Below are 112,376 nucleotides of genomic sequence, written 5' to 3'. Positions count from 1 at the left end.
GCGGTTTTCCGGCGGTGGCGTCCGCCCGCACGGCGAACCCATCGGCGCCAACCCGGCGGCCCCTCGGGGCCGCGGACACGTGCGCGCCAGCGCACCAATAAACACCGTGTTAGCGTTTTAGGGCATATTCAGCGCCGAGCTTTCCTGCTCGTTCAGCGAGCAAGTGGGGGAACTGTGACCAACAACGACCATAATCCGACCTCTCCGCCGTGGCTGCAGAGTCCGTCGGCTGACGTGTCCGAAGCTGCGTCCGGTCCCTCCGGTGTGCAGACCGCGACCGAGGACGACATCGAGCCCGCCGACACCGCCGCCGAACCGACCGGCGAACTCGGCGATCCGTCGACCGGCGAGCAACCCGTCGCCGAGCCCGGCCATGCCGGACTCGCCGACCAGACCGTGTACCAGCCCGCCGGTTTCGCGCCGCCGGGTCAGTTCGCGCAGGGCGCTCCGTACTCGGTGCCCGATCCGTATCAGCACAATGGCGCGCCGCCGATGAACGGCCCCGAGCAGCAGCCTTGGCCGGGTCAGCCGGGCGAGCAGCCGTGGCTGCCGGGTCAGCCGGGCGAGCAACAGCCCTACCCCGGCCCGCACGCGACCGGCGAGCAGCCGCAACCTGGCATGCCGCCGCAGTATCCGGGTGCCGACGGTCAGCCCTACCCCGGTCCTGAACAGCAGCAACAGTTCCCGCCCCAGGAGCAGGGACCGCAGTCCGAGCCCATCTACAGCTGGGCGCCTCCGCCGCCGCCGATGTACCAGCCGCCGATGCAGGGCGGGATGTCCCCGGGTCAGCAGCCTGAGCAGCCGGGACAGTTTCCCGGGCAGCCGGGACAGTTCCCTGAGCAGCCGGGACAGTTCCCTGCGCAACCGGGACAGTTCCCAGGTCAGCTCGGCCAGCCTGGTCCGCCGCCCGGCCAGCAGTGGCAAGGCGGTCCGCCCCCGCAGCAGCAGCCGTTCCAGCCGCAGCACATGCAGCAGCCCGGCCAGCCCGGCCATTCGGTCAACGATCTGAACCTGCTCAAGCGCGCGCGTAAGTCGCCGCGCAGCGGGTGGCGCAAGGCCGTGCACAAGGTGTCCGGCGGTGCGATCAACCCCGGTGAGTCGGCGGCCGATGTCGTCTACCGCGATCTCGGCGAGCGGGTCAACCAGCCCGTGCGCGGCGATTACCGGATCGCGATCCTCTCGCTCAAGGGCGGTGTCGGCAAGACCACCACCACGGTCGGTCTCGGCTCGACCTTCGCCTCACAGCGCGGTGACCGTGTCATCGCCATCGACGCCAACCCCGACCTGGGCACGCTCGCCCACCGGGTGCCGCGCCAGACCCGCTCGACGGTGCGCAACCTGCTCGAAGACCAGCAGATCACCCGCTACTCGGATGTGCGCGCACACACCTCGCAGGCCCCGAGCCGACTGGAAGTGCTTGCCTCCGAACAGGATCCGGCCGTGTCGGAGGCCTTCAGCGAGGCCGATTACCGCAAGGCCATCGGCATCCTGCAGTCGTTCTACAACATCATCCTCACCGACTGCGGCACCGGTCTGATGCACTCGGCGATGTCGGGCGTGCTGGATATGGCGAGCTCGCTGGTGCTGGTCACCTCCCCCGCCATCGACGGTGCGCGCAGCGCCTCGGCGACGCTGGACTGGCTCGACCACCACGGCTACTCCAAGCTGGTCGAACGCACCGTCGTCGTCGTGAACGCCTCGCGGCGTGGCGCGTCAACGGTGGACCTGGACCAGCTGCGCAAGCTGTTCCTCGACCGCACCCGCGCCGTGCAGATCGTCCCGTTCGACGATCACCTGGCCGAGGGCGCCGAGATCGACCTCGAACTGGTCAGCAAGCCGACCAGGCGGGCCCTGCTCGAACTGGCCGCGATGGTCGCCGACGACTTCAGCTACCACGGTCAGCACCAGAACCAGCAGCAGCCGTATCAGCCGGGCCAGCCCTACCCGGGTCAGCAGTACCAGCCCGGCCAGTTCTGACGTAACACCGAATTCCGTTGTCGCCGAAGATCGCCGGCGGGTAGGTGGCTTATCGCGGCCTATCCGACCGGCGGCGACGGCATGGGTTCGGTCACCGCGCGATGACTTCGCGCGCCGCGGCCTCGAACGCGTCGAGCACCGTGGCGATGGCTGGGCTGCGGTATGCCTGCGGGCGGGTGATGACCTCGTAGACCCTCGCCGCACGAACCCCGGCCAGCGGTAGCACCGACACGTCGGGGTGGGCGACGGCATAGCGAGGCATCAGCGCGACACCGTAGCCGGACGCGACGAGCGTTTCGATCACCCGGAACTCGTTGAGCCGCTGCGCGATCCGCGGTCGCACCCCGGTGACGGTGGCGATGGACTCGAGCACATCGTCGATCGGGAACCCACCGCGCACGCTCACCCAGGTCTCTTCGGCGAGTTCTTCCGGACGCACCGACGAACGCCCGGCCAGCGGATGATCCGGCGCGACAACGACATCGATCGGTTCACGCATCAGCACCCGCGCCGACAGCCGCGGCCCGGACAGCGACCGCGCGCGTTCGTCGCGATGAGTGAGCACGATGTCGTAGTCGGCCAGCAATTTCGATGCCTCGCTCGGCGGCAGGTCCTCGTCACCCGCGACCAGCTCGACCCCGCTGGTGGCCAACGTGGCCAGCACCGGCGGCAGCAGCAGCGCGGCTCCGGACGGGAACGACGCCACGCGCACCTGTCCGCGCGGCGAGCCCCGATAGTGGGCCATCTCCGCGGTGGCCCGCTCCATCGCGGCGAGCACGTCGTCGGCCCGCAACACCAGCGCCTGCCCCGCATCGGTGAGCCGCACCCGTCGCCCGTCCGGTTCGAGCAAAGCGACCCCGGCCTCCCTGGCCAGCACCTTCAGCTGCTGCGAGATCGCCGACGGCGTCATCGACAGCACCTCGGCGACGGCGGCGACCGTGCCACGGTCGGCCAGCTCGCGCAGAATCCGCAATCGATCGATCGAGAACATGAAGTAAAACTACGTTATCCATCCATATTTATTCGATTGTGCTGATCTTTAGCGGCCCGCACGATAAGGGCGTGACCTCCCGTGACCGCCTGCTCGGACTGACCGTCGTTGTGCTCTGGGGCCTGAACTTCCTGGCCATCCGCATCGGCCTCGACCACTTCCCGCCCTTCTTCTTCGTCGCACTGCGCTTCGCCGTCATCGCGATCCCCGTGCTGATCTTCATCCCGCGCCCGGCGGTGCGTACCCGCTGGCTGCTGCTCTACGGCACCGGCTTCGGCACCCTGCAGTTCGCGTTCCTGTTCACGGCGATGCGCACCGGCATGCCGACCGGTCTCGCCTCACTGGTGCTCCAGTCGTCGGCACCGTTCACCGTGGTGCTCGGCGCGGTCCTGCTGCGCGAGCGATTGCGGCCCGTGCAGGTGGCCGGTCTCGTGGTCGCCGTGCTCGGCATGGTCGTCATCGGCGCCGACCGCATGGTCACCGCCACCCTGCTCCCGGTTCTGCTGACGCTGGCAGGCGGCCTCGGCTGGGCGTTCGGCAATATCGGCGCCCGCCAGGCCGGTGCCGACTCCCCCGGCTACAACCCACTGCACCTGACCCTGTGGATGTCGGTGGTGCCCGTGGTGCCGATGCTGGCGCTGTCGATGGCTGTCGAGGGGCCTGGAACAGGCTTCCGCGCGGTCGGCACCGCGTTCACCGCCGACGGCCTGCCCGCACTGGCCGCGCTCGCCTACATCGCCGTCCTCTCGACCGTCTGCGGATCCAGCCTGTGGACCTACCTGATGAGCCGCTACCCCGCGGGGACGGTGGCGCCGTTGTCGCTGCTCGTGCCGGTCGTCGGCATCGCCGCGGCCTGGACGGTCCTCGACGAGGAGCCGTCGGTGGCCGCGCTGATCGGCGGGGCGGTCGTGATCGCGGGCGCCTTCGCGGCGACCACCGGCCGCGGCATCGGGAAAACACCAGCGCCCGCCCCCATCCCCGAATTGGCCCGAGCCTGAACCCGAATTCAACCCACGATCGCTCGAGCTCTGGCTAGCATGTGATCGGTCGCCCGATGCGTTTCCGCGCGACCGGTCGGTTTCGAGCTCGCGAACGACGTACAGGTCGATAAAGCTTGGTCTTCGCCGCGCTCTAGAGTGGTAGCAAATCCCAGGCAAAACTCGAGCAAGGCAGCTGAACAGCGTATGGCGGAACAGCGGTGGCCCGTTTCGCGAAGGAACCTTCTTCGCGGCACGGTCGCAGCGGGGGTGATATCGGCGGGGGCCGTAGCGGGAGCGCCTGGATTCGCCGCGCCACCCGGCCGACGGGTCGCGGTACTCGGCGGCGGTGTCGCCGGACTGACCGCCGCCCACGAATTGGCCGAACGCGGGTTCGAGGTCACCGTGTACGAGGCGCGGGCGCTCGGCGGCAAAGCGCGCAGCGTGGGCGTGCCGGGCACCGGCCGCGACGGCAGGCCCGATCTGCCCGGCGAGCACGGATTCCGCTTCTTCCCCGGCTTCTATCAGAACCTGCCCGACACGATGCGCCGAATTCCGTTCGCAGGCAATGCCGACGGCGTGTGGAACAACCTCATCGCGGTGCCGGAGGCCAGGTTCTCGCGCCGCGACGGCGACGACATCCTGCTCGCCCTGCCCGACAGCATCACCGCCGCCCAGGTGACCCCGGATTCGATCCGGGAAACCCTGGCCGCCACGATCACCACGATCTCCAGGATGTCGCCCACGGAAGGCATGTACTTCGCCAACCGGCTGATGGTGTTCAACACCAGCTGCGATGCCCGCCGATTCGGCCAGTGGGAACACACCTCCTGGTACGACTTCGTGCACGGACACGAGCGTTCGCACGAGTTCCGCGCGATCGTGTCCAGGTCGCTGACCTCGATCATGGTCGCCGCCAAGGAGAACCTGGCCAGTACCCGCACCATCGGCAGCATGGGCGAACAGTTCCTCGGCAACCCGCTCGGCATCGGCAACGACGGCGGCCTGGACCGGGTGCTCAACAACACGACCAATACCGCCTGGATCGATCCCTGGGTGCGCCACCTGCGTGGCCTGGGCGTTCGGTTCGAACTCGGCGCACGGGTCAGCGAACTCGAGGTGCGCGACCGACGGATCCGAGCTGCTCGAATCACCGATTCCACCGGGCCACGCACGATCGACGCCGACTATTTCGTGGTGGCACTGCCGGTGGAACAGGCCAGAAAACTGTGGTCGTCGCAAGTGCTGGCCGTGGCACCGGAACTCGCCGCGACGGATCGGCTCTTCGTCGATTGGATGAACGGAATTCAGATCTATTTCCGTGCGCCACTGCGTATTTCACGCGGACACACGGCCTATGTCGATTCGCCGTGGTCGCTCACCTCGATCAGCCAGAATCAGTTGTGGACCGACAAACTGCCGTCTTTCGGCGACGGGTCGGTGGCCGATTGCCTTTCGGTGGATATCTCCGACTGGAATTCGCCCGGAATGCTCTACGGCAAACCCGCCACCGAATGCACCCACGAGGAGATCTTCCGCGAAGTCTGGGAGCAGTTGAGCAGCCATCTCAACGATCGCGAACAACTACTCAGGCCCGCCGACGTGCATTCCTGGTTTCTCGATCCGGGAATCACCTGGCAGGGCAGCCGCAACGCGAATGCCGACCCGTTGCTCATCAATACCGCGGGTTCGTGGGACGCCCGCCCCGAGCCGCACGGCTCGATCGAGAACCTGTTCCTCGCCGGTGATTATGTGCGCACCGATGTCGACCTGGCCACCATGGAGGGCGCCAACGAGTCGGCCCGCGCCGCCGTGAACGCGCTGCTCGACGTGGCGGGCTCGTCGGCGCCGCGCTGCCGTGGTTTCCGCCTGCGCCGCACCCCCGAACTCGAGCCGCTGCGGATCATCGACGTCGACCGCTACGCCAAGGGTCTACCCAACCTTTTCGACGTCCCGGCCTGACGCGGACGCAGCTCACACCGCTCCCGCACGCGCGCCCGGACACCGCGCACATAGACTCGCGGCGTGGCAGACATCTCGGTGCGTGGGCGCTTGGCCTTGCGAGCAGCGGCGGCAGCGTCGTGGGCTTCGCAGAAGGCGGGTCGCGGCAAGGGTTCGATGATCGGCGGCCTGATCGCGTTGAAGATCGATCCGTCGATCATGACGCAGCTCGGGCGAGGTCGGCGAACAGTGCTGATCACCGGCACGAACGGCAAATCGACGACCACCAGGATGACGACCGCCGCGCTCGGCACGCTCGGCGATGTCGCGACCCAGGCCGACGGCGCCAATATGGACGCGGGCATCGTGGCCGCGCTCAGCCTGCACCAGGGGGTGGCGCTGGCCGCGATCGAGGTCGACGAGCTGCACCTGCCGCACGTGAGCGACGCGCTCGACCCCGCCGCCGTCGTCCTGCTCAATCTCAGCCGCGACCAGCTCGACCGGGTCGGCGAGATCAACATGATCGAACGCAAGCTGCGCGCCGGGCTGTTGCGTCATCCCGACGCGGTCGTGATCGCCAACTGCGATGACGTGCTGGTGGCCTCCATCGCCTACGACCATCCGAATGTGGTGTGGGTGTCGGCGGGCAGCGGCTGGGCCGTCGACGCGACGAGTTGTCCGCGCAGCGGTGAGCCGATCGTCTGGGAAGGCGAGAACTGGCGCTCGACCGGTGCGGATTTCCATCGCCCACAACCGGTCTGGTGGCTCGAAGGCGAAGACCTGTGCGGCCCTGACGGTTTCCGCGCTCCGCTGCACCTGGCGCTGCCGGGTCGCGCGAACCGCGGCAATGCCGCGCAGGCTGTGGCCGCCGCGGTCGCGATGGGCGCCGAGCCCGCGAAGGCGACCGATGCCACCGGCACCGTGCGCGAGATCGCGGGCCGCTACCGCACCGTCACCGTCGGTGATCACGATGCCCGGCTGCTGCTGGCCAAGAATCCCGCGGGCTGGCAGGAAGCGCTGTCGATGATCGAGCCGTCCTCGGCCGGTCTGGTGATCGCGGTGAACGGTCAGGTGCCCGACGGCGAGGATCTGTCCTGGCTGTGGGATGTGCGGTTCGAGCACTTCGAAGGCGTGCAGGTGGTCGCCGCCGGCGAGCGCGCCACCGACCTCGCCGTGCGCCTCACCTACGCGGGCGTCGAACACACGCTCGTCCCGGATCCTCTGCGCGCCATCGCGTCCTGCCCCGCCGGACACGTCGAGGTGCTGGCCAACTACACCGCGTTCCGCGATCTCAACCGTGACCTGGAGGCCCGCAAGTGAGCGAGTCAACCATTCGTATCGGCCTCGTCCTGCCCGACGTGATGGGCACCTACGGCGACGGCGGCAACGCGCTGGTCCTGCGGCAACGCCTGCGCATGCGCGGCTACGACGCCGAGATCATCGACATCACCCTCGCCGATCCCGTCCCCGACTCCTTCGACATCTACACCCTCGGCGGTGCCGAGGACTCGGCGCAGCGCCTGGCCACCCGCCATCTCCAGAAATACCCCGGCCTCCAGCAGGCTGCCGCCAAGGGCGCCCCCGTCCTCGCCATCTGCGCCGCCATCCAGGTGCTCGGCAACTGGTACGAAACCTCGGCGGGCGAAAAGGTCGACGGCGTAAGCCTTTTCGATGTCACCACCTCTCCCCAAAAAATCCGTGCCATCGGTGAGGTAACCACCACACCCCTGGTCCCCGGACTCAAAGCATCCCTCACCGGTTTCGAAAACCACCGGGGCGGAACGACTCTTGGCCCCGACGCCACCCCGCTGGCCCGCGTCACCCGCGGTGTCGGCAACGGCGTGGGCGACGGCACCGAGGGCGTCGTCCAGGGCTCGGTCTTCGGCACCTACCTGCACGGCCCGGCCCTGGCCCGCAACCCCGAACTCGCCGACCTCCTCATCGCCAAGGCCCTCGGCATCCCCGCCACCGACCTGGCCCCCCTCGACCTCCCCGAGGTCGACCAGCTCCGCAAAGAACGCCTACGCGCCTGATTCAGCAGCGCAGCGAATCAACTTCGTACTGGAGGCAATACGGATCTCGGGTGATGAGCGTCAGCTCCTCACAACGAGCCTGAGCGACCAATATCCGGTCGAAAGGGTCGCGATGGATCAATGGCAGACGTGCGGCCTCGATCGCATGCCGCGCATCGATGGCCAGCGGCAGAAAGCCACTGCCGACGACCCGCTCGGGTAGGTCGGCGGGACCAGCCAGCTTTCCCGATGCCTGCTTCATCGCGATCTCCCACACCGATGCCGCGCTGACGTACACGTCGGGATCGTGGTCGAGCCGCTCCCGTAGCCCGGCATCAAGCGTGGGGTCGTCGGTGAGCCACCACAGGATCACATGGGTATCCAGCAGCACGCTCATGCGTCGAAGTCGCGCGCGAGATCGGCATTGGTCTCCGGCGAATCCCAATCAGACGACAACTCCACGCGGCCACGCAGCGAACCACGACCGGTGCGATTGACCCGACGGCTCAGCGCAACCACCTTGGCGACCGGAGTGCCGGCACGACTGATCACGATTTCTTCCCCCTGCTCCACCCGCTCGATGATGCGCGACAGGTTCGTCTTCGCGTCGTGAATATTGAACTGTTCCGCCGCGTTCCCTGCCATAACGCCTCCTTAGCTAAGAGGTTAGTCCGCTAGTAGGAAAGTGTCCACTGTCTGGCTCACTCGGCGGCGACCTCGGTTCGCACCTGCCGACGGGTGATGAGCCAGCCGACGAGCGCGGCGAGGGGGAACATCAGTACGCCGTAGACCGCTGCGGGAATGGCCATTTCGGTGCTGTCGAGGACGCTGATCGCGATGGTGATGGCGATGGTGCTGTTGTGGATGCCGACCTCGAACGAGCAGGCGATGGCCTGGCGGTCGGCGACGCCGAGCAGGCGCGGCAGGTAGTAGCCGGCCGTCAGGCTGATCAGGCAGAACACGACGGTGATGGCGCCGACATCGGCGAGCGAGTCGGTGAGTGTGTCGCGCTCGCTGACGATGGTGCCGACGATCACCAGCAGCAGCGTGATCGCCGACCCGATGCGCACCGGCTTGTCCATCCGGTTCGCGAACTCCGCCGACCAGCGGCGCACCAGCATGCCGAGGCCGACCGGAACCAGCACGATGGCGAAGACCTGCACCACCTTGCTCAGCTGCAAACCGACGGAACCGTCCTCGCCCGCCGGCTCGAAGTAGCCGATGGCGAAGTTGGTCACCAGCGGCACGGTGACAACCGCGATGATCGAGTTGACCGCGGTCAGCGACACATTCAGCGCCACGTCACCACGGAACAGGTGGCTGAACAGGTTCGCCGTGGTCCCGCCGGGCGAGGCGGCCAGCAGCATCATGCCGACCGCCAGAATCGGCGACAGATCGAACAGCAGCACCAGGCCGAACGCGACCACGGGTAGCACCAGCAATTGGCAGGCCAGCGCGATGGCGACGATGCGCGGTGTCTTCGCGATGCGGGCGAAGTCGGCGCCGGTGAGCGAGAGCCCGAGACCGAACATGATCACCGCCAGCGCCAACGGCAGACCGACTGATACCAGTGGAGAGTTCATAGCCACACACTTCTCATCGAGCAGTCCGTGTCGAGGTACCGACCGGATTGAGACGCTCCGGTCTCAATCTCGAAGAGTAGCTATCTGTGACGCTCGTCGCAGCGAAATCGACAATGCGTTATCCGGTAGAGGCGATGATCTCCGGGACGGCGGCATGACTACCGGCGCACAGGTCGTGGACGAAGCGCATCTTCTCCAGCACCCGATCGGGCAGCACGAAGGGATACAGGTCGTCGCGGCCCATCGAGCGGTTGACCATGTTCAGCGACCAGGTCAGCGGCAGCCAGAGCTCGATGATCTTGTCGAACCCGGCGCGGCCGATCTGCGGGCGGTCGAGGGTCGCGCCCGCGGGGGCGAGGCCGAACGCCGCCGCGGTATCGAGGGTGTCGCGGATGTGCAGGTAGTGGGCGAAGGTCTCGGCCCAGTCCTCGGCGGCGTGCATGGTGGCGTAGGAGGAGACGTAGTCGCGCTTCCAGCCGGGGGGCGCACCCTGGGAATAGTGGCGATCCAGCGCCGCCTGGTAGTCGGCGAACGGATCGCCGAACAGATCCCGGAAGCGTCGCAGCGCCGCGTCATCAGCAACCAGAACGGGGAAGAAATAGTGCCCGATCTCGTGCCGGAAGTGGCCGAGCAAGGTGCGATACGGCTCGGCCATCTCGATCCGCAACTGCTCGCGATGCGGGTCGTTCGCCTCGGCGAGGTCCAGGGTGACCACTCCGTCGATATGGCCCGTGAGCACGCCCTTGGTGCGGCTGGACAGCAGATCGAAGGCCAGCCCGTGCTCGGGGTCCTCGTCACGGCCGACGATTGGCAGGCCCAGTTCGACCAGTTCGAAGATCAACCGGCGTTTCGCCGCCTCGGCCTCGGCGAACGCGGCGAGACCGCTGGTATCGGAATCGTTGGGCCTGGTCCTGGTCAGCCGGCACGACAGGCACAGCGCCGGACCCGCCCCATCCCGGTCGACGAGCCAATTGCATTGCGCCACATGCAGGTTGTCGCACAGGCGGAAGCGATCACTGTCGACGACGCCTGCCGCGTGATCGACCGCGGCGTCACCCGGCGGGTCACCGATCACCACCAGCGTGCGGTCGGTCAGGCTGAAACCCAGTGCGCTGCGGCAGGACAGGCAGACCGAGTTCTCGAAAGCCAGCTGCTGACCGCAATTCGGACAGACGAAATCACGCACGGACTACACCTCCACCGGAGCTACATCGACCGAGACCTTGATTGTGGACTGCTTCGCATCGGTGTAGATGATGCCACGCAGCGGCGGAACGTCCTGGTAATCGCGGCCCCACGCCACCGTCACGTACCGCTCGTCGGCGAACTGGTCGTTGGTGGGGTCGAAGGCGATCCAGCGGCCGGTGCGATCGGTGTCGTCGGTGCCGGGCAGCCACACCGCCGCCCAGGCGTGGGTGGCGTCGACGCCGACCATGCGTTCCTTGCCAGGGGGCGGATCGGTGGCGAGATAGCCGGAGACGTAGCGGGCGGCCAGACCCTGCGAGCGCAGGCAGGCCGCGCCGATCCGGGCGAAGTCCTGGCAGACACCTTCGCGGGCGGCGAAGACGTCGGCCACGCTGGTGCTCACCGTGGTGGAGCCGGACCGATACTCGAAGTCGTCGTGGATGCGGGTGTTCAGCTCGGTCACCGCTTCGAGCAGCGGCCGTCCCGGCGGGAAACTCCGCGCGGCGTAGTCGATCACGTCGGGCGTGATCTCGGGCGGGAGCAGATCGAGGGTGAACTCGACGGCGAGTGGGCCGGTGGCGGTGCTCGGACGCGCCGACTCCCATGGCAGGTCGACGCCCGGCAGGTGCCCCGGATGTTCGCCGTCGACGTCGACCAGGGACTCGCCGGTGACTTCGAGATTGCGGTGCTCGGAGGTCACATGGAAATACGTCGTGGTGTTGCCGTACACATCGGTGCCCACCGAGCGGTCCGAAGGCACGGGGTCGATGTAGATCTCGTGCTCGAGCAGGCGCTGGCCCGGATATTCGCGCGGGGTGAGGTACGCGCGACCGTAGGAGCTGGTCACCTCGTCGGAGTAGCTGTAGGTGGTGCGGTGCACCACCATGTATCGCCGGGTCATCCGACCATCCTGGTATTACCCCAGAGCGGCTGAATACCGAGCGGGACAGTGAGTTTGGTGGCTTCGAACGATTCGGCCAGCTTGCGCAATCGCAAGTGCACCCCCTCCAGCAGTTCCACCAGCTCGGTTCGTACGCCGTCGTCGTCGGTGTGTTCCAGGTCGGCCGGGTCGACGCGGCGCAGCATGCGCTGGGCATCGGCGAGCAGTCGCTGCGAACGCGAGGCGCCGGAACCGCCTGGTAGCGCTTGGAAGTCGGCCTCGAGGCGGTCGAGCTGATAGACCAGCGAACGCGGATTGCCCGGATCGAACAGCAGCAGTCCGGCCAGCGCGGCCACATGCGCCGAACCACGATGGCGGCGACGGTAACTCACCGCCGACTCGGTCGCGGTGAGCACGGCCTCCGCGACCACCCCTTGCACCTCGGCCGAACTCCGCCGCCCCAGTGCGGCATTGATCAGCGACGTCACGGCGAGTCCACGCTCGATCCGTTTGCCGATATCCATGACGTACCAGCCGGTGTCGCGCACCAGCGACTCGGCGCCGATCCCCGACAGCGACAGCAACGCCGCCAGCGTGAGCGAATGCACCGCCGAGAGCGCCGTCTCCTGTTCGGTACTGGCACTGCGGAATTCGGCCAGCGCGCGATCGACAGCACCGATGATCATCCAGGTGTCGCTGGAGAGCTGATCGCGCACCGCCCGCGCGGCGGACCCGTAGTGGTCCACCGCGTACGACAACGATCCGGCCAGCTCGCGGTCACCGGTCAACGAGGCCAGGTACTGGAATCCCTCCGCGGAGGCGCCCGCGACCGCCCGGCGCGCCGCCACACCGTCCTGACCACTGGAATCCATCGCACGATGGGTGAACTGGCCCTGCGCCTGCCGCGACCGCGCGAGAACCGGCTCCGGCTCAGGCGCGGGCACCGGCTCCGCCCCACGCTCGGGCGTGACACCGGTGGTGCGCAGCGCGCGAGCCAGCGCACTGGTCCCCGCCCGCTCCCACGGCGCCTCCGCCTCGTCGTCCTCGGAGTCGAGTTCCTCCTCATCCGCTGTGGACGGATCCTGCCCTGCGGACTGGCTCTGCCCCACCGACCCCATCGGATCAGAGGGCGAGTCGTGAGGTGTTTCGTCCGTTGATACTTCGTCGGATACGGAGCGCGGTGACGGCGTCACGTCGGACCGTACCGCCACCAGCTGACCGATTCCGTCGGGCAGCACCGACTGTGGAGCGGTGGTGCCCGTGGTGATCGACAGCGCGCGCATGAGGATCGGCAAGGCTGCGGCGCCGTCGAGCCAGGGGCGGTAGCGGTAGTCCTGGTAGACGTCGTGAGTGGCGGCGAGCAGGCGGACCACCGACTCGGCGCGTTCGCTGTAGCGGCCCATCCAGAACAGGTCGTTGAGCACACGCGGTGAGCTGATCGCCTCGACGACCGGAACCGCCCTGCGCAACCGTTCCTCGTGCGGCGCTTCGGAACTCACAGCGGGCACGGTGGCCGGGGCCGCGCGGACCCACACGTCCTTGGCGGCCACCTTGATCACACTGCGGGTCGGTTCGAGCCGCATGCGCTGCTGGCCGAGTCCGCCTGACATCGCCGTGTAGCTGCCCCGCCTGGCCAGCGAGAACAACCGCATGCCCACCGGTGCGGGTGCCAAGCCCGCCGGACCGTCGACCGCGGGCGCGACCGAGAACTCGGCGGGTTCCTGCCCGACCCACTTCCACCGTTCGGCCTCGATCCGGGCGGCGAGGTCGACGCGTTCGGCCGCCGACAGGCTCGGCCCGAAGATCGTCGAGCCGTCGACGGCGGAGCGGATCACCAGGTCACCGACGTGCGACACCAGGTGCGCACGCTCGGTGTCGTCGCCACCCCAGTAGGTGGGGGTGGCGTCGAGCAGCAGATCCTCGCCGAGGACCGAGCGCGCGATGCGCGGCAGGAACGGGCTCAGCGCGGGCGATTCCAGCAGCCCACTACCGAGGGTGTTCACCACCGTCACCGCCCCGCGGCGCAGCACCTCGACCAGCCCGACCACACCGAGGCGCGAATCGGGTCGCAGATCCAGCGGGTCGGAGAATTCGGCGTCGACGCGTCGCAGCACCACGTCGACCCGCTCCAAGCTGCCGAGCGAGCGCATCCACAGCGCGCCGTCGCGCACCACCAGATCGGAGCTCTCCACCAGCGGAAACCCGAGCATCTGCGCGAGATATGCCTGGTCGAAGGCGGTTTCGGAATGCGAACCCGGGCTGAGCACGACGACGACCGGCTCTTCCCCGTCGGCCAGCTCCGGCGCCGCCTCCTCGAGCATCAACCGCATGGCCCGTGCGAACGGGCTCAGTGGTCGCGGCCCCGCGTGCTCGAAAGCCTCGGGAATCGCCGAGGCCACCACACGACGGTCGGCCAGCGCGTACCCGGCGCCCGAGGGAGCCTGCGCCCAGTCGGCGAGCACCCGGAACTGCCCGTCACTCCACCGGCTGATGTCGCAGGCGTGCAGGAACAGCTGATGGGTGCCGGGGATCGTGATGCCGTGCGCGGCCCGCACATACCCGGTATTGCCGAACACCACCTCCGCGGGCAGCAGGCCCGAGCTCAGCAGCCTGCGCGGACCGTACACATCGGTGAGCACCTCGTCGAGCACCAGCGAGCGCTGCACCAGCCCGGTTTCCAGGCGGGTCCAGTCCTCGGCGGAGACAAGCAGCGGAATCGGGTCGAGGCGCCACGGCTGCGGGATCGCGGTGTCGTCATCGCCGCCGAGACCGACCTCGGTGTAGGTGACACCGTCGTCCTCGATCTGCCTGCGCACCCGGTGATCGATCCGATCGATCCCGCCGATCCCCTGATCGATGAAGTCGGCCGACAGCTCCGACCACATCGATCGCACCCGCCCACGCCCGTCGACCAGCTCGTCGTAATAGCCCGTGGTCGGCCTGCCGCACTCGTCGAAGCGCGCACCCGCCAAGCTGTCAGCCCGATACCGCGCGAACTGCTCGGCGACCTGAGCGCGTACGCCCGATCCCTGCCGATTCCCGTCCCTGAGCGCTTCATCGCGCTGAGCCACCGAGCCTCCTGTGTTGATTGCGGCTGGCGCCAAATGACCGACTAGGTACCCCACACTGTTCGCGCGCGGCGTAGGTCCAGGATGCCTGGTGCGCCGACATCGGTCGACTGTGCCGCGATCTTCGCACGGAGTTCGGCGGGATCCATCGGGTTCACCGTATGTCCGGCGGCCTCGAATCGGCGATTGCGGCGCGACTGGGCGGCGACGGCGTTGACGGGCGCGTCGTCGTAGGCGCGGCCGCCGGGGTGCACGACGTGGTAGGTGCAGCCACCGCGGGAGATGCCCGTCGCGCCGTCTACCAGGTCGAACACCAGGGGGGCGTCGACGGTGATCGAGGGGTGCAGCGAGTTCGGCGGCTGCCAGGCGCGGTATCGCACTCCTGCCACCTGTACGTCGGATTTGTCGGTGGCCAGCAGCGGGACCGGCATGCCGTTGCAGGTCAGAACGTATCGGCCGCGATCGGCACCGACCAACCGCACCTGGAGACGTTCCACCGAGGAGTCGACATAGCGAGCGGTGCCCTGGCCGGTGGTCTGTTCGCCGAGGGTGAGCCACGGTTCGATCGCGCCGCGCAGTTCCAGCTCCGCCTCACCGATCATGGCGGTGCCGATGCGGGGGAAGCGGAATTCGGTGAAGGGGTCGAGCCAGGCGGTGTCGAAGTCGACGCCCGCCGCGCGCAGGTCGGCGGCGACCTCGGCGATGTCGTTCATCAGGAAGTGCGGCAGCAGATAGCGGCCGTGCAGGTTGGACCCGTGGCGGATCAGCGGCGCGCGCAGCGGCTTGTCCCAGAACATCGAGACCAGGCCGCGCACCAGCAACGACTGCACCATCGCCATCTGGAAATGCGGCGGCATCTCGAAGCCGCGCAGTTCCAGCAGCCCGAGCCGGCCGCGAGCCGAGTCGGGGCTGTAGAGCTTGTCGATGCAGAACTCGGCGCGGTGGGTGTTGCCGGTGAGATCGGTGAGCAGATGCCGCAGTGCGCGGTCGATATGCCAAGGGGCCGACTGGATTTCGTAGGGCGTGGGCCCCGCGGCTTGCGCGGACAGCCTGGCCACCTCGGCGAAGGCGATCTCGAGTTCGTAGAGGGCGCCCTCGCGACCCTCGTCCGCGCGGGGCGCCTGCGAGGTCGGGCCGACGAAACGGCCCGCGAACAGGTACGACAGCGCCGGGTGGCGCTGCCAGTAGGTGAGCATGGAAACCAGCAGGTCGGGGCGGCGCAGCATCGGCGAACGCGCCGGGGTGACCCCACCGAGGGTGATGTGGTTGCCGCCGCCGGTACCGCCGTGGGTGCCGTCCACGTCGAAGGATTCGGTGCTCAGCCGGGCGAGCCTTGCCTGCTCGTAGAGGGTGTTCAGCACCTCGGCCTGCTCGGCGAACGAGCTGGTCGGCATGATGTTCACCTCGATCACACCCGGGTCGGGCGTCACCGAAAACGTCTGTAGCCGTGCGTCACTCGGCGGGGCGTAGCCCTCGAGCACCACCGGCTGCCCGATCGCCACCGCCGCCGCCTCGACCTTGGCGATCAGATCGAGGAAGTCGTCGAGTTCGGTCACCGGCGGCAGGAACACATGCAGCCGCCCCTGCCTGACCTCGGCGACCAGCGCGGTCGTCGGCGTGAAATCGGCAGGCTCCACCGCGGCGGGCGGCTCGACCCGTTCCGCGCTCAGCGGTTTCTGGTAGAGCGGGTCGCTATCGGGCAGGATCGGCGGCGCGTGCCAGGACACCGATCCGATCGGAAGACGAAGTCCGGCAGGCGAATCACCATCGGCCAACACGATCCGGCCGCGACTGTTCTCGGCGCGTCCACGGCGCAGCTGCCAGTCGGCACTGGCCCAGCCCGCGCCGTCGGCCCGCCGATGAATCGGCAGCACATAGGCCGAGGGCTGATCGACCGACTCCTCCAAGCTCTCCAGCAATACCCGCCGCACCTCGGGCGAGTCCTCGGCCGGGTCGATGTCCGCGGGCGGCGGATCGCCGTACGGCGCGCTCACGGTCGCGGCCAACCGGGCCAACGGATCCTCGAACGCGGGCCGCACCTGCACCTCCGGCAACCCGAGGGTGCCCGCGATCTCGGCGATCAACGCCTTGGCCGCACCGATGTCGGCCGCGGGCGCCCGGTCGGGAATCACCCCGGCGGCCGAGTTGCTCGGCTGCGAGCGGGTCAACTGGATGGGCGGGTGGACCGACGGCGGACCGCTCCCAGCTCCCTTGTCCCTTTTCCCGCGAAGTTTGTTCTTCCTCGCTGCTTTTCGCAGCTCGGCCTCAGCCTTCTTGGCCGCCTTGGCCGACTCCTTCGCTTCCTTCTTCGAGACCTTGACCTCCCTCGCCGGGACCTGCTTCGCCGGGCGGGCATCGCCACCGGCATCGGCGCAGGCCTGCTGGCTCTCCGCGGCGCGGCGATGTTCGGCGGCGACCAGCTCGACGGGCTCCTCGATCAGCGGCGGTCCGTCGTCGAACTCCACCACGTCGAAACTCACCGCCTCCTCCGCAGGCTCTGCCTCTTCCGCGAGTTCGCCCGCGTCGGCGTAGTCGATTATGTCGAGCAGGTCGACACCGCCTGACTCCCCGTTGCGCCGCACATCGTCGTCATCGGCGAGCCCCAGCGCGATAACCGCGGCAGCGACTTCGTCACCACCGATCCGACGACGCGCATCGAAGACCGCGACCATGTCGACCGGGCCGGGTTCCCTCGGTGCGACAACAGCGGGCACGACCTCGGCAGCCGCGTATCCGTTCGAGTGGGCGGGCCCTGCCGTTTCGGTGGCGACCCGCGTCTGCGGCGTGTGCCGCGCCACCGGCGTCCACGGGTCGGTGAGCAGGTCCTGACGCCGCCAGATCGGCTCGCCATCGGCCCGCCAGGCGATCGCGATCTCCCAGCGGGGCAACGGTTCTCCGGGATACCACTTGCCCTGGCGGTACTGCACGATGCCGGTCGGCGCGTAGATCGAGCGGAGGCGGTCGGCGAGGTCGACGGCGCGCTCCCGTTTGTGTCTGCCGTCGGCGTCGGTGGTCCACTGGGCGCTGACCTGGTCGTCGATGGAGACGAAGGTCGGCTCGCCGCCCATGGTGAGGCCGACATCGGCCGCCGCCATCCGCGCGTCGATCGCGGCACCGGAGGCGACGATGCGCTCCCACTGGGAATCGGTGTAGGGCAGCGTGACTCGCGGATCCTCGTGGATACGGCGAACCACATTGCTGAAGTCGAGGGTGGCCTCGGTGATCCCGGTGGCCCCGGTGATCGGGGCGGCGGCGCCGGGATGCGGGGTGGCGGCGAGCGGGATGTGGCCTTCACCCGCGAACAGGCCGGAGGTGGGGTCCATGCCGACCCAGCCCGCACCGGGCAGATACACCTCGGTCCAGGCGTGCAGGTCGGTGAAGTCGGCGGCCGGGCCCGACGGACCGTCCAGCGACGGCACGTCGGAGGTGAGCTGGACCAGGTAGCCGGAGACGAAGCGGGCGGCCAGCCCTAGCTCACGCAGCACGCCGACCAGCAACCAGGCCGAGTCGCGGCAGGATCCGAGCGCGGTGCGCAAAGTGTGATCGGGCGTTTGCACACCCGCCTCCATGCGCACGGTGTAGTCGACCGAATTGCGTAGCGCGTAGTTGAGTTCGACGAGATAGTCGATGGCCCGGATCCTGCCCTGCGGCCGGTGCGCCCGCGCCCATTCCCGCAGCAACTCCCCCGGCCCGCTGCCCGGCTCCGTCTCGTCGACGCGCCGCAGGTACGGCGCGAGATCCTCGGCGAGTGCGGTGTCGTACTCGAACGGGAAGAACTCGGCGTAATCCTCGATGAAGAAGTCGAACGGGTTGACCACCTCGAGGTCGGCGATCAACCCCACGGTGATCGACAACTCCTTCGTCGGGTTCGGAAACACCAGGCGCGCAACGAAATTGCCGAACGCGTCCTGCTGCCAGTTGACGAAGTGCTCGGCCGGTGACACCTCGAGGGAATACGCCTCGATCGGCGTGCGCGAGTGCGGCGCGGGGCGCAACCGCACTTCATGCGGATGCACCTCTACGAGACGATCGAAGGAGTATGCCGTGCGGTGCTCGAGTGACACCTTGATGCCCATTCACCAAGTGGACCACAAACCCCCGACACCGCGCGGGCCGACGAAACCGGAGTTTCCCGACCGGCACCCCTTTCGAAACACCGCGGTAATAGCCGGTGTCAGCCCGGCGGGTTACCGGGCCGAGACGCAGGGCACCAGCAGCTAAGCTGGCACCGTGAGCTACGACCACATCCTGCTGCCGTCCGGCGTCGCCAGCTCTGTCGACGAGATCGACGCCTACCTCGCCGCCCAGGAAGGCCTGACCGAGTCCGAACCGATCGCCGAGATCGCGGCCGAGTTGAACGCGCGCAACGCCGAACTGCCGGTGGACGACTCGTTCCTCAGCGTCGAATCCGTCGGCGGCCCCAGCGGCGACACGCTCTACATCCCCTCGCCGTACGACGCCATCGGCTTCGTCCGCAACCTGCTCTTCGACCTCGCCACCCCGCGCGGCTACGCCGTCTACGATCCGCAGCTGACCTGGATCATCGACCCGGCCGACCACATCCCGATCAACGTCACGCACGGCGGCGCCGGCGAATTCCCGTATCTCACCGAGGAATTAGCGCACCAATGGGTCGCCGGGCTCGCCGCCCCCAACCCGTACCTCATCGTCGAAGAGGGCGAACAGCGCTACATCCAGACCTACCGCGACCCGAGCGGCCCCTACACCCTCGAATATCGCGACGGCGCCCCCGACCGGCATTTCGGCACGACCCTCGATGACCCGGCGCAGGTCGCCGGCATCATCTGGGACTGGGCCAACGGCAAGCCCGCCACCACCGACGGCATCACCTGGACCCGCGTCGAGCTCTGATCCTCGTACGGCCGCGACGGCGGCAATCACGCCTACCGCCGTCGCGCCTGGTCCTACAGCGTCCGCCGACCGGAAAGCGCCCGGCCGAGGGTCAGTTCGTCGGCGAATTCCAGGTCGCCACCCATCGGCAGCCCGGAGGCCAACCGGGTGACGGTGAGCCCGGGGAAATCGCGCAGCATCCGCACGAGATAGGTGGCCGTCGCCTCGCCCTCGGTATTCGGGTCGGTCGCGATGATCACCTCGCTCACATCGATGCCGTCTTCCTGATTACCGATGCGGGTGAGCAGCTCCCTGATCCGCAACTGATCGGGCCCGACGCCGCTGAGCGGATCGAGCGCACCTCCGAGCACGTGGTAGCGACCACGGAACTCACGGGTGCGCTCGATCGCCTGCACATCCTTGGGTTCCTCGACCACACAGATCATCGTGCGGTCGCGGCGTGGGTCGGCACAGATCCGGCACAGCTCGCCATCGGCGACAGTGCCGCACGAGACACAGAACTGAACGCCGTCGCGCACCTTCTGCAGGGCGGCCTGCAGCCGGTCGATATCCGGCGGCTCCACCTGCAGTAGATGAAAAGCGATGCGCTGCGCGCTCTTCGGACCGACGCCGGGCAGTTTGCCCAGCTCGTCGATCAGATCCTGAACCGGCCCCTCATACATCAGAAGTCGGGCAGACCGGGCAGCGAACCGCCGCCGAGGCCCTGCGACAGCGGGCCGAGGCGCTCGGCCGCGAGCTGCTGCGCATTGGCCATCGCGGCGTTGATCGCGCCGATGACCAGGTCCTGCAGTCCGTCGACATCGTCCGGATCGACCACCTTCGGGTCGATCGTCAGCGCGATCACCTCGCCGCTGACCTTGATCGTGGCCTGCACCAGACCGCCGCCTGCCTGACCGGACACCTCGGTCTCGGCGAGCTCGGCCTGCGCCTGCATCACTGCCTGCTGCATCTGCTGAGCTTGGGCGAGCAGTGCCTGCATATCGAACTGACCATCACCGGGTTGCACAACACTCCTGTGTCTTTGGCGGCTGGCGCCGCGGGGTTTTCGGCCCTGGGGCCGCACACCCGAGCGACGATACTGCGCCTCCGGCGTTCCGTCTCGCCCCTCGGGTACGAGGCAGCCGAAAACCGTGGGGTGCGTCGGGTGCGGAGCTCTGGCCGCGTGCGGTTGCCAGTTTAGTCGTGGAGAATGGCCGCTGAAACGATGGCTCCGCCGGGGATTCGAGCATACGATCAGGCAAGGTCTGGCAATGATTCAGCAATCTCTAGGAGATCAGATGAATGCTTCCCGTGTGCGCCCGGCGTCGCTTTCGGCCGTGGTCGCATCTGTCGCTAGCCTGCTACTTCTCTCTCCCGCCGCCGTATCAGCCGATTCCGGGGCCGCGATCACCGACTACGGCGCCGGCTGCGTACTGGATCCCGGCAATCGTGCGGCGACCATCGATTCGTTGCGCTTCCGCTGCAGCGTCACCCAGCAGGACCAGATCTACCGTGACGCGCAGGCGGGGGCGGTGGCGACGGGCCTCACCAACGGCTGGGTGACGCGCCCACCGCAACTCGAAGCGGCCGGACCGGCGCTGTGGATCGGCAAGGTGTTCCGCACCGGACCGGACGGCGGCTCACTGACCAACCGGATCACCGGCGCCGGGATCGAGGCTTTCCCCGCCGATGTCTATCGCGCACCGTCGATCCTCGATGGCGCGCCCACCTGGGCGCTGAACTACGCGCCCTCACCCACACCGCAGGTCTACGACGAGATCCGCGAGGTGACCCCGGGCGTCTGGTTCGGCTATTCGTGGTGGCGCGAGGGCGCTTGGCCGCTGCTCGCCGCCTTCGTCTTGGCGCCCGCCTGACCGGGTCTTGACCCTCCACCCGCTGGAGGGTGTTGTCTAGCTCCTATGACAGCAACCGTGGCGATCGGCGAGTTCGCCCGCCTCACTCTCCTGAGCGTCAAGACGCTGCGGTATTACCACGAGATCGAGCTACTCGAGCCTGCCTCGGTGGACGTCGGCACCGGCTATCGCCGATATTCCACCGACCAGGTCGAGCGCGCACACCTGATCCGTCGCCTGCGCGATCTGGACATGCCGCTCCCGGAGATTCGCACCGTGCTCGCCGCGGCCGATCCCGCCGAGCGCGATGCCGCGCTGCGGGCGCATCTGATCAGGATGGAGGCGGCGCTGGATCGCACCCGCGAGGTGGTGGTCTCGCTGCGCGCCCTGCTCACCGCACCCCCGCCACCGATCGAGGTCGACTATCGGACAGAGCCCGCTTTCACGGCGCTCACGTTCACCAGCCAGGTCGAGCGCACTGCCATCGCCGACTGGTGTGGCATCGCGTTCGAGCAGTTGTACACGACCCTGGTCGAGTCCGGCATCGCCCCGGGAGGTACTGCGGGAGCGACCTATTCGAACGAATTCTTCACCGACGACAACGGCGCGGTCACCGCGTTCGTGCCGCTACCGCCCGGCGCGGAATTCGTCCCCACCGGCGGCTTCGCCGTTGTCGAATTCCCTGGCCGCCACTTCGCCGTGGCCGTTCACGACGGCCCGTTCGAAGACTTCGACCGCACCTATGGCGCACTCGGCAGCCACGTCGCCGAGCACGGCGCCGCACTGCCCGGCGAACCGGTCCGCGAGCGCTACCTCGTGGGACCGGATACCACCGATAACCCGGCCGACTACCGCACCGAAGTGTGCTGGCCGATCACCGAAGGAGAAATCTGATGACCATCGCCCTGGCCAACATCACCATGGACTGCCACAACGCCACCGCCCAGGCCGAGTTCTACGCGCAACTGCTCGACGTGCCCGTCGACCCGGAGGCGTCGCAGTTCTTCGCCACCGTCGGCAAATCCGCCGGCCACGCTCCGATCCTGATGTTCATCCAGGTCCCCGACAAGACCCCCGGCAAGAATGTGGTCCACCTGGATTTCCACACAGCAGAGTGGGCCGACTACGTCGAGCGCGCGATCAGCCTGGGCGGCAAGCACATCGGCGACTTCGATGAGTACGGCATGCGGTGGACCACCCTCGCCGACCCCGAAGGAAACCTCTTCGACATCGGCAAGGACTGATCGACTACCGCGAACCGAGTTCAGGCCAGTTCGCGCGCGAGGTTGCCGAGCACCTCGGCCTGGATCTTCTTCAGGCCGAGCGGGGCGAAGATGCCCTCGAAGATGCCCGAGATGCCGCCCGCGCCCTTCCAGGTGGTCTCGACGGTGACTTTCGAGCCGGTGCCGTCGGGGATGACGGTCCAGGTGTTGACCATGGTGGAGTTGGCGTCGCGCTCGGTGAGGACCGAATCCGCCACCGTCACGGTCGCGCGCACGTTGCGGGTGCGCTTCTCGGTGGCCTGCAGCGTCCACTCCACCACGGTGCCCGCGCCGTTACCGCCCTCGACAACCTTGTAGTCGCGGTAGTGCGAGGAAAGAATGCGCGGCCGGATCGTCTCGTAATCGCCGATCGCTGCGAGCGTGCGCTGCGGATCCGCGGCGACGACGATCGAACTGCTGGCGCTGACCTGTCCCACTGTTGACTCCTTGCTGGGGGGTGTGGCGATATCTCGACCGGGTTACATCCTGCCCTGTCCCCCAGCGGTTCACCCGACCAGGTTGGGGCGGCGCGGGAACATGTGCGTGACATTTTGTCGCGGCGCGCAAGTATCCGGTGGCCCGGCGGACAGGGTCGTACTAGCGTCAAAGGGGTGGCAGTGAGTCTTTTGGGTAGGGCTGGTCACGAACCGGCCGCGCGCGAGTCCGGATATGCCGCGCATCGGGCGGGTGTGGAGCGACTGCTGGAAAGCTATCGCGCCATCCCACCCGGTGCCGTCGTCCGACTGGCGAAGAAGACATCGAACTTGTTCCGGGCCAGGGCGGCACCCACCGCGCCCGGCCTCGACGTGTCCGGCCTCGGGCAGGTGATCGCGGTAGACCCGCAAGCCCGCACGGCCGACGTCGCGGGCATGACCACCTATGAGGACCTGGTGGCGGCCACCCTCCCCTACGGGCTGGCGCCGCTGGTGGTGCCCCAGCTCAAGACCATCACCCTTGGCGGCGCGGTGACCGGCCTCGGCATCGAATCGACCTCGTTCCGCAACGGTCTACCCCACGAATCCGTGCTGGAAATGGACATTTTGACCGGCTCCGGCGAAATCGTCACGGCGACACCGACGGGTGAACACGCCGAGCTGTTCCACGGCTTCCCCAACTCCTACGGCACTCTCGGATACTCCGTCCGGCTCAAGATCGAGCTCGAACCCGTGCTGCCGTTCGTGGAACTGCGACACGTGCGCTTCCACGACCTGCGCGAACTGGAAGCCGAACTCGATCGGATCGTCATCGAACGCCGCTTCGACGGCGAAGACGTCGACTACCTCGACGGCGTGGTGTTCAGCGCGAACGAGAGCTACCTGACCCTCGGTCGCAAGACCGATGAACCGGGCCCGGTCAGCGACTACACCGGCATGGACATCTTCTACCGCTCCCTGCAACACGCCGACGGCGTGAAACGGGACCGGCTGACCATCCACGACTACCTGTGGCGCTGGGACACCGACTGGTTCTGGTGCTCACGCGCGTTCGGCGCCCAGAACCCGAAGATCCGCAGGCTCTGGCCGAAATCGCGCCGCCGCAGCAGTTTCTACTGGAAGCTGGTCGCGCTCGACCGCAAGTACCACATCGACGACCGCAGGCAGGCCCGCAGGGGCAACCCACCGCAGGAACGCGTCGTGCAGGACATCGAGGTGCCGGTGCAGCACACCGCCGACTTCGTCGAATGGTTCCTGCGGGAAATACCTATCGAGCCGATCTGGTTGTGCCCATTGCGCTTGCGTGCGCTCGACGACGCGCCGGCGACGGACGGTGCCCGTCCGTGGCCGCTGTATCCCCTCGAGCCACAGCGCACCTACGTCAATGTCGGATTCTGGTCGGCGGTGCCGACCGAGCGAGGTCAACCGGAAGGGGCGGCCAACCGCGCCATCGAGAAGATCGTGTCCGCGTTCGACGGGCACAAGTCGCTCTACTCGGACTCCTACTACGACGAGGCCGAGTTCGCCGAGCTCTACGGCGGCGACACCTACACCGAACTGAAGACCCGTTACGACCCGGACCAACGACTGCTGAATCTGTATTCGAAGGCGGTGCAACGCAAGTGACGACATTCAAGGACCGATCCGAGGTATTGGCAGAGCTGGGGACCCGGCTCAACATCGCCGAGGTCGTCGAAAGCCTCGTAGACGGCGAGATTCCCGTGCGCCTGACCGCCTACGACGGCAGCGCGACCGGCCCGGAGGACGCGCCCTACACCCTCGAGATCAAGACCCCACGCGGCATCAACTACCTGGCGGGCGCCCCCGGCGACCTCGGGATGGCGCGGGCCTACATCGCGGGTGACATGATCGCCGAGGGGGTGCATCCCGGTGACCCGTACGACATCTTGAAAGCCATGCAGGACATGAAGTTCCACCGTCCTTCGGCACTGTCGCTGGTCACCATCGCCCGCTCGCTCGGCTGGGAGCGGCTCAAGCCGATCGCACCCCCGCCGCAGGAGACGCTGCCGCGCTGGCGCCGGATCGCGCTGGAAGGTCTGCGCCACTCCAAGACTCGCGACGCGGAGGCGATCCACCACCACTACGACGTCTCCAACAAGTTCTACGAGTACGTCCTCGGCCCGTCGATGACCTACACCTGCGCGGTGTACGGCGACGAGAACTCGACGCTCGAGCAGGCGCAGGAGAACAAGTACCGCCTGATCTTCGAGAAGCTGCGCCTGAAGGAAGGCGACCGGCTGCTCGACATCGGCTGCGGCTGGGGCGGCATGGTTCGCTACGCGGCACGCCGCGGTGTGCGGGTGATCGGGGCGACCTTGTCGGCCGAACAGGCCGCCTGGGCGCAGCAGAAGATCGCCGAGGAAGGTCTCGGCGAGCTCGCCGAGGTCAGGCACAGCGACTACCGCGACATCCCCGAGGGCGAATTCGACGCCGTCTCCTCGATCGGCCTCACCGAGCACATCGGCGTGCACAACTACCCGTTCTACTTCGGCTACATCAAGGACAAGCTGCGGGTGGGCGGGCTGTTCCTCAATCACTGCATCACCCGCCACGACAACACCCGCACCACCAAGGCGGGCGACTTCATCGACCGCTACGTCTTCCCCGACGGTGAGCTGATCGGTTCCGGCCGCATCATCTCCGATATCCAGAACGTCGGCCTCGAAGTGCTGCACGAGGAGAACCTGCGCGAGCACTACGCGCTGACGCTGCACGAATGGTGCAAGAACCTGGTCACCAACTGGGACGCTGCCGTCGCCGAGGTCGGCGAGGGCACCGCGAAGGTGTGGGGACTGTACATGGCGGGCTGTCGGCTCGGCTTCCAGCGCAACGTGATCCAGCTGCACCACGTGCTCGGTGTGAAGCTCGATTCGAACGGCACCTGGGATGTCCCGTTGCGCCCGTGGTGGCAGCCGTAGATCGCTGATCGCGGCCCGGGATTCCGGGCCGCGTCAGGCGAGTAGTTCGTCGAGGAAGTGACCGGGCAGCTCGCGCAGGATCGGATGCTCCTGCCCGTCATGGGATTGCGTGCGCAACACGTGCAGCAGGCCGACCACACCCGGCCCCGCGTCCAGCAGCGGTCTGGTCCAGCCCAGTTCGGCGCAGGTGCGCAGGACCGGCAGCACCAGCCCGGTCGCTTCCCCGACCCACCCCGCCGACGCGAGGCACTCCGCGAGCAGCAGGGTCGCGTCCAGTTCCGCGCGGGGACGGCCTTGGTCGAGCGTTTTCGCGTAGATCACCCTGGCGTGGCGGGCGGCGCGATCGTCGGCCCGCAGCCGCTGTTCGGCCAGCAGGATGCGGATCTCGGCGATGGCGCGCGCCTCGGTGATCAGCGCCGCGGCGCCCTTCTTGCGCCGCGCACCGTTTCCGGAGGTGTCGGGGACGAAGCCGTCCTCGCCGGTGGGGAATCCGAGCCTGGACCGCTCGGCCCGCACATGGGCGTCCAGGCGGGCCAACCCGTTCTCCGCGGCCACTCGCGCGCCTTCGTCCAGGCGCGCCGAGGCCGTGTACTGGTCGCCGAGCGCGGCCTTCACCCTGGCCCCGATCACGAAGGTCGCGATCAGGAAGTCGACCGGACCGACCCGGGTGACCAGCTCGTGGCTCTCGTCGAGCAGCCGATCGGCCAATGCCAGATCACCACGGCGATAAGCCAATTCGCCGAGCAGCGCGGCCGCGATCCGGGCGGCGTCCGAGCGCGGCCCGGCCCTGGTCCGCGCGGTCTCGTAAGCCTGCTCGAACGAAGCGGTGGCAGCGGCGATGTCGAGTTGCTCGTAGGCGGCGTCGCCGAGCGCGCACAGGCCGAAGACCGGACCGAGCGGATCCGTCGACTGTGCGTGATAGTCGGCGGCCCAATCCTGCAGCTCGGTCACCGCGTCGAAGTCGAATTCGCACAGCCGCACGAACGACATCAGGTTGGCGGCGGTCGACACCGTCCAGGCGGGCAGGTCGCCGGGTTCTTCCAATACGGCGGCCAGGGTGTCGGCCACCTCCGCGATGTCATCGTGCGCGACCCGGTCGGCGGCATCCAGCACCGTTGCCACGCAACGCTGTTCGGTCAGTTCCGGCGCACCGGGCGCGCTGCGGGCCAGCAGGTTCGACAGCCTGCCGAGTGCGCTGCGGGCGGTCCCGGTCTGCTGCATGTTCATGTTCGCCCTGGCCACCGCCATCAACAGCTTCGACCGCGACGTCACCTGCTGCACAGGCAGTTTCGAGACGGTGCCGAGCAGGGTGGCGAGCCGGGAACCGTCGATCAGGTCCATGCCGCCGCTTTCGAGCAGGTCGGCGGCGAGTTTGAGGTCGGTCGCCGCCAGTGCGTGATCCACCGACTTGCGCAGCAGTTGATGCTCGGCGTACCAGCGAGCGGCCTTGCGGTGCAGCGCTTTCGAACGTCCGGGATATTCACGGTCCAGCCGGGCGCGCAGGTGCTCGGCGAACAGCGGTTGCATGCGATACCACTCCGGGTCGTGCTGGATCCGGTGCAGGAAGAGCTCACGCTGCTCGGCCTGTGCCAGCATCGCGGCACCATCGGCGACGTCGGCGAGTACCCCGGCCAGCGAACCGTTCACCCGCTCGACCACCGAGATCGCCATCAGGAACTCCAGTTGCTCCGGCGCCAGCGCGTCGAGCACGTTCTCGGCCAGGTACTCGCGCATCCCGTGCCCGCCCTCGGCGAGCGACGCGAGCAACTGCGCCGGGTCGGCCTTACCGCGCAGCGTCAGGCTCACCAGCTGGATCGCGGCGGGCCAGCCGTCGGTCGCGACGTGGATCTGCTCCACCTGCTCGTCGGTGAGCGCGAAACCGTTGCGTTCCACCAGGATCTGGCGGGTCTCCGATTCGGTGAGCCGCAGCGCGGCGGCGTCCAGCTCGACCAGTTCGTCGCGTACCCGCAACCGGCTGATCGGCAGGCCGGACTGATCGCGGCTGGTGATGACGAACCGCACGTGGTGGCAGCCGTTGTCGAGCAGGGTCGCCATCGCCCGTTGCACGCCGGGGTCGCGCACGCGGTGCCAGTCGTCCACCACGACGACCACCGGTTGCCCGCTGGCGTGGATTTCATCGATCAGGGTGGCGATCACGTAGGCGACGGCATCGGCGGGACGCTCCTCCAGCACCTGCTCGAGGCCGGCGCCGACATCGGGGCGCACCCGGCGGATGGCTTGGATGAGGTGGGCGAGGAACCAGATCTCGCTGTCGTCGTCCTGGTCGACACCCAGCCAGGCCACCGGAATATCGCGGGTGGCCAGATCCGCGCGCCACTGTGTGGCGACGGTGCTCTTGCCGAAACCGGCGGGCGCGTGGATCAGGGCGAGTCGGCGCTCGCCGCCCTCGCGCAACACGTCGAGCAGGCGCTGGCGGGGGAAGGGCTCGCGCGCGGGCGTGGGCGGGCGGAATTTGGTGGCGGCGGTCGGCGGCAGGGTGCCGGTCGCCGTGCTCGGCATGGGTACCGAGGCACCGGCGGGCTGCAAGGTCAGCGGCCAGCTGCGGCGGCCGGTGACCGATTTCAGGACCTCCGGTGTGTCGTCGGTGGTCTCCTCGGCGTCGAGCAGCGCCATTTCGTCGGGCATCTGGCCGTGTGCGCGCTGGACATCGCGCAGCAGTTCGCCGAATTCGTAGGCCGAGGCCGGACGGTCGGCAGGCTCGGGCGACATCGCCCGTTCGATCACCTCGGCCACGTCACCGGGGATGTCCTGGGCGCGCAGGTCGGGGACATTCTGGGTGGTGATGCGCAGGAATTGGGCGACCACCTTCTCCCCCGCGTGGCGCTCGAACGCGGCGTGGCCGGTGAGCAGGGCGAACAGGGTCGCGCCGAGGCCATAAATATCAGACCGCACGGTCGGTTCGTTGCCCTTGAGCACCTCCGGCGCGGTGAACGCGGGCGAGCCGGTGATCAGGCTGCTCGAGGTCTGGAATCCGCCGGGGATGCGGGCGATGCCGAAGTCGGTGAGTTGCGGTTCGCCGTAGCCGCTGATCAGCACGTTCGCCGGTTTCACATCCCGGTGCAGGATGCCCGCCCGATGCGCCGACTCGATCGCCGCCGCCAGCTTCACCCCGGCCCGCAAGGTATCCGACCAGGTCAGCGGGCCGCGATCGTGGATCAGGCGTTCGAGTGAGCCACGCGAGCAGTACGGCATCACGATCAGCGGCAGCCCGGTCTCGGTCACGTCGACCTGCAGGATGTCGACGATATTCGGGTGACCCGACAGCCTGCCCATCGCCTGTTCCTCGCGCAGGAACCGTTCCCGGCTCTCCACATCGATCTCCGAGGACAGCACCTTCACCGCGACCACTCGATCCAGCGCGGGCTGCAAGGCCCGGTACACCACGCCGAACCCGCCGCGCCCGATCTCCTTGGCTCCGGTGAGCCCCATGGCATCGAGTTCGGCGATCACGGCCTCGTCGGGCACCCCCGGCGCCATCGTCCGCTGCGTATTCAGTCCTACCGGAGCCGCCTCGGCCGGCCCGCGCTGCATACGCGTCTGCTCCGGATCCATGTGACCACCTCTCACCATCGGCGTCACCGGCGTTTCGGTCGGTATGCGGGGCCGTCACCGACATCACCGCACATATCCAAGCTAGCGCGATCCGGCGTCTATCGGGTGGAGATTCGACGCTGTGGCGGCAACGGTTGTCCGAACCGGAATTCAGCGCACCGCGAGCGCGATCAGCTGAGTGCGCTGCTCGGACGCGAAGTTGTTGTCCGCGACCAGCACCAACGTGCGCTCACCCGAAGGCAGGCGCGGACCCCACGTGATCGCCTCGATGTTGTCGACCGCCTCGATCCCGAGCTCGGTGAGGTCGGCGACCAGCCGCTTCGTCACCGGACGAGTACCCGCGACCGGCGCGTCGAGCACATTGCTCGCGGCCGCCGTGTCGATCTCGAAGATCCGCACCCGATTTCCCACACCCTTGGCGAAAGCCCGTTCGACCACCAGGAATCGAGTCGGATCGAGGGTGTCGTCGGCGAGGATCGCGGTCACGCCGTTGCTCGCCTGCCCCGCCTCCGGCCGCGACTCGGCGAACACCGGCTCCAACGGATACGCGTACTGCGCCAGCACCGGCCCGAACCTGGCCTGCACGGTGATCCGGGTCGTCGCCCCCGCCGTCGTGGTCGCGCCCGGCCCGTCCTGGAGCAGGGGTCCTTCCATCGCGGTCACGAACAACGCACCACCGGCCGCGAACGTCGCCCCTTCGAGCGCCTGATTCTGCCGAGGTCCCGAATCGGCGCGCATGCGTTCGTTTTCCGGAATCGGCAACTCCGCGACGAACCCGCCGTCCGGGCGAGCCACCCGCACCGACGGATCGGCCAGCACCCCACCAGCGCGCTCGCCCTCCTGCGTCCAGAAGTAGTCGCCCGTCCACGGATCAACCCGAATATCCTCCGGGTCCACCGATTTCGGCGAATACACACCACCATCGGGGCGCAGCAGCGGCTTCGTTCCGACGAAGTTCACGGGACCGATCCCGTTCGCCCCCAACGGGATTCGAGCCGTGTATACCCGAGCGGGTCCCTTCTCCGACCGGTCATCGCTGATCAGTACGAATTCCCCACTGCCGGAAAGGTAATCAATCCCCGACAACCCACCGACCACCGTCGCGCCGAATTCGAAATCGTGCGCGACTACGTGCTCCCCCAACACCCGCACCCCACCCACCGCAGCCGTCGCGTCCGGCACCGCGCCCCCCGCGACGACAATTCCCAGAACCACTGCAGCCACGCGACGTCCCATGAACGACAAGCTATCCACCCCACCACACCCCCAGGTGAACACCACCCGAACTATCAGTCACTGCCCGATCAGTAATGTCGAGGTGGGCGAGCTCGGAGCCCGCCGGGGATGACAAGGGGGAATTGGTTATGACGTATCCGTCGGGGCAGCAGGATCCGGCACCTTGGGGGCAACCGCAGGAGTACGGTGCCGCCGGTCCGAAGCCCTATGCGCAGGAGATCGCGCCGCTCGGACCGCCACCGAAGTCGAACGCGGGGTGGATCGTTGTCGCGCTGGTGGTGATCGCCGGGTTGGCCATCGGTGCCGGGCTGCTCGTATCGGCCGGTCGGGAGGGGGTTGCGGGTACCGCGGTGGCCGCGTCCTCGAAGGCTCCGGCTACTTCCACCACTGTCGCGAAACCGACGACGACTACCAAGCCCAAGCCCAAGGCCGGGGCGAAGTTGAGTTATGCCGACTACGAGAGGCCGTGGAACTTCAAGCTCGGCGAAGTCGAGATGAAGGCCGACTGGGTGGAAGGGCGCGATCACGACAATTGCGCCGCGGTCGAGAAGGACGGGAAGCTCACCGGGCTCGGGTGTCAGTACGCGGTCGAAATGCTGCTCTCGGCCGAGGCCGGAGCAGTGAAGCTGACCCAGTTCGTGCTGGCGATGCCCGACGCGGCGGCGGCCGAAGCGGCGGCCGACAAGATCGAGCAAAAGGATCTGAAAGTGCGCCCCGCAGGCATGATCGACGACTTCGAGACCGGCAAATGGAAGGCCGGGGCATCGAAGGAATTCGTGGTGATCACGCTCGTGACCGCGACGGCGGCTGTTGATTCGGCCCTCGTCGAGAAGTATCTGCGGTACCGCCACGGCGACATCGTCGGGGCGCTCGCCTTCCGCTAGGGGTCTTGCTACCTACCCCGAATGCGCGAAGAATTGGATCCTCGATGGGCGCGGCCGTGGGCCGTGCTGGCCTCCACACGGTGGACCACGACATGACCGCTCATCACCCGAGCAGAAGCGAGATGTCATGTCCGCGCTGGTACGTATGAGTTTCGACGCGCCCGAGGAAACCCGGCCGTTCGAGCAAGGTAAAGGTCGTCTCGACCTGGTCAATGTCGAAGGCGGTCCGGTCGGCCGCGCTGTCTTCGAACCGGGTTGGCGGTGGAGCGACCACGTGAAGCCGATCGCGGGCACCCACAGCTGCCAAGCCCCACACATCGGCTACTGCCTGTCCGGACGGCTCGTGGTCGAAATGGATGACGGTGAAAGACAGGAATTCGGCCCCGGCGATGTCATGATCGTCGCCCCCGGCCATGACGCATGGACCGTCGGCGACGAGCCGTGCGTGATGCTCGACTGGCAGGGCTTCGCCGACTACGCCAAACGCTGACAACGAAAGAACGCCCGCCACCTCGGTGAGGTGGCGGGCGTCGGCGATCCGGTGCGAACCGGAACTACCTACTTACTTGCGCAGCGAGGCCGGGACCTCGAAACGCGGGCCGAACTTCGCGGCCAGCTCGTCTGCGCGGGCCACGAAGGCCTCCTGGCCACCGGGGTAGCCGACGATGAACTGGTGCGAGCCACCCGACCAGGCCGGGAAGCCGATGCCGAAGATCGAGCCGATGTTCGCGTCGGCGGTGCTGGTGAGCACGCCTTCGTCGAAGCACTTCTGGGTCTCGATGGACTCGGCGAACATCATCCGGTCCTTGAGGTCCTGGAAGGTGACACCCTCCGGGAGCTCACGGCTGGAGTTGAAGATCTCACGCAGGTCGTCCCACAGGCCGGTGGCCTTGCCGTCGACGTACTCGTAGAAGCCCGCGCCGCCCAGCTTGCCCTTGCGGTCGTACTTGTCGACCAGGGTGTTGAGGACCTCGGCGGTCTTCGCGGAGGCCGCGTTCAGCTCGCCACCGGCGGCGAGGATGGCCGCCTGGGTCTCCTTGTAGATCTTCTGCATGGTGGTGAAGTTCAGCTCGTCGCTGAGCTTCAGCGGCGCGGCCGGGTAGCCCGCCTGCAGACCGGCCTGCTCGACGGTGGCCGGGTCGACACCCTCGGCGACCATGGAGATGGCCTCGTTGATGAAGGTACCGATCACGCGCGAGGTGAAGAAGCCACGGCTGTCATTGACGACGATCGGGGTCTTCTTGATGGCGAGGGTGTAGTCGTACACCCGGGCCAGCGCCTCGTCGGAGGTCTTCTCGCCCTTGATGATCTCCACCAGCGGCATCTTGTCCACGGGGGAGAAGAAGTGGATACCGATGAAGTCCTCGGAGCGCTTCACACCGTCGGCCAGCAGGGTGATCGGCAGGGTCGAGGTGTTCGAGCCGAGCAGGGCATCGGCGTCGACGATGTCCTCGATCTCCTGGAAGACCTTGTTCTTGAGGTCCGGGTTCTCGAACACGGCCTCGATCACGAAGTCGACGCCCTTGAAGTCGGCGGCGTCCGCGGTCGGGGTGATGCGAGCCAGCAGCGCGTCGGACTTCTCCTGGGTGGTCTTGCCACGCGAGAGCGCCTTGGCCTCGATGGCCTCCGCGTAGCCCTTGCCCTTGACGGCGTTGGCGAGCTCGACGTCCTTGAGGACGACGTCGTAGCCGGCCTTGGCGGAGACGTAGGCGATGCCCGCGCCCATCATGCCCGCGCCGACGACGCCGATCTTCTTGATCTCACGCTTGGGCACATCTTCGACCGACGGACGCGAGCCGCCACCGTTGATGTGGTTGAGGTCGAAGAAGAACGCCTGGATCATGTTCTTCGCGACCGGGCCGGTCAGCAGGCTCGTGAAGTAACGGCCCTCGATGGTCAGCGCGTTGTCGATGTCGACCTGCGCGCCCTCGACCGCGGCGGCCATGATGGCCCGCGGCGCCGGCATGTTGGTGCCCTTGATCTGCTTGCGCAGGTTGGCCGGGAACGCGGGCAGGTTCGCCGCGAAGGCCGGGGTGGACGGGGTGCCGCCGGGGATCCGGTAGCCCTTCTTGTCCCACGGCTGGGCCGCTTCGGGGTTGGCCGCGATCCACACCTTGGCGGCGGGGATGAGCTCCTCGACAGTGGCGACGACCTCGTCGATCAGGCCGATTTCCTTGGCCTTGGTGACGCGGTGACGCTGACCCTGCAGCAGCACCTGCATCAGCGCGTTCTGCAGGCCGAGCATGCGCACGGTGCGAACAACGCCACCGCCGCCGGGCAGCAGACCCAGGCTGACCTCGGGCAGGCCGATGGCCGAACCCTTGACGTCGGCCGCGATGCGGTAGTGGGTGGCCAGCGCGATCTCCAGGCCGCCACCGAGGGCAGCACCGTTGATGGCGGCGACGACCGGCTTGCCGAGCTGCTCGAGGCGACGCAGCGGTGCCTTGACGTCGGTGACCATCTGCACGACCTCGGCCGCGTTGTCCGGGCCGACCTTCATCATGTTCTTCAGATCGCCGCCGGCGAAGAAGGTCTTCTTGCCCGAGGTGAGGATGACACCGGTGATGTCGTCCTTCTCCGCCTCGAGCCGATCCACGGTGGCGTTCATCGACGCGAGGTACGCGTCGTTCATGGTGTTGGCGCCCTGGCTGGGGTCGTCGATAGTGAGGACGACCACGCCGTCGGCGTCCTTCTCCCAGCCGATGATGTTGTCAGTCATAGTTTTTCGTTCTCTCCTATGAGAAGTGAAGTCGGCCGAGGCTCAGACGCGCTCGATGATGGTGGCAACGCCCATACCGCCACCGATGCACAGGGTGATCAGGCCGTAGCGCGCGTTGCGACGCTCCAGCTCGTCGAGCACCGTGCCGGTGATCATCGCGCCGGTGGCACCCAGCGGGTGGCCCATCGCGATCGCGCCACCGTTGACGTTCAGCTTCTCGTCCGGGACGTTGAGGTCCTTCTGGAACTTCAGCACCACGGAGGCGAACGCCTCGTTGATCTCGACGAGGTCCATGTCCTCGATCGTCAGGCCGGCCTTGGCCAGAGCCTTCTTCGCGGCCGGGGTCGGGCCGGTCAGCATGATGGTCGAGTCGGCACCGGAGGTGGCGGTCGCGACGACGCGGGCACGGGGGGTCAGGCCGGAGCCCTTGCCCGCTTCCTCGTTGCCGATCAGCAGCAGGGCGGCGCCGTCGACGATGCCCGAGCTGTTGCCACCGTGGTGGACGTGGTTGATCTTCTCGATGTAGGTGAACTTCTGCAGCGCGACGGCGTCGAAGCCACCCATCTCACCGATGCCGGCGAAGGAGGGGTTCAGCTTGCCCAGGTCGGCGGCGGTGGTGCCGGGACGCATGTGCTCGTCGTTGTCGAGCACGACGAGGCCGTTCTGGTCCTTGACCGGAACGATCGACTTGGCGAAGTAACCACCGGTGGTCGCGGCGGCAGCCAGCTCCTGCGAGCGCACGGCGTAGGCGTCGACGTCATCGCGGGAGAAGCCCTCGATGGTGGCGATCAGGTCGGCGGAGACGCCCTGGGGCACGAAGTAGCCGTCGTAGTTGGTGGCCGGGTCGAGCGCCCACGGTCCACCGTCGGAGCCCATCGGAACACGCGACATCGACTCGACGCCACCGGCGATGACGAGGTCGTCGAAGCCGGAGCGAACCTTCTGCGCAGCCAGGTTCACGGCCTCGAGGCCGGAAGCACAGAAGCGGTTCAGCTGGAAGCCGCCGACGGTGTCGGGGAGCCCGGCGATGGTGGCCGCGGTGCGGGCGATATCCATGCCCTGGTCACCGACCGGGGTGACGACGCCGAGGATCAGGTCAGAGATCTGGTCCTCGTCGAGGTTCGGGAAGCGGCCACGCAGCTCCTGGATCAGACCAACAGTCAGATCGATCGGCTTGACCGAGTGCAGCGAGCCGTTCTTCTTGCCGCGGCCGCGCGGAGTGCGGATGGCCTCGTAGATGTAGGCCTCTGTGGTCATATCGGAGTGTTTCCTTCCTTGGGGTGCGGTGGCCGCACGAACGCCATGACCGATCGCCTCGGCGCCGTACAAATCCCGGCAAGCACCAGCGGAGCATAGAACCATGCTCATCCGGTGATCCCGGCCACCCGTTCATACTACCGTGGTGTGCGAACTCCGGTTAACTTAACGCGGTACGGACGGTGGCTGTCAACCATCCAGACTCTTTGCTCCGAACTGTTCACGTAGCAACGCCAGAGCGACCTCGTCCGGGTCTTGACGGTCGCCGGGAGCCACCGGCACCGCGGCGGCGGCCAGCATCTCCCGTTCTTCCTCGGGGGTCGGCGGGGCGAGCACGGCGGCACTGCGCGCGGAATCGGCGCCGGAGCGGGACTCGGACCCGTCGTCCGGGCCGGGGTCATCGGGTAAGTCGGGGAAATCGGGCGGTGGAATGTCATCGTCGGACGGCCGGTTCACCCGGTTCGGCGACTGGTTGCCCGCCGCCTGACTCGGCCGCGAGAACTTCGGCCGCCCCGCGGGCTTGCTCTCCGGACTTCCCGTCCCCCGTGCCGCCCCGGTCTTGGCGGCGGGTGCGGGTCGCGGCGCCGGGGCTCCGGTCTCCCAGCGCACATCCAGTTCACGCCCGAGCACGGCCCGCACCGCCGACCTCACCGCATCGATATTGCGCGGATCGGACAACCGCTGCGCCAACGGCGCACTCTGATGCGCGAAAACGATCACGTCACCGTCCACCCGCGATACCGCAGCCCCCGACAACAACGCCTGCAAAGTGGCACCGAACTCCCGCACCCGGCCCTTGATCTCCGGCCATGCGGCGTCGACGATGCCGACCAGATCCTCGGTGGGCGCCGGTGGCTGCGCCTCGCTGACCTGAGACTGCGCGGGTGCGGCCTCGACCGGCGACGACGCATCGGCGTCAGCCGGCTCGGGTTCCGGCTGAGCCGGCGAATCCGCCTGGGGTGCTACCGCTTCCGGTGCCGGTTCGACGTCAGCGGGGCGCGAGCCGGTTTCGGTCGGCGACCCAGAGAACTGCCCAGGGCCAGAGCTGTCCGATCGAACGCGCGCGCCGGACTGCGCGGAGCTGCCCGTTTCGGTCGGGGGAACATCGGCCGCAAGTCGTTGGGGGCCAACATTTCCCGAAGGAGCACCGCCGACACCTTGCCCGGAATCGACTGCTGGTGCGGCGGACTGCGCGACTGACACAGGCGGTGCGGACTGCGCCACAGGCACAGGCGGTGCGGACTGCGCGGGCGGCTCGGACACAGGCCGGGCCTGCGCTGGCGGCGCTGACTGTGTGGGTACGGGTGGCGTGGCGGGCGCCGGTGGTGCGGACTCAACGAGCGGCGCAGGCTCAGCCGACGTGACGCTCGGGGTGGGAACTGCGGGCGCCGGGGTTTTCTGTTCCGCGACAACGGGGCTCGCGGCGACGGGTGACGGCGAACCGCCGATCGCCGCTTCCTTCTCGGCGCGGGCGGCGGCGAGCAGTTCCGCGCCGCGACGGCCGCTCGACGGGGGTGCGGACGGACGTTGCGCAGGTGGCTCACCTGCGGCGGGGCCGGGACGGGCCGGAGCGGGAACAGATCCACCGGCGAATCCGCGTTCCAGGCGTTCCAGCCGTTGCAGGGTCGCCGACTCGGTGTCGGAGACCGAGGGCAGGAGCATGCGGGCGCAGATCACTTCGAGGAGCAGGCGCGGGGCGGTGGCGCCGCGCATCTCGCCGAGGCCCTCGTGCAGGAGTTCGGCGTAGCGGGTGAGGGTGGCGGGGCCGAGGCGTTCGGCCTGGTCGCGCATCCGTTCCAGCACATCGCCGGGGCCGGAGACCAGGCCACGGTCGGCGGCGTCGGGGACCGCACGCAGCAGGATCAGGTCGCGCAGGCGTTCGAGCAGGTCGACGGCGAAACGGCGCGGGTCGTGGCCCGCTTCCATCACCTGGTCGACGGTGTTGAACAGTGCGGCGCCGTCATCGGCGGCCAGCGCGTCGATGGCGTCGTCGATCAACGCCACATCGGTGACGCCGAGCAGCGAGACCGCGCGCGGGTAGGTGACACCGTCGGGTCCGGCACCAGCGAGCAGCTGGTCGAGCACGCTCAGGCTGTCGCGCGGTGAACCACCACCGGCACGGATGACCAGCGGATACACCGCCTCCTCCACCGGCACGTGCTCCTGCTCGCAGATCTTGCCGAGCAGTCCGCGCATGGTGGCGGGTGGCAGCAGACGGAACGGATAGTGGTGCGTGCGTGAGCGAATCGTCGGCAGCACCTTGTCCGGCTCGGTGGTGGCGAAGATGAAGATCAGGTGGGCGGGCGGTTCCTCGACGATCTTGAGCAGCGCGTTGAAACCGGCCGTGGTGACCATGTGCGCCTCGTCGACGATGAACACGCGATAGCGCGACTCGGCGGGCGCGTAGAACGCGCGGTCGCGCAGCTCACGGGTGTCGTCGACACCACCGTGGCTGGCCGCGTCGAGCTCGATGACGTCGAGATTGCCCGACCCACCCGGCCCGAGCGCCACACACGACGAGCAGGTACCGCACGGCGTCGAGGTAGGTCCGTCCACGCAGTTCAGTGAGCGCGCGAGGATGCGAGCGGACGAGGTCTTACCGCAGCCACGCGGCCCGGAGAACAGGTACGCGTGGCTGATCCGTCCGGTATCCAGCGCCGTACTCAGCGGGTCGGTGACGTGCTCCTGACCCACTACTTCCGCGAATGTCGCCGGTCGATACTTCCGGTACAGAGCCACGACCCACAGGCTACCGAGAGCGTCCGACAGGGTTTATCGGCGGCTGGCACTGCGCGGTAACGCGGTAACGAAGCGATGACCACGTTGTGATGCAAATCACATTGAATTGCGCGGTATGAAGCGTAGCAGCAAAGCGGTCCGACAGGTGCAACAGCCGAGCTATCGACTGCCATCCGAGCGGCTAATCCGCCATCGACCAATCCGTCGATCCTGGTTACACCAGAAATACGAACCCATTCCCTGATTGACGGCCTCTTACTGGATGTAACGAAACCATGAACGGTCGTGACAGTGGCGCAAGTGTCTGGCTACCGTGGGTCTCGGCAACTTCGGTGGCCAAACCTTCATCAGGTTGGTGACCCCGGCCGGTCCCTCATCCCGACCGGGGCACAACCTTCGCGCACCGATCGCTCCCCCACCGCACCGACCGGAGGAACGTTTCACCGTGCTGTCGTGTGATGACATCGCAACCGCCTGGCTGGCCCACACCGACTTCGCCGGCGACAACGCCGCGGTCGGGCTACTGAGCCGGGCGATCAGCCCACAAGACTTCGACATCAAACGCGACTCGTTACCCGTCGCGGCCGCGGCCGACCCGGCGACCGCCGACGCCATCCTGCAACTGCTCGAACGCGGGCAGGTACCCACGATGGCGGCCATCCGCACGCTCACCGCGCAGAACGAGATGCGCCGCGAGGCCGAGCGGATCGAGCGGCTCGGTCGTCGTGCCCAGCGCAGCATCGACGAGTTCGGTCGCATCCTCGCCCGCCTCGCCGCCGCGCACTGGACCGACCACAATATCGGGCCGACCAGGCGCGACATCCTCGCCGATACCGAGGTCTGCGAGCTCATCGCCGAACGGGTCGGCGAGATCGCGCCGTCGGCGGTCAAGCATCTGTGGCTGATCGAACGGGCGCAGCGCGCCGGCTGGATCGCCTCGAACGCGAGCCCGGGTTCGCTGTGCCCGGCCCGGCGCTGGCATACCGCGAAGTACGGCAATCGGGTCTCGCAGAAGCCGGTCAACATGGTCGGCAAGCTGGTCGCAGGCTTCGTCGTGGAACACACCGCCGACCGGGGCAAGCCGCCGAGCTGGGCGGTGCTCGCCCGCGACGCGCGCGACGATCGCGGCCGCCGCCTGTTCTTCGACGTGGCCGACGCGCATGCCCAGCGCCGCTGGCTCACCACCGCCGAATGGCTCGCGGACGGCGATGACCTGCCCGTTCCCGGCAAGCGCGGCGCGCGGGCACTGGCCAAGGAAAACCGGGCCTAGCACCGCCACCCGTGGTGAGTGTTCGGTAACTTTCTCGCAACGCATTCACGCGTGAAAGGAGTTACCGTGCCCGCAACGATCGACCCCGCGGCCACCGCCTGGCTGCTCGCGGCTACCGCCATGGTGCTGTTGATGACGCCCGCACTGGCCGTCTTCTACGGCGGGATGGTGCGCTCGACCGGCGTGCTGAACATGCTGATGATGAGCTTCATCGCGATCCCGCTGGTGACCGTGGTCTGGCTGGTCGCCGGCTACAGCCTGGCCTTCGGCGACGACGCGGGCGGTGGCCTGATCGGCAATCTCGAGCACCTCGGGCTGGCCGGGATCAACCCCGACTCCGTCCGCGGCACCATCCCGGAGCTGCTGTTCGTCACCTTCCAGCTGACGTTCGCCATCCTGACCGCGGCCCTGGTCTCGGGCGCCATCGCCGACCGCGCCAAGTTCGCGGGCTGGATGGTGTTCGTTCCGCTGTGGACGCTGGCGGTGTACGCGCCGATCGCGCACTGGGTGTGGGGACCCGACGGCTGGCTGCTGAACTTCGGCGCGCTCGACTACGCGGGCGGCCTGGTGGTCGAGATCGCCTCCGGTGCTTCGGCCTTGGCCTTGGCGCTGGTCCTCGGGCCGCGGATCGGTTTCAACATCGACGCGATGCGTCCGCACAACCTGCCGTTCGTGCTGCTCGGCGCCGGTCTGCTGTGGTTCGGCTGGTTCGGTTTCAACGCGGGCTCCGCGCTGGGCGCCACCGGTGCCGCGGCGGCGGTCTTCCTGAACACCCTGGTCGCGGGCAGCCTCGGCATGCTCGGCTGGCTCCTCGTCGAACAGCTCCGCGACGGCAGGCCGACCACCTTCGGCGCGGCCTCGGGTGTGGTGGCCGGTCTGGTCGCGATCACCCCGTCCTGCGGCGTGGTGAACACCTTCGGCGCGGTGATCGTCGGCCTGGCCGCCGGTGTGGTGTGTGCGTTCGCGGTCGGCTGGAAACACAAAGCGGGCTACGACGATTCGCTCGACGTGGTCGGCGTGCACTTCGTCGGCGGCATCGTCGGCACGATCCTGATCGGCCTGCTGGCCACCCAGGTGATGACCGGCGGCGTGAACGGCCTGTTCTACGGCGGCGGCTTCGCCCAGCTCGGCAAGCAACTCGTGGCGGTACTCGTGGTCGCGGCCTACGCCTTCGCGGTCTCGTGGGTGCTCGGCAAGGGCATCGACAAGATCATCGGCTTCCGTGTGAGCAAGGAAGACGAAACAGCGGGCATCGACTTCGCCCTCCACGCCGAAACCGCCTATGCGGAAGGCGTTCACGGCTCTTCTCCTCGCCGCTTCGGCGAAGGCCACTACGGCAGCTAGCTGACTTCGTCGGCTGGTGCCAGCCAGGTGTTGCATTGGAAGTTGCGGTTCTTCGTGTAGCCCTGGTTGTACCAATTGCCGTTGTGGTCCGAGGTGCCGTGATCGCGGTGGCGGCCGGGGCCGTCACCGCGGTTGTAGTTGTGCTTCACCGCGGCGTAGCCCTCCTGCGAGGTCCACGAACCACCCGCTTCCGAAGAACCGATGTACATGCCGCCGAAACAGCTGGCCTGCAACTCCATTCGACGTGAGGTCTCCAACCCGCCCGCCGACATCGCGCCCTGCTCACGGCGCTGATTCGACGAGGCCTGCATCAAGCCGGTGATGCCCTGGATGTGGTGACCGTATTCGTGGGCGTACACCGACAGCGCCTCCATCGGCGGGTACGGGGTGTTGTTCAGGACCAAGCCCGCCGTCGACATGTAGATGGTGCTAGAGGCACTGCAATAGAACGCGTCGCTGGTGGAGCCGCCGCACGGCGACGACAGCTGCGAAGGCTGTTCCGCGACAACCAGACCCGGGCTCTTGAACGGCAGATTCGCGGCGGCCAGATTCGACCGCCACATCTGATCGAGGCAGACCTGCGCCGCCGCGAAGAAGGCCTTGGCCACCGCCGCGTTGGTCGACCAGCGCGGCAGATCGCAGTCCATGTTCGTCAGGCCCGCGTCGTCGTTCTTGAACAGCGGATGCTGGCCGAGGGCGATAACAGGTTGTGGACCCGCGGGTTTGGTCGTTGTCGGCGCCGTGGTGCGCGCGGTGGTCGTGGCTCGCGCCGACGTCGGATTCGTGGTCGGCACCGGCGAATTCGAGCTGTAGGTGAAACTCGGCGGCGTCGTCTTCGCGACCGAGCCCGGCGAGCTCTGCTCGGACAGGGTCACCGCGGCAACCAGCAACCCGATGACCCCGAACACGGTCAACACCGTCAACACGGCACCGACCGCTCCCGATCCACCACGACGCGGCGGCGGATACCCCTGCGGCGCATAGCCGTACGGCGGCGGCAACGGCCTCCCGTAAGGCGGCGGCAACGGGCGTTGGTACTGCGGGGCGGGATATCCGTAGGGCTGCTGCTGCGGATACCCAGGCGGGCCGTAAGGCCCATAGGGCCCGTAGCCGGGCGGTTGTGACATCAGTTCACTTCGCTCGCGGCAACTGTGAAGGTGTTGCACAGGGCGGTGAGGTTGCGGTCGAGGCCGGTTTCGAACCACTGACCGCCGTGCTCGGCGGTGCCGTGGTCGCGCATGTCGCCGGGGCCGTCACCGCGGCCGTAGGAATCCTTGGTGGCGACCGTGACCTGCGACGAGGTCAGCGAGCCGCCGCCCTTCGAGGAGGCGATGAACATGCCGTCGAAGCAGTTGGCCTGCAACTCGACTCGGCGCGAGAGCTCGAGGCCCTTGGCCGAGCGAGCGCCCGCGTCGACGCGCTCGCTGTTGGCCTTGCGCAGGATGCCCGACTGGGCCTGCACGTGGTGGCCGTACTCGTGCGCGAACACCGACAGGTACACGACCCAGTTGTCGCGGAACTGATCGGTCTGCAGCTGGCTGATCGGCATGTAGATGGTCTTGTTCGCCGGGCAGTAGAAGGCGGCGAAGTTGCTCGTCGATCCGGTGCACGGGGTGGAGATGCCGTCGGTGGTGGCGGTGATGCTGAGCGTCGGCGACTCGAAGGGCAGATTGTTCTCCGCCAGTAGCGGTTTCCACGCCGATTCGAGGCACGTCGCGGCCGATTCGAAGAAGGCGCGTGCCTTGTCGACCTGGGTGCTCCACGGCGCGTAGTTGCACGATGCCGGGACCAGGGTGCCGTCGGAGTCGGTGAGCAGGGGGTTGTCGCCGGTCGCGGCGGGCGCGGTACCGGGCTGCGGGGTGTAGGTGGTGGTCGGTTTGGGGCCGATCGCGCCGATGCCGAGGTCTACGCCGGTGTTGACGGCGTATTTCACCAGGCCACCGACCAGCAGGAAGATGACCACGAGGATTGCCGAGGTGAAGCCACCACCGCGCTTACGCGGCGGCGGAGTCGGCCTGCCCGGCGGGCCGTAGGGCATGGGCGGCGGGCGATATCCCGGCGGCGGACCATACGCCGGACGCTGCCCGTAACCCTGTGGATAACCCTGAGGCTGTGGATAACCCGGCTGCCCGTATCCCGGTTGTGGCCGATATCCCGGGGGCGGACCATAGCCGGGGGGCGGCGGAACCGGTCGTCCACCTGGGCCGTTCGGCCCATAACCGTACGGTGGTTGAGTCACTCCCCCGTACCCCCCTCGTCTCATGAGTCATCGACAGCCGCTGACGCAGAATAGCAAGCTGTCTAGAGTAAGCACCCATGCTGACTTTTCGGGGGGGCGCCGCGGGCGCGCTGCTGCTCGCTGCGGCGGGTTTGCTCGTGGCCGCGCCGGTAGCCCACACGCAGCCCGAGACCACCGGTGTCTCGATCACCGCCGACCTCACGCTCACCGAAACCGGTGTGCTCGAGGTCATCGAAACCGTCGCGGTGCCCGCCGATGGAAATTTCACGATGTCGCTGCCGCTGCGCCTGAAGGTCGGTGACGATGTCGAGCGGGTCTTCAAGGTCACCGATGTGACCGCGACCGGTGCGGGCACCGCGACCACCGTGAACGACCAGTTCGTCGTCGAGGCCAAGCCCGGCGAATCGAAGTTCACGTATACGGTGCACAACACCGTCTCCGACATGCCCGGCACACAGGTGTTCCACTGGCTGGGCGTGCTCAACGCCGACATCGCCGTGCTCGACGTCTCGGTGATCAGCCCGAGTTTCCAAATGGGCATCGTGGACTGCAAACTCGGCTCCGCGGGCAATGCCAAGCCGTGCGCCGATGTCCACACAGAACCCGACGGCGTGCTCTACCTGCACCAGACGAACCTGCGCAAGGGCGATGCCATCGACCTCACCCTGCAGATGCCCCCAGGCACCGTGCCCGCGAATGCCGATGTGCGCGGCGGAGGTACGGGTCCGTTCGCCTTCACCACGCCCGTGCTCGCCGCATTCGGCGCTTTCCTGCTGGCCTTGGCCGGCATGGTCGCCTACGTGCTGCTGGCACGAAAGCGCGCCGCCGCCGCGATCGCCGGCAGCGATGCCTTCGATCCGCTGATCCAGCAGGGCGGCCGCGTCGAGTTCACCTCCCCCGATGGTGTGCTCCCCGGCGAGGCGGGCCTGATCATCGACGAACACGCCGACCCGGTCGACATCGCCGCCACCGTCGTCGATCTCGCCGTCCGGCGCTACCTGTGGATCACCCCGGTGAACGCGCGCGGCGAAGACGATTGGCGTATCAGCCGCGTCAACGCCCCCGACGACCAGTTGCGCGATTACGAACGCACCGTCTACGACATGCTGCTCCCCGAGGGCACCGACGCTGTCGCCGTCCGCGAACTGCGCGCCCCCGGCCGACTGCACCTGGACCCGATCCGCGCCGCCATGCGCAACGACGCGGTCGCCACCGGTGCCTTCGCCGACCCGAAGCAGCGTGCCCTCCCCCGCTGGATCGGCGCCGCCCTGATCGCCCTCGGGCTGATCATCACCGTCGCACTCGCACTGACCGCGGGCCACGCTCTGGTAGGCGTAGCCATCGCTCTGGCAGGCGGCGCGGCGATGCTGCTGCCCAACTACCTCCCCACCCGAACTCCCCTCGGCGACACCGTCGCAGGCCGGATCCGCGCCATGCACCGCGGCCTCGACACCGTCACCCGCGACCGCATCCCCCCGATCGACCAGGAAACGATCTTCTCCCGCGCCCTCCCCTACACGGTGATCAGCGGCCGAGCGGACAACTGGATCCGCACCTTCCGCGACATGAACCCCGCAGCCGACTCACAACCGGGCCTCTACTGGTTCGCCGGCTACGACCGAGACCCCAACCTCCACCGCTTCGCCGCCCAATTCCCCTTCTTCATCACAGCTCTGGAAGGCGCTTTCAACCCGCGTTGATCCGCGTACGCGAAAACGCCCTGCAACTCATCGAGAGTCGCAGGGCGTTTTTCTTACACCCGGCGGATAGCCGCCAACGGGTCCGCGTACAGCGCGCTCAGCGAAGTAACCACCGCGGCGAATTCCTGTACCTTCCCGCCGAATCCGCTGATCCGAATATCGGTAGCGGCCAGCTGGGTGCTCTGCGAGAACGCCCGAGCCACATGTCCCAGCGCGGGCCGATACCCGGTAAAAGCCTGGCCGCCCAGCACAACTCGGTCCGGGTTCAGCATGTCCCGAACCAGTGCGACCGTCTGCCCGAGCATCGTCGCCCGCTCGGCGAGCAATTCCCGCGCCGACTCGGACCCGGACTCAGCCGCCCGATACAGATCGTTGATCGTCGTCCCGGCGGTCCCGTTGTGCGCCGGAATGATTCCGCGACCGACGGCCCGAGCTTGCAGCGCTCGATCACCGACGGTCACTTCCAAGCACCCACGCCGCCCGCACGTGCACTGCACATCGGAACCCGTCGGCAGATGCGCGATCGACCCAGGGCCATTGCTCGGCGTATGGACCCGACCGTCGAGAGTGACGGCGATGCCCGCGGTCTCACGAACATAGAAGTAGAGGCTGCTGCCGTGCTGAGCAGCGGGAAGTTCGGTATCGGGCTCGGGGCGGCGCGCATCGAAGGTCGGCAGCAGCAGCTCCGAAGCCGCCATCGCCTCGACGTGCGGTGCCACGGAAACCGGCAGCTCGAGCACATCACCGAGCACCTGCCCGATCGGCGCGCCCTTCCATTCCAGCTTCGGGTGGTCGACCACACCGCTCTGCGGATCCACCCGCCCACCGATGGCGACACCCGCCCACAGCGGCGTCCGCCGATGCCACCGCTGCAGGAACGCCTTGGCACTGCGAGCGACGGTGGTGACCGCGAATTCCTGCCCGGTCTGCGGTGTGGCGATGGCGAGCCCACCGAGAATCCGCCCACGCAGATCGGCGGCGACGATTTTCGTTGCCTCGGCACCGATATGGATGCCGAGCGTGAGGTAGGCGTCATGATCGATCTCGAACGGCACCCGCGGCCTGCCGACAGCACCCGCGGCGGTCAGATCGGGCCGCTCACGCAGCAGACCCGCCGAAAGCAGCGACGCCACTTGCCGATTCACGGTGGCGATACTCAAGCCCGTTGCCCGCGCGGCGTTGTCACGCGAGACCGGACCCGATGCCGCGGTTCGCAGCACCGCGGCGGCGGGGTTGTCGCTACGCCGCAGCTCCGGCGGCACAACGGGGCGGGAAACACGAGGACGACCGGCGCCCGTCCGGGAGACGGGGCGATCGATGATGGGAGCAGACATATGAAGTTCCTTGCTGAAATCCCGTTGTCCCAACGGGATTGCCTACACGTATGACGTGGCAGCCAGGGAGCCGGAAAGACTCAGCCGCAGGAGCAGGAACGACACAGTTCACGCGTCAACGGCAACCGCAGACCCAGAGCGGCGGTCACATAGGTGACCCGCTGGGCGGTGAGATGGTTGCCGGACATAACAATCAAGTTAACACCGAATCCAGACCCATCCAAGCCGAACCGGCGAATTGTGCGATGCGGCACACCATCACCGCAGGTCAGCGTTGTGCCAAAGCAGCGCAATACAGCGATACAGCAGAACCCCCTGCCGGAACCGAAGTTCCCGCAGAGGGTTCGAACGTCAACTGCTCTTACTTGGCCGGAGCAGGCGCGTTGAAGGGCTGGTTGATCGTGGTGAAGTACTGGATCGCAGCACCGATCGCGACCGGAGCGGTCACGAGGATCTGGCCCGCGATGACGCCGAGCGCACCGAAAGTGGTGGCGCCGACGAGGCAGCCGCCGATGCCGCCGGGGACCGAGCCGACCAGGAAGCCGAGCAGACCACCGGCAACCGCGCCCGAGGCAGCACCCGCGACGCAACCGACGGCCGCGCCACCGAGTCCACCGACCAAGGTGCCGATGGCGGCACCGAGCGAGATGGTGGAGGTCAGGCGGCTCCAGGCAGCCTGCTCACGCTCGTATTCCGTCTTCCACGGGGCCTTGTCCTCATAGGGCAGCGCGACCGGCTTGTACACGGCCTTGGCCGGATCCAGCTGCGGCGTCAGCGTCGCGGTATTGCCCGAGATCTCCGCGGCGATCGGCAGCTCGAACTCGTCGAGGCGGAACGCCAGCGGGGTGCCCGCGACGACGGTGCCGTTGGCGGCCTTGATCTTGAAGACGCCGTCTTCTACGACCAGCGAGCCGGCGTCGGTGGTGATGACGGCTTTCGACTCGTCGACGACCTCGGCGGTGTAGTTGATCGGGGCGGCGGTCTCTTCGGCCGGCGCGGCATTCACCGTCCCCGCCGTGACACCGGTGGCCACGGTCAACAGCGCCGCGACCACGGCGAATTTCCTCATCTTCATAAAACTGCCAATCCCTCATCTGTCGTGGAGCTGTTCGAGTTGCCAGCTTCGAGCAGATCCATCGCTGTGACGAGGGAAAAAAGCAGCTAGATCTTAACTAAGAGTTCATTTCGCGACCTTAGCCGCCGCCTTGGCCTGCTTCTTGAATTCCCTTACCTCCGACAATGTTTCGGCATCGACGACATCCGCCACCGAGCGTCGTGACCCGTCATCGCCATAGGATCCGGCCGCTTTTCGCCAGCCTGCGGGCTGCACGCCGCGTTGTTTTCCGAGCAGCGCGAGGAAGATCTTCGCCTTCTGCGCCCCGAACCCCGGCAGGTCCTGCAACCGGCGCAGCACCTCTTTGCCGTCGGGATCACCTGCGGTCCAGATCTGCGCTGGTACGCCGTCGTAATGCTCGATCACGTACTGGGCCAGCGCCTGCGCCCGCCGCGCCATCGACCGCCCATATCGATGAATAGCGGGCGGTGTCGCCGCGAGTTCCTCGAATTCGGCCGGATCGGCTTCGGCGATGCGGTGCAGATCGAATCCGCCCATGCGCTCGGCGAGTTTGCGCGGCCCACGAAACGCGTGCTCCATCGGGTACTGCTGGTCGAGCAGCATCCCGAGCAGTAGCGCGAAATCGTCGGTGCTGAGCAGTTCGTCGGCCTCGGATTCCTGCGCGAGGCACAGCGTGCGAGTCATACATTCATCGTGACACATTTCACCAGTAGCCTCTGAGTCCATGCTCATGAGGACTGCTCCCACTCTGGCGGTGCGTATGACCGATTACACCCCACGACCGGCCCGCTTCGACCAAGCGGCCCGGGATCAGCTGATCGACGCCCACGATCTGGACGTCGCCCAACCCGGAATGCGCGCGCTCGGCGCCTGGAGTCATGCCGCGCTGGCGCTGCAGCCCGGCGAGAGCGCTCTCGATGTCGGGTCGGGGACCGGATCGGAGGTGTTCACCTTCGCCGAGGAGCTCGGGCCCGGTGGCACCGCGGTCGGCGTCGAGCCGGATCCGAATCTGCTGGCCTCGGCGCAGCGTCGCGCGGTCGAGTCCGGGTCGAGCGCGGCGTTCGTCTCCGGCGATGCCTACGGCCTGCCGTTCGGCACCGGCACCTTCGACGCGGTGCTGTGTGAACGGGTGTTCCAGCACCTCACCGCACCCGCACGGGCGGCGGCCGAGATCGCCAGGGTGCTGCGGCCCGGTGGGCGCGCGGTGGTGGTGGACTGCGATTGGTCGACGGCGATCGTCCATCCGGGCGACCCGCGGGTGGTGAGCGCGGTGATCGACACCCTGATCTCCTCGACCACCAACCCGCTGTCGGGTCGCCGGCTCGCCGGCCTGCTCAGCGGCACCGGGCTGGTGGTCGACGAGATCGGCTCGCACGCACTGGTCCAGGACCGCACGGTCGGCGCGGGCGCCCTGGTACGCCGGATCGCGGACCTGACCGTCCTGCGCGGGGTGATCACCCCGGCCGACCGCGACCAGCTCCTCGCCGACCTACAGACCGGCGCCGACCGAGGCGACATCCACATCTCCGTCACCCTGTTCGGCGCCCTGGTCCACAAACCGACACGAGGCCAGCCCGCGTAAACCGTCCTCGGTAGGTCCACACGTATGTGTCCCTACCAAGGGCGGGGCCCGCCCTGATCTGGACTGACCGGAGGGTGCGACGAAGGAGTACCCGGAGGGAGGGAAGATCAGGGGCCCGAAGGGCCCCGCCTCGAGCGCGCCAGCGCTCCAATGATTCAGCCCTTGAGCAGCTTCTCCGTGGCAGCCAACAGCACGCAGGTCGCGAGTCCGTCCATCGCCTTCTCCAGTTCCGGCAGCTGCGGGAAACTGGGGGCGATGCGGATGTTCTTGTCCTCGGGATCCTTGCTGTACGGGAAGGCCGAGCCCGCGGCGGTGAGCGCGATGCCCGCCTCCTTGGCCAGGGCGATCACCCGGGACGCGGTGCCGTCGAGCACGTCGAGGCTGATGAAGTAGCCGCCCTTGGGCTCGGTCCACGACGCCACCTTCGAGGCGCCGAGGCGGTCTTCCAGGATGCGGCGCACGAGCGCGAACTTGGGTTCGAGCAGCGCGCGATGCTTCTGCATGTGCTCACGCACACCCTCGGCGTCGGTGAAGAAGCGCAGGTGGCGCAGCTGGTTGAGCTTGTCGGGACCGATGCTCTTCTTCGAGGCGTGTGACAGGTACCAGTCGATATTGGCCTGCGACGATCCGAAGAAGCTCACGCCCGCGCCGGCGAAGGTGATCTTGGAGGTCGACGCGAACACCAGCGGACGATTCGGGTTGCCCGCCGCCGCGGCCAGACCGAGTACGTCGATGACCGGCGCCGCGATGTCGGTGAGCGGGTGCACCGCGTAGGCGTTGTCCCAGAACAGGCGGAAGTCCGGCGCCGCGGCGGGCATCGAAACCAGTTCGCGGACAATCTCTTCGGAGTAGACGACGCCGGTGGGATTGGAGTAGTTCGGCACCGCCCACAGGCCCTTGATCTGCGGGTCGTTCGCCAGCAGCGTCGCGATGGCGTGGGTGTCGGGGCCGTCGTGGCGCATCGGGATGGTGATCATCTCGATGCCGAGTGCCTCGGTGATGGCGAAGTGACGGTCGTAGCCGGGAGCCGGGCACAGCCACTTGATCGGCTCGTCGACCCAGCGGCGCGGGGAATCGGGGGTGCCGTAGAGCATCGAGAACACGATGAGGTCGTGCATGATCTCGAGGCTGGCGTTGTTGCCCGCCAGCAGTCGCTCGACGGGGATGCCGAGTAGTTCGCCGAAGATCGCGCGTAGTTCCGGCAGGCCGGTGAGGCCGCCGTAGTTGCGGCAGTCGGTGCCCGAGCTGTCGCGGAAGTCGCCGTCGCCGGGTAAGGAGAGCAGCGACGAGGACAGGTCGAGTTGTTCCGGCGACGGCTTACCTCGGGTGAGATCCAGCGTGAGCTTCTCAGTTTTGAGCGTCGCGTAGTTCGCGGTCTGGGACTCGTGCTCGGACACGAGTTCCTCGTGGCTCATCAAACCGATCTGCGTTTGCCGGGGCATCCTGGGCAGCCTTTCGAAGCAGCAAGGGGGGTGCACGCTGTGCGTGCTGACACCCGCAACGTTACCCGGAGGTTGCTCGGAATCGGCGGGGTATCCGGGCCCGGATCAGGCTCGCACGCTGCGAAGGTGCGTAGGCCGATCAGTCGGAGGAGGGTCCCCTGAAACTAAAGGGGACCCCGCGCACCCGGCAGAGCCCGTTGACCCTTGCTGCCTTCCGGCCCTGGGGGAGTTCACAGGATGCTCGCCGCGCGGGATCCGTCGGCCAGTGTAGCGGTTGTTCTCACTACTAGCGATTCCGGTCTTCGAACAGCAGGTCGGCGGCACGGGTGAGTACCTCGACGCGAGTGCGGCCGTCGTGGTCGGCTGCCAGGAAGTGGCTGCCGATGGTGGCGCAGAAGGCGAGCAGGCTCCTGGCTTCCACCTCATCGGGATCTTCGCAGAACACGCCGATTGTCTCGCGCAGCAATGCCATTCGCGCGTTGTCGACGCGGCGCAGGCGTTCGGCGACGTCGTCGTCGCGGCGGGCCCAGTCGCGGATCGCGAGGTCGATCGGGAGCAGCCGATTGCTGGAGAACGTGAGCAGCCCGGCCACCCGCGCCTTGGTCTTGGGGTCGAGGCCCGCGTGCTCGACGCGCTCGAGCACCTGGTCGGTCGCCTCGCTCTCCCACACGTCGAGCATCGCGGTGAGCAGTGCGTCGCGGTCGGCGAAGTAGCCGTAGAACCCACCTTTTGTCACGCCGATGCGTTTGGCCAGCGCCTCGATCCGGACGGCGTCGACGCCCGAGGACGCCAGCACGGCCAGCCCTTCCTCGACCCATCTGACCCGGGGAGTTCGCGCGGTACCCACGACGTGTTCCACCTCATATCCATCCAGCGACGACCACACCCGACCAGTCGATACTCGAGTGTACGCAGCCGTATAACCACCGCGCCGACGGTGACGCTGGCTACGATCTATCCGATATCGGCAGCGGGGGGTTCGGTGTTCCCCAAGACTGGAGAGGGGGGCCCGATCGTGACCGGCCCGAATCAGCAACCACCCGGCGACGGCGTGCCGCCGTCCGACCCCACCGTCGCGTGGTGGGAACGACCAGGCGAAGGCGCAGTTCAGAACCCCGCGCAAGCCGACCCGACGGTGCTGCGCGGCAATATCGGCGCGCCCGGCCCCTACACCGCACCGCCGACGCCTTATCAAAGCGGCGCGAACCCCCAGCCCTATACCGCGCCGCCCGGGCCCTACCAGAGCGGCGCGAACCCGCAACCGTTCGCGCAACCTCAGCAGTTCGCGCAGCCGCAGCAGTTCGCGCATCCGCAAGCGGGCGCCTATCAGGCGCCACGCCCGCAGTGGGGCGCACCGCCGCGGCCGCCTTCCTCTGGCAACAAGGCGGTGTGGTGGATCGTCGGTGGCGCCATCGTCGCGGTGGGCGTTCTCGTGATCGGGCTGATCGCGTTCACGGCTAACAAGGTCGAGGACAACCCCTTCGGACCCGATCCGGAGAAATGGGCGGGCAGCTACGTCTACAAAGACGGCAAGAACGCCTGCGACCTGGTCGATCTCACCGTGCTGAACCAGTGGTCGTCCACTCGCGAGACCACCACCCATACCGAGCGCGGACCGTCGGAGTACATCGGTGGCGGCTCCTACGACTGCGATGCCAACAACAAGGAGTCGGGTCGCAACGCCAACGCCGCGAGCTTGGGGCTCGAGGTCGAGTTCAAGACCGAGAGCGAGACCGAGTCCGACTATGCGCGCTGGAAGGGCTACGACACCAAGACCACCGGCAAGGACTACGACCAGGGAGCGGTGAGCGGTCTCGGCACGGAGGCGTATTACGCCACCGAGCAGCACATCTACGGTTCCATCCCCAGCGACTACTCCGTCGTGGTGGCCGCGCACGACAGCAACATCTCGGTGAAGGTGGAGATCGAGGTGTCGACAACGCGCACCGCCGACAAGGCCGCCATGCGCACCGCCGCCGAGGCGCAGGTCCGCAAGGTACTGGCGGCTTTGAAGAAGTAGCAGGTCAGAACCGGTCGCAGGGGCCCGGTTTGGCATCGACCCCCTGCGACCCGCTATGCTGCTCCACGGAGGATTCGCCTAGTGGCCTATGGCGCTCGCCTGGAACGCGGGTTGGGTTAACGCCCTCAGGGGTTCAAATCCCCTATCCTCCGCAACAGCAGGGCCCTGATCGGTTCGCCGGTCGGGGCCCTGTTCGTTTAATCGGTGGATCTGTCAGTGGGCTTCCGTAGAGTGAGCCCCGATGGTGCGGGAGACCCCCACCACACCCACAGCCGTCGTCGCCGCCCCAACATCAATGTGCGTGCCGACACAGCCCAGTGGGTACCCAGCCTTCGCGCCGGTCCGTCTTCGGACCGCGCCGGTCGATGCCGCGAGCGGTCTCGATCGCACAGAAATCAGAAAGTACAAGAACGAAGTGAATACATCACCAGAAACGAGCATCGGGCGCGACGCGTCCGGGCCGATCCGGCTGATGCTGCGTGACCGCACAGCCACCACGGGGCCGATCGACGGCGCCTGGTGGCCGCGAACCGACCAGCCGATGACCGAGTTGCACCAGTTGGTGACCGCGGTCGGACCGCGGATCGGCAAGCTGGCGCGGCTCGGATTCGACTGGACCACCAGCGAATCCGGTGACAGCACAGCCGCCAACGAACAGGCCGCGCGCATCATGCACGTGGTCGGCAGCAACGGCGCCGCGCTCGCGCTGCTGGTCATCCCCTCGGCCACCGAGGCACCCGCGGCCCGCAGCCAGATGCGCTGGGCGGCAGGCAAACCGCGCGTCCAGGACCCGGCGCCCGCCGAAACGGCGGCCGACGGGCCACGCACCCTCGTGCAGATCTAGGCACGCACGCTCGTCGGAGTTCATCGGTCGCTGGTGTAGGTCGGATCGAAGTCGCGCGGCGCACCGCGGCGACTGAGCAAGCGGTCGAACCATTCACCCAGGATGACGCCCGCGGCCAGCGCGCAGCCGACGCCGAACGCAGCGAGGATCTGCCCGAACCCGAGCAGCGTTTCGTCCTCGAGCAGGGCATACAGCCCGCGATACACCTTCAGACCCGGCAGCAGCGGCGTGATACCGGCCGCCGCGACGACCAAGGGCGGCGTGAGCGCGCGACGCGCCATCAGACCACCGGCGAGACCGATCAGGATGGCCGCCAGCCCTGACGACACCACCGGCCCGAAGCCGATGTCCTGCGCGCCGAGGAAGGCCATCGTGCCGCCCGCACCGCTGAGCCCGGCCGCGAACAGCGCCCGCCGCTCGGCGTAGCAGGCCAGTGCGAAGGCGATCGCCGCGACCGCACCGGCCGCCAGTTTGATCGCCAGATACTCGGTGTCGCGGCCCGCACTCGCCGCGATCTCCGGCACCGCGATGCCCATCATCGTCGAAATCCGCAGGGCGAGACCGATGCCCGCGACGATGCCGCCGGTCATCATCACCACTTCGAGCATGCGGGCAGCCGCGGTGATCGGCGCGCCGGTGATGGCGTCCTGCACCGAACCCACCAACTGCTGACCCGACAGCAGCACCGTGATGCCCGCGGCGACGATCAGCGCCGCATCGGATCTCCAGTGATCACTGATCGAGGCGAGCGCGATGGCCGGGATGGTGGCGATGACACCACCGATCATGTGCTGGAAGAACATCGGTAGCCCGAGCTGATGCAGGAACCGGTTCACCACATCGATCACCGCTGTGGTCGCGAAACTGATCGCGGCCAGGACGAACCCACCACCGAGCAGCACCGCGATCGCCGCCGCCAGCAGCGACCAGCCCGCCGTCGACACCCAGCGCGGGTAGGGGTGTCGCGAGGAGATCAGCTCGTCGAGGGCGGCGTGCGCCTGGTCGACGGGGACGATCTGGCTGCGGATGCGGCGCGTGAGCCGGTCGACCGCGGCCAACCGCGTGAAGTCGAGCGAACGGTATTTCACGACGCGCATATCGCTGGCCGGTGGCAGGCTGGGCCCGCGATCGGCCCAGATGCGGATCGCGTCGAAGGTGACATCGATATCGCAGCTGTTCAGTCCGTAGGTCGAGGCGATGAAGCGGACCTGCGCGGAGGTGTCACCGACACCGGTGCCCGCGGACAGCACCACCTCACCCACCCGCACCGCGAGGTCGAGTACCTGCGACACCTCGGCGTCGTCGCCGAGGTCGATCGGTTGCAGCGGGGTCGGCGCGGCGACGATGTTGTCGGCGGTGGCCCGCTGCGACGGCAACACGAACGGCCTGCGCAATCGCCACCATCGATGGCGCAGACCTGGGCGCTCGAGAACAGTGGCGCCGTCGCCTTCCGCCAAGGGGTCCGCACTCATACCTCGACGGTAACGGCGATCGCAGGACCTTCGCCGTCTCGCAATCAGTTCGTCAACGTGTCGGGTCCGGATTCGGCCGGCGAGGAGCGCGTGGCGAGGTTCGAGGTCGAGCCGTAGGGTCAGATGTCGTCGATCAATCCGGTGCTGTAAGCCGTCGCTGCCAGGTGCTGGAGACAGCGCGGACCGCATCCGTTGTGCTGAGTCAGCACGAAACGGGCCTGCTGGAGCGAAGAAATGGAAGAATCGGCCACACAGTCGGCATGTGCGGCGCGCCAGTGCTCTTCGTGACGGAGGGTGCCCGCCCGCGATGGCGGCGGGTCTGGTGCGGATGTGTCCAGCAGGGTGTGACGGGAGGGGCAGGCTATGGAGGCGATGACTGTATGAACACCGGGACGGGGAAGGTGATCCAGGAGCGGCGCAGGCTGCTCGGGCTCTCGCAGCCCGCGCTGGCCACCGCGATCGGGGTGAGCTCGCGCCAGATCACCAGGTACGAGTCCGAGGAGCAGTCGCCGACGCTGCCGGTCGCGGTCCGGTTGGCCGACGCGTTGCAGGTCTCGCTGGCGGAGCTGGCCGGCATCGTGGACAACCGCGTCGACCTGGCGGGTCACTGGTGGGCAGCCTGGCAGAAACCGGCGAACCACCCGGACGAGGTCGAGGTAGCGGCGGTGACCATCCGGCACGAGGGCGACCATCTGATGCTCGACTCGGCCGCTGAATCGCCTGCGCCCGAGTCGGATCCGGGCACTCAGGTGCGTGGCGAGATGCGCGTATGGGAGGGCGAGGCGCTCACCGGCTGGGTGCGCGGTATGGATATCGCGTTCCCGGTGGGCACCATCTACTACTCGCTCCATCCCCAGGGTGCTCACGCCGTCGGCTCGTGGACGACGAAGGCGGGCCCCGACGGTCTGGTGCGCGGCTGGAGCGTCCTCGCACGGGAGAAGTCCGACGCCGAAAAGCTGCTGGCGGAAATGCTGCGCACCGACGGCAGTGTCGAGTCGTGGCCCGGCCCCTCGCGCTCGGCCTGAAGCCGCCGCCGGATCTCGGCGACGCTCGGGCGCCCGTGGTCTTCGGGCGGCAGCAGTAGTAGGTAGCGGCTCAGCGCCCCGAACACGAACAGCCCCACAGCAATCCACAGAAAGATCTCCATCGGTTCCCCTCCGAACGAGTCAGTGCTTGCACGAGTGGCGCGGTATTGTGGTCACCAAGCCGCCACGAAAAGTATGGTCGCCGTCAAGACCTTTTGGACAGCAAAAAGCGTCTACAAACGTCTACAGTTCTCTACGATGAGTCCATGTCCAGTCGGGGCGAGCAGGGGAACGGCATCGTCGGAGCTCGGTTGCGGCGACTGCGGGAAGAGGCGGGATTGTCGCTGGCCGCGTTGGCCACACGCGTTCCGTACAGCAGGGCGGCGCTCGGCCACTACGAAACCGGCACGCGAGCAGCCTCTTTCGAGGTGATCGCCTGGTACGAGCGGGTGCACGCGCAATCGACGCCCGCGCTGCCGGTCGCTCATCGCCGTGATCCGCGGGCCGCCGATGCGGCACTCGCGACGGCGATCGCCGCAGCACACCGAAAGGGCCCGCTCATCGAGATCGGGCGACCGCACCAGGGCGACAGCGGAACCGGGTACTTCTGCCCGTTCCGGATCGACGGTGTGATCGAGGGCGAAGCCGCTGGAACAGATCCGGCGACGGCGTTGCACTCGGCACTACTGGCGGTGGGTGCCGAGCTGAACCGGGCGGGAAACAGCACCGGCCCCGGCCGAATTCGGTGAAACCGGGCGCGGATCAGCGGTGCGCGGCGACCACCGCGTCGAGTGACTCGGCGAGCAGTTGCAGGTAGCGGTCGGGATCGGGCACTACCCGCGGATCGGAATGCACTGACAGTGTGATGGTTTCACCGATTCCGTGGACGCCGTGGGTCAGGTGCATGACGCTGCCGAGGGCGGGGAAACCGCCGGTGAACAGGACCGGGGCCCCTGCGAAGGCGAGGTCACCCGGACCGCGGTAGACGCTGGAGACAACGGTGTTGCCGTCGAGCGTCGCGGGAACGTTGTCCAGGTCGGCACGGTCGACATCGCGTACCGCCAGGACAGCGGGGACCACCTCACCGACTCGATCCTGTGCGGAAAGCAGCGGATTCAGCGCTCGTTCGCGCCGGGCGGCGAGTTCATCGGCGATGAGATTCGCGCGAATGCGCAGGTCGGGTTCGTTGATATGCAGGTCGATGGACAGTCCGCGGTAGTTGTTGCGCGCCGGGCTCGGTGCCGGAAGTGCCATCGGCAGGGCCGTCCCCAGCCGTTCCGGCCGCTCGCCGCGCTCGGCGAGGTAGTCGGCCAGCGCACGCGAAATCGCCGTCAATGCAACAACAGTGACAGTTTTGCCCGGAATGCGGAGGTCGTCCACATCGACGACCAGCATTCGCACCGTGTGGTCGATGACCGCGGCGGCCGGGTTCAGCGCGCACGGTGCGAATCCGGTTGCGGCCGCGGGTACCTCACCCTCGGCCGTCCGGTCCGCCAATTCCCGCTGTGCCAGGTATGCGGCCCGCCCGCGCCAGGCCGTGGTGGCCAGCTGACCGGGAAAGCGCAGCACTCCAAGCACTCTCGGATCTACCCGGCGGGCAATCCATCCACAGGGTTGTCCACAGGAATCCACAGGATGTGTGGGAGTTTTAGCAGGTCCGACCGGGTGATATGCCGAGTTGTCCACAGGCGCACCGGGTGTGCTGTGGACAACAGCGTCATCCACAACTGTCCCGAAGAGCGCTCGTGCGATAGCGGCGGCACGGGTGCCGTCGGCGAGCGCGTGCGAAAGCTGCAGCACCACCACCACAACGGGCCCCGCCGACCTCGGCGCAGCGTGGACCGCCCGGAAAACGTGGATGCGCCAGGGATATTCGGTCGCGACGACGCCGGTTCCCAGGAGTTCGCCCAGATCCGCGAGCAGCGCGTGCCATGACAGGCCGTCCGGCCGATGGTGCACGAATTGCTGGGACGTGAATTCGGCCGGAATCCAGCGCGGATAGCCGAGATCGCCCGGTATCTCCTGTAACCGGATCCGCAGATCCGGAATGCGTGCGACACGCGCGGCGACGAAAGCACGGAGTTCGTCAGTGGCGGTATCGGTTTCGGCGAAAGAGTAGAGCAGGAACACATCGTTGGTGGTGCGGCGCGACAGCCAGAACATCGTCGCGTCGCGCGCGGCCATCGTGGTCATCCGGCCACGATAGGCCAACCCGCCGAGGTCACTGAGAAGGCCCCGAGTCCGCTCGACTCGGGGCCGGTATTGCCCATTCGAGATGCATGTGGCGGCTCAGCCGCGCGCGAACTCTCCCGCGGTGACATCGGCGAGAAAGGCTCGCCACTGCCTCGGACCGAAGGCCAGCACGGGTCCGCGACCGCGATCCTTGGTGTCGCGAACGGCAATATCGCCGCCGGCGAGAAAGGCTACTTCGACGCAGTTCCCATCGGGTCCGCTGTAGGTGCTCTTCCGCCACACAGCGTCGGTCACATCAACTTCCACGGCACTTGCTCCTTTGTTCATCGAGAAGAAGGGATAACTCCTGGAATCGTTGCAACATTCCGAAATCCGGCGCGACCGATGAGTTACTTCGTGGCACACAAGGCACTGCCACACGGCGCGCGCAACCGACCGGCACGAACCAGCGCATCGAGGCGTTTCCGCCTCCGGGGGCTGCCCCCGCGGAAGAAACACTAGCAGGTCTTCCGCAATGTTGCGGAAGAGAATTTGCTTTCCCATATCGTTTTGCCAAGCTTGCGAAGCTTCACGTTTGCGGAGGCATTGCCAGGCCTCTTACCCATTCCGGATCCGGTTGACACATCCCGATTTACTTCCATGTGATTGGTCCGTGATACGTCAATTTCTCGAGTGCCTCAGCAGTCACATGCGCACCATCGAGGGCAGGCGTGGATCATGGGGGAATGATCTCCCGTGACCGTGACACCGCAGGTCGTGCCCGTAACGACCGCCCCCGCGACCGACTCGGCCGACCGCTGCCTCCCGGCAGTGCCGGAGTCGCCCGAATTCCCGACGATCTCGAGCTCGGGCCCCAGCAAACTCTCACCTTCGCTCAGCAACTGCTGGACGACGGATTGGCATTCAATGCCCACGAGGTATTGGAGGCCGCATGGAAGAACGGGCCGGTTGCCGAGCGGATGCTCTGGCAGGGGCTGGCTCAATACGCCGTCGGCCTCACCCACATCCAGCGGGGCAACGCCAAAGGCGCGGGTACTCTGCTGCGCCGCGCGAGTGAGCGGCTCGGGTCGTATCCGGCGAATGCCCAGCAGCACGATGTCGACCGTGCCGGGCTCATCGCGCACGCGCAGGAGCTGCTCGTCGCGCTCGATACCGGTGACGCCATCGCCGAGGAACGGCTGCGGACGCGGCTGTGCCGAGAGCCCACCTAGGATCGAGGCGTGCCAACGAGTCGAGGCGCGGGCCGCTACGCGCCGAGCCCTTCGGGCGAGCTGCACGTGGGAAACCTGCGTACCGCGGTGCTCGCCTGGCTTTTCGCGCGAACCTCGGGGCGCGAGTTCCTGATGCGGGTCGACGATCTGGACCGGGTCCGGCCGGGCGCCGCCGAGCGCCAGCTCGACGACCTCGCCGCGATCGGCATCGATTGGGACGGTCCGGTGGTCTACCAATCCGACCGGCTGCCGGCCTACGCGGCCGCCGTCGCCGAACTGACCGCCGCCGGGCGCACCTATGAATGTTTCTGCACCAGACGCGAAATCCAGCAGGCCGCCACGGCGCCACACGGGCCGATGGGCGCCTACCCCGGCACCTGCCGCCGGCTGAGCCGAGAAGAGCGCGCGACCAAGCGGGCCGAAGGACGCACCGGCGCAGTGCGATTGCGCGCCGAGGTGACCGAGTACGAGATCACCGATCTGCTGCACGGCCGATATCGGGGCGCCGTCGACGATTTGGTGCTGCGCCGCGGCGACGGTATTCCCGCCTACAACCTCACCGTCGTGGTCGACGATGCCGCCCAAGGCGTTGACCAGGTGGTTCGCGGTGACGACCTACTACCGTCCACCCCGCGCCAGGCCTATCTCGCGGAGCTGCTCGGACTCACCGCCCCGACCTACGCCCACGTACCTCTCGTACTCAACGAAGAGGGCAAGCGGCTTGCCAAACGTGATGGGGCCGTGAGCCTTTCGGACCAACGTGCCCTGGGTCACACACCCGGGGACGTAGTGGCGGCGATCGCGGAGTCACTCGGATATTCCGCACGGACTACTGCCGAGCTACGCGAAGTTTTCGACCCCGCACGCATCCCTGAGAAACCGTGGATACTCGAGCCTATCGGGTTGTTCCGACCAGAGGGATGTCCGTAACGTACGCATTGACCGATCTAGAAGATCAAAACGAGGACTGAGATTATGACCAGCGGTGGTTACGACCCCAACCAGTACCCGCAGGGCGGTCAGCCCGGCGGCTACGGCCAGGACCCCTACGGCCAGCAGCAGCCGCAGCCCGGCTACGGCCAGCAGCAGCCGTACGGCCAGCCCGGACACGGCGGCGCACCCCAGCCCGGTTACGGCCAGCCGGACCCCTACGGCCAGCAGCAGCCGGCCTACGGGCAGGACCCGTACGGTCAGCAGCAGGCTTACCCGCAGGGTGGGTACGGTCAGCAGCAGAACTTCGGCGGCGTGCAGCCCGCGGATCTGGGGATCCGGATCGGTGCGCGTGTGATCGACTACCTGATCATCGGTATCCCCGCCGCGATCGTTCTCGGCCTCATCGTCGGCAGCGGCACCGGTGGCCAGATCATCACCAGTCTGGTCTTCTCGCTCGCCGTCTACGGCTACTTCGTGGCCATGGAGGTCACGCAGCAGGGTCAGACTCTGGGCAAGAAGATCCTCGGCCTGCGCGTGCTCGCCCCCGGTGGTGCGCCGAGCCTGACGCCTGAGCAGTCTCTCAAGCGCAACCTGTTCACCATCGTCGGCCTGATCCCCTGCGTCGGCGGGCTCGTCAGCCTCGGCCTGGCGATCTACATCATGGTCACGATCAGCAACGACCCGAACAAGCAGGGCTGGCACGACAAGTTCGCCGGCGGCACGCAGGTCGTCAAGGGCTGATTCCCTTCACCTGACGAAAACAACAGGGGCGCTTCCGGAATCCGGAAGCGCCCCTGTTTCGTTCGAGGTCAGTAGGTCGTGGACGAATCCAGTCCACCGGCGATCCCGAGCACGACGAAGAAGAGAATGTAGAGCGTCCAGCCCACGATCGCGGCGACACCGATCCAGATGCCTGCCTGCGCCATGCCCTTACCTTCGCCGCCGCGCTCCTTGATCTGGTTGAGCGCCATCACGCCGAGGATGATGCCCACGATCGCGCCGATGCCACAGCTGCACAGGCCGATCAGCGAGGAGACCAGCGCGCCGATCGCCAGCCCGTTGGTGCCCTGCGGCTGCGGGTACTGCCCGTACGGCTGGTAGGCACCCGCGGCCGGATAACCGCCGTAGGCAGGCGGCTGCCCGTAAGCGGGCGGCTGCTGCGGATACTGCGGCTGATTGGGCTGCTGGTACTGCGGCTGCGACGGTGGCTGCTGCGGGTACTGCGGCTGCGAGGGTGGCGGCGCCGGCTGCTGGGGATACTGCGGCGACGACGGGTAATTGGGAGGCTGCGGCGGCTGGGCGGTCGGATGCTGCGGCACCGAACCCGGCGCGCCGGACTCCGGCGACACGCCGGAGCCGCCGTACTGCTTCCACCACTCGTCGGAATCGCCGGGATTCGTCATAACGACAGCGTATTCCACAACCAGCCATCGTGACGCATCGCTTCCTTGGGAGAATAAGCGCCGTGACTGATACAAACTCGCTCGACAAACCAGCTGAATCTGGGCACCCCGCGCCGGACCATGCGGCATTCGCCCAGGTTGCGCGGGGGTTCTATCCGGTAATCGTCGCCATGTTCACCGCGACGCTGATCATCTCCAATATCTGCGCCACCAAGGGTGTGGAGTTCTTCACCGACAGTTCGGTGATGCTCGGCCCGATCCAGGTCCTGCCGATCGCGACCGACGGCGCCTTCTTCCTGTTCCCGCTGGCCTACATCCTCGGCGACGTGCTCAGCGAGGTCTACGGCTTCCGCGCCACCCGCCATGCCATCTACACCGGTTTCGCCGCGCTGCTGCTGACCGTCGCCTGCTTCGCCGTGGCCATCCGGCTCCCCGCCGCCGGGTTCTACGAAAACCAGGAAGCCTTCCGTACGGTCCTCGGCACCACCCCCCAGCTGGTGCTGGCAGGCCTCGCCGGCTACTTCGTCGGCCAGCTGCTGAACTCGGTCACGTTGGTGCTTATCAAAGAACGCACCAAGGAAAAGCACCTGTGGGCTCGCCTGATCGGCTCCACCGTCGTCGGCGAGTTCGCCGACACCCTGATCTTCTGCTCGATCGCCGCCACCGCCATCGGCATCGACACCTGGCAGTCGTTCATCAACTTCGTCATCGTCGGCTTCCTCTGGAAGACCCTGTGCGAGATCCTGGTGCTGCCGATCACCTACCGCGTCATCGCGATCCTCAAGAAGACCGAACCGACCTACGCCCCCGCGAAACTGGACGCGCTGCACGACTAGCCGTCGACCCGCCCGGGTAGGGCAACACCTATGTGTCCCTACCCGGAGGGCCCGGGAGAGCCCTACTCCCCTGGCACCTTGATCCGGCCCCGCCACTGGCCCAAGAACTCCTTCTTGAACTCATCGAAATACCCGCCCTCGATGCTGGCCCTGATCCGGTCGACGAGGCGAATCGTGAAGCGCTCGTTGTGAATTGTGCACAGCGTCGCCGACAGCATTTCCTTGGCCTTGAACAGGTGATGCAGGTAGGCGCGGGTGTAGTGGGCGCAGGTGTAGCAGTCGCAGTTCTCGTCGATCGGGGTGAAGTCCCGCCGGAACCGGGCGGTGTTGATGTTGAAGCGCCCCTCGTCGACATAGATCGCGGCGTTGCGCGCCACCCGCGACGGATTGACGCAGTCGAAGGTGTCGGCGCCGTTCTCGATCGCGGTGAACATGTCCTCCGGCTCACTGATCCCCAGCATGTGACGCGGCTTGTCCTCGGGCAGCTCATCACTGCACCACCCGACGATCGTGCCGAGATTGTGCTTTTCCAGGGCTCCGCCGATGCCGTACCCGTCGAATTCCGTGCCGCCATTTCCCCGGATCGTCTCCAGCTCACGACAAGCCTTGCGCCGCAGGTCTTCGTACTGCGCGCCCTGGATCACCGCGAACAGCGCCTGATACGGCCGATGACCGCGGACGGCGGTGAGCCGTTCGTGTTCGTCGATGCAGCGCTGCGCCCACTCGTGCGTGCGCTGCAACGACTTCTCCTGATAGCCACGGGTATTCATCAACGTGGTCAGCTCGTCGAAGGCGAACATGATGTCGGCCCCCAACTCGTGCTGGATCCCCATCGACACCTCGGGCGTGAAGCGATGCTTGGAACCGTCCAGGTGCGAACGGAAGGTGACCCCGTCGTCGTCGACGGTGGCCAGCCGCTCCTTGCCCGCCGCGATCACCTGGTCGGACCGGATGTCCACGGCCTCCATCGCGAGGACCTTCTTGAACCCGACCCCCAGTGACATCACCTGGAACCCGCCGCTGTCGGTGAAGGTGGGCCCGGACCAGTTCATGAACTTGCCGAGCCCACCCGCCTCATCGACGACATCGGCGCCGGGCTGCAAGTACAGGTGATAGGCATTGGCCAGCAGCGCCTGTGCCCCGATCTCCTTCATCGTCTCCGGCAGCACGGCCTTCACCGAAGCCTTCGTCCCCACCGGAATGAAAGCGGGCGTGGCGATCTCACCGTGCGGGGTGGAGATCACCCCGGTCCGGCCATGCCTGCCCCCGTCGAGACGGGTGCCTACTTCGAAGGAGAACTCACTGCTGTCTGCCACGGGCCCATCGTGCCAGGGTGTTATTGGGCGGCCGCGAACTGGGCGTTGTACAGGTTGTAGTACGGTCCGCGCTCGGCGAGCAGCCGGTCGTGGGTGCCGTGTTCGACGATGCGCCCCTTGTCCATCACGACGATCAGATCCGCGTCACGAATCGTCGAAAGCCGATGCGCGATCACGAAGCTGGTGCGATCGCGGCGCAGGGCCGCGGTGGCGTGCTGGACCAGCGACTCGGTGCGGGTGTCGACCGAGCTGGTCGCCTCGTCCAGGATCAGGATCGACGGCTTGGCCAGGAACGCGCGGGCGATCGTGATCAGCTGCTTCTCGCCCGCGCTCACCCCGCCGCCCTCTTCGTCGATGACCGTGTCGTAGCCGTTGGGCAGCGAGTGCACGAACCGGTCGACGTAGGCAGCGCGGGCCGCGGCCTGGATGTCGGCCTCCGATGCCGTCGGGTTGCCGTAGGCGATGTTCTCGCGGATGGTGCCCTTGAACAGCCAGGTGTCCTGCAACACCATGCCGATGCGCGAGCGCAGGTGGTCGCGGGTGATGGTGGTGATGTCGACGTCATCGATCGCGATGGTGCCCGCGTCGAGTTCGTAGAAGCGCATCAGCAGGTTCACCAGCGTGGTCTTGCCCGCGCCGGTCGGGCCCACGATGGCGACCACATGACCGGGATCGGCGACCAGCGAAAGCCGCTCGATGACAGGCGTCTCCGGGTCGTAGCCGAAGGACACCGCCTCGAATTCCACCCGCCCGCGATCCACCGGACGCGAGTTCTCGACCAGCGGATCGGGACTCTGCTCCTCGGCATCGAGGATCTCGAAGATCCGCTCCGCCGAGGCGACGCCGGACTGCAGCAGGTTCGCCATCGCACCGATCTGGGTGAGCGGCTGACTGAACTGGCGCGAGTACTGGATGAACGCCTGCACATCACCGAGCGACAGGTTGCCGGTGGCCACCCGCAGCCCGCCGACCAGCGCGATGAACACGAAGTTCACGTTCCCGAGGAACATGATGGCCGGCATGATCAGGCCGGAGATGAACTGCGCCTTGAAGCTCGCGTCGTAGAGCTTCTGGTTGCGCTGATCGAATTCCTCGCCGACCTCGCGCCCGCGACCGAACGCGGTGATGATCTCGTGGCCGGTGTAGGCCTCTTCCACCGAGGAGTTCACCTCACCGGTGAATTTCCACTGGTTGACGAAGTGCGGCTTGGATCGCTTGGCGATCTGCGCGGTGACCACGATGGCGGCGGGCACGGTGAGCAGCGCGATCAGCGCCAGCAGCGGCGAGATCCAGAACATCATGATCAGGATGCCGATCACGGAGAACACCGAGACCAGCAGCTGACTCATCGTCTGCTGCAAGCTCTGCGAGACATTGTCGACGTCGTTGGTGACGCGGCTGAGCACGTCACCGCGCGGTGAGGTGTCGAAGTAGCGCAGCGGCAGCCGGTGCAGCTTCTGCTCCACCTCGTCGCGCAACCGCTTCACGGTCCGGTTGATGGCGATATTGAGCAGATAACCCTGCAGCCAGCCGAATACCGCGGCGGCCACATACAGCGCGAGCACGAGCATCAGCACGCGGCCGACGGCGTCGAAGTCGATGCCGGTACCCGGGATGACGTTCATCGCCGAGAGCATGTCGGCGCGGGTGTTCTCGCCCTGCCTGCGCAGCAGCTCGACGGTCTGGTCCTTGGTGAGTCCGGGTTCGAGCTGCTTACCGACGAAACCGTCGAACACCAGGTTCGTCGCCTTGCCGAGCAGATACGGGCCGAGCGTATTGAGCACCACAGACGTGATCACCAGCCCGACGATCACCCCGACGGTGAACTTCTCGGGAGCCAGCCTGCCCACCAGTCGCTTGAGCGACGGACGGAACGACTTGGCCTTCGTACCCGGAGCTCCGGGTACGGGTCCACCTGGCCTCATCGGGCTTCCTCCACGCTCAGCTGGGACTCGACGATCTCGCGGTACTCCGAGCAGCGCTGCATCAATTGGTCATGGGTGCCGATCCCCGCCATCGCGCCGTCTTCGAGGACGACGATCTGGTCGGCATCGCGAATGGTCTGGATCCGCTGGGCCACGATGATCACCGAGGCGTCGGCGGTCTCGGGCTTCAGCGCGGCGCGCAGCCGGGCGTCGGTGGCGACATCGAGCGCGGAGAACGAATCGTCGAACAGGTAGATGCGCGGCTTGCGTACCAGCGCGCGGGCGATACACAGCCGCTGGCGCTGACCGCCCGACACCGTGGTGCCGCCCTGAGCGACCGGAGTGTCCAGACCCTGCGGCATCTCACGCACGAAATCGGCGGCCTGGGCGACCTCGAGCGCGTGCCAGAGCTCTTCGTCGGTGGCCTCTGGCTTGCCGTAGCGCAGGTTGGTCGCGACGGTGCCGGAGAACAGGTAGGCCTTCTGCGGCACCAATCCGATGCCACCGCGCAGGAGTTCGAGGTCGAGGTGGCGCACATCGGTGCCGCCGAGATAGACCGCGCCGTCGGTGACATCGATCAGGCGCGGGATCAGGTTGATCAGCGTGGTCTTGCCCGCGCCGGTCGAACCGACGATGGCAGTGGTGGTACCGGGCGTGACCTGGAATCGGATTCCGCGCAACACCGGCTTCTCCGCGCCGGGGAAGGCGAATTCCGCGAACTGCAGGTCGACCGTGGCCGGGTCGCCCTTGAACACCTGCGGCAGCCGCGGCGGGCGGACCGAGGACTCGGTCTCGAGCACCGCGCCGATCCGATCGGCGGAGACGGCCGCACGCGGAGCCATCATCGCCAGGAACGAGGCCATCATGACGGCCATCAGGATCTGCATGACATAGGACAGCATCGCGGTGAGCGAGCCGATCTGCATCGTGCCCTCGTCCACATGGTGACCGCCGAACCAGATCACCCCGACGGCGGTCAGATTGCTGATCAACATCACGGTCGGGAACATCAGCGCCATCAGCTTGCCCACGCGCAGCGAGGCGTCGGTGAGCGCGGTGTTGGCCATCCCGAAGCGCCAGATCTCCTGCCGCTCACGCACGAACGCGCGCACCACCCTGATGCCGGTGATCTGCTCGCGCAACACCCGGTTGACCCCGTCGATACGTTCCTGCATCTGCCGGAACCCCGGCACCATCCTGGCCACGATCGTGCCCATGGAGATGGCGAGTGCGGGCACCGCGATCAACAGCAACCACGAGAGCCCGAGATCTTCCCGCACCGCCATGATCACGCCGCCGACGCACATGATCGGCGCCATCACCAGGATCGTCACCGACATCACGATGAGCAGCTGGACCTGCTGGATGTCGTTGGTCGAGCGGGTGATCAGCGACGGCGCGCCGAACATCCCGACCTCCCTGGCCGAGAACGTCTCCACCCGGTGCAGCACGCCACCGCGCATATCCCGACCGGCACCCATCGCCGCCTGCGCGCCGAAATACACCGACGCCGACGAGGCCACGATCTGCACGCAGCTCACCGCCAGCATCCACAGACCGGTGGTCCAGATGAAACCGATGTCGCCCTTGGTGACACCGTCGTCGATCAGGTCGGCGTTGAGACTGGGCAGGTAGAGCATCGCGATAACCGAGATCAGCTGGAGTACGAGGACACCCGCCAGCTGGGCGCGGTACGGGGCCAGGTAGGTCCGCAGCAGGGTGATCAACATGATGGTCGAAGGCTACAGCGCGCGGGTGACCAGCGCCGAGCACTTTTACCCACGCTGTGGATAACTCTCAGCCTGTGGATAACTCAGGCGCCGGCGGGTGTGCGCGGCTCGCGACGTGCCCACGCGCCGGGGTCGGCGACCAGCTCATCGATGAAACCGGGCAGCCGGTCCGCGGCGATATCGGCGATGGAGACATTCTCCAGCACGGCCCGGATATTGACCCGCAGCGCGATCCACACCTGCTGCAAGGGTTCCGCCGCACCGGGATACCGCACATCCTCGGGCCGCTGCCCGCGCACCGATGCCAGCGGCGACTCCACCGCGCGGATCACATCGGCCACCGAGATCTCCGTCGCGGGCCTGCCGAGGCGATACCCGCCGTCGGGCCCGCGCCTGCTCAGTACGAGCTCGGCGCGACGCAGTTCGGCCAGCACCGTCTCGAGCACCTTCGGTGGGATCTGCGCGGCGGCGGCGATGGCCTCGGACTTGACGACTCCATCGGCCGCGGCGAGCTCGAGCAGCGTTCGCACCGCGTAATCGACCCTGGCGGTGATATGCACGGTGTCGAACTTACGCGGTGCCGCCCGCGGTCAGTACGCAGGTTGCCGCGTCGAGCAGAGTCTTCTCGACCACCTCGTCGGTGGTGCCCGGTGCCAGCTCCGAGGACAGCAGCGCCACCCCGAGCACCTCGATGGCCGCGGCGGCACGCAGCGTCGAGCCCTGGGTCGGGTCGGGCCCGGCCAGCCACAGCCGCAGTTCACGGTTGGGTTCCATCAGGTCGGGGTAGCGGTCGGCGATGGCGTTGACGATGGCCGCGGTGTCGCGCACGCAGAGCGCGCCCGCGTCGCGGTGACGGATCATGCCGCGTAGATAGGTGCGCAGGACCGCGCGGATACCCTCGTCGTTGTAGGGCACCGCGTCGATGTCCTCGATGATGTCGCGCATGTGATCGATGATCGGATCGATGATCGCGAGGAGCAGATCGAGCTTCGACGCGTAGTGGTAATAGAGCGAAGCCTTCGTGATTCCCACCACATCCGCCACCTCGCGCAGGCTCGTCTGTTCGAAACCCTTGGCGGCGAACAGCGCCACCGCGGCATCGCGGATCGCCTGTTTGGTACCTCCACCTGCGGTGACGGTGTCGGCGATGTCTCGGGCGGGCATGGCGGCAATCCTCCCATGATCAGGTGTGACGCATCCGGAGCCCCCAATATTGAGGTTGCTCCTCCACTTATCCACTAGGTAGTCTACCTACCGCACGGTAGGCAGAAAACGATGTTGTGGAGGCGGGTCCCGCAGGGGTGGCCCGCGAGTGCTGTCTACGAGCCATGCCACCCACCCGTTCTTCGCGCTAGGAGCACCCGCGTGTCCGTATACCTGTACAGATGGGGAAAGTTCGCTTTCCGCCGTAAATGGATTGTCCTGCCGGTCTGGCTACTGCTGTTCGTGCTGCTCGGCGGCCTCGGCGCCACCCTGAGCAAGCCGATGTCCAACGACTTCAGCATGCCCGAGCTCCCGTCGGCCCGGGCCAACGAAATCCTCGACAAGCACTTCGAAGGCATGTCGGAGCAGTTCTCGATGGATGCCGTCACCGGCACCTACGTGATCGGCGCCCCGGAGGGCCAGAAGCTCACCGACCCGGCCAACCGGGCCGCGATCGACGCGTTCATCGCCAGGCTCGGCGACCTGTCGATCGTCGATCACGAGAAGAAGCTGATCAGCCCGGTCGCGGCCACCGACGAGATGGGCTGCCTCGCCAGCCCGGACCCGTCGAAGTGCTCGTCTGCCCCGCTCAATGTGCTGAACGAGACCGCACCCGACACCGTCGGCGTGCTCAGCGTCCCGTTCACCATCAAGGCGGTCACCGACGTGACCGACGCCGATCGCGATGCGGCCTTCGAGGTCGGCGCCGAAGCCCGCAACTCCGGGCTGACCGTCGAGCTCAGCGGCTCGATCGCGATGAAGCAGGAACAGCCGAGCGGCAAGTCCGAACTGATCGGCATGGGTGTCGCGCTGATCGTGATGGTGGTGGCCTTCGGCGCCATCGTCGCCGCGGTCGTGCCCATCATCACCGCCATCGTCGGCCTCGGCGCGGCGACCTCGCTGATCATGCTCGGTACCTCGGTGATGGAGGTGCCCGGCTTCACCACCTTCCTGGCCTCGATGATCGGTATCGCGCTGTCGATCGACTACGCGCTGTTCATCGTCTCCCGGTACAAACACGAACTGGCCGTGCGTGATTCGGCCGAGGAAGCCGCGGGCACCGCGCTCGGCACCGCCGGTTCGGCCGTGGTGTTCGCCGGTCTCACCGTCATCATCGCGCTGGGCGCGCTCGGCATCGTCGGCGTGGAGTTCCTGACCTTCATGGGTCTGGGTGGCGCCATCGCCGCCGCGTTCGCCGTGCTCACCGCCGTCACCCTGATGCCGGCGCTGATGGGCGCCTTCGGCAAGTCGCTGTTCAAGCCGAAGCTGCCGCTCGTGGCCCAGCACGACCCCGAGGACGAAACCTCGGTCACCAACGGTCAGCGTTTCGCCAAGCTGATCGCCAAGGCCCCGTGGGTCGCGCTGGTCCTGTCGGTGGTCGTGCTCGGTGCGCTCGCCGCGCCCGCCGCCGGTCTGAACCTGGGCCTGCCCGGTGACGACAGCATGCCGCAGACCTCCACCATCCGTAAGGCCTACGACCTGCGGACCGAAGGCTTCGGCGAAGGCAGCAACGGTGTGCTCATGGTCGCCGCGGACTTGAGTGCGACGCCCGAGGCCGAGCGTGAGGCCGCGGTCGGTGCGCTGCGTGCCAAGCTCCAGTCCTACGAAGGCATGGATTACGTCACCGAGCCGGTGTGGAGCAAGGACAACCAGGGCGCCATGCTCAACGGTGTCCCGAAGTCCGGTCCGAACAACCAGGACACCAAGGACCTGGTCGCCGAAGCACGTGGCGCGGAAGCGGATCTGAACGCGAAGTACGGCATGGCGTACGGCATCACCGGCACCACCGCCATCTACGCCGATGTCGACCATGTGCTGCTCAGCAAGATCCTGCCGTACCTGGCGATCGTGGCCGGTGCCGCGTTCATCCTGCTGATCCTGGTGTTCCGCTCGATCCTGGTCCCGCTCACCGCGGCGCTCGGCTTCCTGTTGTCGATGGCGGCCACCTTCGGTGCGACCGTGCTGATCTTCCAGGAGGGCGCGTTCGGCCTGATCTCGGATCCGCAACCGCTGGTCAGCTTCCTGCCGATCATGTTGATCGGCTTGGTATTCGGCTTGGCGATGGACTACCAGGTGTTCCTGGTGACCCGCATGCGCGAGGAATTCGTGCACGGCAAATCACCCAAGGACGCGATGGTCTCCGGCTACCACCACGGCGCGCGCGTGGTGACCTCGGCCGCGATCATCATGATCTCGGTGTTCGGTTCCTTCATCATGGAAACCGACGTCACCGCCAAGTCGTTCGGTTTCGCGCTGGCCGCCGGTGTGGCGATCGACGCGTTCATCGTCCGCATGGTCGTTGTCCCAGCACTGCTGGTGATCATGGGCAAGTGGGCGTGGTGGATGCCGAAGTGGCTGGACCGGATCGTGCCCGATATCGACGTCGAAGGTGCGAAGCTCGAGCAGCTGCGCAACGAGACCACCGAAACGGTGAAACACCCGGTTTCGGTCGGCTGATCCGCGACTGAAACACACGGCCCCGCAATCCGCTACCGGATTGCGGGGCTGTGTTGTTTCGGCATCCGGGCTGGACCGGTGCTTGATATCGCGGTTGCTGGGCAGCAGACTCAGGGCTAGTTCGACCCGGCTACACCTCCGATCCGCGCTCTGCACCGATCCACGAGGAGAAGAACCGTGTCCATCTATCTCTACCGGTGGGGCAAGCTGGCCTTTCGCCGCAAATGGATTGTGCTGCCCGTCTGGTTGCTGTTCTTCATGGTGCTCGCGGGGCTCGGTTCCTCGTTGCAGAAGCCGATGACCGATGACTTCAGCATGCCGAACCTGCCCTCGGAGCGGGCCACCGAAATCCTCGACAAGCATTTCCCCGGCATGTCAGAGGCATTCGCGTTCGACGCGGTGACCGGCACCTATGTCGTGGGAGCGCCCGCGGGCCAGAAGCTCACCGACCCGGCCAACCGGGCCGCGATCGACGAGCTCATCGGAAAGCTCGGCCAACTCGACATCGTCGACCATGCCGAGCCGATCACGAATCCGATCACCACTACCGACGAAATGGGCTGCCTCACCGGGCAACCCGACCCGTCGACCTGCAGCGGCGCGCCGCTGAACGTGCTGAGCAAGACCGCACCCGACACCGTCGCCTTCTTCAGCGTCCCGTTCACGATCACGGACTTCGCCGACATCACCGCCGACGAACGCGAGGCCGCCTACAACGCGGGCGACACCGCCCGCGCGGCCGGGCTCACGGTCGAGATCAGCGGCACCATCGCGATGGAACAGGAAATGCCGAGCGGCAAATCCGAGATGATCGGTATGGCGGTGGCATTGGTGGTGATGATCGTGGCCTTCGGCGCGATCGTCGCCGCGTTCGTGCCGATCATCACCGCGATCGTCGGACTGGGCGCGGCGACGTCGCTGATCTTCCTGTCGACCTCGGTGGTGTCGGTGCCGAGCTTCACCACGTTCCTGGCCTCGATGATCGGCATCGCGCTCTCGATCGACTACGCGCTGTTCATCGTCTCGCGCTACAAACATGAGCTGGCGGTGCAGGATTCAGCCGAGGAAGCGGCCGGTACCGCGTTGGGCACGGCGGGTTCGGCGGTGGTGTTCGCCGGGCTCACCGTCATCATCGCGCTCGTCGGGCTGAGCATCGTCGGGGTCAGATTCCTGACGTTCATGGGTCTGGGTGGTGCCATCGCGGCCGCGTTCGCCGTACTCACCGCCATCACGCTGATGCCGGCGTTGCTCGGTGCCTTCGGCAAGGCGCTGTTCAAGCCGAAGCTGCCGCTGATCGCCCAGCACGATCCCGAGGACGACAGTGTCGTCACCAACGGCACCCGCGTGGCCAGGGTGATCGCGAGATTCCCCGCGATCACGATGCTCCTCGCCATCGTGGTGCTCGGCCTGCTCGCCGCACCGGCGCTGAACCTGAACCTCGGCCTGCCCGGCGAGGACAGCCTGCCCAAGTCGACCACCGTCCGTAAGGCCTACGACCTGCGCACCGAAGGCTTCGGCGAGGGCAGCAACGGTGTCCTCCAGGTGGCCGTCGACCTCAGCGACACCCCCGCCGACCAGCGGCCTGCGGCGCTGAATGCCTTGCGCGACAAGTTGCAGTCCTACCCCGACATGGATCTGGTCACCGAGCCGCAGATGAGCAAGGACGGTGCGGGCGCGCTGATCAACGGCATCCCCAAGACCGGACCCAACGCGCAGTCGACGAAAGATCTGGTGCAGTCGGCGCGCGATGCGGAAGCCGATCTGCACGAGCAGTACAACATGTCGTACGGCATCACCGGCACCACAGCCATCTACGCCGACATCGACCATGTGCTGTTGAGCAAGATCGTTCCGTACATGGCGATCGTGGCAGGCGCGGCGTTCATCCTGCTGATCCTGGTGTTCCGCTCGATCTTGGTCCCGCTCACCGCCGCCCTCGGCTTCCTGTTGTCGATGGGCGCCACCTTCGGCGCGACCGTGCTGATCTTCCAGGAAGGCAAGCTCGGGCTGATCCAGGATCCGCATCCGCTGGTCAGCTTCCTGCCGATCATGTTGATCGGCTTGGTATTCGGCTTGGCGATGGACTACCAGGTGTTCCTGGTGACCCGCATGCGCGAGGAATACGTGCACGGCGCCGATCCCACCGATGCCGTGATCAAGGGCTATCACCACGGTGCGCGCGTGGTGACCTCGGCGGCGATCATCATGATCTCGGTGTTCGGTTCGTTCCTGCTGGAATCCGATGTCACCGCCAAGTCGATGGGCTTCGCACTCGCGGCGGGTGTGGCACTCGACGCGTTCGTCGTCCGGATGGTGCTCATTCCCGCTTTGCTTGTGCTGCTGGGCAAGTGGGCGTGGTGGATGCCGCAGTGGCTGGACCGGATCGTGCCCGATATCGATGTCGAGGGCGCGCGGGTGCGCGAGATCCAGGCCGAACGGCGGGCGCTGGAGCCGGCGCGAGGTTGAGTGTCGATGGCCGGGGAACTCTGGTTCCCCGGCCATTTCTCTATTGACTCGGTTGGGGCACTTGGCATTCGGTGACGCGCGGATTCAGCCCGATGTAGTTCGCGGGCCCCGCGGCGGCGGTGACCGCGATGGTCGCCCAGTCCGAGCATTCCCGGGGCAGGTGAGCGAAGTGGTGCCGCTGACCAGCGGCGAGCAACCCGATGGCAATCCAGCCGAGCACGACGAGAACCAGAAGCTTTCCCCCGAGCCCCATCCCGGACTTCGCGGGTGGCGGCTGTCGCCCGCGCATAATCATCGTTCCTTCCAGGATTCGGTGTAACCCAGTCTATTACGCGAGGAATACACCGCAGGCCGGACGCAGATGAATACCCGACGACAGATCGTGCCCGCTGTCGAACCGGCGACCGTTACCGGGGGTTACGCCCGCTCCCGCACTGTGGCTTCCGGCATTCGCGCCGAGCCGCGACAGGCGGGCGGATGCCGTGCCTGATCGCGTTCGCGGTGTGGATTCCGATGGCGAAGTCCTTCAGTTGCTTCAACATATCTTCATGGTCCGACTTCCGCGTCATCGAAAGAAGTGGCGTAGAAGACGACTATCGCTAAGATTTAGACATGAGCTCGGTATCGGTACTGGCCTACGACGGGATGACGGCGTTCGAAACCGGCATCGTCGTCGAGGTCTTCGGTCTGACCTGGCCCGATATCGAGCAGCCCTGGTACGAGCTGAAGATCTGCACCGAAACCCCCGACCCCATCCGCGTGATCGGCGGCGCGACCCTGACCAGCCCGTATGGACTCGCGGAGTTCGCCGCCGCCGACACGGTCGTCGTCCCGAGCGTCGCCGACCCGCGCGCGCCGACCTCGCCGGAATTGATCGACGCGCTTCGCCAGGCGCACAGCAACGGCTCCCGGATCGTGTCGATCTGCTCGGGCGCGTTCGCCCTCGCCGCCGCGGGTCTGCTCGACGGCCGCCGTGCCACCACGCACTGGCGATACGCCGCCCTGCTCCGCGAGCGCTATCCCGCTGTCGAGGTCGACCCCGAACCGCTCTACACCGACGAAGGCGACATCCTCACCAGCGCGGGCTGCGCCGCCGGGTTGGATCTGGCACTGCACCTGGTCCGCAAAGATCTGGGCGCGTCCGTCGCCAACGCGGTCGCCCGTCGCCTCGTCATCCAGCCCCACCGCGCGGGCGGCCAAGCCCAATACATCGAATCCCCCATGCCCCCCGAACCCCTCGACGCCCCCATCGCCCGCAGCCTTTCCTGGGCACTCGAACACCTGGCCGACCCGATCGGCATTCCCGATCTCGCCAGGGTGGCAGGCCTGTCGCCGCGCACCTACCTGCGCCATTTCGTCCGGGAAACCGGTGCGACCCCGAGCAAATGGCTGATCGCCCAGCGGATTCAGGCAGCACTGGCGATGCTGGAGACCGGCGACGCACCGATCGAGGAGATCGCGACCGCGGCCGGTTTCGCCACCCCGGTCACCTTCCGGCACCATTTCACGCGAGCCGTGCGGACCTCGCCATCGTCGTACCGGCGCACTTTCCAGACAAGAAAAAGCCCCCCACCTGCGTGAACAAGTGAGGGGCTCGTGGCGGTGGCGGAGGGATTTGAACCCTCGGAGGGGGGTTACCCCTCACACGCTTTCGAGGCGTGCTCCTTAGGCCGCTCGGACACGCCACCGCCGACTACGGTACCGGAGTGGGTGGGAGATTGTTAAATCGGCTGGTCAGCGTTGGTTTTTGAAGAACGTATCGAGGAGCGCGACGCACTCCGGTTCGAGGATGCCGCCGCGGACCTCGGGGCGGTGGTTGAGGCGGCGGTCGCGGACCACGTCCCAGAGGGAGCCGACGGCACCGGTTTTGGGTTCCCACGCGCCGAAGACGACCTTGCCGATGCGGGCCAGCACCAACGCGCCCGCGCACATGGTGCACGGTTCGAGGGTGACGGCCAGGGTCGCGCCTTCGAGGCGCCATCCGTCGCCGTGAACAGCGGCGGCCGCGCGCAGGGCGAGTACTTCGGCGTGGGCGGTCGGGTCGCCGAGTGCTTCCCTGGCGTTGGTGGCGCGGGCGAGTTCACGGCCTTGCGCGTCGAAGACAACGGCGCCGACCGGCACATCGCGCGGGTCGGCGCCTGCTGCGGCCACCAGGGCGGCGCGCATCATGTCTTCGTCGGTCACCTCGGCATTTTGTCCAGGGCAGCGGCGAACTCGTCGGCGAAACCGAGGCTCTGGGCGATCAAGCCGAGCTGCTCGTCGGGGTAGAGATCGGTGTCGGCGAGAATCACACTGAGTACCGGTTCGGCGAGGCCGAGGTCGGCCAGGACACCCAGGTCGCCCTCTTCCCACGGTTCGACGTCGTCGAGGTCGTCGGGGTCGATGTCGGGGATCTCGACATTGAGTGCGTCGAGAACGTCGGCGGCGATGTCGTAATCGATCGCCGCGGTGGCGTCGGAGACGAGCAGGCGGGTGCCGCTCGGCGCCGGCCGCAACACGATGAAGAATTCGTCGTCGACGTCGATCAAGCCGAACACCGCACCTGAGCTGCGCAAAGCCTTCAGTTCGGTCTCGGCCGCCGACAGATCGTTCAGGGCTTCGGAGCTGAGCGGACTTACCCGCCACGTGCCTTCTTCGCGGACCACGGCCACTGCGAACCCTTCGACGTCGAAGTCGTCATCCGACGTCGCCCTGTTCGTGCCCGAGCGCTGTGCTGCCATGGACCAAACGGTAGTCTGTCCCACCCCTAATGATGAACTCGTGTGCCAATCTGTTCCGATGAGCATCGACCAGCGTGGGGCTGTTTGCGTCCTCGGGACCGGCCTGATCGGCGGTTCACTGCTGCGCGCCGCCGTCGGATCGGGGTACCTGGCGTTCGGCTACAACCGCTCCGAATCTGGGGTCGCCGCGGCGTGTCATGACGGATTCGACGTGTCCGGCGACCTGTCCGCGGTGCTGGTTCGGGCGGCCGAAGTGGACGCGCTGCTGGTGATCGCGGTGCCGATGCCCGCCGTCGAATACCTGCTTGCCGACATCGCCGCGCTCGCGCCAGGGTGCCCGCTGACCGATGTGGTGAGCGTGAAGGGGCCGGTGCTGGCCGCGGTGCGAAAGCACGGGCTCGAAGCTCTGTACGTGGGTGGGCATCCGATGGCGGGGACAGCCGAATCCGGCTGGGCCGCAACCGATTCAGATCTGTTCCGGGATGCGGTGTGGGCGGTCGGGGTGGACGAGGGCACGCGGGTAGAACCGTGGTCGCGGGTGGTGCGGCTCGCGTTGGACTGTGGGTCGGTGGTGGTTCCGGTGCTCGCCGAGGAACACGATCAGGCCGTCGCCCGGATCTCGCATCTGCCGCACGTGCTGGCCGAAGCGCTGGCAGCGGCGGGGGCCGCGGGCGGGAAGCTGTCGCTCGGTCTGGCTGCGGGTTCGTTCCGCGACGGAACCCGCGTCGCAGGCACGGCTCCCGACCTTGTGCGCGCCATCTGCGAACCGAACGCGGCCGCGCTGGGACGGGTGCTCGACGAGGCCATCGAGACACTCGTCACTGCCCGCGACTCCCTGCGTGCGGACGGTAACCTCGGCGAACTCGTCGAGACGGGTTTCCGCGGTCGCACCGCGTACGACGACCGCACGACCTGGGACATCACCGGCATCACGCCGGGTACCGGCGACTGGCTCGCCGAACTTCATCGCGCGGGCCGGGACGGTGGAGTGCTCCGCGCACTGTGAGTGCCTGCCCGCGGGGGCTGCTGGGCCGAAACGGCGAGTCAGGCGCGTTCGGCCAGTCCCGGGTAGTCGAGGACGAAGCCTTCCGGGTCGACCGTCAGAGTGGCGCTCGAGACCGGGGAGAGGACGTTGATGCCGTCGGCCGCGCTCGAGTAGGTGAGCTCTGCCTCCTGCACCAGCAGGTCGGGTAGTCGTACGTAGACGACCGGGACCTGGACGTCGCCGACGGCGTGCTGGAGGCTGAACCGGCGGATCGGCAGGGTGTTGAAGAACGGGCTCAACACCACGTCGACGTCGAGGGCGCCGCCGAAGGTGGAGCGCACGTGGGTGCCGCCCGCGTCGACGAGCCAGTAGTTCTCCTCGTCCCGCGAGATCGAGGCGTGGCGTTCACCGGCCGCGGTGGTGGTGCGCAGCGACAACCGCCGCGTGGCGCCCGCCTCATCGGTGACCAGATCGTAAGACGCGCTGAACGCCGGGTGCTCGTCGCCTGCACTACCGATCAGCCGTCCCGCCGCCCTGATCCGGTTCCCGTTCACCGTCACCCGCACCGATTCCATGCGGGAGTTGTCGTGGGCACGCCAGGTGAGCACCGCGGGCCACCGGGAGGCCGGTTTGATCTCGGTGGGGCCGTCGGCCGGGCCCGGGGCTGGGGTCGTCACCTCTCTACGGTAAGCGACACCAGCCCCGCCGCTACACAACACGAGCGCATCACACCAGCGAATCCCGCCATGCGGCGTGCAATCCGGCGAAGCGTCCCTGGCCCGCGATCAGCTCGGTCGGTGTGCCGTCTTCCACGATCCGGCCACCGTCGAGCACCAGCACCCGGTCGGCAATTGCCACGGTGGACAGCCGGTGGGCGATGATCACGGCCGTGCGGTCACGCAGCAGCGTCTCGAGCGCGTGCTGAACCAGCCGCTCACCGGGGATATCCAGGCTGGAGGTCGCCTCGTCGAGGACGATCACCGCCGGATCGGCCAGGAACACCCGCGCGAACGCCACCAGCTGACGCTGCCCCGCCGAGAGCCTGCCGCCGCGCGTCCGCACGTCGGTGGCGTACCCGTCGGGGAGCCCGGCGACGAACACGTCCAGCCCCACCGCCCGCGCGGCCGCGGCGACCTCGGCGTCGGTCGCGTCGGGCCTGCCGAGCCGGATGTTGTCGGCGATGGTGCCGGAGAACAGGTAGGCCTCCTGCGTGATCATCACGACGTGCCTGCGCAGCTCGGCATCGGCCAGGTCGCGCAGATCCACCTCGTCGAGCGTGATGACGCCACCGCTCGGGTCGTAGAACCGGGTGAGCAGTTTCGCCAGCGTCGACTTGCCCGCGCCCGTGGCACCGACCAGCGCCACCACCTGTCCGGCCGGGATCGCCAGGTCGAACTCCGGCAGCACCGAGGTGGTGTTGTAGCCGAACCAGACCTTGTCCATCCGCACCGCGCCGGTCGCGCTGGCGAGCGTGGCCGGGCGTTCGGGTTCCGCGACGGCCGGTTCCTCCTCGAGCACGCCGGAGATCTTCTCCAGCGCCGCGGCGGCGGACTGGTAGGAGTTGAACACCTGCGCGAGTTCGTCGAGCGGACCGTAGAACTGGTCGAGGTAGAGCAGGTAGGCGGCGAGCACACCGATCGCGAGGTTGCCCTCCATCACCTGCCAGGCGCCGACCAGCAGCACGATCACCGTGGTCAGCTTGCCGATGAAATTGGACAGCCCGACGTAGTCGCCCATCCCGCGAACCGCGGTCGTGGTCGCCTTCTGGTACGCCGAGTCCTCGACGCCGAGGACCTCCTCGTTGCGGTGTTCGCGACGGAACGCCTGCACCGCGCGCATGCCGCTCATCGATTCGACGAACTGCACGACAACGCGCGAGATCGCGCCACGCGTACGCCGGTAGCCCGCCCGCTGACGCCGCTGCGCCCACCGCGTCACCAGCACCAGCGGCACGAACCCGATCAGCACGATCGAGGCGAGCAGCGGGTCGAGCCAGATCAGCAGCGCCGCGATGGTCACCACCGAGATCACCGCGCTCAGCGCCTGATTCAGCGCGCCTTCGAGCAGCTCCTGCAAGGCTTCGATATCGCTGGTGAGCCGGGTGACAACCTTGCCCGAGGTGTATTTCTCGTGGAACGACACACTCAACCGCTGCGTGTGCCGGAACGCGCGCACCCGCAGGTCGAACAACACCCGCTGACTCAGCGACCCGGAGGCCCGCAAGAAGGCGAAGGTGGTGAGCCCCGACAGCACCGTCACCGCGACGAACCCGGCGACGGTCGCGATCATCGGCGTCCAATTGCCCTGGCGGCCTTGGCTGATGCCGTGGTCGAGCCCGTAGGCGATGAACAGCGGCAGCGAGACCTTGGCCGCGTTGTCGAGCAGGATCAGGACGAAGGTCGCGATCGCCTGCTTGCGGTAGGGCCGCACCAGATCGAGGAGCAATCGCCGGGATCGCCCGGCCAGCACCAGGTTTCCGGTTCCGGTGACGGTGTCGTCTTCTTTGGCGATACCTCGCCAGTCGGCGGCCAGATCGGATTGCTCCGCCGGCACCGCCTTTTCCGGTGTCACGGTCTCGGTGCTCATGCCTCACCTCCCATCAGTTCGCGGTAGTGGCTGCTCGTGCGCAGCAGCTTCTCGTGGCTGCCCTCGGCGACGATGCGCCCGTCGGCGAGCAGGGCGACGCGATCGGCCAGCGCGGCGGTGGACGGCCGGTGCGCGACGAGCAGGGTGGTCGCCCCGGAGAGCGCCGCGCGCAGCCGATCCTGCACGCGCTCTTCGGTTTCCACGTCCAGCGCCGAGAGCGGATCGTCGAGGACCATGATCCGGCCGCTCGCCGCGGTCTCGCCGGTGAGCACGGCTCTGGCCAGCGCCAGACGCTGACGCTGCCCGCCGGACAGACTCATGCCCTGCTCGCCGATGCGGGTGTCGAGTCCCCACGGCAACGCGTCGACGAACTCGCTCGCCTGCGCGATATCGAGCGCCTGACGCACATCGGCATCGGTGGCGCGCGAGTCGCCCAATGCCACGTTCTCGCGCACGCTGGCCGAGAACAGCACCGGCTCCTCGAAGGCCACCGTCACCACCCGGCGCAGCTCGGCCAGGCGCAGGGTGGCGATATCGACGCCGTCGATGGTGATCGAACCGCCGCTGACGTCGTAGAGCCGGGGAATCAGCTCGAGCAGCGCGGTCTTACCGCTGCCCGTCGCGCCGACGAGCGCGACCGTCTCCCCCGGCCGAATCCGCAGCGAGATCTCTTCCAGCACGGTGTGTTCCGGACCGTCGCCGGATCGCGGGTAGGCGAAGCGGACACGGTCGATGACCAGTTCCCCGTGCAGCGCGGTGGGTAGTTCCACCGGGTGCGCCGGGTCGGCGATGTCGAGCGGGGTGTCGATGATCTCCCAGTAGCGGTCGGCCGCGGTGCGTGCCTCGAACAGCTCCGACAACAGGAAACCGAGCCAGATGATCGGCCACTGCAGGAACGTGGCCAGCGTGATGCTCGCGACGAGCGTGCCCATCGTCATCGACCCATGGACCACGGAGTAGCCACCCACCCCGAGCGACAACGCGATCGACACGGTCGGCAGGGTCACCAGCGCCGCCCACAGCGTCGCGTCGAGGCGCACCTTCTCCATTTCGGTGCGCTGCAGTTCGCGGGAGAGCGCGGTGAAACGCGATCCGAAGAACCGGCCCCGGCCCAGCGCCTTGAGCACCCGGACGCCCTGCGCGGATTCCTGAGCGATGGTGGCCAGGTCGCCGGACTGGTCCTGCGAACGCCGCGAGGCCACCTCGAACCGGCGGACGAATCGCGCGCAGAACAGCGTCAGCGGCAGCGATGTCACCGTGAAGATCAGTCCCACTTGCCAATTCATCGCGAACAGCGCGATCAGCCCGATGGGCATGATCACTCCGTTGACGATGAGGAACGGGCCGGCGAACGCGACGAACCGCCGCAGCACCGACAGATCGTCGATGGCGCGCGAGAGCAGCTGACCCGACTGCCAGCCGTCGTGGCGGCCGATCGAGAGCGCCTGGAGCTGCGTGAAGAGCTTGGCGCGCATGGTGATTTCGAACATCGTCGAGGGCTTGGACACCAGCCATCGCCTGCCCCACATGCCGAACGATTCGAGCGATCCGAGCAGAAAGATCAGCGCCACCGGAGCAAGCAGACCGACGAAATCCCGCCGTGCGATCGGCCCGTCGATCACCCGCGCGATGACGAGCGGAATCGCGATCGCGGTGCTCGCGGTGACGATCGCCAGCGCGTTGGCCAGCAGCAGCGGCGCCCGGTATGGCCGGAGAAAGGGCAGAAATCGCCACAGCGACACCATTCCCCTACTCGACCGCGGCGCTGGCCGCTCCGATCTGTCGGCCTCCGATTCGGCGGCCGCCAGCTCTGATGTGACAGACAAAAATCCCCCTTGATGCCCGGTTGGCTGGTTGGTTTCCGGAACGGACGCCTGGTGATGTTCGCACCGGGGTCCGACAAGTTCGGCCCCTCAAGAGTCCCAGAGCACCCCCACCCCCGGCCACCGATTTTCCTCCCGTCGACACCCCCGCGTCCACCCCCTCCGCGACCGGGCGCCGCACACCTCTCCCGTGCTCGACACCGAGCGAGCCCAGCGCCCAACCGACGGAGAGCACTCGACCCTCAGGACCGCTCGTTCGCGGTCGGCCCGCAGTTCAGTGGCCCGATACAATGCGGCGCAGGCGCGAATATCGGCCGCCGAACAGCGGGCCGATCATGGGCCGCGAACTCGAGCGCGCCCGCGCTCCAAAGACACAGGGGTCGTTGATGCGGATGGTCGGGTTGTTCGCCGGGATCGGCGGGCTCGAACTCGGTCTGAGCAGGCATGGCTGGGCGTCGGAGCTGCTGTGCGAGATCGACCCCGGCGCCCAGGGCGTGCTCGCCGCTCGTTTCCCCGATACGGACCTGCACGGCGACATCACCCGCCTGCGTTCACTCCCCGCGGGCACCGAGCTCGTCGCGGCCGGTTTCCCCTGCCAGGATCTCTCGCAGGCCGGGCGTACCGCGGGCATCACCGGTCGACGATCGGGCCTGGTGGACGAGGTCTTCCGGCTGGTTCGCAGGCAGCGCGGGCCGCGGTGGTTGTTGATCGAGAATGTCCCGTTCATGCTGCAGCTGGGTCGTGGTGCGGCCATGCGCCACATCACCGCGGCGCTCGAGGAACTCGGGTACGCGTGGGCGTACCGGGTCGTCGACGGGCGCGCGTTCGGCTTGCCGCAACGGCGTCAGCGCGTGCTGATGCTCGCTTCGCGCACCGAGGACCCCCGCCAGGTGCTGTTCGGCGACGACGCAGGCCCCCGCGACTACGGCGACCCGGACCGCGATCCATGTGGCTTCTACTGGACCGAAGGTGTGCGTGGCCTCGGCTGGGCCGTGAACGCGGTGCCCACCCTCAAGGGCGGATCCGGGCTCGGCATCGCCAGTCCGCCCGCGATCCGGCTACCCGCGGGCGAGATCGTGACGCCGGGGATCATCGACGGTGAGCGATTACAGGGCTTCGACGCCGACTGGACCGCCCCCGCCCTCGACGTTCCTGGCGTGCGCCACGGTCATCGCTGGAAACTGGTGGGCAACGCGGTGAGTGTGCGGATGGCGAACTGGGTCGGTGAACGCCTGGCCGCACCGTCGGATCCGCTGACCGTGGGCGAGCCGATCGCCGCGGGCCAGCCGTGGCCGAGCGCCGCCTGGGGCCACGCGGGCGTCGTGCACCGAGTTCCCCTCTCGACCTGGCCGGTCCACGAGCCCTACGAGGACCTGAAGAACTTCCTCACCGAACCTCGCCTGCTCTCCCCCCGCGCGACGGCGGGGTTCCTGCGGCGCACCGAGATGGGAAACCTGCGCTTCCCGCCCGGATTCCTCGACGATGTCCGCGACCACCTCGACCGCATGGGCGGCTGGGCGGCATGAGCGCGCGGCGCGCTGCCGGCGGGGAATCACCCCACGGGGCGGCTGCTTCGTCGCCACCGACCGCATCGGCTGCGCGCAGGCCGGTGACCGACGCGGCGACAAGCGCGCGTATGTCCAAGCAGCGACGCGCGAATACTGCTCCCGAGCTGGCACTACGTCGCGAATTACACCGCGCGGGCCTGCGCTATTTCGTCGACCGCCCGCCCGTCAAAGGCCAGCGTCGACGCGCGGATGTGGTGTTTCCCCGGCTGCGCATCGCGGTCTATGTCGACGGGTGTTTCTGGCATCGATGCCCTGATCACGCGACCGATCCGAAGAACAACGCGCAGTGGTGGGCCGACAAACTGGCCGGCAATGTCGCCCGAGACCGGGCCACCGATGCCGCGTTGACGGCGGCGGGCTGGCAGGTGGTGCGGGTGTGGGAGCACGAGGATCCACACAAAGCAGCCGAGCGGATCACCTCATTGGTGGAGCGATCCAAGCTCGGCTGACCTGCGATTATTGTAGATTTTCAGCGACGCCGCGGCGTGCGTTCGGCGCGAACTCGCACCCGTGCGCGCGACGCGTCCGCCGCGACGAAACCGGACACGGCCAGCGCCAGGATCGTGGCGAAACTTGCCAGCGCGATCACATAGCTCATCGAGGACCTCTCCGTTGGTTACCAACCACCCTGCACGGTGAACCTGACAGCAACCTGTGCGTGCCTGTGACCCCTGATGAAACCACGTCCGCGCTCTCGACGCGCGCCTGGTAGGAGCGTCGAGGCCCGACACGCACAATGGTCGGTGTGACCGAATCCGCACGGCACACCCGTGGCTACTCGTTGCTGATCGCCCTCGCGATCGCGATCGCGGGCCTGTGCTATTCGTCCTGGCTGCTGGAATTCGCGCTGCCGATCGACACCGACCCGGTCAACGACTTCCTCAGTGAACTCGATGCCGAGGGCAAGCCTTATCGCGAGGTGTTCGCCACCGCCGACAAAGTGGCCGGCCTGTTGCTGATCCCGGCGGCGCTGGGTGGTCTGCTCGTTTTCCAGCGCCGCCGGTTGACCACGATCGGCTGGGTGGCCCTGTTGTGTTTCGGCGCGTCCACGATCGCCGACGCCCTGCTCCCGCTCCACGACTGCGCCCCAGCTGACACCACTTGCGGCGGCGACAGCGGACTGTTCCCGCAACTACACCAACCGCACGCGCTCACGAGCACGCTGGCCGTCACCTCGATCGCGGTGGCGGCGTTCGCGTTCAGCGCCGCCGCCTACCGCTACCACCGCTGGCGAATTCTGCGCGAGTTCGGCGTCGCCGTGCTGGTCCTCGGGTCGGCGGCGACCATCTGGATGATGGTCGCCGACAACCTGTCCGGCTCCTACGCACTCGGCATCGCCCAGCGAATCCAAGTCGGCACCATGTCGCTGTGGCTGCTCGCCCTGGCCACCGCGGTACTCATCGAGGCACGCGAGTGGACTAGTTGACGGTGATCTTCACTGTGTAGCCGTCGATCTTCGCGGGCAGCTTGGTGGTGTCGACCGCGAGCACCTCGCCGGTGTCCTGCACGCCGTTGGGCAGCATCTTGGGCTTCAACCCGAACGGGGGCTGTTCGCCCTGGCTGGCGGCCAGGCCGAAGTCGCTGTCGTTGGCGATGTAGATGGTCTTGCCGCCGTCGAGGGTGGCGATGCCTTCGATCTTGTCGTGACCGAAGAACCGGCCCTTCTCGTCGAGCGCGGCGACCAGCGCGGAGAGGTCGAGGTTGCTCTTCTTCGCGACGGGGGTGACGCCCGCCTTGGTCAGCGCGGCGACGGCATCGGCGGTCGGGGTGACACCGATCAGTGTTTCCAGCGGCTTGCCGTCGATCAGCAGGCCGCCCTTCTCGGCGTCATAGGTCGCGCCGGGCACGGCGGACTGCGGGCCGACATCGGTCGCGCCCGCGATGTCGATGGTCCAGATCTTCTTGTCCGACTTGGGTGCGAGGTTGCCGTCGCGCTCGTCGACCAGGAAGGTGGTGGCGCTGAGCGCGGTGATCTCCGAGACCGCGACCTTGGACTGCTTCGGGTTCTCCAGTGGGTACAGGAATTCCTTCTGCGCCTTGGTCTTCAGGTCGACGGTCACGATGCGCGCGAACGGGACTTCCTTGGCCGAACCACTCAGACCGGGGGTGTTGAGCGCGCTCTGCACCATGCCGACCAGGGTGCTGCCGTCGGGGGTAATGGTCAGCCCCTCCATGCCCTGATTGGGAGTGCGCAGCGCGATCTCCTTCGGCAGGCCGTTGCCGGGGGCGAGCCGCTCGATCTCCTTGCCCTTGGCATCGAAATGCACCAGGAACGGACCGTATTCATCGGAGATCCAGAAGGTGCCGTCGGCCAGTGCGACCAGGCCTTCGGGGTCGATGCCGTGATCGGTGGGCGGCAGGACGTTGCCCTGTAGGTCCTTGATGGTCTCGCCGGTGTTGGCCGAGGTGTCGACCTGGCCGTTGAACGGTGCGCCCGACGAGCTGTGCAGCTCGATGCTCGACTGCAGCTCCGCCCGGTTGCCGACCAGCTTGAACCGGCCGATCTTCGGCACGAAACTCGGTGTCGGCGAAAGCTTTTCATTCTTGGCCGGACCATCGACGTTCGGGCCGCGGTCGGTGAGTCCGTAGAACTCGTCGGCGCTGCCCGGCACCGGGGTCCAGGCCGAGCCGAAACCGCTGCCCTGCACCGTGGTGCCGCCGAACTCACCGAGCACCGGAATGTCGGTGGTGTAGAGGCGAACCGCGTCGGTGGTGGTGACCGTGAACTGGTCGAAACCGGTGTAGCCGGCGCTCGGGGTGTAGACGTAGGCGCCGTCGGCGCGGCGGGTGATGTTGCCGTGCTCGGGCTCGAGGCTCACCCCGAGCACCGCGCTGGTACCGGCCTTGGCGACCAGGTCGTCGAGCGAGATCACCAGCGGCTGGTCCTTGCCCGCGGTGAAGCGGGCATCGGGATCCGGCGATGAGCAGCCCGCCACAACGGCGGCAGCGCACAGCGCGGCGGTGAGAGGAAGGAGGCGTAGACCTGGACGTGCGTTCACTCGGCATGCATACCGTCGTGAGCCGACCAGGAGACGACCGGCAAATGAATTGCCCTCCACCGCTCGGTGGACCATTCTGGCGGCCATGACCACAACTCGGGTGAACATTTCCTCAGCCTCCGATTTCGAAGATGTCGTCGGGTATTCGCGGGCGGTACGGGTCGGCAACCAGGTCGTCGTCAGTGGCACCACGGCCGCCGTCACCGGCGGGGGTGCCGTCGGCGGCGACGACATCGGCGCCCAGACCCGTGAGGTCCTTGCCCGCATCGCCACCGCGCTGGAGCAGGCCGGGGCGAGTGTGCGCGACGTGGTGCGCACGCGCATTTTCGTCACCGATATCGCCCGCTGGCCCGAGATCGCGGCCGCTCATGCCGAGGTGTTCGGCACGATCCGCCCCGCGGCCTCCATGTACGAGGTCACCGCGCTGATCGCCCCCGAACTGCTGGTCGAGATCGAGGCGGACGCGATCATCGCTGACTGAATCGTCACACGAGCCCGCTCCGGCGATCCGGCGTCGACAGCCGAAAATGCCGAGTTGTCCACAGGTGCAGAGTTATCCACAGGGCGGTTTCGACGCCGCCGTTATCGCCCATGCGCCGGAGTCCGGAGCACTACTCTCGAATCTGTGACCAGCGAAACGGCTACTCCCACCGATCTGCTCGATCAGGTCGCCGCCTCCACCGCGCGCTTCGACACCGCGATCGGCACACTCACCGACGCGGCCCTGGCCGAACCGTCCCTGTTACCGGGGTGGACCCGCGGTCATGTGCTTGCCCATCTGTCGCGCAATGCCGACAGCCTGCTGAATCTGCTGCTGTGGGCCCGCACCGGCATAGAGATGCCGCAGTATCCGAGCGTCGCCATCCGCGATGCCGACATCGAGGCGGGGGCACCCCGCCCGCTCACCGTGCAGCACGCCGACTTCACCGCCACGGCGCACCGCTGGCAGGCCGTCGCCACCACCATGCCCGCCGCCGACTGGCAGGCCGAGGTCCGCAACCGCCAGGGCGGCACCCTCACCGCCGACCAGATCCCCTGGATGCGCCTGCGCGAGACCGAAATCCACCACGTGGACCTCGACATCGGCTACACCCCCGCCGACTGGCCAGCCCCCTTCGTCGCCCGCCTACTCCCCGAGGCCGCCGCCGACCTGTCCACCAAACTCCTCCCCGAAGCGACCCCCACCTTCGACATCCAGTCCACAGACACCGATTTCATCACCACCATCGGCCCCGGCCGCCCCCACCACACCGTCCTCGGCCCAGCCAGCGCCCTATTGGCTTGGCTCCTCGGCCGCACCGACGGAGCAGACCTCACTGGCCCACTCCCCCCGCTGCCGGCCTGGAAATAACCTGCGCCACCGACAGTCGTCGGAAAGAATTCGATAACCACGACCGCCGATAATCAATGTCATGAAATCTATTGCTGCACTGGGCATTCAGTTGCTCTCTGTGGTCGCGGTGGCAGGTATCGGGCCGACCGTCGCCGCAGCACCCGCATCCGCCGACTCGACCTTGTACGCATCGATCGCCATCTCGTACCGGACCGGCGCGACAGCCGCGTCCTGGAACTACCGTTACGAGTGGGCCGCAGAGGACGCCGCCGAGGACGCCTGTGGAAGCGACGACTGCGTCGCATACGTCAACACGGCGAGCGGCCTGTGCGCCGCTGTCGCCCGTGCAGCGGACAACACCTGGATGTGGGCGAGGGCGTATTCCCGAGCCGAGGCCGCGGCGAACGCCATCGGCGCCTCCACCGGTCCACGACCGCAGGTCATCCAAACGGTCTGCCAGGACTCAGCGTGGGGAATCGGCGCGATCCAAACCGCCGCCCCTCAGCAACCCCTCGAATGAGTAAGGCCAGTGATTCAGCGGCGGTGCGTTAGATCAAACGAAAACCGCCTCTCACCAGAAATTCTGGTGAGAGGCGGTTTGTTGTGCGCCCGAAGGGATTCGAACCCCTAACCTCTTGATCCGTAGTCAAGTGCTCTATCCGTTGAGCTACGGGCGCATGGTCTTGCATCTTCAGTTGTACCCAGCGAACTGGGTGTGGCGGAGGCGAGAGGATTTGAACCTCCGGTCCCCGTGAAGGGACAACTCATTAGCAGTGAGTCCCATTCGGCCGCTCTGGCACGCCTCCTGGAGCCTTCTCTTTCGAGGGCACCGGTCCTTGTCGAACCGCCGGGAATGAAGATTACACGAGCAGTCGTAGTAGTCCAAAACGCCTGGTCAATCAGCGTAAGTTGCTGTCGAACCAGTCGTAGATACGAGTCTGGGAATCGATGCGGATGGCGGCGGCCGCCTCGTCTTCGGGGTCGGGGCGATCGGCACGGTGGCTCAGGCCGGGATAGGAGATAGTGAGACTGGCCACATTCGCCTTGGCCGTGGCCTCGCGCAGGCGTTCGACCGCCTCGGGAGGGGTGGCGGGGTCGTCGGCGCCGAACAGGCCGAGCCAGGGGGCTTGGAGGTCGGCGGCGACATCGATCAGGGCGGCGTTCTGATCGGGGAGCGGTTCGGTGATGCCGGGGGCGGACACGCTCACCGCGGCGCCGATCGGGCGGGTGGCGGCGACGAGGAAGGCGGCGGTGCCCGCGCTGTCGAAGCCGAGGACGCCGATGGTGTCGGGGAAGACTCCGCGGCCGGTGAGCCAGTCGAAGCCGGCATCGAAGTCGTCGAAGAGTTCCTCGCCGAACACCTCGTGCACCTGCGGGTCGGCGATGCGGTCGAACAGGTGTGGCGCGATGACGATCCAGCCCTCGGCCGACAGCGCCCGCATCAGGTCGAGCAGCAGGGGGGAGAATTCACGGGATTCGTGCAGGACGACGATGCCACCGCGGGCCACCCGTTCGGGCTCGACCACCGTGATCGGCACGGCAGTGCGTCGCGCGACGGCGGCCGTGTCGACATCCACCGGCCGCAACGGGGCGACGTCGTCGTAAGTGCCCGGCATAAACCCAGCGTAGGCGGCAGAACTGGACTTGGGTAGGCCTAGCAGGTCGCGACGGGCAGATCATCGTAGGGTGGAGGCGTGACCGCGCACATCCGCCCCGACCTCGCCACCATCCCGGCCTACGTTCCCGGCCGTAACCACCCCGATGCGGTGAAGCTCGCGTCCAACGAGACCACATTCGGTCCGCTGCCGAGCGCGACCAAGGCGATCGCGGAGTCCGCCGAGCTGGCCAACCGCTATCCGGACAATCAGGTCAGCGAGCTGCGGGCGGCGCTGGCCGAGTTCCTCGGCGTCACCGTCGCCAATGTCGCGGTGGGCTGCGGCAGCGTGGCGCTGTGTCAGGAACTGGTGCAGATCACCTGCGACGCACCCACCGACGAGGTGGTGTTCGCGTGGCGCTCGTTCGAGGCGTATCCGATCGTCACGCAGGTGGGCAATGCGACGGCGGTACAGGTGCCACTGGCGCCGGGCTACCTGCACGATCTGGACGCGATGGCCGATGCGGTCACCGAGCGCACCAAGCTGATCTTCGTCTGCAATCCGAACAACCCCACCGGCACCGCGCACGGGCGCGCCGAGCTGGAACGGTTCCTGGATCGCGTGCCCGCACACGTTCTCGTCGTGCTCGACGAGGCCTACTACGAATACCTGCGGCTGACCCCCGAAACCCGCCCCGACGGCGTCGATATCGGTCGAACCAGGCCGAATGTCGTTGTGCTGCGCACTTTCTCGAAGGCCTACGGCCTGGCCGGGCTGCGCGTGGGCTACGCGGTGGGTGCTCCCGAGGTGATCGCCGCGCTGCTGAAGGTGCATATCCCGTTCAGCGTGAACCGGGTCGCCCAGGTCGCCGCGATCGCCTCGCTGCAGGCGCGCGGTGAACTGCTCGATCGCACCGATGTGCTGGTGGCACAACGGCATCGGCTGCGCGATGCGCTGCTGGCCGCGGGTTACGAGGTGCCGCCGAGCGAGGCCAATTTCGTGTGGTTGCCGCTGGGCGCGCGCAGTATCGAGTTCGCCGAGGCGAGTGCCCTTGCGGGCGTGCTTGTTCGGCCGTTCGCCGGTGACGGCGTGCGGGTGACGATCGGCGATCCGCACGAGAACGAGCAGTTCCTCAGCTTCGCCACCGAACCCGAAACAGCGGCCCGATTCCGTTAGTCCGGGACATGGTCAGCATCCCTTGACGTCGGTTTGCGGTGGGATTACCGCGAATTCGAGCACACTGCCAGCACACCGGTCGTAGGCTGGCTCGAAGCTGATTTCGGTGTTCGAAAAGGACGAATTTGCAAGCGGCGACGACCGACCGATTACCTGGTCGACGCGCGCCACCGGTCGAGTGAATGTGTTCTCGGCGGGCAATCTTCCCGCGTCGGAGGGTGCACCCGCACGGCCCCGCACCCCGCTGCCCGACCGGAGATTTACCGTGAACCAAGGCTCTCGCCCCGCTGTCTGCGAAACACTTACCCCCACAGTCTCTTTGGCAGCCGACATCGAAGTCGCCGCGCCGCCCTCGGCCGATCTGGATCGCCGAATGCGTGACTGCGACGAGTTCTTCCGCTATCCCGAACTCGGGCACCTGCCCACCCAGCGTCGCCTCGGCGCGCTCGCCGAATTGCGCGATACCGGCACCTACACCCAGACCGCCGAGGAGATTCTGATCGGCGCGAAACTGGCCTGGCGCAACCACGCTCGCTGCGTGGGCCGCAAACATTGGCGATCGCTGAAGCTACTCGATGCCCGCCGAGTTACTTCTGCGCGGGAACTTTCCGAGGTGTGCTGGCAGCATCTGCGCCTGGCCACCAATGGCGGCGCGATTCAGTCGATGATCACGGTGGGCCCGACGTCCGAACCCGGCGGTGGTGAGTACCGGGTCGAGAGTTCACAGCTGATCCGCTACGCCGGTTACCGCAACGGCGACGGCACCGTCACCGGCGATCCGGCCAATATCGCGGCCACCGAGCAGGCGCTCGAGCTGGGCTGGCGTGGGGCGCGCACACCGTTCGATGTGCTGCCGGTGCTGATCAGCACTCCGTCCGAGGGCGTGCGGTATTTCGACGTTCCGCGCGACCTGGTGCGCGAGGTCGACCTGATCCACCCCGACTACCCGTGGTTCGCCGCGCTCGGCCTGAAATGGCATGCGCTGCCCGCTGTTTCGAACATGGATCTGGATGTGGGTGGGGTCCGCTACCCCTTCGCCCCCTTCAACGGCTGGTATGTGGGCACCGAGATCGGCGCGCGCAACCTCAGCGACACCGATCGCTACAACATGCTGCCGCTGATCGCCGACATGATGGGTCTGGATACGTCATCGGTGCGGACGCTGTGGCGCGACAAGGCGCTGATCGAGCTCAATCATGCTGTGCTACACAGTTTTCGGGTATCCGGCGTGCACATGGTGGACCACCACACCGTGGCCAAGCAGTTCTGCGATCACGTGCAGCGCGAGGAAGCGGCCGGGCGCGCGTGCCCGACCGACTGGAGTTGGGTCAATCCGCCCATCTCGTCCGGGCTGACACCCACCTTCCACCGCTACTACGACGCACCCGACCTGGACATTCGACCCAATTTCGTCCGCCGAGACTGAACGGCGGCGGTTGGCACGTCAGTCGAACCAGCCGCCCATCACTGGAGGCCCCGCGACCGGTTTCGCACGACGACAGGCGAGCGTAGGGTTCTCGGTACGGGCCGAATCGCCCTGGTCCGGCTCGTTTCGACGAGCGAGGGAGACCGAGATGAGCACCGCGTCCAGCTCAGGATTCGATGCCGATGCACTGCGCCGCGGAATCGAAAGCCGCGATGCCGCAACACTGCTGACGCTCTACGACGACGATGCCGAGATCCGCATGGTCGACCACCGCGACCAACCCAGCCATCCCCGGGTGATGCACGGCCGCTCGGCGATCAGCGCGATGTTCGACGACGTGTGCGCCAGGGAGATGACCCACTCTCTCGACAGTGTCCTGATCGACGGCGACCACATCGCCTTCGTGGAATCGTGCCGCTACCCGGACGGCACCCGCGTCCTTGCCCACTCGATGGCCAACCTGCGCGACGGCCGCATCGTCGACCAGACGTCGATCCAGGCGTGGGACGAAGGGTAGTCAGGCGAAGTCGGCGGCGTGGTCGGCCGCCCAGCGGCGGTAGTCGCGGGCCGGTGACCCGGTGACCTCGCGCACCGTCGAGGTCGCGGAGCCGGGTGTGTCGACGAGGCCGGCGAGCCCGCTCAGCACTACGCGGGCGATGTCGGGTGGGAGCCAACCCATGTGCTCCACCGCCGCCTCGGGGCTGATCTCCTCCCAGATCAGCGTGCGCCCGAGTGCGGCGCCGATGGCTTCGACCTGGTCGATCCGGCTCAGCGGCGCCGGGCCGGTGAGCGCGTACCGCGCACCGGCGTGCCCGTCGGTGGTCAGCGCGCGCACGGCGACCGCGGCGATATCGGCCTCGTGCAGCAGGGTCATCGAGGCGGCTCCGTACGCGCCGCGCACCACGTCGCCGACGCGGATCTGCGGTGCCCACTCCAAGGTGTTCGTGGCGAAACCGCTGGGGCGGAGGAAGGTCCATTCGAGCGTGGATTCGATGATCGGCTTCTCGATGAGGGCGTGTGCCCGGCCGATCGGGTGGTCCTGTTCGTCCAGATCGTCACGGACCGCCCCGGAGGAGAGCAGGACGATGCGGCGCGCGTGTGCGGCGATGCGAGCGACCACCGACTCCGCGATCTCCGCCGACAGCATCGGCCAGGTCAGATAGACCGCATCGATGCCATCGAGTGCGCTGTCCAGGGTGTCATGGGCGGTCAGATCCCCTTGCACGACCTCGACATCCGGCGGTAGCGATGCCGCGCGCGGATGACGAGCCAACGCCCGCACCCGCGTCCCACCCGCGGCGAGCTGCGCCGCCACCTGACCCCCGACGTGACCGGTCGCCCCGATCACCAGAACCTTGTCGACATCCACCATGGGCCAACCGTACGAAGGGGACTTACTTCTGGAAAGGCCATACCGATTGGTAAGCTCATGGCATGTCGGTAGGAGTCCCGGACAGCGACCGGTCCACACTCGGGCAACGTGACGTATTCGACAAGGACTGCCCGGCCCACACCATCCTCGGCAAGGTCACCAGCCGCTGGGGCGTCCTGATCCTGGCGGCACTGCGCGACGGCCCGATGCGATACCACGTCCTGCGCGACCGAATCGGTGGCATCAGCGAAAAGATGCTGTCGCAGAACCTGCGCACCTTCACCGACTACGGCCTGGCCGAGCGCACGGTCGAACCCACTGTGCCACCACGGGTTTCCTACGCACTGACGCCGATAGGCCACGAGGCCGCCGAAGAGCTTCATGGTCTATTGCAGTGGGTGAGCACCCGCGCCGAAGAGATCGTGGCCTTCCGAGCGGCCACAGCCGACCCACCCACCGCATAGTCCCCCAGCCGACGGCATGTGTTGGGTGCAGCGCCAACAGGATCCGGATCGACGACGGCGGGCAGCCGTATGTTGGAACGATGACTGTCGATACACCCGGCGGCCGCCCGAAGGCCGCCGTTGTCGCAACGAATCAGGACGCCGCCATAGCCGCGATCACCGGGGTGTTCAGACGTCTCGAAGCCGCGCTCGCGGCGAAGGACGCCGCCGCGTTCGACAGCGTCTTCACCGATGACGTGGTCTTCATCAATCCGGCGGGCTCGGTCTTGCTGAACTGGGACGGGCTGCACGCCTACCACCTGACCGCGCTGCGGAACAGCCCGGACGCTGAGGCGCACTACGAGATTCTGGCACTACGGCTGCTCGCCGGTGGACATGCGATCGTCAATGTCGAGCAGACGCTACAAACACCGGATTTCTCGGTAACCAACCGCGGAACATGGGTTTTCACGCAACGAGACGACAGCTGGTGGGTCTGTTCGGTGCACAATACGAATGTGGCGGGCAGCATCGATCGCGCTGCGAATTCACGCCGTGAATCCGCTGGCTGACCTGCGGGTCTTTGGCGGAGACGGAGGGATTTGAACCCCCGATGGTGTTACCCATGCTCGCTTTCAAGTCGACTGGTGATGGTCTGCTCGACGTCTACTGATGTCCGTACCCCTACGCCAAGTGCCGAAATGCTTCCGTGGGGGTTTCGTCGTGTCCGGGGTCGTATGCACGAGTTGTGACAACTGCGTGACACCTCCAGCCTCGGGAGACTGTCTATGAGTAGTGATCGCAGTCGGTGTGCAGCGGTGGCGTGTAGGTCGTCGTGGCACAGACTCGGCAGGTGTGCGTTCGATGGTGACCACCGCTCCGGAAGCAGGGCACCGCACCGACGAGCACCTGGCCTGGACCGAGCCGGTGACCGTTCGGACAGTAGCGGGGAGCCGGTTCCGTCCAACGCCCGTTGCGCAGATAGAGCCGGATCGATTCGCACATACGTTCGATTATCCACCGGCGACTCGGCGAATGTGATCCAGCCTTGGCCAAGTCCACGGGCCGTCCTGAACTCGACGGAACCGTTTGCCATTCGGCAACGCCTGACCAGGCATGACACAGACTCAGCACGCAGCGGTTCGGCCGGTGCGACAGTACGAACCGGCGCTGGAATCGGAACCGACTAGCGATCCCGCGGTGAAATGGCAACAGCATCTAGCCGCTTTGGACGCGGGTGAAGACGCAAGGAGTAGTAGCCGGCGGGTCCACGCCCTGCCGTCCCTCAGGCGGAAGGCGCGCCACACGGACGGCAGGGGTCCGACGAGTCAGTGAGCCCCGCTCCGGGGCAGAGGAGCGTCTGTCGGATCCGACTCAATCACGCCGAGAAACCAGTGGAGTGGACGCCGTAGTCATACAATCGCCCCATGGACGAGATCCACCAGCCCTTCGCGCGAGTGACTATGGCGGGCGACAGTTTCGAGGGCGGCCATCTTCCGATTAGATCCCTAGAGGAGTTGCGGCGGTACCAGGATCTCGTAATTCAGGCCGCCAAACTCCTGTGGAAAGATGGCCATCCCGAATCAGAGCTACCAGAAGGATTCGAACAGGCATTTGAATTATCGCTAGCTGCCATTGAACAGGGAAGTGCCATATCAATCCTGGAGCGTCCAGGAATTTCCGATTTCGATGACTATTACTCCGCTGGCAGGGATGAGCTTGAGCGAGAATTATCTACCATCCTCTCCGCGGATCCGGATCCATATCCAGATTTCGATCGCCTCCCTCTTCTCGAGATTCCAGAATTTCAAACTTTCGGAAGTTCGCTCAGGCCACATGAAGAAATTGTAATTACCCGGTCGAGGGTTACAGAAAAAGAAGTAGTAATTACACGAGAAACCTCGCAGTATGTCATAAAACCTCTGGCTGATGAATATCGCAAATGGAAATCTGCTAGGTACTCAGAAATCGGCTGGATAGTTGGCCGACTGGTCGCCATAGATGCCGACCGGTCAAGCTTTACCATCAATTCTATCGACCACGGTAGAGTCAATGGGAGATACAAGGACAGCGAGATACTGGCCGACCTGAAAGCCGTCCTGGGATCTAGTGCCAAAGCTCCAGTGATGCGAATGCGTGCCAACCTACGATTCGCAAGAGAAAAACTCGACAGGGTCCTGGACGTCCAAGCCGTTGAGCTACTCGAGATCGACGGCGAGCCGTGGTCACGACGCCTGATCGAGCTGGCCTCCTTGCAGGACGGATGGCATGAAGAATCTCCAGATAGCAAGTCCATCGCCTTCTCCGCGCTGGATGGGGCGCGTGATGTCCTCAGGTTCGCCAGAGATAAGGCGATCCCCACGCCCGGCCTCTTCCCAATGGATGATGGCAGTGTAAACATTGAATGGGCATCACCTTCATACGTCATCAGCATAGAGATCGACCCTGAACTTGAATTTAGCATTTACGAAACCGGTAGCGAAAGAAAGACTACCGACATTGCGACGTCAGATATATCGGATGTTTTCACATTTCTTGCGGGGGTGAGCTTTGAATAGTAATTTCGCAGATTTGGAGCAAGGTGAGGTTGCGATACCCCCTCGTCCGGCCGATGAGAAGAGCGAGCTGCTATTCCGACAGATCCCCGATCACTCCTGGGACACCGAGGTCGGCAGGCCTAGTAGCACCTCCTTTGGCCCGATGCCCATCGACAAGGGAAAGCCTTCATTCTCTCGGGAGTCGATCGTGTCCGCGCAAGAGGCGCGTGACTGGCACAACGCGAATGCAAAGTCGGAATCCCGCGGAGTGTGGGCATGCTCGGTCGATGAAATAGAAAAAGCGGGAACCAGATCCGTGGATGACAGCGAAACACCTCTACTCGCTGGCGAAAAGCGGTCCCCTGGCCACGCCTTCGTAGACTATAGACACATCAGCAGCGACAGCAAGGCAGACAAGAGAGCACGCAAAGAACTCAGGTCACAACTACTAATGTTCGCGCTGCAACGCCAAGAAATCTCGACAACCAAGACCTAGAAAACAAAGAGATCAAAAGCGAGCCAAAGAAGCGCACAACGCGAATCATGATTGCGGACGATGGTCGGTCGGGAGGCCCCAACCGGCCTACACCCGTGTCTGGACCACGGTGGCCCTGTTGTGGGTTGGGTGCGCACACCGGGGCTGGCTCACCGCCTGCCCGATACGGCCTGCCGTTCACGCGCAGAGGCTCACAGGTCAAGGGTTGCTCAGCAATCAGCGAAGCTGACGCCATCGGCGCCCTTGAGGTGTGAGGGGCGCGGGATCACAATGCAGGCCAACCCAGAACAGGGCCACGCGGCCACCGGTCGCGATACCACCACCCTCACCGCGGATTCCGTTCAGCAATCCAGCCCGGACCCTGGCTTCCTGATCGGTCAGTGGCGACACCGTGACAACTCAGGGGGTCGACGGGCCGGTCAGTCTCGGTGATCTTGACCCGCTCTGAGGCCCGTCGATAGCCTCGTGAGTGATGTGCCTCACGCAACATGTGCACCACTACTAGTGGCAGGAGCTGCTGACATGTCGAGTTTCAAGGATTGGGACCCGGAGAGCGGAAAGTTCCCCTTCATGCCGAGCGACGACCTCAACGACGAGAACGACTACGACGTCGACGACGACGACAACGAGATCGATCCCATCATCGAGGAGGAGAGGCGCGGGCAGTCTTGATCAGGTAGTGGCCTTTCGCGCATCCCTGGTCAGGCCAACCCAGAACAGGGCCACGCGGCCACCGGTCGCGATACCACCGACCTCCCTGCGGATTCCGTTCAGCAATTCACCGGGCAGTGCCGGGCCTGGGGTCGACGTCGTTGGCGACCCGCTACCGGCTTCGTTGACGGCGGCACGGACAGGAAGAAGGGGCCGAAGCCCCCACCTCCTACAGGCCCATGTGGTCGAGGGGATCGATGTCGCAATCGGCGGGGATGCGGTGGGCCTTGGTGAGGCAGACCGGCGCGTTGGCTGCGGCGTGGGCGAGCTCCCAGTAGTGCACGACCCAGGCGTGGTAGGTGCAGATCTGGACGCCTTCGATGATGGCGAGGTCGAGAGCGTGGCAGCTGGGGATGACGCAGTAGGTGTCCATGGGAGGGTTCCTCTCCGGGGTTGGTGGGATCTGGGCACAGCCCGGACCAGGCCGCCCCCACCCCGGCAAGGGCTCACCGCCCGAGGGGGTCACCCGGCTGCTATCCCTGGGGTGAGATGACCCCCGAAATCACGTCGCCGCTGGTGACCCCCTCGGGTGGTGACAACGCTTGGCCCTTGCCGGGGTGGGGGTGGTCTGGTACGCCTCTCGGCAGATTCCGCCGACCCCGGAGAGGAAACCGGAGGCACGCGTCATCCCCGGCTGCCACGCTCTCGACCGGAAGTGACGGCGGCCGGATCTGCACCTACCACCAAGGCGAGTTCACTACTGGGAGATGGCCCACGACGTAGCCGACCACCAGGCGAACCAGCCGAATACCCGCGGGGATCGATCCATGACCGGCAGGAGTGGGGGCGGTCAACCAGGTGCGGCAGGGTGATGAGAAGGCAAGCGAGCGAAGCTCGTGCGGCAGCACCGTATGGGAGTCGGTGTGCTGGTGGCCGTCGCTCGGGCAGTTATGCCGGCCGAATCGGGCTCGGAATTCCGTTCAGCAATCTGCGGCGTGGTCCTCGTCGGCTTCGTCCACTGCTCGGTTGTTGGAAGAAGCGAGCTCGTAGAGGAACAGTCGCCATCCGGTGGCGCATGCTCGTCGCCGACGCGGTCGACGCGCCCAGGCGGCGCCTTATCAGCCTGGGGTGCGCGTCGCGGCGCGGCGGCGGCGCGCATGCGCCGCCGTAGGCGCCCTTGACTCTATATAGCGAAATTCAGCAACCACTTCGTGAAAGTGACGGGCGCTCAGCAACTCGGGGACGTTCAACGACTGCGCTGCTGCGTGATCGAAGTGACGTTCGGCTGGGGCTCTTCGCCTCATGGTGATGGTGCTGGGAGGTGATTGCGCGGGAGCTACGGACACCGGACAGGTGCTCGGTCGCGGTAGCTCAAATGGTGTTCTACCTGCGAACTTCCAGTAGGACGGCTCCTGGCAGGAAGGCCCATACTGGAAGCCCGGAAGGTCTTGCGGTTCTTGCTATTTCGGCCGATTTGCTCAAGTAGGCTGAGATCACCTCCAGCTCAGGGGCGGTACGGACAACGCTGGTCCGATCCGTGTCGCGCCGAGAAAGGAGGTGATGGGAATGGCAGAACATCGCCGGAGGAAGCAAGATGCCCCGGTCGACTACGGCATGATCCTTGGAGGGGTCGCCGTGATCGCCGGGGCAATCGTGCTGGTCCGCCGAGTATGGGCTAGGTAGTTCCCCATCAGGGCAGGGCGCCGGTTGGACGGCGCTCTGCCCGCTCGGCATCACTTGCGTGATAGCTCGATGGTACTTGACTTGACCCGTGGTGCGCAGTCAAGTGCGGGCGGTCAGTGGCGAGATCATCTGAACCGCACGATGGCGATGGTCTTGTCGTCGTGACGCTTCGCTCGTGGCAATGCCTTCCCCTCCGGATCGATCTCTGCCTCCCAGGTGTGAATGCGGTCGAGAAGTTCGCCGAGCTGGGGCGTGGACATCCGGGCTACCTCATGCCAGCCCAAACCGAGCGCGGGCATGAGGTCAAAGGCGCCGTCGGTGGCAACCACGATCCACGACAGCTCATCACGTGCAAATTGGACGTGCACCGCATGTTCGGCCGCACTGGGGTCGGCTTCGGCGATCCAGTAGCCGCGTGGTCGGTTTCGTCGCGCCCGTTCGGCAACTTGGAGTTCCTCGAGGATTTTCCCGTGCCGACCGGTGTATCCCCACCCCAGTGCGAGGAAACGTCGGTATAGGTCTGCTTCGGGTAGGTCGAGCTGTGACAGCCGGTCGTCTGTGTACGTCGCAATGTCTCCACCGCGCTGACCGACGATTACCGATGTGTCGCCGAGAATCAGCGCATCGACGGTGTCCGACTCGACGCGGACAAGGGCAACGGTGCTCGACGGCGCAAGACCTGGAACGATTCCGAGCGATTCGGTTGTCCTCGAGATGGATCGTTTGAGTATCTCGGCAAGTGGCGACGCATCCCCGATCGACCGAGCGAGCTCCGAAGCCAGACAGTCGACATACTCCCCCGCCGACGGCATGGCTGGATCGTGCGCGGTGGCACCGTCGAGAACGATCAAGGCATTGTCGGTGATCACCAAGCGATCGTCGCCGGATGTGGCTGGTAGTTGCGCGGATTCGACAGTGAGGCTCATACCAGCACCGAGTACGGTCCGGCCAGAAGCTGGCTGCCGGTGACGATGAGGTCCTGGTCGAACTCGCACTCGATGATGCAGTCGGTCAGTTCCGCGGCCGGGTCGTAGACCGTGCTCAGGTTGGTGCTGAGCCAGTGCGCGACCCCTTCGGAGCCGACAGCGGTGACGCCCGCAATGTGGACGATGACGCGTTTGTCTGCGATTCGGCGCGAGAGGTAGCCGATGTCCTTGCGGGTGCCGTCAGTGCGATACGGCGAGAAGTGCCGGCCTTCTCGACGGTTGTCGATGATCGACCACCCCGCTTCGGTGCGGTCGAACGCCAATAGCGGATCGTCGGCCAGGAGACGACGCGCCACCGGTGCAGACTTCGGGCCGCAGACGATGATGCAGTCACCAGACGGGACGTTCTCGGTATCCGGGCTAATACCGAATTCGGTTGTTGTTAAGGCTAATTCGCCAAGCTTTCGCTGTAGGTAGGTCCGCGTTGCCTCATCGTTGGCATCGACGTAGGCACGCTCACGCCCTTCCTCGTGGCCGATTCGACGGGGAACGCCGATCGCAACAGGGCCTACACCGAAGAACGCCCGCTCAGGTGCTGGGGCCGACGTGCGGATCTGACTGATCCGACCCTTGGTCAGGCCGAGTCGCTCGCCGATCTCGGAGAAGCTCAGCCCCAGGTCGCGATTGGCTTGCTCGATCGCCGCTTTGCGCAGTCGAGCTAGCTCCGTCGAGCGCTGCTGGTAGACCGCGATGAGTTCGCCAGCGCGTAGCCCGCGCCGGATGGGATCCGGGTCATTGCGGATTGCGTCGAACTCATCTTCGGTAGCCACAACTCAGAGTTTAGAACCCCTTGACGACAGACGGTACGGGCATCTACTCTTGGTTTACTCCCCCTAAACAGCAACAGACACCCTCGTATCGTATGAGTTTAGGGGGGATAAACCTCAACCACGTATAGGAGACATGACATGGCACTCAAGGACATGTGGATTCCCACCGATTTCAATGCCGTGTTCCCACAGGGCCTGATGCTGGTGGGCAAGATCGAGCCGGACGAAGAGTTCAGCTCGGACCGCAATGCGCCCAAGCGGCAGAAGATCGACATGGACCGCGACGGCAACGGCTCCCGTAAGCGGATGTGGAAGGCCACGGTCATGGACCCGGCCGGTGCGGGCAAGGGTGCGAAGAACACCGGCCTGGATATCACTTTCATCTCCGATGTCGTCCCGATGCCGTCTGCGGATGAGGTGATGGCCGGGTTCCGGCCGATCCAGCTGGAAGGGCTGATGCTCAAGCCTCGGGTGGTCGGCAACGGCGAGTTCAAGTCGATCGCCTTCTACATCCGCGCGACCGGCATCGTTGGTGACAACTCCGGTGCGAAGGTCAACGAGCCTGCTGCCCGCAAGGCCGCGTGATCGCCATGTCCTACATCAGCATGGACTCCACCGGGATCGCCACCGTTCTGGTCGACTACCTTCCGGCGACGCCTCACGGGATCCTCCGCGTGATTCCTGCCAGCGTGCGCCTGCGCATGAAGGACACCGACGGTTCACAGACCGCGACCGTGTTCCTGGACATGGACCTCGTCCGCCAGCTGGCCGAGTCGCTGCCGGACCTGGTCATGACCCACGACGCCGAGGAACGCGCCGCCAAGGAACAAGCCAAAGCCAAGGCTGAGGCGGTTTAGCGATGGACACGGCGGATCAGCAGTCCTCGGGAATGCGGTGGGCTCGCTGGTCCGCCGTCCTCGTTCTGATCGGTATCGGTGCGGCCGCGTTTCGGTTGTCGTTCGCGGCGTTGCAAGACCTCGCGATCATGGGCGGCACTACACGCGGTTTGGCGTGGTTGTTCCCGGTGATCGTGGACGGCACCATCGTCCAAGCCACCATGGCCGTGATCGCCCTGCCACCGAAATCGGCTGAGCGGGTCTGGTTCTCCTGGATTTTAGTCGGCGGGGCCGCGGTCTCGGTATCGAGCAACTCGGTCCATGCCTACCTGACCGGCCACGGTTGGGGCGGTGCCCTGTTGGCCGCGATTCCCCCGCTGGCCCTGCTGATCGACACGCACGGCTTGGTCCTGCTTCGACGTGCGGCACAACACGATTCGGCTCCCACCGTCGTGGTCGTCGAGACCGCACCCGCAACGACCGCTGACACCGACACGCCGAATTTGGCGCCCGCGGTCGCGGCCCTGACTCCTGTCCCGGCTTCTGCGCCGGTGCAGACCTTCCACTCTCCTCCGCGCCCGGTGGCTCCGTTGCTGCCTGTCGCGGTCCCGATCCCTACAGGGGGCAACTGAAATGACTGATCACTCGTTCATGGCTATCAACGCAACCTCCGACGACAACACCTTCAAGGTTCGCTACTCCGAGCGAGTCGGCATGGTCGTCGTCGGTCTAGGTGCTGGAGACCTCTACATGCCGCCGGTGGACGCTGCCACGCTCGTTGACCAGCTCACCGCCGCGCTCGACGCGTACACCGCGACCTTGAAGGCGGTGGCGTGATGGTCACGACCATTGTCGCGCTCTCGACGGTCCTTTCCGCTGGTGTGCTGCTGTGGTGGCGTCACCTCGACGGCGTCATCTACCCCGGCCGCGAGGTTGATCCCCTCGACGGAATGCCGGCCGAATTGCGCACCGCGGCCCTGATCCTGACCGACGCTCGGCAGCTGTCGCTGATGTGGCCGGTGCTGGGTCTGGGCTCGGAGGGGAACTGGCCGAACGTGTTGTCGGCGGAGCTGATCGAGTCCGGGGCCGCGATCGATGTGCAGATGGTCGGCGGGCAGAAGCTCACCGATTGGACGAACGACGAGACCACCGACGCACTGGCGCAGTACCTCGGTGTCCCGAAAGTCCTTGTGTCCCAGACCTCGCCGGGCTTCCTGCGGGTCGAACTGCGTACGTTCGACACTCTTGCTGCCTCGGTCACCGTGCCGGGTGTGGAGTCGACCGGGGTTGATCTGGAAGCCGTCGAGACCGGTATCCGGGAAGACGGTCGGCTGTGGCTGCTGCGCGTGCTCTACGCCCACATCCTGCTGGCCGGTGCGACCGGTTCGGGTAAGGGTTCGGTGCTGTGGTCGATCATCCGCGGCCTCGGTCCGGCGATCAAAGCCGGGTTCGTGGATGTGTGGATGGCAGACCCGAAGGGCGGGATGGAATTCGGTCGCGGGGAGAAGCTGTGGGTGCGGTTCCAGTGGACCGCTGACGGCATCCTCGCGATGCTCACCGAAGCCGTGCAGGTGATGGAGAACCGGGCCTCGGCTCTGCGTTCGGCCGGTGTCCGCAAGCACGTCCCGACCACCGATGCCCCGCTGATCTTGATCATCATCGATGAGGCGGCGGCCCTGTCGGCGTATGCCAATCGTGAGCAGCGCACCGAGTTCGAACGGCTCCTCGGTCTGCTGCTCTCGCAAGGTCGCGCGGTCGGCGTCTCGGTCATCGCCGCGTTGCAGGACCCGTCGAAGGAGACGATGCCGTTCCGGCAACTGTTCCCCGTCCGGATCGGGTTGCGCCTGGACGAGCCCACCCAGACATCCATGATCCACGGTCAGGGCTCCAAGGACCGTGGGGCGTTGTGCCACGAGATCCCCGACACCACACCCGGCGTCGGCTACGTCGGCGAAGACGGCAGCACCGAGTTCGTTCGGGTCCGCGCGTACTGGATCGACGACGACCAGGCCGACGCGATCGTTGACGCCTACGCCCCGGCCCCGGTCGCCACCTCAAGCAGTGATGATTTCGACCCTTCCACGTTCGACCCGGACTTCATCCCCGGTGAAGACGACGAGCAGGGGTGGGCGGCATGAAACGCGGGATCCAGACCGAATCGCACGTGGTCGTCTACTGCGACGCGTGCGGGGATGTGTTCCATCCCTCGTCCGGTACGCCTGGCTGCTTCACCACGACCAACGAAGCCGTCGAGTTCATCACCGCCGATACCGCTGCCGGGTGGGACTACGACGGCGACACCGTCCGCTGTGACGACTGCGCTGCCGCTGAACACTGCCGCGTCCACGGACACGAACTGGTCCTCGACGGCACCTGGGCGGAACTGGTCACCGGGCCTTACGTCTGCTCGATGTGCGGGCTCCTCGAATCCGACATTCCCGAACTGGAGAACTGACATGCCCGACTTCCTCGAATGCTGCGGCGAACCCATGCACAAAGCAGGACCGCTGCATTCCGACCCGACTTTCACGCCGTTGTTGCGCTGCTACGAGTGCGGCCACTACGAGCCCGACGACTCCGAATGCGACGCCGACGCCGAGTAGCTCGACCAACCCCTTTCTCTGACTAGGAGTACCGCCATGAAGAACACCACCCGCCGCACCGCCGATGTCATCGACTTCCAAGCGCGTAGCCGGTGCCGGTCCGAAGCCCGCGGCTTGGATCCCCTCGCCGTGGCCGTGACGATGCTCGCCGAAACCGGCACAGCCCCCGCCTGGAACGACTACGACTCCGATTGGGATGACGCCGCATGACCGCCCGCAAGCCACCGAAAAAGGCTGTGCCCCAAGTCAATCCAGTCGTCCAAGCTGCGGCCGATCAAACGCCGAAGCGTCGGAGAACGACTGAGCCGACTCAGCTCGAACTGTTCCCCTTGACCTCCGTCACCCGAAGGAAGAAACGATGAGCACGACCACCGCCAGTGACCCGGCCGGTGAAGCCCTCGATGCCCTGCTGACCGTCGCTGGCCGAATCCTGCTCGGCGCGTTCGTGATCGTGTGGTGGGCGGTCCTGTTCCCGATGGTGTCGGTGCCCGCCGGCCTTTCTGTCGCGGCCGGTTGGTGGATCGGTTGGCCTGCCGGGATCGGGGTGGCTGGTGGGGCAGTCGCGGGGATGGTGCTGTGGCGGGTATCGAGCCCGCAGACCTTCGAGCGCTGGTTCACCGGCCGTGCCCGCTCCCGATTCCTGACCTGGTTCCGCTACCGCCGCCGCTGGACCACCATGACCACCGCCTGCGGGCTGGCTACCCGTGACGGGGACAGGGTGTTCATCCCGCGGCTTGTCTCGGTGCAGATCGGCGACTCCCTCGACACGGTCCGTGCCCGGATGTTGCCCGGTCACTGCCCCGACTCGTGGACCAACCGGGCTGATCACTTCGCTCACGGCTTCGGTGCCCAGAAGGCCAAAGTCGCTTTCGTCGGCCCGGGCCTGGTCGAGATCACGTTCCGCCGCACCGATTCCCTGGCTGACCCGGTCGTGGTGCCGTTCGAATCGCTGGCCGGATTCAAGACCATCCCGTCCACCCGCAAAGCCGCATGACCCCCACCCACCACCGCGATCGAGGGAGGCCGCACCATGTCTGAACACACCATCGGAACGGCCTCTCTCGGCCATTCTGCCCGCCAAACCGCCGCTGATCGCCGGGCGATGCCGAACTTGAAAGACATCGCCGCCAGCGCTGCCGACAAGGAAGACATCTGCACCCGGCTCGTCCCGATGCGGGCCGTGGACTCGGCAACCGGGACGGTCACCTACCTCGGCGCACCCTGCAAGGCCACCGACGCCAACAAATGCCCCGCCTGCGCGAAAGCTGCTCGCTCCCTGCGGATGACACAACTCCGGGAGGGCTGGACCCTCGACGCCGAACCAATCTCTGAAACCACCGAGCCGACCGACGAACAGCGCGCACTGCTGGCCGACCGGGCACGGTTCTTCAACGACTACCACGCGGCTCGCAATGACGGAGACGATGAGCTCGCCGAGGCCATCCGCGTCCTGGTTGCCGAGATCGATACCGAACTGCGTGAGCTCGGTGTCCGTGGTCGCTTCCCTGCGCTGGATGAGAGGCCGCGCCGGAAAGCGAAGTCGACCCGTCGGCGCCAGGATGCCCCGGACCTGCCCCGGCTCAAGGTCGAGAAGACCACGGTCGGCAAGCTCTATGGCGGCAAGTATCGGCCGTCAACGTTCCTGACCCTGACCATGCCGTCCTACGGTGCCATTCACCGCACGGGCGGCAAGACCAAGGACGGCAAGGTCTGCGGTGACGGCTCCCCGCGTGACCCGGAAACCTATGACTACACCCGCCAGGCGCGTGACATCGTCCACTTCGCTGCCCTGTTCGACCGGTGGGTGCAGAACCTTCGTCGTGCTGTGGGCTGGGATGTGCAGTACTTCGCGACGGTCGAACCGCAGAAGCGTGGTGCCCCGCACCTGCACATCGCTATCCGTGGGTCGATCTCGCGCAAGACTTTCGAACAGGTCACCGCGGCGACCTACCGCCAGATCTGGTGGCCCCACCATGATCGCGAGGTCTACCGCGACGACAAGATGCCCATCTGGGACTACGACGCACACACCTTCGTCGACCCCCGCACCCGCCGCCCCCTGACGGGCTGGGATGAAGCGCTCGACGTGATGGACACCGTTGACGACCTCGACCCGGCACACGTGATCCGCTTCGGCGACCAGGTCGACCCGCAAGCGGTCCTCGGCGGAACCGACGAGTGCGAGAACAGAGTCCGCTACCTGACCAAGTACCTGACCAAGTCCATCGCCGATGTCCTCGAGACCGACTCCCGGCGCACAGCAGTGCATTACGACCGCCTCCACGCTGAGTTGCAGCACACTCCGTGCTCGCCGCGCTGTGGGGTGTGGTTGCGCTACGGCATCGTCCCCAAGGGCGCCAGCGACAAGACCGTCCCCGGCCGGTGCAAGGGCAAAGCGCACCGCCGCGACACCCTCGGCCTGCCCGGTCGGCGAGTGCTGGTGTCGAAGAAATGGACCGGCAAGACCCTTCCGGATCACAAGGCTGATCGCGTCGAATTCGTTCGGCAATCGCTGGCCGCGGTCGGGATCGTGAAACCGGATACCTCGCACCTGCGGATCACCCCGGTCCGACCCGGTGACAAGGACGCACCCCCGCGCGAGCACCTGATCATGGCTGCCGTCGTTGCCCGGATCAACAACCGTGCCGAGTACACAACGGCCCGTCTCGCGTTGACGGAAAGCCCACCAGGCGATCAGACGGTTTCACGTGAAACCGTTGCACCACAACCGATTTCAACTATTCAGCAATCCGCAGCATAGGGAGGAAACGTCATGTCCAAGCTTCTCGATGAAGCCGGGGTTCGGGAGCTGATCCCGATCGGGCACAGCAAGTACTACGAGCTGATCGGCTCCGGCGCGCTGCGCTCGGTCAAGATCGGTCGTCGTCGGCTCGTCACAGAACAGGCCGTGGCTGACTACATCGCCGGTCTCGACCAGGCTGCCGCAGCATGAGCAGGCGACAGCTCCCGCCGCAGATCGAAAAGATCACTCTGAAGAGTGGGGCGATTCGGTATCAGGTCACCGCTGAAGCCGGTACTGACCCGGTAACCGGGAAGCGTCGACAGACCAGGAAGCGCTACCGCACCGAGAAGGATGCCCGCGATGCCCTGGGCAATGTGGCCTCTGCGGTGTCCCAGGGTGCCTATGTCGCCCGGTCAACGACAACGGTCGAGCAGGCGTGCAAGGAATGGCTCGACGGCAAGCGCATCGCCAAGAGCACCAAGGCCGCGTACACCCACGCGCTTCAACCACTGCGCGACCGACACGGCTCGTTGCCTGTTCAGCAACTCTCCAAGGCTCACCTTGATGACCTCGTGAGCGACCTGCAAGACGGCGAGTTCGTCTATGCCCACGGTCGGCCGTGCAAGACATGGAACGCTCAGACCATCAATCCCATGCTTCGTATCACGGGCAAGGTGCTCGGGTCGCAGATGGGCCAGGGCCGATTGGCGCGCAACGTCGCTGATCTGGTCGACCGAGTGCCGGGGTCCCGCAAGGAGATGGACACCTACAGCGCCGCGGACGTTCGCAAGATTCTCGCGGTCGCTGATCGGGATCGGGCTGGGCACGCTTGGCACCTGGCGTTGTCGGGCCTTCGACGCGGCGAAATCTGCGGATTGCGTTGGGAAGACGTGGATTTTGTCGCTGGAACCGTCAAGATCGAGAACACTCGCATCCAGGTGGACGGCAAGGTGATCGAGAAGACCACCAAGACCGAGAAGTCGCGCCGGACACTGCCGCTCACTCCCGCGATCACGGTTGCGCTCAAACGGGCGAAGGCGATTCAGGCCGCCGAAAAGCTCGAACTCGGCTCTGCCTACGAGTCGGGCAAGTATGTCGTGAGTGATGAGATCGGGCGCCCTGTCGATCCTTCTCGAACGTCTCACGAGTGGCATCGGGTCTGTGACGCTGCCGGGGTCCGCCATCTCCGCTTGCACGATGCTCGGCACACCTGCGGGACGTTGCTGCATCTACAGAATGTGCCGATTGCGATAGTCTCGGCCTGGCTCGGCCACTGTGACGCTGCGTTCACGATGCGCACCTACATCCACAGCCAGCCTGACGCCCTCGCCGAAGCTGCCCGCAGTTTGAATGCGGTTGTGACAAACCGTGACAAGACCGGAGCGGCTCGACCGATTCGAACTCGGCCGCGTCGCAAGTCCACTGGCTGACCTGCGGGTCTTTGGCGGAGACGGAGGGATTTGAACCCCCGATGGTGTTACCCATGCTCGCTTTCAAGGCGAGTGCATTCGGCCGCTCTGCCACGTCTCCCTGCCCTGGATCGTAGCTGATCCGCAGATCGGTGGCGGCGTGGGTTCTTGTGTGTGGTGGATGCGGGTGCAGGATTACCACCATGTATGCGATTCAACTGAATGGGTTCGGTGGGCCGGAGGTTATGGAGTGGACCGTGGCGGCCGATCCGGAGCCGGGGCCTGGTGAGGTACTCGTGGAAGTTGTTGCGGCGGGGGTTAATCGGGCCGATGTGATGCAGCGGAAGGGGTTTTATCCGCCACCTGCCGATGCCAGTTCGGTGCTCGGGTTGGAGTGTGCGGGGACGATTGTGAAATTGGGGGCGGGGGTCGAGGACTGGCAGGTCGGGGACCGGGTGTGTGCGTTGCTGGCCGGAGGTGGGTACGCGCAGTTGGTGGCGGTGCCGGTCACGCAGCTGTTGCCGATTCCGGCGGGGATGGATGCTGTCGCGGCCGCGGGATTGCCGGAGGTGGCGGCGACGGTGTGGTCGAACCTGGTGATGACGGCGGGTTTGCAATCGGGGCAGCTGGTGTTGATTCATGGCGGCGGTGGTGGGATCGGGACGCACGCGATCCAGGTGGCGCGAGGGCTCGGAGCGCGGGTCGCGGTGACGGCCGGGTCGGACGAGAAGCTGGCCAAGTGCGCCGAACTCGGGGCGGAGATCTTGATCAACTATCGGACCGAGGACTTCGTCGCGGTGGTCGCGAACCAGGGTGGTGCCGACGTGATTCTCGACAATATGGGCGCGAAGTATCTGGAGCGGAATGTGGAGGCGCTCGCGCCGCACGGGCAGCTGGTGGTGATCGGCATGCAGGGCGGCGTCAGCGGGACACTGAACATCGCCGCGCTGCTGGGCAAGTGGGGCACCGTCGGTGCGACCAACGTGCGCAGCAGGCCGAGATCGGGACCGGGGAGCAAGGCCGAGATCATCGCGGCGGTCCGCGCGCAACTGTGGCCGCGGGTGGTCGCGGGCGAGATCGTGCCGGTGATCTCCGCCGAGTTGCCGGTCACCGAGGCGGCCCGCGCGCACGAGATGCTCGACGAATCGCAGACCTTCGGCAAGGTGATCCTGCGGGTTCGCGACTAGCGCGGGTTATTCGAGGGCGCTGAGGACGCGGCCGAGCTGGTCGATCTCGTAGCGGGTCGTATAGGGCGCCAGACCGATCGTCACCGCACCGCCCTCATCGTTCACACCGAGCGCGTCGAGCAACCTGCTCCCGCCGTGCACACCGCTGACCGTGCCGATCCTGGCATCGGCCAGCTTGGCCGCCACCTTCTCCGCCTGCATCCCGGCCATCGTGAAACTGACCGTCGGGATGCGGGTGGAGGCGCGGCCGATCACGGTGAGGTTGTCGACCTTCTCCAGCACCTGCATGAGGTGGTCGAAGAGCTGGTCGTGATAGTCCTGCAGCGAGGTGATCGACATCTCGAGGCGCTCGCGACGGGTGCCGGTGGCGCGTTCGTCGAGTCCGGCGAGGAAGTCGATCGACTCGGTGAGCCCGGCGAGAAGCGCGTACTGATGCCCGCCCACTTCGAGGCGTTCAGCACCCTTGGCATAGGGGTTGAGCGACATCGAGGGAATCCGGTCGAGGAACGCGGGGTCACGGAAAACCAGCGCACCGACCTGCGGGCCACCCCACGACGGCGCGCTCAGCGCGACCACGTCGGCATTGAGTTCGTCGATGTCGATCAGCGCGTACGGTGCCGCGCCGAACGCGTCGGCCACCAGCAGGCCGCCCACGTCGTGCACGCGGTCGGCCGCCACCCGGACACCGGGCGCCGAACCAACGATCGGCGAGGCCGCGGTGAGCGCGACCAGGCGCGCGGTGGGGCCGATCAGCTCCTCGAACTGCCACGACGGCATCTCACAGGTCTCGATCTCCACCTCGGCCCAGCGCACATGCGCGCCGTACCGGTTGGCGATGCGCAGCCACGGGGCCACATTGGCCTCGTCGTCCAGCCGGGAGAGCACGATGCCGGTACCGAGGCCCAGGCGTGAGCTCAGCGATTCGGCCAGCCAGGCCAGCAGTACCGCGCGATCGGGACCGAGCACGACGCCGGCCGGATCTCCACCGACCAGATCGGCGACCGCTTCCCTGGCGGCGTCGAGGATCGCGCCGCTGCGCGATGCCGCACCGTGGCGGCCGATATGGGAAAACGAGGAGGTGCGGAAACCCGTTGATACGGCACGCGATACCGAATCGGGAACCAGCATTCCCGCCTGCGGGTCCAGATGGATCCAGCCGTCGCCCAGGGACGGTATCAGGCCCCGAACCCTCGCGACGTCATAAGTCATGGTGGCCACTTTAAGGGCAGGGGGCCTCTCGGTGTAACCGCGTAGGGGTTTTAGCGCGAACCCGGCACACACGCAATGATGGGGATATGACGCACTCGGAGGATGTCCCCGAATCCATCGTCGTGATCGGTCCCGACGGCCGTCCACTGACCGTGCCCGCCGACGCCGACAGCGCGTCCGCGTTCAACGGACAGGTCGTGCCCGACGACGAGAAGGCCGCGAGCGAATCGGCCGAGTCGCTCACCGACATGGTCGAGCAGCCCGCCAAGGTGATGCGCATCGGCACGATGATCAAGCAGCTACTCGAGGAGGTTCGCGCCGCACCGCTGGACGACGCCAGCCGCACGCGTCTCAAGGAGATCCACAAGTCCTCGGTCCGCGAGCTCGAACAGGGCCTCGCCCCGGAACTGCGCGAGGAACTCGAACGCCTCACCCTGCCCTTCACCGACGACTCGGTGCCATCGGACGCGGAACTGCGCATCGCCCAGGCTCAGCTCGTCGGCTGGCTCGAGGGCTTGTTCCACGGCATCCAGACCGCGCTGTTCGCCCAGCAGATGGCGGCCCGCGCCCAGCTCGAGCAGATGCGCCAGGGTGCGCTTCCGCCGGGAATGCACGCGGCCGACTCCAAGGCAGGCGGCCATGTGGGCGGCGGTCAGTACCTGTAGGCCCCCCGAGTCCCTTGTTCGCGGCCCGCCTCGATCTGGACTGACCAGAGGGTGCGACGAAGGAGTGCCCGCCGGGAGGGAAGATCGAGGCCCCCCGGGGCCGCGAACACCCGGCGCCAGCCGGAAAAGAACACTGTAAGGTCGGGGACCGTGCCCGCCGCTGCCGCTCGTCCCGAATCGGTCTCCGATGAGGGTGACGTGCGTACCGAAGAGAGCCCCGTGCATTCCGAAGACACTCCCACCGGCGCAGAGCTAGCCGAAGCCGCCGCTGCCGAGCACACCACCGACGCACCACTGCTGGTGAAGACGCCGATGGTGTCGGATTCGCAGACGTTCGGACGTGCGTTCAAGGACATGCGCGACGGACTGCATCAGCGCGAGCTGTGGCTGTCGCTGGGCTGGCAGGACATCAAGCAGCGCTACCGGCGTTCGGTGCTCGGTCCGTTCTGGATCACCATCGCGACCGGTCTGCAGGCGCTGGCGATGGGCCTGCTGTATTCGACCCTGCTGGATCAGCCGATCAGCGAATACCTGCCGTATGTGACGGTCGGTCTGATCGTGTGGAACGTCATCAGTGCCTCGATCCTCGAGGGCTCCGATGTGTTCATCGCCAACGAGGGACTGATCAAACAGTTGCCTTCGGCGCTGAGCGTGCACGTCTATCGCCTGGTCTGGCGCCAGTTCTTGTTCTTCATCCACAATGCGGCGATCTACGCGCTGCTGGTGGTGGCGTTCTCGATCTGGCGTGATCTGGACCTGTCGATCCTGCTGGTGATCCCCGCGATCCTGCTGCTGTTCCTCAATGCCATGTGGGTGACGATCGTGTTCGGCATCTTCTCCACCCGCTACCGCGATATCGCCCCGATCCTCGGCTCGATGACGCTGATGCTGTTCGTGCTGACCCCGGTGATGTGGTCGACGAAGGCGCTGGAGGACTCGGTCGGCGGCGCGGGCGACCGCGCCAAGCTGCTCGAGATCATCCCCACCTACCACTACCTGGAGATCGTGCGCGCTCCCCTGCTCGGCGAGCCGTCGGAGTGGCATCACTGGGCGATCGTCGGTGCGATCACCGTCGTCGGCTGGGCCGTCGCGATCCTGGCGCTCAAGCAGTACCGTGCCCGCGTCCCGTACTGGGTTTAGGAGCAGTTCTCGATGAGCCGTGTGAGTATCGAAACCCATGAGGCGTGGGTCGAG

General features: G+C 66.7%; 104 protein-coding genes, 6 tRNA genes and 1 other RNA gene (1 of these 111 cut by a window edge). 59 read left to right on the top strand and 52 right to left on the bottom strand.

Annotation, left to right across the window (positions count from 1 at the left end; translation table 11 throughout):
* Positions 1–492 precede the first annotated feature (492 nt).
* On the top strand, positions 493–1,977 hold the full coding sequence (locus ACFWPK_RS13815; RefSeq protein ID WP_378915291.1) for an AAA family ATPase: 1,485 nt from the start codon (positions 493–495) through the stop codon (positions 1,975–1,977).
* A gap of 91 nt (positions 1,978–2,068) precedes the next feature.
* Here ACFWPK_RS13815 and ACFWPK_RS13810 read toward each other — a convergent pair whose 3' ends face one another.
* Positions 2,069–2,968 carry a LysR family transcriptional regulator gene (locus ACFWPK_RS13810; RefSeq protein ID WP_378915269.1) on the bottom strand — a complete coding sequence of 300 codons (900 nt, stop codon included), beginning with the start codon at positions 2,966–2,968 and terminating at the stop codon, positions 2,069–2,071.
* A 71-nt stretch (positions 2,969–3,039) separates the two neighbouring features.
* On the opposite strand from ACFWPK_RS13810, the gene ACFWPK_RS13805 reads away from it, so the two are divergent.
* The 4 genes from ACFWPK_RS13805 to ACFWPK_RS13790 all read left to right on the top strand — a co-directional run bounded on the left by ACFWPK_RS13805 (position 3,040) and on the right by ACFWPK_RS13790 (position 7,919).
* Complete coding sequence (locus tag ACFWPK_RS13805; RefSeq protein ID WP_378915267.1) at positions 3,040–3,966, top strand: EamA family transporter; 927 nt, start codon at positions 3,040–3,042, stop codon at positions 3,964–3,966.
* Between the two features lie 186 nt (positions 3,967–4,152).
* Positions 4,153–5,907 carry an FAD-dependent oxidoreductase gene (locus ACFWPK_RS13800; protein WP_378915265.1) on the top strand — a complete coding sequence of 585 codons (1,755 nt, stop codon included), beginning with the start codon at positions 4,153–4,155 and terminating at the stop codon, positions 5,905–5,907.
* Between the two features lie 63 nt (positions 5,908–5,970).
* A complete protein-coding gene (locus ACFWPK_RS13795) occupies positions 5,971–7,206 on the top strand; it encodes a MurT ligase domain-containing protein (protein WP_378915263.1) in 1,236 nt (411 codons plus the stop codon).
* On the top strand, positions 7,203–7,919 hold the full coding sequence (locus ACFWPK_RS13790) for a type 1 glutamine amidotransferase (RefSeq protein ID WP_378915261.1): 717 nt from the start codon (positions 7,203–7,205) through the stop codon (positions 7,917–7,919). The genes ACFWPK_RS13795 and ACFWPK_RS13790 overlap by 4 nt, the downstream gene beginning before the upstream one ends.
* Before the next feature lies 1 nt (position 7,920).
* Here the strand turns inward: ACFWPK_RS13790 and ACFWPK_RS13785 are convergent, their stop codons facing one another.
* From ACFWPK_RS13785 to ACFWPK_RS13755, 7 genes are all read right to left on the bottom strand, one after another.
* A complete protein-coding gene (locus ACFWPK_RS13785; protein WP_378915259.1) occupies positions 7,921–8,295 on the bottom strand; it encodes a type II toxin-antitoxin system VapC family toxin in 375 nt (124 codons plus the stop codon).
* Positions 8,292–8,543 (bottom strand): type II toxin-antitoxin system Phd/YefM family antitoxin, encoded by a 252-nt coding sequence (locus ACFWPK_RS13780; protein WP_378915257.1) that lies wholly within the window; start codon positions 8,541–8,543, stop codon positions 8,292–8,294. Before ACFWPK_RS13780 ends, ACFWPK_RS13785 begins: the two co-directional genes overlap by 4 nt.
* A 56-nt stretch (positions 8,544–8,599) precedes the next feature.
* On the bottom strand, positions 8,600–9,481 hold the full coding sequence (locus ACFWPK_RS13775) for a bile acid:sodium symporter family protein (RefSeq protein WP_378915255.1): 882 nt from the start codon (positions 9,479–9,481) through the stop codon (positions 8,600–8,602).
* Positions 9,482–9,599: 118 nt separating this feature from the next.
* Positions 9,600–10,667, bottom strand: coding sequence for a putative zinc-binding metallopeptidase (locus tag ACFWPK_RS13770; protein WP_378915253.1), 1,068 nt, complete (start codon positions 10,665–10,667; stop codon positions 9,600–9,602).
* A gap of 3 nt (positions 10,668–10,670) precedes the next feature.
* Positions 10,671–11,567, bottom strand: a complete 897-nt coding sequence (locus ACFWPK_RS13765; protein WP_378915251.1) for a transglutaminase N-terminal domain-containing protein — start codon at positions 11,565–11,567, stop codon at positions 10,671–10,673.
* Positions 11,564–14,617, bottom strand: a complete 3,054-nt coding sequence (locus ACFWPK_RS13760) for a circularly permuted type 2 ATP-grasp protein (protein ID WP_378915249.1) — start codon at positions 14,615–14,617, stop codon at positions 11,564–11,566. Before ACFWPK_RS13760 ends, ACFWPK_RS13765 begins: the two co-directional genes overlap by 4 nt.
* A gap of 41 nt (positions 14,618–14,658) precedes the next feature.
* On the bottom strand, positions 14,659–18,690 hold the full coding sequence (locus ACFWPK_RS13755) for a transglutaminase family protein (RefSeq protein WP_378915247.1): 4,032 nt from the start codon (positions 18,688–18,690) through the stop codon (positions 14,659–14,661).
* A gap of 154 nt (positions 18,691–18,844) precedes the next feature.
* On the opposite strand from ACFWPK_RS13755, the gene ACFWPK_RS13750 reads away from it, so the two are divergent.
* Positions 18,845–19,486 (top strand): hypothetical protein, encoded by a 642-nt coding sequence (locus tag ACFWPK_RS13750; RefSeq protein WP_378915246.1) that lies wholly within the window; start codon positions 18,845–18,847, stop codon positions 19,484–19,486.
* A 53-nt stretch (positions 19,487–19,539) separates the two neighbouring features.
* Here ACFWPK_RS13750 and recR read toward each other — a convergent pair whose 3' ends face one another.
* Together recR and ACFWPK_RS13740 are read right to left on the bottom strand one after the other, a co-directional pair.
* Entirely contained in the window at positions 19,540–20,148 is a 609-nt protein-coding gene (gene recR, locus ACFWPK_RS13745; protein ID WP_056822003.1) for a recombination mediator RecR, read from the bottom strand.
* On the bottom strand, positions 20,148–20,492 hold the full coding sequence (locus ACFWPK_RS13740; RefSeq protein WP_378915243.1) for a YbaB/EbfC family nucleoid-associated protein: 345 nt from the start codon (positions 20,490–20,492) through the stop codon (positions 20,148–20,150). The genes recR and ACFWPK_RS13740 overlap by 1 nt, the downstream gene beginning before the upstream one ends.
* A 271-nt stretch (positions 20,493–20,763) precedes the next feature.
* Between ACFWPK_RS13740 and ACFWPK_RS13735 the strand changes: the two genes are divergently transcribed.
* From ACFWPK_RS13735 to ACFWPK_RS13725, 3 genes are read left to right on the top strand one after another with little or no spacing between them, the layout of a single operon-like run.
* Positions 20,764–21,339 carry a hypothetical protein gene (locus tag ACFWPK_RS13735; protein ID WP_378915241.1) on the top strand — a complete coding sequence of 192 codons (576 nt, stop codon included), beginning with the start codon at positions 20,764–20,766 and terminating at the stop codon, positions 21,337–21,339.
* 45 nt (positions 21,340–21,384) lie between these two features.
* On the top strand, positions 21,385–22,212 hold the full coding sequence (locus ACFWPK_RS13730) for a MerR family transcriptional regulator (RefSeq protein WP_378915239.1): 828 nt from the start codon (positions 21,385–21,387) through the stop codon (positions 22,210–22,212).
* The gene (locus ACFWPK_RS13725) at positions 22,212–22,562 is read left to right on the top strand and encodes a VOC family protein (RefSeq protein WP_378915237.1); all 351 of its coding nucleotides are present in this window, start codon (positions 22,212–22,214) and stop codon (positions 22,560–22,562) included. Before ACFWPK_RS13730 ends, ACFWPK_RS13725 begins: the two co-directional genes overlap by 1 nt.
* Before the next feature lie 20 nt (positions 22,563–22,582).
* Here the strand turns inward: ACFWPK_RS13725 and ACFWPK_RS13720 are convergent, their stop codons facing one another.
* Positions 22,583–23,017, bottom strand: a complete 435-nt coding sequence (locus ACFWPK_RS13720; RefSeq protein WP_378915235.1) for an SRPBCC family protein — start codon at positions 23,015–23,017, stop codon at positions 22,583–22,585.
* A gap of 180 nt (positions 23,018–23,197) precedes the next feature.
* Between ACFWPK_RS13720 and ACFWPK_RS13715 the strand changes: the two genes are divergently transcribed.
* Together ACFWPK_RS13715 and ACFWPK_RS13710 are read left to right on the top strand one after the other, a co-directional pair.
* On the top strand, positions 23,198–24,640 hold the full coding sequence (locus ACFWPK_RS13715; protein ID WP_378915233.1) for an FAD-binding oxidoreductase: 1,443 nt from the start codon (positions 23,198–23,200) through the stop codon (positions 24,638–24,640).
* Positions 24,637–25,953, top strand: coding sequence for a class I SAM-dependent methyltransferase (locus ACFWPK_RS13710; RefSeq protein ID WP_378915231.1), 1,317 nt, complete (start codon positions 24,637–24,639; stop codon positions 25,951–25,953). The genes ACFWPK_RS13715 and ACFWPK_RS13710 overlap by 4 nt, the downstream gene beginning before the upstream one ends.
* Before the next feature lie 33 nt (positions 25,954–25,986).
* Here the strand turns inward: ACFWPK_RS13710 and ACFWPK_RS13705 are convergent, their stop codons facing one another.
* Positions 25,987–29,526, bottom strand: coding sequence for a protein kinase (locus ACFWPK_RS13705; RefSeq protein WP_378915229.1), 3,540 nt, complete (start codon positions 29,524–29,526; stop codon positions 25,987–25,989).
* Positions 29,527–29,676: 150 nt separating this feature from the next.
* Complete coding sequence (locus ACFWPK_RS13700) at positions 29,677–30,750, bottom strand: esterase-like activity of phytase family protein (RefSeq protein ID WP_378915227.1); 1,074 nt, start codon at positions 30,748–30,750, stop codon at positions 29,677–29,679.
* 140 nt (positions 30,751–30,890) lie between these two features.
* Between ACFWPK_RS13700 and ACFWPK_RS13695 the strand changes: the two genes are divergently transcribed.
* Together ACFWPK_RS13695 and ACFWPK_RS13690 are read left to right on the top strand one after the other, a co-directional pair.
* Positions 30,891–31,646: a hypothetical protein gene (locus tag ACFWPK_RS13695; protein WP_378915225.1), complete on the top strand. Its 756-nt coding sequence runs from the start codon at positions 30,891–30,893 to the stop codon at positions 31,644–31,646.
* Positions 31,647–31,773: 127 nt separating this feature from the next.
* The gene (locus ACFWPK_RS13690) at positions 31,774–32,136 is read left to right on the top strand and encodes a cupin domain-containing protein (protein ID WP_378915223.1); all 363 of its coding nucleotides are present in this window, start codon (positions 31,774–31,776) and stop codon (positions 32,134–32,136) included.
* Between the two features lie 72 nt (positions 32,137–32,208).
* On the opposite strand, the gene ACFWPK_RS13685 is transcribed toward ACFWPK_RS13690, so the two are convergent.
* The 3 genes from ACFWPK_RS13685 to ACFWPK_RS13675 form a co-directional block, all read right to left on the bottom strand.
* The gene (locus ACFWPK_RS13685) at positions 32,209–34,365 is read right to left on the bottom strand and encodes a 3-hydroxyacyl-CoA dehydrogenase NAD-binding domain-containing protein (protein ID WP_378915221.1); all 2,157 of its coding nucleotides are present in this window, start codon (positions 34,363–34,365) and stop codon (positions 32,209–32,211) included.
* 42 nt (positions 34,366–34,407) lie between these two features.
* Complete coding sequence (locus ACFWPK_RS13680) at positions 34,408–35,622, bottom strand: acetyl-CoA C-acetyltransferase (RefSeq protein WP_378915219.1); 1,215 nt, start codon at positions 35,620–35,622, stop codon at positions 34,408–34,410.
* A gap of 189 nt (positions 35,623–35,811) precedes the next feature.
* Entirely contained in the window at positions 35,812–38,361 is a 2,550-nt protein-coding gene (locus tag ACFWPK_RS13675) for a DNA polymerase III subunit gamma and tau (protein WP_378915218.1), read from the bottom strand.
* A 445-nt stretch (positions 38,362–38,806) separates the two neighbouring features.
* Here ACFWPK_RS13675 and ACFWPK_RS13670 point away from each other — a divergent pair, with 445 nt between their 5' ends.
* Positions 38,807–39,631, top strand: a complete 825-nt coding sequence (locus tag ACFWPK_RS13670) for a hypothetical protein (protein ID WP_378915216.1) — start codon at positions 38,807–38,809, stop codon at positions 39,629–39,631.
* A 66-nt stretch (positions 39,632–39,697) separates the two neighbouring features.
* On the top strand, positions 39,698–40,975 hold the full coding sequence (locus tag ACFWPK_RS13665) for an ammonium transporter (RefSeq protein WP_378915214.1): 1,278 nt from the start codon (positions 39,698–39,700) through the stop codon (positions 40,973–40,975).
* Here the strand turns inward: ACFWPK_RS13665 and ACFWPK_RS13660 are convergent.
* Together ACFWPK_RS13660 and ACFWPK_RS13655 are read right to left on the bottom strand one after the other, a co-directional pair.
* The gene (locus ACFWPK_RS13660) at positions 40,972–42,102 is read right to left on the bottom strand and encodes a neutral zinc metallopeptidase (RefSeq protein ID WP_378915212.1); all 1,131 of its coding nucleotides are present in this window, start codon (positions 42,100–42,102) and stop codon (positions 40,972–40,974) included. The genes ACFWPK_RS13665 and ACFWPK_RS13660 overlap by 4 nt on opposite strands.
* Complete coding sequence (locus tag ACFWPK_RS13655) at positions 42,102–43,013, bottom strand: neutral zinc metallopeptidase (RefSeq protein ID WP_378915210.1); 912 nt, start codon at positions 43,011–43,013, stop codon at positions 42,102–42,104. The genes ACFWPK_RS13660 and ACFWPK_RS13655 overlap by 1 nt, the downstream gene beginning before the upstream one ends.
* Positions 43,014–43,291: 278 nt before the next feature.
* Between ACFWPK_RS13655 and ACFWPK_RS13650 the strand changes: the two genes are divergently transcribed.
* Complete coding sequence (locus tag ACFWPK_RS13650; protein ID WP_378915208.1) at positions 43,292–44,914, top strand: DUF2207 family protein; 1,623 nt, start codon at positions 43,292–43,294, stop codon at positions 44,912–44,914.
* Positions 44,915–44,967: 53 nt separating this feature from the next.
* Here the strand turns inward: ACFWPK_RS13650 and ACFWPK_RS13645 are convergent, their stop codons facing one another.
* The 3 genes from ACFWPK_RS13645 to ACFWPK_RS13635 form a co-directional block, all read right to left on the bottom strand.
* Entirely contained in the window at positions 44,968–46,248 is a 1,281-nt protein-coding gene (locus ACFWPK_RS13645) for an ROK family transcriptional regulator (RefSeq protein WP_101464856.1), read from the bottom strand.
* 361 nt (positions 46,249–46,609) lie between these two features.
* Positions 46,610–47,323 (bottom strand): hypothetical protein, encoded by a 714-nt coding sequence (locus tag ACFWPK_RS13640; protein WP_378915205.1) that lies wholly within the window; start codon positions 47,321–47,323, stop codon positions 46,610–46,612.
* Positions 47,324–47,428: 105 nt separating this feature from the next.
* Positions 47,429–48,007 (bottom strand): HhH-GPD-type base excision DNA repair protein, encoded by a 579-nt coding sequence (locus ACFWPK_RS13635; protein WP_378915203.1) that lies wholly within the window; start codon positions 48,005–48,007, stop codon positions 47,429–47,431.
* 76 nt (positions 48,008–48,083) lie between these two features.
* Between ACFWPK_RS13635 and ACFWPK_RS13630 the strand changes: the two genes are divergently transcribed.
* The gene (locus ACFWPK_RS13630; protein WP_378915201.1) at positions 48,084–48,905 is read left to right on the top strand and encodes a methyltransferase domain-containing protein; all 822 of its coding nucleotides are present in this window, start codon (positions 48,084–48,086) and stop codon (positions 48,903–48,905) included.
* 155 nt (positions 48,906–49,060) lie between these two features.
* Here the strand turns inward: ACFWPK_RS13630 and ACFWPK_RS13625 are convergent, their stop codons facing one another.
* The 3 genes from ACFWPK_RS13625 to ACFWPK_RS13615 form a co-directional block, all read right to left on the bottom strand.
* Entirely contained in the window at positions 49,061–50,347 is a 1,287-nt protein-coding gene (locus tag ACFWPK_RS13625) for an aminotransferase class I/II-fold pyridoxal phosphate-dependent enzyme (protein ID WP_378915199.1), read from the bottom strand.
* 165 nt (positions 50,348–50,512) lie between these two features.
* Positions 50,513–50,607, bottom strand: an RNA gene (gene ffs / locus ACFWPK_RS13620) — signal recognition particle sRNA small type.
* A gap of 26 nt (positions 50,608–50,633) precedes the next feature.
* A complete protein-coding gene (locus tag ACFWPK_RS13615; RefSeq protein ID WP_378915197.1) occupies positions 50,634–51,206 on the bottom strand; it encodes a TetR/AcrR family transcriptional regulator in 573 nt (190 codons plus the stop codon).
* A 156-nt stretch (positions 51,207–51,362) separates the two neighbouring features.
* Between ACFWPK_RS13615 and ACFWPK_RS13610 the strand changes: the two genes are divergently transcribed.
* The 3 genes from ACFWPK_RS13610 (at position 51,363) to ACFWPK_RS13600 (ending at position 53,211) form a co-directional block, all read left to right on the top strand.
* Positions 51,363–52,367, top strand: coding sequence for a hypothetical protein (locus tag ACFWPK_RS13610; protein ID WP_378915195.1), 1,005 nt, complete (start codon positions 51,363–51,365; stop codon positions 52,365–52,367).
* 67 nt (positions 52,368–52,434) lie between these two features.
* Positions 52,435–52,519 (top strand) — tRNA-Ser (locus tag ACFWPK_RS13605).
* Positions 52,520–52,782: 263 nt separating this feature from the next.
* On the top strand, positions 52,783–53,211 hold the full coding sequence (locus ACFWPK_RS13600) for a DUF5994 family protein (protein WP_378915193.1): 429 nt from the start codon (positions 52,783–52,785) through the stop codon (positions 53,209–53,211).
* A gap of 20 nt (positions 53,212–53,231) precedes the next feature.
* Here the strand turns inward: ACFWPK_RS13600 and ACFWPK_RS13595 are convergent, their stop codons facing one another.
* Positions 53,232–54,683: a threonine/serine exporter ThrE family protein gene (locus ACFWPK_RS13595; protein WP_378915191.1), complete on the bottom strand. Its 1,452-nt coding sequence runs from the start codon at positions 54,681–54,683 to the stop codon at positions 53,232–53,234.
* Positions 54,684–55,063: 380 nt separating this feature from the next.
* Between ACFWPK_RS13595 and ACFWPK_RS13590 the strand changes: the two genes are divergently transcribed.
* Together ACFWPK_RS13590 and ACFWPK_RS13585 are read left to right on the top strand one after the other, a co-directional pair.
* Positions 55,064–55,708: a helix-turn-helix domain-containing protein gene (locus ACFWPK_RS13590; protein WP_378915189.1), complete on the top strand. Its 645-nt coding sequence runs from the start codon at positions 55,064–55,066 to the stop codon at positions 55,706–55,708.
* A 266-nt stretch (positions 55,709–55,974) separates the two neighbouring features.
* Complete coding sequence (locus ACFWPK_RS13585) at positions 55,975–56,457, top strand: helix-turn-helix domain-containing protein (RefSeq protein WP_378915187.1); 483 nt, start codon at positions 55,975–55,977, stop codon at positions 56,455–56,457.
* 13 nt (positions 56,458–56,470) lie between these two features.
* Here ACFWPK_RS13585 and ACFWPK_RS13580 read toward each other — a convergent pair whose 3' ends face one another.
* Complete coding sequence (locus ACFWPK_RS13580; RefSeq protein WP_378915185.1) at positions 56,471–57,901, bottom strand: WS/DGAT domain-containing protein; 1,431 nt, start codon at positions 57,899–57,901, stop codon at positions 56,471–56,473.
* Between the two features lie 96 nt (positions 57,902–57,997).
* Complete coding sequence (locus tag ACFWPK_RS13575; protein ID WP_378915183.1) at positions 57,998–58,207, bottom strand: DUF397 domain-containing protein; 210 nt, start codon at positions 58,205–58,207, stop codon at positions 57,998–58,000.
* A 419-nt stretch (positions 58,208–58,626) separates the two neighbouring features.
* Between ACFWPK_RS13575 and ACFWPK_RS13570 the strand changes: the two genes are divergently transcribed.
* The 3 genes from ACFWPK_RS13570 to ACFWPK_RS13560 are packed head-to-tail and all read left to right on the top strand — an operon-like array spanning position 58,627 to position 60,786.
* Positions 58,627–59,112 carry a DUF309 domain-containing protein gene (locus ACFWPK_RS13570; protein WP_378915181.1) on the top strand — a complete coding sequence of 162 codons (486 nt, stop codon included), beginning with the start codon at positions 58,627–58,629 and terminating at the stop codon, positions 59,110–59,112.
* Between the two features lie 9 nt (positions 59,113–59,121).
* Positions 59,122–60,042: a tRNA glutamyl-Q(34) synthetase GluQRS gene (gene gluQRS / locus ACFWPK_RS13565; protein WP_378915179.1), complete on the top strand. Its 921-nt coding sequence runs from the start codon at positions 59,122–59,124 to the stop codon at positions 60,040–60,042.
* A gap of 45 nt (positions 60,043–60,087) precedes the next feature.
* Complete coding sequence (locus ACFWPK_RS13560) at positions 60,088–60,786, top strand: RDD family protein (RefSeq protein ID WP_378915177.1); 699 nt, start codon at positions 60,088–60,090, stop codon at positions 60,784–60,786.
* 68 nt (positions 60,787–60,854) lie between these two features.
* Here the strand turns inward: ACFWPK_RS13560 and ACFWPK_RS13555 are convergent, their stop codons facing one another.
* Positions 60,855–61,448, bottom strand: coding sequence for a DUF4190 domain-containing protein (locus tag ACFWPK_RS13555; RefSeq protein ID WP_378915175.1), 594 nt, complete (start codon positions 61,446–61,448; stop codon positions 60,855–60,857).
* Positions 61,449–61,618: 170 nt separating this feature from the next.
* Between ACFWPK_RS13555 and ACFWPK_RS13550 the strand changes: the two genes are divergently transcribed.
* Positions 61,619–62,284 carry a queuosine precursor transporter gene (locus ACFWPK_RS13550; RefSeq protein ID WP_378915289.1) on the top strand — a complete coding sequence of 222 codons (666 nt, stop codon included), beginning with the start codon at positions 61,619–61,621 and terminating at the stop codon, positions 62,282–62,284.
* Between the two features lie 62 nt (positions 62,285–62,346).
* Here the strand turns inward: ACFWPK_RS13550 and tgt are convergent, their stop codons facing one another.
* The 5 genes from tgt to ACFWPK_RS13525 form a co-directional block, all read right to left on the bottom strand.
* Positions 62,347–63,600: a tRNA guanosine(34) transglycosylase Tgt gene (gene tgt / locus ACFWPK_RS13545; protein ID WP_378915173.1), complete on the bottom strand. Its 1,254-nt coding sequence runs from the start codon at positions 63,598–63,600 to the stop codon at positions 62,347–62,349.
* Between the two features lie 20 nt (positions 63,601–63,620).
* Positions 63,621–65,525 carry an ABC transporter ATP-binding protein gene (locus ACFWPK_RS13540; protein WP_378915171.1) on the bottom strand — a complete coding sequence of 635 codons (1,905 nt, stop codon included), beginning with the start codon at positions 65,523–65,525 and terminating at the stop codon, positions 63,621–63,623.
* Positions 65,522–67,255 (bottom strand): ABC transporter ATP-binding protein, encoded by a 1,734-nt coding sequence (locus tag ACFWPK_RS13535; RefSeq protein ID WP_378915168.1) that lies wholly within the window; start codon positions 67,253–67,255, stop codon positions 65,522–65,524. The genes ACFWPK_RS13540 and ACFWPK_RS13535 overlap by 4 nt, the downstream gene beginning before the upstream one ends.
* Positions 67,256–67,338: 83 nt before the next feature.
* The gene (locus ACFWPK_RS13530) at positions 67,339–67,815 is read right to left on the bottom strand and encodes an RrF2 family transcriptional regulator (RefSeq protein WP_378915166.1); all 477 of its coding nucleotides are present in this window, start codon (positions 67,813–67,815) and stop codon (positions 67,339–67,341) included.
* A 10-nt stretch (positions 67,816–67,825) separates the two neighbouring features.
* The gene (locus ACFWPK_RS13525; protein ID WP_378915164.1) at positions 67,826–68,419 is read right to left on the bottom strand and encodes a TetR/AcrR family transcriptional regulator; all 594 of its coding nucleotides are present in this window, start codon (positions 68,417–68,419) and stop codon (positions 67,826–67,828) included.
* 201 nt (positions 68,420–68,620) lie between these two features.
* Between ACFWPK_RS13525 and ACFWPK_RS13520 the strand changes: the two genes are divergently transcribed.
* Both ACFWPK_RS13520 and ACFWPK_RS13515 read left to right on the top strand, forming a co-directional pair.
* Positions 68,621–70,915: an MMPL family transporter gene (locus ACFWPK_RS13520; protein WP_378915162.1), complete on the top strand. Its 2,295-nt coding sequence runs from the start codon at positions 68,621–68,623 to the stop codon at positions 70,913–70,915.
* A 177-nt stretch (positions 70,916–71,092) separates the two neighbouring features.
* A complete protein-coding gene (locus ACFWPK_RS13515; RefSeq protein ID WP_378915160.1) occupies positions 71,093–73,381 on the top strand; it encodes an MMPL family transporter in 2,289 nt (762 codons plus the stop codon).
* A gap of 40 nt (positions 73,382–73,421) precedes the next feature.
* On the opposite strand, the gene ACFWPK_RS13510 is transcribed toward ACFWPK_RS13515, so the two are convergent.
* Positions 73,422–73,670 carry a hypothetical protein gene (locus ACFWPK_RS13510; protein ID WP_378915158.1) on the bottom strand — a complete coding sequence of 83 codons (249 nt, stop codon included), beginning with the start codon at positions 73,668–73,670 and terminating at the stop codon, positions 73,422–73,424.
* Between the two features lie 323 nt (positions 73,671–73,993).
* Here ACFWPK_RS13510 and ACFWPK_RS13505 point away from each other — a divergent pair, with 323 nt between their 5' ends.
* Positions 73,994–74,962: a helix-turn-helix domain-containing protein gene (locus ACFWPK_RS13505; RefSeq protein ID WP_378915157.1), complete on the top strand. Its 969-nt coding sequence runs from the start codon at positions 73,994–73,996 to the stop codon at positions 74,960–74,962.
* Between the two features lie 16 nt (positions 74,963–74,978).
* On the opposite strand, the gene ACFWPK_RS13500 is transcribed toward ACFWPK_RS13505, so the two are convergent.
* The 3 genes from ACFWPK_RS13500 to ACFWPK_RS13490 form a co-directional block, all read right to left on the bottom strand.
* Positions 74,979–75,069, bottom strand: a tRNA-Ser gene (locus ACFWPK_RS13500).
* Between the two features lie 46 nt (positions 75,070–75,115).
* Positions 75,116–75,550 (bottom strand): nucleoside deaminase, encoded by a 435-nt coding sequence (locus tag ACFWPK_RS13495; RefSeq protein WP_378915287.1) that lies wholly within the window; start codon positions 75,548–75,550, stop codon positions 75,116–75,118.
* Between the two features lie 11 nt (positions 75,551–75,561).
* Complete coding sequence (locus tag ACFWPK_RS13490; protein ID WP_378915155.1) at positions 75,562–76,101, bottom strand: tRNA adenosine deaminase-associated protein; 540 nt, start codon at positions 76,099–76,101, stop codon at positions 75,562–75,564.
* 58 nt (positions 76,102–76,159) lie between these two features.
* Between ACFWPK_RS13490 and ACFWPK_RS13485 the strand changes: the two genes are divergently transcribed.
* Positions 76,160–77,107 (top strand): prephenate dehydrogenase, encoded by a 948-nt coding sequence (locus tag ACFWPK_RS13485; RefSeq protein WP_378915153.1) that lies wholly within the window; start codon positions 76,160–76,162, stop codon positions 77,105–77,107.
* Between the two features lie 38 nt (positions 77,108–77,145).
* Here the strand turns inward: ACFWPK_RS13485 and ACFWPK_RS13480 are convergent, their stop codons facing one another.
* Genes ACFWPK_RS13480 through ACFWPK_RS13470 form a run of 3 tightly spaced genes read right to left on the bottom strand, consistent with a single transcriptional unit; the run spans position 77,146 to position 81,417 of the window.
* Positions 77,146–77,763 (bottom strand): putative glycolipid-binding domain-containing protein, encoded by a 618-nt coding sequence (locus ACFWPK_RS13480; RefSeq protein ID WP_378915151.1) that lies wholly within the window; start codon positions 77,761–77,763, stop codon positions 77,146–77,148.
* A 49-nt stretch (positions 77,764–77,812) separates the two neighbouring features.
* Complete coding sequence (locus ACFWPK_RS13475) at positions 77,813–79,672, bottom strand: ABC transporter ATP-binding protein (protein ID WP_378915149.1); 1,860 nt, start codon at positions 79,670–79,672, stop codon at positions 77,813–77,815.
* Entirely contained in the window at positions 79,669–81,417 is a 1,749-nt protein-coding gene (locus ACFWPK_RS13470; RefSeq protein WP_378915147.1) for an ABC transporter ATP-binding protein, read from the bottom strand. The genes ACFWPK_RS13475 and ACFWPK_RS13470 overlap by 4 nt, the downstream gene beginning before the upstream one ends.
* 470 nt (positions 81,418–81,887) lie before the next feature.
* Here ACFWPK_RS13470 and ACFWPK_RS13465 point away from each other — a divergent pair, with 470 nt between their 5' ends.
* On the top strand, positions 81,888–83,021 hold the full coding sequence (locus tag ACFWPK_RS13465; protein ID WP_378915285.1) for a DNA cytosine methyltransferase: 1,134 nt from the start codon (positions 81,888–81,890) through the stop codon (positions 83,019–83,021).
* An 83-nt stretch (positions 83,022–83,104) separates the two neighbouring features.
* Complete coding sequence (locus tag ACFWPK_RS13460) at positions 83,105–83,512, top strand: very short patch repair endonuclease (protein ID WP_378915146.1); 408 nt, start codon at positions 83,105–83,107, stop codon at positions 83,510–83,512.
* Between the two features lie 20 nt (positions 83,513–83,532).
* Here the strand turns inward: ACFWPK_RS13460 and ACFWPK_RS13455 are convergent, their stop codons facing one another.
* On the bottom strand, positions 83,533–83,661 hold the full coding sequence (locus ACFWPK_RS13455; protein WP_378915144.1) for a hypothetical protein: 129 nt from the start codon (positions 83,659–83,661) through the stop codon (positions 83,533–83,535).
* Between the two features lie 147 nt (positions 83,662–83,808).
* Between ACFWPK_RS13455 and ACFWPK_RS13450 the strand changes: the two genes are divergently transcribed.
* The gene (locus tag ACFWPK_RS13450; protein WP_378915142.1) at positions 83,809–84,489 is read left to right on the top strand and encodes a DUF998 domain-containing protein; all 681 of its coding nucleotides are present in this window, start codon (positions 83,809–83,811) and stop codon (positions 84,487–84,489) included.
* Here ACFWPK_RS13450 and ACFWPK_RS13445 read toward each other — a convergent pair.
* Complete coding sequence (locus tag ACFWPK_RS13445) at positions 84,482–86,062, bottom strand: esterase-like activity of phytase family protein (protein ID WP_378915140.1); 1,581 nt, start codon at positions 86,060–86,062, stop codon at positions 84,482–84,484. The two genes, ACFWPK_RS13450 and ACFWPK_RS13445, sit on opposite strands and share 8 nt — an antisense overlap.
* Positions 86,063–86,147: 85 nt before the next feature.
* Here ACFWPK_RS13445 and ACFWPK_RS13440 point away from each other — a divergent pair, with 85 nt between their 5' ends.
* The 3 genes from ACFWPK_RS13440 to ACFWPK_RS13430 all read left to right on the top strand — a co-directional run bounded on the left by ACFWPK_RS13440 (position 86,148) and on the right by ACFWPK_RS13430 (position 87,915).
* Positions 86,148–86,543: a Rid family hydrolase gene (locus ACFWPK_RS13440; RefSeq protein ID WP_378915138.1), complete on the top strand. Its 396-nt coding sequence runs from the start codon at positions 86,148–86,150 to the stop codon at positions 86,541–86,543.
* A 144-nt stretch (positions 86,544–86,687) separates the two neighbouring features.
* Positions 86,688–87,413 (top strand): maleylpyruvate isomerase family mycothiol-dependent enzyme, encoded by a 726-nt coding sequence (locus ACFWPK_RS13435; protein WP_378915137.1) that lies wholly within the window; start codon positions 86,688–86,690, stop codon positions 87,411–87,413.
* Positions 87,414–87,474: 61 nt separating this feature from the next.
* A complete protein-coding gene (locus ACFWPK_RS13430) occupies positions 87,475–87,915 on the top strand; it encodes a DUF4189 domain-containing protein (protein ID WP_378915136.1) in 441 nt (146 codons plus the stop codon).
* Between the two features lie 84 nt (positions 87,916–87,999).
* Here the strand turns inward: ACFWPK_RS13430 and ACFWPK_RS13425 are convergent.
* The 3 genes from ACFWPK_RS13425 to ACFWPK_RS13415 all read right to left on the bottom strand — a co-directional run bounded on the left by ACFWPK_RS13425 (position 88,000) and on the right by ACFWPK_RS13415 (position 89,011).
* A tRNA-Arg gene (locus ACFWPK_RS13425) sits at positions 88,000–88,072 on the bottom strand.
* Positions 88,073–88,111: 39 nt separating this feature from the next.
* Positions 88,112–88,201: transfer RNA gene (locus ACFWPK_RS13420), tRNA-Ser, on the bottom strand.
* A gap of 93 nt (positions 88,202–88,294) precedes the next feature.
* The gene (locus ACFWPK_RS13415; RefSeq protein WP_378915135.1) at positions 88,295–89,011 is read right to left on the bottom strand and encodes a dienelactone hydrolase family protein; all 717 of its coding nucleotides are present in this window, start codon (positions 89,009–89,011) and stop codon (positions 88,295–88,297) included.
* 78 nt (positions 89,012–89,089) lie between these two features.
* Here ACFWPK_RS13415 and hisC point away from each other — a divergent pair, with 78 nt between their 5' ends.
* From hisC to ACFWPK_RS13400, 3 genes are all read left to right on the top strand, one after another.
* The gene (gene hisC / locus ACFWPK_RS13410) at positions 89,090–90,166 is read left to right on the top strand and encodes a histidinol-phosphate transaminase (RefSeq protein WP_378915133.1); all 1,077 of its coding nucleotides are present in this window, start codon (positions 89,090–89,092) and stop codon (positions 90,164–90,166) included.
* 373 nt (positions 90,167–90,539) lie between these two features.
* A complete protein-coding gene (locus tag ACFWPK_RS13405; RefSeq protein WP_378915284.1) occupies positions 90,540–91,592 on the top strand; it encodes a nitric oxide synthase oxygenase in 1,053 nt (350 codons plus the stop codon).
* Positions 91,593–91,740: 148 nt separating this feature from the next.
* A complete protein-coding gene (locus tag ACFWPK_RS13400) occupies positions 91,741–92,109 on the top strand; it encodes a nuclear transport factor 2 family protein (RefSeq protein ID WP_378915131.1) in 369 nt (122 codons plus the stop codon).
* On the opposite strand, the gene ACFWPK_RS13395 is transcribed toward ACFWPK_RS13400, so the two are convergent.
* Positions 92,110–92,964: an SDR family oxidoreductase gene (locus ACFWPK_RS13395; RefSeq protein WP_378915130.1), complete on the bottom strand. Its 855-nt coding sequence runs from the start codon at positions 92,962–92,964 to the stop codon at positions 92,110–92,112.
* Positions 92,965–93,026: 62 nt separating this feature from the next.
* Here ACFWPK_RS13395 and ACFWPK_RS13390 point away from each other — a divergent pair, with 62 nt between their 5' ends.
* Together ACFWPK_RS13390 and ACFWPK_RS13385 are read left to right on the top strand one after the other, a co-directional pair.
* Positions 93,027–93,428, top strand: a complete 402-nt coding sequence (locus ACFWPK_RS13390; RefSeq protein ID WP_378915128.1) for a winged helix-turn-helix transcriptional regulator — start codon at positions 93,027–93,029, stop codon at positions 93,426–93,428.
* Between the two features lie 80 nt (positions 93,429–93,508).
* Positions 93,509–93,979, top strand: a complete 471-nt coding sequence (locus tag ACFWPK_RS13385) for a YybH family protein (protein ID WP_378915126.1) — start codon at positions 93,509–93,511, stop codon at positions 93,977–93,979.
* A gap of 12 nt (positions 93,980–93,991) precedes the next feature.
* Here ACFWPK_RS13385 and ACFWPK_RS13380 read toward each other — a convergent pair.
* Positions 93,992–94,077, bottom strand: a tRNA-Ser gene (locus ACFWPK_RS13380).
* Positions 94,078–94,834: 757 nt separating this feature from the next.
* On the opposite strand from ACFWPK_RS13380, the gene ACFWPK_RS13375 reads away from it, so the two are divergent.
* Both ACFWPK_RS13375 and ACFWPK_RS13370 read left to right on the top strand, forming a co-directional pair.
* Positions 94,835–95,965, top strand: coding sequence for a hypothetical protein (locus ACFWPK_RS13375; RefSeq protein ID WP_378915124.1), 1,131 nt, complete (start codon positions 94,835–94,837; stop codon positions 95,963–95,965).
* A 997-nt stretch (positions 95,966–96,962) separates the two neighbouring features.
* Positions 96,963–97,112, top strand: coding sequence for a hypothetical protein (locus ACFWPK_RS13370; protein WP_378915122.1), 150 nt, complete (start codon positions 96,963–96,965; stop codon positions 97,110–97,112).
* Between the two features lie 208 nt (positions 97,113–97,320).
* Here ACFWPK_RS13370 and ACFWPK_RS13365 read toward each other — a convergent pair whose 3' ends face one another.
* The 3 genes from ACFWPK_RS13365 to ACFWPK_RS13355 all read right to left on the bottom strand — a co-directional run bounded on the left by ACFWPK_RS13365 (position 97,321) and on the right by ACFWPK_RS13355 (position 100,530).
* The gene (locus ACFWPK_RS13365; protein WP_378915121.1) at positions 97,321–97,524 is read right to left on the bottom strand and encodes a hypothetical protein; all 204 of its coding nucleotides are present in this window, start codon (positions 97,522–97,524) and stop codon (positions 97,321–97,323) included.
* 1,375 nt (positions 97,525–98,899) lie between these two features.
* The gene (locus ACFWPK_RS13360) at positions 98,900–99,646 is read right to left on the bottom strand and encodes a PP2C family serine/threonine-protein phosphatase (protein ID WP_378915119.1); all 747 of its coding nucleotides are present in this window, start codon (positions 99,644–99,646) and stop codon (positions 98,900–98,902) included.
* Between the two features lie 50 nt (positions 99,647–99,696).
* Positions 99,697–100,530 (bottom strand): sigma-70 family RNA polymerase sigma factor, encoded by an 834-nt coding sequence (locus ACFWPK_RS13355; RefSeq protein WP_378915117.1) that lies wholly within the window; start codon positions 100,528–100,530, stop codon positions 99,697–99,699.
* 138 nt (positions 100,531–100,668) lie between these two features.
* Here ACFWPK_RS13355 and ACFWPK_RS13350 point away from each other — a divergent pair, with 138 nt between their 5' ends.
* The 12 genes from ACFWPK_RS13350 (at position 100,669) to ACFWPK_RS13295 (ending at position 108,142) form a co-directional block, all read left to right on the top strand.
* On the top strand, positions 100,669–101,115 hold the full coding sequence (locus tag ACFWPK_RS13350; protein ID WP_378915115.1) for a hypothetical protein: 447 nt from the start codon (positions 100,669–100,671) through the stop codon (positions 101,113–101,115).
* 5 nt (positions 101,116–101,120) lie between these two features.
* On the top strand, positions 101,121–101,387 hold the full coding sequence (locus tag ACFWPK_RS13345; protein ID WP_378915113.1) for a hypothetical protein: 267 nt from the start codon (positions 101,121–101,123) through the stop codon (positions 101,385–101,387).
* Positions 101,388–101,389: 2 nt separating this feature from the next.
* A complete protein-coding gene (locus ACFWPK_RS13340) occupies positions 101,390–101,998 on the top strand; it encodes a DUF2637 domain-containing protein (protein ID WP_378915111.1) in 609 nt (202 codons plus the stop codon).
* Between the two features lie 19 nt (positions 101,999–102,017).
* Positions 102,018–102,203 carry a hypothetical protein gene (locus tag ACFWPK_RS13335; protein ID WP_378915109.1) on the top strand — a complete coding sequence of 62 codons (186 nt, stop codon included), beginning with the start codon at positions 102,018–102,020 and terminating at the stop codon, positions 102,201–102,203.
* Positions 102,203–103,504: an FtsK/SpoIIIE domain-containing protein gene (locus ACFWPK_RS13330; RefSeq protein WP_378915107.1), complete on the top strand. Its 1,302-nt coding sequence runs from the start codon at positions 102,203–102,205 to the stop codon at positions 103,502–103,504. The genes ACFWPK_RS13335 and ACFWPK_RS13330 overlap by 1 nt, the downstream gene beginning before the upstream one ends.
* Positions 103,501–103,821, top strand: a complete 321-nt coding sequence (locus ACFWPK_RS13325; RefSeq protein ID WP_378915105.1) for a hypothetical protein — start codon at positions 103,501–103,503, stop codon at positions 103,819–103,821. Before ACFWPK_RS13330 ends, ACFWPK_RS13325 begins: the two co-directional genes overlap by 4 nt.
* A 1-nt stretch (position 103,822) precedes the next feature.
* Positions 103,823–103,969, top strand: a complete 147-nt coding sequence (locus tag ACFWPK_RS13320) for a hypothetical protein (protein ID WP_378915104.1) — start codon at positions 103,823–103,825, stop codon at positions 103,967–103,969.
* Between the two features lie 36 nt (positions 103,970–104,005).
* The gene (locus ACFWPK_RS13315; protein ID WP_378915103.1) at positions 104,006–104,179 is read left to right on the top strand and encodes a hypothetical protein; all 174 of its coding nucleotides are present in this window, start codon (positions 104,006–104,008) and stop codon (positions 104,177–104,179) included.
* Between the two features lie 148 nt (positions 104,180–104,327).
* Entirely contained in the window at positions 104,328–104,963 is a 636-nt protein-coding gene (locus tag ACFWPK_RS13310; RefSeq protein ID WP_378915102.1) for a hypothetical protein, read from the top strand.
* A gap of 108 nt (positions 104,964–105,071) precedes the next feature.
* Positions 105,072–106,730, top strand: coding sequence for a replication initiator (locus tag ACFWPK_RS13305; RefSeq protein WP_378915100.1), 1,659 nt, complete (start codon positions 105,072–105,074; stop codon positions 106,728–106,730).
* 12 nt (positions 106,731–106,742) lie between these two features.
* Positions 106,743–106,922 (top strand): hypothetical protein, encoded by a 180-nt coding sequence (locus ACFWPK_RS13300; protein ID WP_378915098.1) that lies wholly within the window; start codon positions 106,743–106,745, stop codon positions 106,920–106,922.
* Entirely contained in the window at positions 106,919–108,142 is a 1,224-nt protein-coding gene (locus ACFWPK_RS13295; protein ID WP_378915096.1) for a tyrosine-type recombinase/integrase, read from the top strand. The genes ACFWPK_RS13300 and ACFWPK_RS13295 overlap by 4 nt, the downstream gene beginning before the upstream one ends.
* Before the next feature lie 12 nt (positions 108,143–108,154).
* Here ACFWPK_RS13295 and ACFWPK_RS13290 read toward each other — a convergent pair.
* Positions 108,155–108,242: transfer RNA gene (locus ACFWPK_RS13290), tRNA-Ser, on the bottom strand.
* 82 nt (positions 108,243–108,324) lie between these two features.
* On the opposite strand from ACFWPK_RS13290, the gene ACFWPK_RS13285 reads away from it, so the two are divergent.
* Positions 108,325–109,308, top strand: coding sequence for an NAD(P)H-quinone oxidoreductase (locus ACFWPK_RS13285; RefSeq protein WP_378915094.1), 984 nt, complete (start codon positions 108,325–108,327; stop codon positions 109,306–109,308).
* Positions 109,309–109,314: 6 nt separating this feature from the next.
* On the opposite strand, the gene ACFWPK_RS13280 is transcribed toward ACFWPK_RS13285, so the two are convergent.
* Positions 109,315–110,517: a cysteine desulfurase-like protein gene (locus ACFWPK_RS13280; RefSeq protein ID WP_378915092.1), complete on the bottom strand. Its 1,203-nt coding sequence runs from the start codon at positions 110,515–110,517 to the stop codon at positions 109,315–109,317.
* Between the two features lie 86 nt (positions 110,518–110,603).
* Here ACFWPK_RS13280 and ACFWPK_RS13275 point away from each other — a divergent pair, with 86 nt between their 5' ends.
* From ACFWPK_RS13275 to ACFWPK_RS13265, 3 genes are all read left to right on the top strand, one after another.
* The gene (locus tag ACFWPK_RS13275) at positions 110,604–111,182 is read left to right on the top strand and encodes a bacterial proteasome activator family protein (RefSeq protein WP_378915090.1); all 579 of its coding nucleotides are present in this window, start codon (positions 110,604–110,606) and stop codon (positions 111,180–111,182) included.
* A 312-nt stretch (positions 111,183–111,494) separates the two neighbouring features.
* On the top strand, positions 111,495–112,322 hold the full coding sequence (locus ACFWPK_RS13270; protein ID WP_378915282.1) for an ABC transporter permease: 828 nt from the start codon (positions 111,495–111,497) through the stop codon (positions 112,320–112,322).
* Between the two features lie 12 nt (positions 112,323–112,334).
* A protein-coding gene (locus ACFWPK_RS13265) for an ABC transporter ATP-binding protein (RefSeq protein WP_378915088.1) crosses the window boundary here: on the top strand, positions 112,335–112,376 show its 5' portion. 801 nt of this gene lie beyond the right edge of the window; only the first 42 of its 843 coding nucleotides appear in the window; its start codon is at positions 112,335–112,337; its stop codon lies beyond the right edge, outside the window.

Origin of the sequence: Nocardia sp. NPDC058519 (assembly GCF_042719755.1) — a bacterium.
Lineage (GTDB): Bacteria > Actinomycetota > Actinomycetes > Mycobacteriales > Mycobacteriaceae > Nocardia.
Note: the sequence above shows the minus strand (reverse complement) of the source record. Positions and strands in the feature narration are given on the sequence as shown.

Bases quoted from the DNA above. Each gene is read 5' to 3' on its own strand.
- ACFWPK_RS13815 (WP_378915291.1), top strand. From the start codon at position 493: ATGAACGGCCCCGAGCAGCAGCCTTGGCCGGGTCAGCCGGGCGAGCAG.
- ACFWPK_RS13810 (WP_378915269.1), bottom strand. From the start codon at position 2,968: ATGTTCTCGATCGATCGATTGCGGATTCTGCGCGAGCTGGCCGACCGT.
- ACFWPK_RS13800 (WP_378915265.1), top strand. From the start codon at position 4,153: ATGGCGGAACAGCGGTGGCCCGTTTCGCGAAGGAACCTTCTTCGCGGC.
- ACFWPK_RS13785 (WP_378915259.1), bottom strand. From the start codon at position 8,295: ATGAGCGTGCTGCTGGATACCCATGTGATCCTGTGGTGGCTCACCGAC.
- ACFWPK_RS13780 (WP_378915257.1), bottom strand. From the start codon at position 8,543: ATGGCAGGGAACGCGGCGGAACAGTTCAATATTCACGACGCGAAGACG.
- ACFWPK_RS13775 (WP_378915255.1), bottom strand. From the start codon at position 9,481: ATGAACTCTCCACTGGTATCAGTCGGTCTGCCGTTGGCGCTGGCGGTG.
- ACFWPK_RS13765 (WP_378915251.1), bottom strand. From the start codon at position 11,567: ATGACCCGGCGATACATGGTGGTGCACCGCACCACCTACAGCTACTCC.
- ACFWPK_RS13755 (WP_378915247.1), bottom strand. From the start codon at position 18,690: ATGGGCATCAAGGTGTCACTCGAGCACCGCACGGCATACTCCTTCGAT.
- recR (WP_056822003.1), bottom strand. From the start codon at position 20,148: ATGTATGAGGGGCCGGTTCAGGATCTGATCGACGAGCTGGGCAAACTG.
- ACFWPK_RS13735 (WP_378915241.1), top strand. From the start codon at position 20,764: ATGAATGCTTCCCGTGTGCGCCCGGCGTCGCTTTCGGCCGTGGTCGCA.
- ACFWPK_RS13730 (WP_378915239.1), top strand. From the start codon at position 21,385: ATGACAGCAACCGTGGCGATCGGCGAGTTCGCCCGCCTCACTCTCCTG.
- ACFWPK_RS13725 (WP_378915237.1), top strand. From the start codon at position 22,212: ATGACCATCGCCCTGGCCAACATCACCATGGACTGCCACAACGCCACC.
- ACFWPK_RS13705 (WP_378915229.1), bottom strand. From the start codon at position 29,526: ATGGATCCGGAGCAGACGCGTATGCAGCGCGGGCCGGCCGAGGCGGCT.
- ACFWPK_RS13695 (WP_378915225.1), top strand. From the start codon at position 30,891: ATGACGTATCCGTCGGGGCAGCAGGATCCGGCACCTTGGGGGCAACCG.
- ACFWPK_RS13690 (WP_378915223.1), top strand. From the start codon at position 31,774: ATGTCCGCGCTGGTACGTATGAGTTTCGACGCGCCCGAGGAAACCCGG.
- ACFWPK_RS13685 (WP_378915221.1), bottom strand. From the start codon at position 34,365: ATGACTGACAACATCATCGGCTGGGAGAAGGACGCCGACGGCGTGGTC.
- ACFWPK_RS13680 (WP_378915219.1), bottom strand. From the start codon at position 35,622: ATGACCACAGAGGCCTACATCTACGAGGCCATCCGCACTCCGCGCGGC.
- ACFWPK_RS13660 (WP_378915212.1), bottom strand. From the start codon at position 42,102: ATGTCACAACCGCCCGGCTACGGGCCCTATGGGCCTTACGGCCCGCCT.
- ACFWPK_RS13655 (WP_378915210.1), bottom strand. From the start codon at position 43,013: ATGCCCTACGGCCCGCCGGGCAGGCCGACTCCGCCGCCGCGTAAGCGC.
- ACFWPK_RS13650 (WP_378915208.1), top strand. From the start codon at position 43,292: ATGCTGACTTTTCGGGGGGGCGCCGCGGGCGCGCTGCTGCTCGCTGCG.
- ACFWPK_RS13645 (WP_101464856.1), bottom strand. From the start codon at position 46,248: ATGTCTGCTCCCATCATCGATCGCCCCGTCTCCCGGACGGGCGCCGGT.
- ACFWPK_RS13640 (WP_378915205.1), bottom strand. From the start codon at position 47,323: ATGAAGATGAGGAAATTCGCCGTGGTCGCGGCGCTGTTGACCGTGGCC.
- ACFWPK_RS13635 (WP_378915203.1), bottom strand. From the start codon at position 48,007: ATGACTCGCACGCTGTGCCTCGCGCAGGAATCCGAGGCCGACGAACTG.
- ACFWPK_RS13630 (WP_378915201.1), top strand. From the start codon at position 48,084: ATGACCGATTACACCCCACGACCGGCCCGCTTCGACCAAGCGGCCCGG.
- ACFWPK_RS13625 (WP_378915199.1), bottom strand. From the start codon at position 50,347: ATGCCCCGGCAAACGCAGATCGGTTTGATGAGCCACGAGGAACTCGTG.
- ACFWPK_RS13595 (WP_378915191.1), bottom strand. From the start codon at position 54,683: ATGAGTGCGGACCCCTTGGCGGAAGGCGACGGCGCCACTGTTCTCGAG.
- ACFWPK_RS13590 (WP_378915189.1), top strand. From the start codon at position 55,064: ATGAACACCGGGACGGGGAAGGTGATCCAGGAGCGGCGCAGGCTGCTC.
- ACFWPK_RS13585 (WP_378915187.1), top strand. From the start codon at position 55,975: ATGTCCAGTCGGGGCGAGCAGGGGAACGGCATCGTCGGAGCTCGGTTG.
- ACFWPK_RS13580 (WP_378915185.1), bottom strand. From the start codon at position 57,901: ATGACCACGATGGCCGCGCGCGACGCGACGATGTTCTGGCTGTCGCGC.
- ACFWPK_RS13570 (WP_378915181.1), top strand. From the start codon at position 58,627: ATGATCTCCCGTGACCGTGACACCGCAGGTCGTGCCCGTAACGACCGC.
- ACFWPK_RS13560 (WP_378915177.1), top strand. From the start codon at position 60,088: ATGACCAGCGGTGGTTACGACCCCAACCAGTACCCGCAGGGCGGTCAG.
- ACFWPK_RS13555 (WP_378915175.1), bottom strand. From the start codon at position 61,448: ATGACGAATCCCGGCGATTCCGACGAGTGGTGGAAGCAGTACGGCGGC.
- ACFWPK_RS13550 (WP_378915289.1), top strand. From the start codon at position 61,619: ATGTTCACCGCGACGCTGATCATCTCCAATATCTGCGCCACCAAGGGT.
- ACFWPK_RS13540 (WP_378915171.1), bottom strand. From the start codon at position 65,525: ATGAGGCCAGGTGGACCCGTACCCGGAGCTCCGGGTACGAAGGCCAAG.
- ACFWPK_RS13535 (WP_378915168.1), bottom strand. From the start codon at position 67,255: ATGTTGATCACCCTGCTGCGGACCTACCTGGCCCCGTACCGCGCCCAG.
- ACFWPK_RS13525 (WP_378915164.1), bottom strand. From the start codon at position 68,419: ATGCCCGCCCGAGACATCGCCGACACCGTCACCGCAGGTGGAGGTACC.
- ACFWPK_RS13510 (WP_378915158.1), bottom strand. From the start codon at position 73,670: ATGCGCGGGCGACAGCCGCCACCCGCGAAGTCCGGGATGGGGCTCGGG.
- ACFWPK_RS13505 (WP_378915157.1), top strand. From the start codon at position 73,994: ATGAGCTCGGTATCGGTACTGGCCTACGACGGGATGACGGCGTTCGAA.
- ACFWPK_RS13495 (WP_378915287.1), bottom strand. From the start codon at position 75,550: ATGATGCGCGCCGCCCTGGTGGCCGCAGCAGGCGCCGACCCGCGCGAT.
- ACFWPK_RS13490 (WP_378915155.1), bottom strand. From the start codon at position 76,101: ATGGCAGCACAGCGCTCGGGCACGAACAGGGCGACGTCGGATGACGAC.
- ACFWPK_RS13485 (WP_378915153.1), top strand. From the start codon at position 76,160: ATGAGCATCGACCAGCGTGGGGCTGTTTGCGTCCTCGGGACCGGCCTG.
- ACFWPK_RS13475 (WP_378915149.1), bottom strand. From the start codon at position 79,672: ATGAGCACCGAGACCGTGACACCGGAAAAGGCGGTGCCGGCGGAGCAA.
- ACFWPK_RS13470 (WP_378915147.1), bottom strand. From the start codon at position 81,417: ATGGTGTCGCTGTGGCGATTTCTGCCCTTTCTCCGGCCATACCGGGCG.
- ACFWPK_RS13465 (WP_378915285.1), top strand. From the start codon at position 81,888: ATGGTCGGGTTGTTCGCCGGGATCGGCGGGCTCGAACTCGGTCTGAGC.
- ACFWPK_RS13455 (WP_378915144.1), bottom strand. From the start codon at position 83,661: ATGAGCTATGTGATCGCGCTGGCAAGTTTCGCCACGATCCTGGCGCTG.
- ACFWPK_RS13440 (WP_378915138.1), top strand. From the start codon at position 86,148: ATGACCACAACTCGGGTGAACATTTCCTCAGCCTCCGATTTCGAAGAT.
- ACFWPK_RS13430 (WP_378915136.1), top strand. From the start codon at position 87,475: ATGAAATCTATTGCTGCACTGGGCATTCAGTTGCTCTCTGTGGTCGCG.
- ACFWPK_RS13415 (WP_378915135.1), bottom strand. From the start codon at position 89,011: ATGCCGGGCACTTACGACGACGTCGCCCCGTTGCGGCCGGTGGATGTC.
- ACFWPK_RS13405 (WP_378915284.1), top strand. From the start codon at position 90,540: ATGCGTGACTGCGACGAGTTCTTCCGCTATCCCGAACTCGGGCACCTG.
- ACFWPK_RS13400 (WP_378915131.1), top strand. From the start codon at position 91,741: ATGAGCACCGCGTCCAGCTCAGGATTCGATGCCGATGCACTGCGCCGC.
- ACFWPK_RS13395 (WP_378915130.1), bottom strand. From the start codon at position 92,964: ATGGTGGATGTCGACAAGGTTCTGGTGATCGGGGCGACCGGTCACGTC.
- ACFWPK_RS13390 (WP_378915128.1), top strand. From the start codon at position 93,027: ATGTCGGTAGGAGTCCCGGACAGCGACCGGTCCACACTCGGGCAACGT.
- ACFWPK_RS13385 (WP_378915126.1), top strand. From the start codon at position 93,509: ATGACTGTCGATACACCCGGCGGCCGCCCGAAGGCCGCCGTTGTCGCA.
- ACFWPK_RS13375 (WP_378915124.1), top strand. From the start codon at position 94,835: ATGGACGAGATCCACCAGCCCTTCGCGCGAGTGACTATGGCGGGCGAC.
- ACFWPK_RS13370 (WP_378915122.1), top strand. From the start codon at position 96,963: ATGTCGAGTTTCAAGGATTGGGACCCGGAGAGCGGAAAGTTCCCCTTC.
- ACFWPK_RS13365 (WP_378915121.1), bottom strand. From the start codon at position 97,524: ATGGACACCTACTGCGTCATCCCCAGCTGCCACGCTCTCGACCTCGCC.
- ACFWPK_RS13350 (WP_378915115.1), top strand. From the start codon at position 100,669: ATGGCACTCAAGGACATGTGGATTCCCACCGATTTCAATGCCGTGTTC.
- ACFWPK_RS13345 (WP_378915113.1), top strand. From the start codon at position 101,121: ATGTCCTACATCAGCATGGACTCCACCGGGATCGCCACCGTTCTGGTC.
- ACFWPK_RS13340 (WP_378915111.1), top strand. From the start codon at position 101,390: ATGGACACGGCGGATCAGCAGTCCTCGGGAATGCGGTGGGCTCGCTGG.
- ACFWPK_RS13335 (WP_378915109.1), top strand. From the start codon at position 102,018: ATGGCTATCAACGCAACCTCCGACGACAACACCTTCAAGGTTCGCTAC.
- ACFWPK_RS13330 (WP_378915107.1), top strand. From the start codon at position 102,203: ATGGTCACGACCATTGTCGCGCTCTCGACGGTCCTTTCCGCTGGTGTG.
- ACFWPK_RS13325 (WP_378915105.1), top strand. From the start codon at position 103,501: ATGAAACGCGGGATCCAGACCGAATCGCACGTGGTCGTCTACTGCGAC.
- ACFWPK_RS13320 (WP_378915104.1), top strand. From the start codon at position 103,823: ATGCCCGACTTCCTCGAATGCTGCGGCGAACCCATGCACAAAGCAGGA.
- ACFWPK_RS13315 (WP_378915103.1), top strand. From the start codon at position 104,006: ATGAAGAACACCACCCGCCGCACCGCCGATGTCATCGACTTCCAAGCG.
- ACFWPK_RS13310 (WP_378915102.1), top strand. From the start codon at position 104,328: ATGAGCACGACCACCGCCAGTGACCCGGCCGGTGAAGCCCTCGATGCC.
- ACFWPK_RS13305 (WP_378915100.1), top strand. From the start codon at position 105,072: ATGCCGAACTTGAAAGACATCGCCGCCAGCGCTGCCGACAAGGAAGAC.
- ACFWPK_RS13300 (WP_378915098.1), top strand. From the start codon at position 106,743: ATGTCCAAGCTTCTCGATGAAGCCGGGGTTCGGGAGCTGATCCCGATC.
- ACFWPK_RS13295 (WP_378915096.1), top strand. From the start codon at position 106,919: ATGAGCAGGCGACAGCTCCCGCCGCAGATCGAAAAGATCACTCTGAAG.
- ACFWPK_RS13285 (WP_378915094.1), top strand. From the start codon at position 108,325: ATGTATGCGATTCAACTGAATGGGTTCGGTGGGCCGGAGGTTATGGAG.
- ACFWPK_RS13280 (WP_378915092.1), bottom strand. From the start codon at position 110,517: ATGACTTATGACGTCGCGAGGGTTCGGGGCCTGATACCGTCCCTGGGC.
- ACFWPK_RS13275 (WP_378915090.1), top strand. From the start codon at position 110,604: ATGACGCACTCGGAGGATGTCCCCGAATCCATCGTCGTGATCGGTCCC.
- ACFWPK_RS13270 (WP_378915282.1), top strand. From the start codon at position 111,495: ATGGTGTCGGATTCGCAGACGTTCGGACGTGCGTTCAAGGACATGCGC.